Raw genomic sequence first — 112063 nt, 5'->3', positions numbered from 1 at the left:
GCTGCGCAACCGCAGCAACCTCAACCTGGGCAAGCTGCTCTTCTGGCCCGTGCACCGCAAGTTCGGCGGGAAGATCAAGTTCCTCGTGTCCGGCGGCTCGGCGCTGCCGGATGACGTGCACAAGGCCTTCCACCAGCTCGGCTTCAACATCATCGAGGGCTATGGCCTCACCGAGGCCGCCCCCGTGCTCACGGTGTCCGAGACGAACGTCAACAAGCGCCTGGCGGGCACGGTGGGCAAGGCGCTGCCGGGCATCGAGCTGCGCATCCTCGAGCCGGACAACGAGGGCATCGGCGAGGTGATCGCCCGCGGCCCGAGCGTCATGGCGGGCTACTTCGGCGACAAGGAGTCCACCGACGCCGTCCTCAAGGAGGGCTGGCTGTACACCGGAGACCTGGGCCGCATCGACGCCGAGGGCCGGCTGTACCTGGTGGGGCGCAAGAAGGACGTCATCATCGACGCCAACGGGAAGAACGTGTACCCGGACGAGCTCGAGGAGGTGTACGGCGACCACCCGCACATCAAGGAGCTGTCCATCGTGGGGCTCCCGGACGAGGCCGGTGGCGAGAAGGTCGCCTGCCTGTGCGTGCCGGACTACCTCGAGCGGCCGCGCGAGGAGGTGCGGCGCGAGCTGGAGGAGCACTTCCGCAAGAAGGGCCACGAGATGCCCTTCTACCGCCGGGTGAAGGTGCTGCGCTTCACGGACCTGGAGCTGCCCCGCACGTCCTCGCGCAAGGTCAAGCGCAAGCAGGTGGTGGAGGAGTTCAAGAAGCTGGAGCGGCTCGTCGCCTCCGGGGACAAGGCGCGCGAGCGCGTGCAGCACGCGGGCACCGGTGGCGTGGCCGACTGGCTCTACCCGCTGCTCGCCGAGGTGGTGAACCGACCCCTCGCCGACATCCGCCCCGAGGCCCACCTGAGCGGGGACCTGGGCGTGGACTCGCTCATGCTCACCGAGCTGTCCGTGGCCCTGGAGCAGGCGGGAGTGCCCCTGCCCTCCGCGAATGATCTCACGCACGTGCAGACGGTGGAGGACCTGCGCAAGCTCGTGCTCACCAGCGGCCGCAAGCCGAGCGTGGAGACGCGCGCCAAGGACATCTCCCGCGAGGTCCAGAAGAGCGACGAGGTGGAGATCCCCGTCCCCGAGCCCCTCGTCACCCTGGGCCGGCAGGCGGTGCGGCTCGGCCAGCAGGCCATCTTCGGCGGCCTGTTCGACGTGAAGGTGACGGGCAAGCCCTTCATCCCCCAGAACCGCAACTTCCTCGTCATCGCCAACCACACGAGCCATCTGGACATGGGGCTCGTCAAGCTGGTGCTCGGCGAGCAGGGCCAGCGGCTCACCACCATCGCCGCGCGCGACTACTTCTTCGACACGCCCCTCAAGCGCGCGTACTTCGAGAACTTCACGGACCTCATCCCCATGGACCGGCACGGCTCGCTGCGCGAGTCGCTGCGCATGGCCGGCAGCGCCCTGCAGCAGGGCTACAACCTGCTCATCTTCCCCGAGGGCACGCGCTCGGTGACGGGCGAGCTGCTCGAGTTCAAGCCCACGCTCGGCTACCTGTCGCTCACCTACAACGTGGACGTGCTGCCCATCTATCTCAAGGGCGCCTACGAGGCCCTGCCCAAGGGGAGGATCCTCCCCAAGGCGCGCGAGCTGGAGGGCCACATCGGCCCCGTGCTCACGCACGAGATGCTGCGCGCCAAGACGCATGGCATGTCGCGCTCGGAGAGCTACCGCTACGCCACCCGCCTCGCCGAGGACGCCATCCGGGCGCTCGCCGCGGGCCGGGTGCTCAGCTTCGACGACTCGGCGACGGTGGAGGACCAGCGCCGCGCCCTGTCCACGGAAAGGAGTGACTCGTGAAGCTGCTCGTCACCGGAGGCACGGGCTTCCTGGGCTCGCACCTGGTGCCCCGACTGGTGGCCGCTGGCCACGAGGTGCGCGTCATCGGCCGCTCCCGTCCCAAGGGCCCGGGCTTCGAGGGCGTGGAGTTCATCCCCGGGGACTTGAAGGACCGCGAGGCCGTGCGCCGGGCGCTCGACGGCGTGCAGGCGCTCTACCACCTGGCGGGGCTCGTCTCCTTCCAGGACAAGGACGCGCGGCGCATGTACGAGCTGCACGTGGACAGCACACGCGCGCTGCTCCACGACGTGCGCGAGGCGGGCCTGCGGCGCATCATCCTCGCCTCCACCTCGGGCACCATCGCCGTGTCCAAGGAGGAGCGCGTGCGCACCGAGGAGGACGACTACCCCATCGAGGTGGTGGGCCGCTGGCCCTACTACCTGTCGAAAATCTACGAGGAGAAGCTCACGCTGGAGTTCTGCCGCCAGCACGCCATTCCCCTCGTGGTGCTCAACCCGAGCCTCCTCATGGGGCCGGGGGATGACCGGCTGTCGTCCACGTGGACGGTGCTCAAGTTCCTCCAGGGGGAGATTCCCGCCATGCCCGGTGGCGGCATCTCCTTCGTGGACGTGCGCGACCTGGCCGACGCCTTCGTCAACGCGCTCACGCGCGGCGAGGTGTACGGGCGCCACCTCATGGGTGTGAACCTGTCCATGTGGGACTTCTTCCAGCGCCTCGAGCGCCTCACCGGCGTGCCCGCCCCCCGGCTCAAGCTGCCCCCGCGGGTGAACGTGCTGGGCGCCAGGCTCCTCGAGCAGGTGGCGAAGTGGCGCGGCACGAAGCCCACCCTGGATCCCCAGGAGGTGGACATCGGCGAGCACTGGTTCTGGCTGGACAGCGCCAAGGCCGAGCGCGAGCTGGGCTTCCACGCCCGCGACGTCCACGAGACGCTCCACGACACCGTGAAGTACCTCTACACGCGCATGGCCCCGAGCCACCTGCCGGGCACCAAGGGCCGGCTGGCCGAGCTGCGCGAGGGGACCTGAGTCACTTCCGCCCCACCCTCCCCCGGCACAGGGGGAGGATGGCTGGGGTGGCTAGCCGATCACGCGGTTGCGGCCCGCCTTCTTGGCCTTGTAGAGATTGGCGTCGGCGATCTTGATGAACTGGAGCGGCTCCACCATGTCGGGCGTCATGTCGGCCACGCCCAGGGACACGGTGACGGGAATCTCCTGGTTCTCGAAGACGAACTGCTTCTCCTCGATGGTGCGGCGGATCTTCTCCGCGAAGATGCGAGCCTTGTCGCCGCCGTCCTCGGGGATGACGACCGCGAACTCCTCGCCGCCGTAGCGCGCGAAGCACTGCTCCTTGCGCACCAGCCGCTTGAGGGTCTGCGACAGCTCGCGCAGCACGTAGTCACCCGCCAGGTGCCCGTGGACATCATTGATTTTCTTGAAGAAATCGATGTCGAAGAGCATCAGCGTCAGGGGGCGCCCGTAGCGGTGGCACCGGCCCATCTCGCGCTCCAGGTACTCCAGGAAGTAGCGCTTGTTGTTGATGCCGGTGAGGCCGTCCTGGATGGTGAGCGTGTAGATGGTCTCGTGGTACTGCAGCTCCACGTTGTCACCGGTGAGGAACTTGAAGATGGAGCCCCCCACCTTGATGAGATCGCCGCTGCGCAGCGGGGTCTCCTGCGTCACCTCCTGATCGTTGAGGTAGGTGCCGTTGGTGGAGCCCAGGTCCTGCACGAACATCCGCCCCTGCATGCGGATGATGCGCGCGTGCCGGCGCGAGACGTTGTCGAGGTCCACCACGATGTGGTTGCCCTCCTCACGTCCTATGGTGAATTCATGTTCCAGGAGCGTGTACTTCTTGCCCAGCTCCGGCCCGTGAATCTGCACGATGCAGCATTCCGCATCGACCGTGCTCGCCAGATCCTTGATCGCGGAGATCTTGGTTACTCGGGTTTCGTCGCCAGCCATCGCCCGGAAGACATAGCACGGCTGCCCCGTGGGAAGCCACGAGCGCCCGTCAGGAGGGCGCAGTTTCGCTACTCAACGATGCCGCCAGAGCGGGCTTGCGGGGTCTCGCCCTCCAGCTAACTTGGCGCACCCTATGGCGAAATTGCTGGCAATGATCCTCGCGGGGGGGGCCGGAACCCGGCTCGAACCCCTGACTCGTGAACGCGCCAAGCCGGCCGTCCCCTTTGGCGGTCGCTACCGCATCATCGACTTCGTCCTCTCCAACTTCGCCAACTCCGGCATCTACCGGATGAAGGTGCTCACCCAGTACAAGAGCGACTCGCTCAACAAGCACCTGTCGCGCGCCTGGCGGATGACGGCCTTCCTGGACCACTACGTGGAGACGGTGCCCGCGCAGATGCGCACCGGCATGGACTGGTACAAGGGCAGCGCGGACGCCATCTACCAGAACCTCAACATCATCACCGACGAGGAGCCGGACCACATCTTCGTCTTCGGCGCGGACCACATCTACCGGATGGATTGCCGGCAGATGCTCGACTTCCATGTCGAGCGCAAGGCCGCCTGCACGGTGGCGGCCATCCCCGTGCCCCTGCACGAGGGGCGGGAGTTCGGCATCATCGACGTGGGGCCGGACGGGCGCATGCGCGGCTTCGTGGAGAAGCCCAAGAACCCGCCGCCCATGCCGGGCAACGACAAGTACTGCCTGGCGTCCATGGGCAACTACCTCTTCACCACCCAGTCGCTGGTGCAGGAGGTGGTGCGCGACGCGGCCATCGAGTCGAGCGCCCACGACTTCGGCAAGTCCATCATCAGCGAGCTGTACAAGCGCGAGCCGGTGTACGTGTACGACTTCGCCACCAACGTCATCGCCGGCCAGGAGGAGAAGGAGCGCGGCTACTGGCGGGACGTGGGCAACATCGACACGTACTACCAGTCCAACATGGACCTGGTGGAGGTGAACCCGGTGTTCAACCTCTACAATGACCGGTGGCCCATCTACACCCAGCCCAACAACTTCCCGCCGGCCAAGTTCGTCTTCGCCGACCAGGAGCACAAGCGCGTGGGCCACGCCATGGACTCGCTGGTGAGCGAGGGGTGCATCATCTCCGGCGGCCACGTGAGGCGCTCGGTGCTCTCACCCAAGGTGCGCGTCAACTCGTTCTCCGAGATCGAGGACTCGCTGCTCTTCGAGAACGTCACCATCGGGCGGCGCTGCCGCATCCGGCGCGCCATCATCGACAAGAACGTGGAAATCCCCCAGGAGACCACCATCGGCTACGACCTCGAGGAGGATCGGCGCCGCTTCCACGTCACCGCGGGCGGCGTGGTCGTCATCCCCAAGGGCATGAAGGTCGCCTGAGTCCCGCGATGTCCACCCGGCCCGCCGCCCACGGCTCGTGGAGGCGGGCCGTCGTGTGTCCGGCCCCTAGCCGCGGAAGGCGGACTTCACTTCCGGCTTGTTGATCACCACCAGCGCCCAGATGCCCACCGGGATGCCGAGGCAGCAACACGGCTGGAAGCACGGGATGATGGCGATGATGGCGGCGGCCATGGACAGGCCGAAGTTCTCCAGCTTCTTCATCTTCAGGGCGCCGAAGAACGTCACGCCACCGAGCAGGAGGCTGATGACCGTGGAGAATCTGCTGAAGGACTGCATGCGCTGGATCAACGGGACGTACTTGCCCACGTTCGGATCCGAGGCCAGCTCGGGAGGAATCTCCTGCGTCCCCATCACCGCGGACCAGATGAGGCTCAACAACGACATCACGATGCCCAGCCCGGCCGTCACCATCAACAGGATGGCCGGTGAGCTCACCTCCTCGAGCGCCGCGGCGCGTGAGCCCGGGCCTTGCGAGCCCGGCGGGTTCTCAGGAAATGGTTCCATGTGCGTTCCCCTCGTGTGAATGCGTGAAGCGGTCGCGAGCCCCAGGGGTCCCGCGCCGCCCGATTCCACCCGGAGGCCGGGGAGAGCGCCAGGGAATCTTCACACTTCACACGACGGGGGACTGACCACCGTCCACGTTGAGAGCCACCCCGCTCACGAAGCCCGCGCGCGGCGAGAGCAGGAAGGCCACCACGTCGGCGAACTCCTCGGCCTTGCCCACGCGGCCAAGCGGAATGCCGGAGCCCTTGGAGAGCTGCGAGTAGACCGTCTCCACCGGCTGGCTCGTGGCGAGCGCGCGACGCTCCCACTGGCCGCTCTCGATGAGGCCCGGCAGCACCGCGTTCACCCGGATGCCCTCGGGCCCCAGCTCCTTCGACAGGGACTTGGTGAGCGCCATGCCCGCCGCCCGGGACACCGAGGACGGCATCGACTGGGCCCCCGGCGCCTTGGCCGCGATGGCCAGCACGTTGACGATGGCGCCGCCGCCCGCCGCGCGCAGGTGGGGCAGCGCGCGCCGGGACGCCCGCGCCGCGGCGAAGAGCTTGAGCTGCAGGTCCGCCTCCCACGCCGCGTCGTCCAGGTCGGCGAAGGGCCGCGCCGCCGCGGCCCCCGCGTTGTTCACCAGCCCGTCCACCCGGCCCCAGCGCGCCGCCGCCGCGTCCACGAAGGCATCCACGTGCTCGCCGCGGGTGACGTCCGCCACCACCGCCAGCACGTCGCCCCCCGCACCGCGCAGCACCGAGGCCGAGGCCTCCAGGCGCTCGGGGTTGCGCGCGCAGATGGCCACGCGAGCCCCTTCCTTCACCAAACGCAGGGCCACCGCCGCGCCCAGCCCGTCCGAACCTCCCGTCACCAGGAACACCTTGCCACTCAACTCCAGCTCCATTGACGACCGCGTCCTTTCTCCGGCTCAGGCCGGCTGCTTCACCACCTGGGGCCGCTTCTCGAAGGCGGCGAGCGTGCGAGTGATCTCATCATTCACCTGCCGCAGGAAGTCCTGCTTTTCTCGCGACGGCAGGAAGGCGCTCTTGAAGCCGGAGACGATGATGGTGGTCAGGTCCTCCAGCGACAGGCCGATCTCCTTGTGCGACAGCCACAGCTCCTTGGTGACCGTGGTGTCGGTGATGAGCCGGTTGTCCGTGTTGATCGTCACGCGCAGGCCGTAGTCGAAGTAGAACTTCAGCGGGTGCGCGTCCAGGCTCGGCACCGCGCCCGTCTGCACGTTGGAGGAGGGGCACACCTCCAGCGGGATGCGGTGATCGTTCACGTAGTTGAGCAGGTCTCCGTCCTCGCGCAGCCGCGTGCCGTGGCCGATGCGGTGCGCGCCCAGGTAGTGGATGGCCTGGGAGATGGACTCGGGCCCGAAGGCCTCGCCCGCGTGCGCGGTGCAGTTGACGTTGTTGCGCAGGATGAGCTGGAAGGCCTCCTTGTGGTCCTTCGCCGGGAAGTCCGCCTCGGCGCCCGCCAGGTCGAAGCCGATGACGCCGCGGTTCTTGTACGCCACCGACAGCTCGGCCAGCCGCATGGACGTCTGCGGGTTGATGTGGCGGATGCCGCAGACGATGACGCCGTACTTGATGCCCGTCTCGCGCTTGGCCACCCGCAGGCCCTCGAGCACCGAGTCGATGACCGTCGTCATCTTCAGGCCCTTCTTCAGGTGCAGGGCGGGCGAGTAGCGCACCTCCAGGTAGCGCACGTTCTCCGCCGCCGCGTCCACCGCCAGCTCGTAGGCGGCGCGGTAGAGCGACTCGGCCGTCTGGAGCACCGAGAGCGTCACGTCGAAGGCGACCAGGTAGTCCTCGAGGCTCTTGCACACCTCGCCCATGTGGATCGCCTTGGCGAGGCCCTCCTCGGTGTCCGCGGGCAGGTGGACCTTCTGCTGCTCGGCCAGCTCGAGGATGGTGCGCAGCCGCATCGAGCCATCCAGGTGACAGTGCAGGTCCGTCTTGGGCAGCGCGCGCAGCAGTTCCTCGGTGACGGGGAGCGCCGGGGGTGCGACCCAGTCCACCCGGCGCGCGGATGAGGGTATGCCAGTCGAGCTGGGCAGCTCGTCGTCACGAATCGAAGCCATGTCGGGTTCCTTCCTTGCCGGGCATCCTAGGGGTCCGGAAAACCTCTCTCAACCTTGTCGTCTCCCGTCCGTTCGCGCTCCGCCTTCACACCCTCGCCGCTACTGGCCGCCCGTAGGGCCTCGAGAGTGGTTGGTACCCACACGAGGCGCGGACTCCCGTCCGCTCGCTCCCATGGCACACGGCCTGGCTCGCACGCCCGGTGGGGGTGGACGGGCTCTCGTGGAGGTACCAGCCACACCCCTCGTGAGGGGGGACGAGGAAGGGAAGGCGAGCAGATAGAGGAGCGCTGTCTCACCCCAGCCGTTAACTGTCAGGGTCTTGTCGCTCGACAGCCCAACGAGGGCATGAGAGAGCCGGGGCGGCAAAGGAAATACGCGTCCATGCATACCGACACCACGTCAGCGCACTCCGCTCCCGGATTGATGCGGCTGACCTGGCCCATCTTCCTCGAGTTCTTGTTGTTCATGCTGATGGGCACGGCGGACACGCTGATGCTCAGCGGGGTCTCCGACGATGCGGTGTCCGCCGTCGGAGTGGTCAACCAATACATCTTCGTCTGCATCCTCATCATGGAGGTCATCAGCAACGGCGCCTCCGTCGTCGTGGCCCAGTACCTGGGTGCGCGCCGGGGCGAGGAAGCGGCGCGGATCTCCGCGCTCGCCATCACGCTGAACCTCCTGCTCGGCATCCTGGTCAGCGCGGCGCTGCTGCTGGGCGGCGGAGCGCTGCTGGAGCGGATGAACCTGGAAGGCGTGGTGCTGGCCAGCGCGCGGACCTACATGGGGATCGCCGGAGGCTTCATCTTCCTGCAGGCCCTCATCAACGTGTTCTCCAGCCTGCTGCGCACGTACGGCTTCACCAAGGAGTCCATGTACGTGGCCATGGGGATGAACGCGCTGCACGTGCTCGGCAACTGGGCGCTCATCTTCGGCCACCTGGGTCTGCCCCGCATGGGCGTGGCCGGGGCGGCGGTCTCCACCGTGTTCAGCCGGGCCATCGCGCTCGCCGTGTTCGTGTGGATGCTCTACCGGGTGATGGACGTGCGGATGGTGGCGCGCGACTACGTGACGTTCTCGCGCGAGTACATCCGGAAGATCCTCAAGGTGGGCCTGCCCGCCGCCGTCGAGCAGGTGACGTACCACGTCTGCCAGACGATCTTCCTGTACTACGTCACCCTCCTGGGCTCCGTGGCGCTGGCGTCGCGGCAATACGCGATCGCCATCTCGCAGTACATCTTCCTGTTCAGCCTCGCCATCGGCATCGGCACGTCCATCCTCATCGGACGGCTGGTGGGAGCGAGCCGCGCGGAGGAGGCCTACCACCGCGCCCTGAGCAGCTTGAAGTGGTCCGTGGCGCTCACCGTGCTGGTGGACGCCGTGGCCATCCTCCTGCGCAAGCCCCTGCTCGGGCTGTTCACGACCAATGGCGACATCATCCAGCTCGCCTCCCAGGTCATCGTCCTGAGCCTCGTGCTGGAGTCCGGGCGGTCCTTCAACCTCGTGCTCGTCAACTCCCTGCGCGCCGCCGGAGACGCCACGTTCACCGTGTACGCGGCCTTCGGCTCCATGGTGTGCATGAGCCTGCCGCTCGGGTACGTGCTGACCTTCCAGCTGCACCTGGGACTGGCGGGCGTGTGGCTCGCCATCGCGGCGGACGAGTGGACGCGCGGCATCATCATGTGGATGCGCTGGCGCAGCCGGGCGTGGGAGAAGAAGTCGCTCGTGTCGCCCGCCGAGCCGGCGCCGGTGGCCGTGCTCGGGACGTGAGCGACAGGGGGCCGGGGGCCTACCCCGGCAGGAGGAAGCGGGCGATGACGCGCTTGAGACCCACGTGCCCGCCGAAGTCCACCGTCACCTTGGCGTTGGGTCCCTGGCCATCCGCCGAGATGATGCGCCCCATGCCGAACTGCTCGTGGCGCACGCGCATCCCGCGCACGTCCCCGCCCACCCCGTCCCCCTCCGGGGCCTGCGAGTAGGTCCGGTCCACGCGCGGCCCGTCGTCCTCGTCCGCCCAGTTGCGCTTCTTCTTCGTGAAGGGCGCTTCCTTCGGCGCCGGGGGCAGTTCCTGCTCGGCGATGCCGAAGAGCTCCTGCGGCACCTCGGCCAGGAAGCGCGAGGGCGGGTTGTAGCGCAGCTCGCCGAAGAGCGAGCGGCACTGCGCCAGGCTCACGAACAGCCGCCTGCGCGCGCGGGTGAAGCCCACGTAGCAGAGCCGCCGCTCCTCGGCCATCTCCTCCCCGCCCTCCTCCGACTCGCCCCCATGCAGCGCACGCGAGTGCGGGAACACCCCGTCCTCCATGCCGGTGATGAACACCGCGTCGAACTCGAGCCCCTTGGCCGCGTGCAGCGTCATCAGCGCCACCCGGCCCTCGCCCACCTCGGCGTCCGCGTCACCCACCAGGCTGATCTGCTCCAGGAAGGCGTTGAGCGGGGGGATGTCCGCGGTGAGCGGGGACATGTCCAGGTCCGCCTCCTCCGGCGGCACGGCCTGCGCGGCCCCGTCGTCGCCCGCCGTGGACGCCGCCACGGCCGCCGCCGCCCGGTTGAGATCGAACTCCTGCGCCGCGCCCAGGAACTCGCGCAGGTTCTCCGCGCGCGTCATCGACTCGTCGCTGCCCTCCGTCTGCAGCGACTCCACCAGGCGCGTCTCCTGGAGCATCTGGTCCACCGCGCTCGCCGCGTCCTGTGACTCCTGGGCGAAGGCGTGCAGCGACGACACCAGGGCGTGGAAGCCCGACAGCCGGCGCACCGCCGCCGTGTTGAGGCCGGCGATGCGCTCGGGCGCCGCCGAGGCCTCGTACAGACTCACCCCGGACTGGTTGGCGAAGTCCACCAGCCGCTCCACCGTGGTGTCGCCGATGCCGCGCGCTGGCGTGTTGATGATGCGCAGCAGGTCCGCGTCCGAGCGCGGATTCACCATCAGGCGCAGGTAGGCCGCCGCGTCACGCACCTCGGCGCGATCGTAGAAGCTGCGTCCGCTCACCAGCGTGTAGGGCACGCGCGCCAGCCGCATGGCCTCCTCGAGCACGCGGCTCTGCGCGTTGGTGCGGTAGAAGACCGCCATGCCCGAGTACTTGATGAAGCCCTCGCGCTGCAGCGCGTGGATGCGCCGGGCGACTTCCTGCGCCTCGGCGCGCTCGTCGCGGTTGAGCAGCAGGGTGAGGTGCTCGCCCTTGGGCCGGTCGCTCCACAGCTTCTTGGGCATGCGCCGGGAGTTGCGCCGGATGACGGCGTGCGCCGCGTCGAGGATGTTCTGGTCCGAGCGGTAGTTCTGCTCGAGCTTCACCACGCGCGCGCCCGGGTAGTGCTCCGGGAATTCGAGGATGTTGTCCACGCTCGCGCCACGCCAGCGGTAGATGGACTGGTCGTCGTCGCCCACCACCACCAGGTTTGGCTTCGGCGTCCGATCCGGCGGAGCGAGCAGGCGCAACAGCTCGTACTGCACCGGGTTGGTGTCCTGGAACTCGTCCACGAGGATGTGCCGGAAGCGCTTCTGGTACTGGTCCAGCACGTCCGGGCGCTGGCGCAGGAGCGCCACGAGCAGCAGCAGCAGGTCGCCGAAGTCCACCGCGTTCGCCGCGCGCAGGAGCTTCTGGTAGGCGTGGTAGGTCTTCTGCACCACCACGCCGCGCGCGTCGTCCACGTCCACCACCATCTGGTCGGGCAGGCGCGCCGCGTTCTTCTCCCCGTCGATGCGGTGGAGGATCTCCCGGGGCTGCATGATGGGGTCCACCCGGGCCTCGCGCATGGCGCGTTTGATGAGCTGCAACTGGTCCCCGTCGTCGTAGATGACGAACGAGGGCGTCAGCCCCATCAGCTCCGCCACCTTGTGGTCCACCAGCTTGGGATCCTTCAGGGCCCGGCGGAGGATCATCGACGAGGAGGAGTGGAAGGTACTCACCACCAGCTCGTGGGCCTGGGGGCCGAGCAACTGGACGAGTCGCTCGCGCATCTCTCGCGCGGCCTTGTTGGTGAAGGTGACGGCGAGGATGCGCCAGGGGAACACGCCGCGCAGGCGCACCAGGTGGGCCACGCGGCGGGTGATGACGCGCGTCTTGCCGCTGCCCGCGCCCGACAGCACGAGCAGGGGTCCATCCCCATGGAGGACCGCTTCCTTCTGGGGCTCGTTCAGATCTTTGAGGAGTTCGTTTTCGGCGTTCAAGGCAAGCGCCATATCTAGGGGGAAACGCTGTTTCTAACGAGTTTCCGTCCGCTCGGAAGGACGTTCCACGAAGGGGAGCGCCCGCCCGCCCTGTCGGGGAGCCTCGACGCTCCGTGCGGGCTCAGCACCCGCTGTCGCAGTTCTCCACCACGGCGCCGGCCACCTCGGTGCCATCCTCGCGCACCAGGCGCACCCACGGCGCGGGCCAGGAGTCGCGCAGGAGCAACTCCATGCGCCCGTCTCCCTCCAGGTCCATCACGCCCACCACCGTGTCGCCGGACAGGTCGTCCAAGGGCAGCACGCGCGCGGCCGCCCCGGGCTGCATCACCACGGCACGGGTGACCTGCTGGTCATAGTCCATGCCGCAGAGCGAATGACCCTCGCCCACGCGCAGGCGCGCCACCGAGAAGAGCACCCGCCACTCCCCCGAGTTGTAGCTGAACGAGCGCACCTCCACCTTCAGCTTCTCTCCCACCCGCTCCGCCTGGAGCAGCGCCTCCGAGCGCGACTCGACGAAGCGCGGCGAGCCCCGGAGCGCGGACTCGTGGGTGTTGACGAGCTCGGCGGGCGCCTCGCTGGCCGTGAAGAACACGGGGGCGGGCGTCCCCGAGGGCAGCGCGAAGCCCCACTCCTCCGGCGGCACCGCGCAGTCCAGCTCCGCGAAGGCCCAGGCCCGGCCACAGCCCGGTGACTCGGGCGGCGGCTCGCGCAGGAGGTAGTCGAGGGCGGGCACCCCGCGGTTGATCCACGCGAAGCCCTTCACCGCGCAGCCCCCCTGGAGCAGCCCCCGCGCGCCATACACGTCCACCCGCTCCCCAGGGGAGAACAGCCCGGAGGGATCGTCCGGAGCCGGAGCCATCCAGACCCCGCGGCGCACGTCCACCGGCTCGAGCACACGGCTCTCCTGACTCCCGGCCAGCAACATGAAGGTGCGTCCGACATGGGACTCGACGAAACGCGGTGCCTCGCGCCGGCGCGGGCCCTCGATGAGCGCGCGCTGGGCCTGCTCTCCGGCACGGCAGGCCACCTCGCGTCCGGCCTGCAGCGGACCCGCGTACTTCACGTCCGCCACCACCCCCGCCTCGCGCAGCCGCGCCTGGAAGTCCAACGCCTCCGCCCGGCTCATGAACGTCCGGGCCACCACCGCCTCCAGGCACGGACGCAGATCCCGGAACGGCGTCGTGGACAAGCGACGAGGCTCCACGGGCAGTCCCGTCCGCTTCAGTGCCTCCAGCGCCTCGTCCCCCTCGCCCGGAGTGGCCGAGGAATGCAGGAGGACCCACCAGCTCTTCGCGTAGGGGGCCGCGGCCGCCAGGGCCGCCTGGTCCGGGGAGGCGGAGGAAGCGGCCACCGGAGCAGTCGCGGGCCGGGAAGGCGAAGCGGGCGGGCGAGCCCCACAGTCCTGGAGTCCCGAGCATCCCGAAACGGCCAGCAGCACGGCGAGGAGTCGCGGCGGACGCGGCATGAGCCACCTTCTACCAGTAGAGTCGCGCCATGTCCGACGCAGAGACCTACCCCTCGCAAGAGCAACTCGACCGCTACGCCGCACAGTTCAACCAGAGCCTGACGATGAAGCACTTTGGTGCCCGGATGAGCTTCCCCTCCGGCGAGAAGGTCGTCGTCTCCGCCGAGGTCCGCCCCGAGCACCGCGGCGGCCTGGGCACCGACGCCGTCAATGGCGGCATCATCTCGGCCCTGTTCGATCTGGCCATCGGCAGTACGCCGGCCCTGAGGGATCCCACCCGCCGCGCCGCCACCGTGCAGCTCTCCATCAGCTTCGAGCGCCCCCTGCGCGGCGATCTCCTGCGCGCCGAGGCCACCATCGACACCACCGGCGCCACCACCCTCTTCGCCTCCGCGCGCATGTATGACGCCCAGGGCGTGGTGTGCGCCCGCTGCCAGGGCGTGGTCCAGGTGTCGCGGATAAAGTGGGCCTCGGGAGAGAGCCCGGCCGTCAACTGACGGCCTCGCGGGGACGCTCGCCCCTGGCGCCCCCGGGGGGAATGTGCTGAGCATCCCCGCCATGGACACCCCTACACGCACCGCGCTCGTGGCTGGCGCCAGCGGCCTGGTTGGAGGCTGGCTGCTCGACACCCTGCTCGCGGACCCCCGCTACCGCGAGGTGCACTCCCTCGGCCGCCGGGTGCTGCCCCGGCAACACCCGAAGCTCGTCCAGCGCACCGTGGACTTCGCCCGGCTGGGCGGCGAGGCCCTGCCCGCGGCACAGGACGCCTTCTGCTGCCTGGGCACCACCATCAAGAAGGCGGGCAGCCAGGAGGCCTTCCGCGCCGTGGACCATGACGCCGTGCTGGCCTTCGCCCAGGCGGCGCGCGCGGCGGGCGTCCAGCGCTTCCTCGTGGTGACGGCCCTGGGCGCCAATGCCCGCTCGCGCATCTTCTACAACCGCGTGAAGGGCCAGGTGGAGGAGGCGCTCGCGTCGCTGGGCTTCGAGTCGCTCGTCATCCTCCAGCCCTCGCTCCTGCTCGGAGAGCGCCCCGAGCGCCGCACCGGCGAGCGCGCGGCGGCCGCCGTCTCCCGGGCCCTGGCGCCGCTGCTGCGTCCGCTGGCCAGCCGCCCCATCGAGGCGCGCACCGTGGCGCGGGCGATGGTCGCCCTGGCGCGCGAGGCCCAGCTGGGCGTGCGGGTGGTGCCCTCGGGGGAGTTGCAGGCCCTGGGCCAGTAGTCAGAAGGTGAAGTCGCGCTCGAAGATCTCGTTGTTGCCCACGCGCACCATCAGGTGCGCGGAGCGGCCTCCGGCGGTGCCCAGGTCGAACTGGAGACCTTCCGGGCCGGGTTGAGGCTTGAGCGAGGGCTTGCCGGGGGCGAGGAAGACCGCCGCCGTCACGGTACGCCCCGGCAGGGGTTGCACCAGAAGCCGGGCCCGCTGACGCTCGCGGACGAGCACCACGCGGAAGTCCCGCCGATCCTCCAGGATGTCGCGCTGTTCGGCATGGCGCGCGGCACCGGTTCCGCGCATGGCGGGCGCGGGGGCTCGCGAGGTCCGCGCCGCGGGAGCGGACGGCTCATGCTCCACCGACGATGCCTGGGAGATGGCCTCGTCTCCCTCTTCCAGGGCCCAGATGGCCTGGGCACAGTCCAGGCACTTCTCCGTGTGACCGTCCACCCAGCGCAGCTCCGCGGCGGACAGGGTGCCCATGTCGAAGCGCCACAGGTCATCCGCGCTCAGGTGCCGTTTGGGAGGAGCATCCACCGGAGCGCTCTTCGCCAGGTCCTCCTGGCACTCCCTGCACCCCTGCACATGGGCACCGGGCCGATCACCCCGTGGGCTCAGGGCGCCCAGGAAGTCGTCACATTCGGCGCGGGCACTGAACCACCAGGCCCGGGACCGCTCCGCCGCGTCCAGCAGGTCACGCTCCGACCGGCGCTGGGAATTGAGGGGGATGAACCAGCGGGCCCTCGGGCTCATCGCGCTGTCCAATCGCTCGAGTCCCTCGCGCAGCGCCTTCAAGCGCGCCGCCGGCTCGCCCTGCAATGCACCGTGGACGGCTTCCCATCGGGCGATGGCGCGCAGGGTGGACTCGGCCCGGTCGCGCGCCGTCAGTCCCTCGAACGCGGAGGCACGCCATACGTCCGACTCGTCGACGTCCTCGCCCAGGGCGGCCTCGGCGGCCTCCTGAGCGGCGCGCAACAACACGGGCTGGAGCGCCTCGGGCTCACGTGAGCGGAGCCACCCCTCGAGCTCCCCGCGACTCAATCCCCGAAGCGCCTGCTCGACTCCCTCTCCTCCCAACCGATCGCCGCGCCGAAGCAGATCTCCAATCACCTCGAGCGCGTCACCTTGGGAAAGTCCGCCCCGCGAGAGCTGCTCACGCCGGGCCTGGTATCTGGAGAGGGGGTCAACGACCATGAGGGTACCCTCCTGGGGTACGGTGGGGCTCACTCGCGCCCGCCCTCCTGTTGGAGGTCGAGCAGATAGAGCCGCAGGTAGGCCTGTGCACGGCTGACGCGCTTGTACGAATTGACCACGGTGATGTTGAGGCGACGCGCGCACTCCTCGTGGTCCTCGACGTCCTGGTGGTGGTACAGGTCCCACGCACCGGCTTCCTTGGGATGCTCGCGCTGCAGGCGCTCATACGCGCGCCAGTAGAGTTCCTGGGCCTCGGTGCGCTCCTCGCGCCGCCGCGAGGACTCCACCGCGCGCGCCACCTGGGCGGGCGGCTCCTCGAGGGCGTCCTCGGAGTCGGCCGCGGCCGGAGCCAGGTCCTCGCGCTGCCGCCGGTAGAAGTCGATGGCGACGTGCTTGACGATGCGCAGGAAGAACGTCTTGGGCGACGCGCTGCGTCCGGGCATCTGCTCGGACACGCCGCGGAATTGATCCAGTCCCTTGTCGAGGAACTTGCCAACCGCGTCCTGGTAGAGCTCGTCCGCGTCCGCCGGAGAGCCCCGGCCGTAGCTGGCCTGGATCTTGGAGATGACATAGCGGGCCGGCCGGGCCCAGCGCTCGCAGAGCGCGCCGAGTGCATCTCCCACCACCCCGCCCATGGCGCGGCGTTGGAGCACCTCGGCGAAGAGTTCGTCATCCGTGAGATCGTCGAACACCGGAAGTTCCTTGAAGCGCCACCAGGAGGCACGAGCCCCCCGCTCGGGCGGGGTGGGGTTCGGTGAAACGGCGGGTCAAGGTAGCACGACGGCATCCGAACACGGCCTCCCGATGACACGACCCCCGGATATGCGACAGCAGCGGGCAGGGGCCATCCAGCAGAGGGACGACCACCCCCGTGGTTTCCTGACGGGAATTTTACGATGATTTTCCAGACGGACCTTTCTCCCGGAGGACAGGGGCGGCTCGTCAGGAAAATCCACCTCGGGGAGTCTGGGGCGGACAACGGGCACCCGGCCGGTGAGGTCCTACATGCTCGGTGGTTCGACTCCACCCACCCGCGCGAGCGGGTGTCGCCGACGGTTCAGGCACTGAATTCGGGATTCAGCCACACCCCGGCTTCACCACTCGGGTGCCCACCTCTTCCGCACAAGGAAGTCCACGTATGTCGTCCCGAACGATCGTCATCGGAGACCTCCACGGCTGTTACGACGAGGCCCTGGAGCTGCTCGCCCGGGTGGGCGCCACCTCGAGTGATCGAATCATCTTCGCGGGGGACCTGGTCGACCGGGGACCCAAGCCCCGCGAGTGTGTCGAGCTGGCCATGCGCCACGAGTGCATCCTCGGCAACCACGAGGAGAAGCACCTGCAACAGCGCCGCCGGCGGGATGAGGATCTGCTGCCGGATCACCTCAGGACCCGGCAGGCCCTGGGCCCCGAGCACCTCGACTACTTCGCCACCCTGCCCCACTTCATCCGGCTGCCCGAGTACCAGGCCGCCGTCGTCCACGCCGGAGTGCTGCCCGGCAAGTCCATGGAGGAGCAGGAGCCGTACCACCTGCTCCATGCCCAGTGTGTCCGGCCGCCGGAGCGCAAGAGCTACTGGCCCTCCAAGGCGCCCGCGGACTACCGCTTCTGGACGAACCACTGGCGAGGCCCCGAGCGCGTCATCTTCGGACACACGGTGTTCGACCGGCCGCTCGTCACCGAGTACGCGGTGGGCATCGATACCGGGTGCGTCCATGGCCGCTCGCTCACGGCGGTGGTGCTGCCCTCGTGGGAGATCGTCTCGGTGCCCGCGCGCGGGGCCTCTCGGGGCGGCAGAGACGTGACGCTGCTGCCCGTACACGGCGAGGTCTGCACGTTCTCCTGAGCCGCGGTGGGAAGGCCCACGGGGCGTGGCCCCGGGGCGCCCGCCTACGCGCGCCGCACGGAAGCGGTCATGGCCTTGCGTGGCAGCCGCACCCCGAAGGTGGTGCCCTCGGACGCGACGGAGCGCACGCTGACGGTGCCCCCGTGGGCGCGGATGAGGTGGTCCACGATGAACAGGCCCAGCCCGATGCTGCGGCTCGTCCGATCCACCTGCCCATCCCCGCGCCGCATGGGCTCGAACAGGTGCTCCTTGATCTGGGGAGGAATGGGGTCCCCCTCGTTGTGGACCTCCAGACATACCGAATCGGAGTCCCCGCGGGCGCGCACCGTGACGGGCGTATCCGCCGGGCTGTACTTCAACGCGTTGGTGACCAGGTTGGTGATGACCTGGGCCATCCGGTCCGTGTCCCATGCCCCCAGTCCATCCCCGTCGATCTCCACCCGTACCTCGCGGTCGGGAAAGGACATCTGCACCTCGTCCACCACGAGCCGCAGCAACGGGTGCAGGTCGGTCAACTCCCGGTTGACGACGATGCCCCCGCCCAACCGGGCCTGGGTGAAGTCGAGCAGATCCCTCACCATCCGGATGGTGCGCTCGGCCGAGGAGTGCACGCGCACGAGCGTCTTGAGGATGCGCTCGTCCAGGTCATCCCGGCGCAAGAGCAGCGACACGCCCAGGGAGATGGCGGTGATGGGATTGCGCAGATCATGACTGACGATGCCGATGAGCTGTTGCTCGAACTCCGCGCGCCGCCGCTCCTCCGCCCGGACGCGCTCCTCGGCCCGCTTCCTGTCACTGACGTCCCGGAAGAAGATGGCGATTCCACCCTCGCGCGTCGGGTAGACGCTCACGTCCGCCCACATCTCCAGGGGCGCGAAGTACTCCTCGAAGTGCGTGGTCACCCGCTCGCGCATGGCGCGGTGGTACTCGAACCAGAACCGGCTCTCGGGCCGGGAGGCCTCGGGCCAGACGTCCCAGAGGGTCCGCATCAGGGTGTCCTCGCGCCGCAGCTGGCTGAGACGCTCCTGGCTGCTGTTGACCAGCAGGATGCGGAAGTCCTTGTCGAGCACGAGCAGGGCGTCCCCGCGCTCCAACACCTCCAGGGCGGCCTGGAGCCGGGCCTCGGCGATTCCCGTCAGGGCGCGCTGCTCGGTGAGCCGCTTGCGGATGTCCTCCTTCTCCACGGCGTTGCGCACCGCGCGGTAGAGGCTCTCCGGCGTCACCTCGGACTTCACCAGATAATCGGATGCGCCCCCCTTGAGCGCCTCGACGGCGATGCGCTCGTTGCCTCGCCCGGTCACCATCACCACCGGGGGCCTCAACAGGCCCTCCTCGTCCACGAGCCGCTTGAGGAAGCCCAGGCCACTGAGCTCGGGCAGGTCATAGTCCAGGAGAATGCAATCCACCTGCTCACGCTTACAGATCGCGAGCGCCGCATCCGCCGAGTCCTCTTCGAGGAAATGGTAGGAGTACTCCCCCATCTCCTCCAGGTAGGTCCGGAACACGTCCCGATCTTCCGGGCTGTCCTCCACCAGGAGCACCGTCAGCAAGCGGGAATTCATCCGTGCGCGACCTCTCGGCCATCGTCTTCGGGCATCACGATGTGGTCCAGCCAGAACTCCTTGAACAGCCGGATCATTCTCTCGAACCGCGCCAGATCCACGGGTTTGAGCAGATAGCCGCTGGCGCCATGGGCATAGGCGCTCTGCACGTCCTTGGGATTGTCGGAGGTGGAGAACACGAGCACCGGGATGCTCTTGAGGCGGCCATCGTTCTTCATGTGCTCGAGTACTTGCCTGCCATCCAGGCCAGCGAGGTTGAGGTCCAGGAGGATGAGTCCCGGACGCGGCGCACTATCGACGGCGGCATAGCGGCCCCGCTGGTGCAGGAAATCCAGGGCCTCTTCGCCCTCGGTGCAGCGGAAGAGGGGATTGGGGATGCACGCGCCCTGGAAGGTCATCTGGAGCATGTCGAAGTCCTCGTCGTTGTCCTCCACGACGAGGATGGGCAGGTCACGGTTCATCGTCCGCCCTCTCCACCAAAGGGCCGCAGCTCGGACGCGGGCGCCTTCTCGCTGTCCAGGGTGAAGAAGAAGGCGGTGCCCTCCCCATGGGTGGACTCCACCCAGATCCGACCGTTGTGCCGCTCGATGAGGCGCTTGACGATGGTCAGCCCCGTGCCCGTGCCGCCGCCGTACTTGTCGCGCCCGTGCAGCCGCTTGAAGATGCGGAAGATGGCTTCGTGGTACTCGGGCTTGATACCGATGCCGTTGTCGCGCACGTAGTAGACGGGGCCGAGTTCCGGGTCGCGCCGCGCCCCGATCTCCACCCACTTCTTCTCCTTGTCGTTGTACTTGAGGGCGTTGGTGATGAGGTTGGTGAAGACCTCCATCATCCGCACCCGGTCACAGCGCGCGGGCAGCAGCGGCTCGGGGACGCGCACCTCGGCGCGCGCCTCCTCGATGCGCGGCTTGAGCACCTCCAGCACCGAGGAAAGCACGTCGTTGAGGTCCGTCTCCCGGAGCGACAGCTCCATGCGGCCCACCTGCGAGTAGTGCAGGAGCGAGTTGATGAGGCTCTCCATGCGCTGGGTGAGCCGCACCACCGTGTCCATGCGCGTGCGGTTGGAGGGCCGCAGCGCCTCGGAGTCCTCGCGCAGCACCAGGCTCGCGTAGTTGTGGATGCCGCGCAGGGGCTCCTTGAGATCGTGGCTCGCGGCGTAGGCGAAGGAGTCCAGCTCCACGTTGCTGCGCTTGAGCTCCGTGTTGAGCTTGAGCAGCTCCTCGCTGCGCTCCAGCACGACGTCGATGATGTTGCGGCGCAGCTCCCGCGCCGCCTCCAGCTCGTAGTCCTTCCAGGGCAGCGACTTGCCGCGCACCGTCTCCTTCCAGAGCGCGAAGGACTTGCGCGGGTGCAGCCGCAGCTGATCGTCCTGCATGTCCACCGGCTTGTGGGGGTTGCCGCCCCACTCCACCGTCTGCACCACCTCCGGGCGGAACCACAGCACGTAGTTGTGGCGGCCACGCGACATGGAGGCCGCGATGAGGCCGGCCGCCACGTCCTTGAAGCCCTCCGACTCGGGGTAGTGCCGCAGCAGGCAACTGGTGGCGAACACGTCCTGGGACGCGGGCCGGCTCGACAGCCAGCGGATGAGCCCCTGGAGCTGCTCGTCCTCGGGAGCCTTGCCGATGATGGTCATGCGCCCGTTGAAATAGACGGCCGCGCCCGAGGCCCCGGTGAGCTCGAGCAGCTCGGGCGGCGACTGGCACAGCTCGGCGGCGAAGTCGACCACACGCGTCATGCGCTCGAGCAGCCGGCCCTGGATGGACTTGGTGCGAATGCGCTGATCGTAGTGCTCGTAGCCCTCCTTGCTGGAGATGAACGAGGACATGAACTGGCCCACGAACTCACACGCCGTGCGCACCTCGTAGGGCACGTACTTCGAGCCGGACATGTGCGTGCAGGAGATGAGGCCCCACAGCCGCCCTTCCTGCAGCAGCGAGATGCTCATGGAGCTGCCCGCGCCCATGTTGCGCAGGTACTCCAGGTGGATGGGCGACACGCTGCGCAGCACGCAGAAGGACATGTCGAGCGGCCCCTGCGTGGCCTCCTCCGGCAGCGAGACGATGCGCGCGGGCACGTAGTCCACCGCCGCGATGATGCGCAGCAGGTTGAGCACGTACAGCTCCCGCGCCTGGCGCGGGATGTCCGAGGCGGGAAAATGCAGCCCCAGGTACGGATCGGCCGTCTCCCGCCGGTCCTCGGCGAGCACCTGCCCGTTCCAGTCCGGGTCGAAGCGGTAGATGATGACCCGATCGAAGCCCGTGAGCCGGCGCACCTCGCGCACGCCCTCCTCGCACAGGGCGCGCAGATCCTTCGCGTCGCGCAGGCGGGACATGGAGCCGCGCGCCTGCTGGTAGAAGCTGGAGAAGGGCAGCGACTCCGGCTCCGCCACGGGCTCGAGCTCGAGGAAGAGCCGGCCCTGATGACGGTGCGCGATGCCGTTGAAGAGCCGCTCGCGCTCCCCGCCATGCAGGGTGAGCTTGAGGGGGTTGTTGTCTTGGAGCCGATCCGACAGGAGGCTCGCCCGGGTGCTGGCGATCTCGGAGGCCGGCAGGAGCGAGTCCAGGGAGCGGCCCAGCAGTTCCTGGACGCGGCACCCGAGCAGCGCCTCGGTGTTTTCGCTGCTCTGGCAGATGATCAGCGAGGGCTCGCGCAGGACCAGCAGCACGCCATGGGGCTGGATGGCCCCCGGAATGTGGATGGGCTCCTTGTCACAGTTGGTGAGGTCCGCCATCTGGGCTGATCCGACCGATTCCGTGCTCATCGCGCTCTCTACCCGTCACACCGTCAGAAAGACGATGGCACCCGTCTGGCGAAGCCGCCGTCCCATGCATGCGGGAAGGGCAGACACTTGATCTGAATGGCCGTCTGGCCTCCAGGCGGCGGCGAACCCTCGGGTGTTTACCGTCAATCCCCCCCGGTCGAGGACTGTAAAAAAGAGGGTAGCCCGTCCGTGCTCGGAGCGTCGCATGGACTACAGGGCAGGTACCCCATGCCCACCTGCCTCCTCTCCGTCAGGAAGGAAAAGACCCGGCGTCCCTTCCGCCCGGCCGGGCCCACCAGGAGGTGGAAGAGCGCGGCCTTCCTGCTGGAGGGGCACATGACGACGATCCACCACCCGACCCCCGACACCCTGCCCGAAACCCAGCGTGGCCCGGCGGAGAAGCTGCTGGACCTCGTGCTCGGCGGCTCCGCGCACCTGTGGCACAACCGCCCGGGGCTGGAGCTGCAGGGGGTCTGGTACCCGGCGCGAGGCGCCTCCGCGGAGCTCGTCCGCCGGGGCACGCCGGTCAAGCCCGGACTCTTCGTGCCCGCCGCGGTGAAGCTCTACCGGCAGTTGCTGGACATCTACCAGCTCAACACGGACCTCATGGCGCACTTCGCGTCCTACGCGCTCACCCAGACGGACTGGAGGGATCTCCAGGTGGCCACGAGCGCGTTGATGCTGGTGCAGCACCACTCGGGCCAGCCAGTGCGCGAAGAGGATGGCTCGATCGCGTTCCATGACGACGACCTGCGCGCCCTGGGCGAGGCCATGGTGCTGCACTACGAGCGCAAGTCCACGCGCATGCTCACGCCCAAGGCGGTGCTGCGGGTGGCCGAGCTGCTCGAGACACCGGAGATCGCCCACCTCAACCGCGAGGCCGGCTTCGGAGACGCCGCGTCCCGCAAGCCGCCGCTCGGCCGGTGGAAGACGGCGGCGACGCGGTGGCTGCGCGTGCGTGAGCAGAATCCGAGCCAGCTCCAGGGTCTGGTGAATGCGGGCTACAAGACCACGCTCCAGCGGCTCGCGCGCAAGGCGGGCTACAAGCCGCAGACGCAGGCCTTCTTCGAGGTGCTCGGCTGGAAGCAGAAGCAGGCCCCCGAGGGCCACCGCACGGTGGGCCTCTCCGGGCTCACGCTCGTCAAGCGCGAGCGCTTCGACGGGCTCGAGGAGGCGGAGATCTGCGAGCGGATCGTCCGCGAGCGCCTCTCCTACAAGGAGGTGGTGGGCCGGCTGCCGGCGGGCGTGGGACTGACGCCGGCCATCCTGGCGGCGCTGTTGCCGTCGCTGTCGAACAAGGATCTGTTGCTGATGACGCCCACGCTCGAGGAGCTGGGGCTGATGCAGGACGCGTCCGTGCGCGCGCGTTGGGAGGGAGCGGTGCGGGCGGCGAGCGATCAACGGGCGCTGAACATCGCGCGCAACGTGCGGGGCCAGGAGCTGAAGACGAAGCTGGAGGAGGCGAGCGACAACGCGGCGAGGGCGGCGGTGGCCGAGGCGGTGGCGGAAACGGACGTGCGGGTGATGTTCCTCATCGACAAGTCGGGCTCCATGCAGGGCGCCATCGAGCAGTCCAAGGAAGCGCTCACGCGCATCCTCGCGGGCTTCCCGATGGACAAGCTGCACGTGGCCTCGTTCGACACCGTGGGCACGGTGCTCAAGCCCAAGGCGGCCAGCCGCACGGGCGTGCAGCACATGCTCCAGGGGCTCCAGGCGGGTGGAGGCACCACGCACGCCTCCGGGGTGCAGGCGCTGCACCGCGCGGGCATGCGGGTGCCGACGGAGGCGAAGCTCATCGTCATCGTCGTGGGAGACGAGGAGGGTGAACCGGGCGCCCAGCTCGCGCGCACCTTCATCGAGTGCGGCTACACCGTGGCCGCCCTCGCGCTGATGGTGAGCGTGGCGCACTCACGGGGCAGCACGGTGCGCTCGTGCGCGAGCACGCTCCGGGTGCCCTTCAGCGAGGTGTCGGTGGATCAGTTCTCCGACCCCTACCAGGTGCCCCGCGTGCTCAAGGCGCTGTTGGAGGCGCCCACGGCGGCCGGGGCCGGTCCGTCCGGCTGGGTGGAGCGGGTGATGCGCACGCCCCTGTTGAAGAAGGTGGCGTGAAGGGGGCGTGACACACGCCAGGGAGGCGTCGTCGTGGACTACCGGAAGTTCCTCGGACAGGTGGAGTCGGTCGTGCTGCCCTACTTCGGCGGCGCCCACGTCGAGCTGCCCTCGCGGCGCCTCCGGGTGACCTCGCCCACCGCACCGGGCTGGTATCGCTTCGAGGTGCGCGGCCGCACCGCCACCCCGCGGGAGTCCGCCGGGCCAGAGGGGCTCGACGGGCTCCCGCGGGTGCGAGGCCACCTCTGGGGGACGCGGCTCGTGCACGAGGGCGCGGTGGCCGAACCCGTGCGCCTGCTGCCCGAGGACACGCCGCCGCGCTTCGCCCCCCTGCTCGCCCGGCGCTGGCATGACGGCGGGCTCGTGTTCGAGTCCTCCGAGTTCGAGAGCGAGGCCGAGTCCACCGCGCGCCTGCACCTGGAGCGGCGGGAAACGCTCACGGAGCTCAAGGGCGTGCCCGCCTCGCTGCGGGCGGCCTTCGGCTATGCGCTGCTGGAGACACGGGCACGCGCGCTCGACATCCGCTTCGCCCCGGCCGAGGTGCGCGGCGTGGTACGGGGCGTGGCGGAGCAGGGCACTGCCGTGGCCGAGGCCCGGCTGCGCGCGCTGGCGTTCGAGCGAGCCGTCCACGTGATGCGGGCGCGGCGCACGGACACTCCGGAGGAGCGGACGCGTCCGGCACGAGGGCCGGAAGAGGAAGCGTCGCGGGTGGAGCGGGCGCTCTCACGGGCGGGAGCGCGGCTGCTCGACTCGAGGCGGCTGAGCGGCGGTCAGCTCGAGGTGACGTTCGACTTCATGGGCGAGCGTTTCCAGAGCCTCGTCGAGGCGGACACCCTGCGGGTGGTGGACGCGGGGCTGTGCCTGGCGGGAGCGGACGCACTCGTGACGTTGGAGAGCCTGCCCGCGGTCATCCGCGAGGCCATCGAGGAGGGCGTGCTGGTCATCACCCGGCACGCGTGAACCATGCGGCGCCGGGAAGTCTGTCTGCTCATTGGTCGCGACGGGGAGGTGCTGTGGAGCGATGACTCCGACAGCGCCGTGTCCCTGCCGGACTCGCGCGCGCGCTGGGAGGCCATGTGGCGGCTGCGCGGAGAGCTGGAGGAGATCGCCCACAGCCATCCTCTCGGCCCCCTGGGCTTCAGCCCCGAGGACGAGACGACGATGGAGGCGCTCCTCCTGGCGCTCGGGCGGCCCGTGCGCTTCTCCGTGGTGGCCCCCGAGGGCACGCTCGTGCGCGAGCACGGCCAGGACAGGCTCCGCGCCGAGGAGCCCGCCTGGACCGAGGAGCTGCGCGCCCGCTCGGGGATGACTACAGCTTGACCTCCAGGCGCGTCCAACCCGCCTCCACCTCGACCAGGAGCACCCCGTCCACGAAGCGGTGCTCGCGTGCGCCGAGCACTTCCCGCGGCTCGGACAGGGCGTACACGCACAGCGTCTCCGTCTCGCGCGCCGGGAGCAGCTCGCCCTCGGTGGTGCGCTCCAGCACGAAGCGGCCATCGGCCCAGGTGCCGGTCAGCCGCGTCAAGCGCGACGCGCCGTAGCCCTCGCCCGCGTCCTCGTACAGCCGGGCCTCCACTCGCGGCGCCGCGTGGATGTGCCAGGTGAGGTGGGCCCAGTTGGCCGTGGTCGTGTGCAGCGCGGGCTCGGTGAGCGCGAGGGCTCCCCCCGCCCGCAACCACATGGGAACCGTGTCCAGCGGAGCCTCGGCGAGCACGTGCTGACGGCCCTCGATGACCTCTCCCCCCGACTGGCCGAGATTGAAGAAGGGCAACCACCTGCCCTCGGGCAGGTACACGTGCCGGTGCGTGCGGCCCTGGCGCGCCACGGGGGCCACGAGCAGATCCCTGCCGAAGAAGAAGGCGTCATCCATGCGCAGCGCCTCGGCGTCCCCGGGTGAGTACATGACGAGGGGCCGCAGCGCGGGCAGACCCTCTTGCGAGGACTCGTGCATGAGCGAGTAGAGCGTGGGCATCAGCCGGTAGCGCCGCTCGAACCACTCGCGGGCGATGGACAGATAGGGCTCGCCGAAGCGCCACGGCTCCTTGTACGGAGTGCCCTTGGCGGAGTGATTGCGGAAGAGCGGGTAGAAGACGCCGGCCTGCGTCCAGCGCACGAGCAGCTCGCCGGTGGGGCGACCCAGGAAGCCCGGCACGTCCGAGCCCACGAAGGACACGCCCGCCAGCCCCAGGCCCAGCAGCATGGAGACGGACAGCTCCAGGTGCGCCCAGTAGCTCGAGTTGTCGCCCGACCACACCGCGGCGTAGCGCTGGATGCCGGACGAGCCCGCGCGGGTGAGGATGAAGGGCCGTCGCTCGGGGGCGAGCGCGCGCAGCCCCTCGTACGCCCCGCGCGCCATGCCGATCGCGTAGACGTTGTGCACCTCCAGGTGCCGCTTGTCTCCGTGGCGGGCGTCGTGGGGCAGCGTGGGCCCCTCCACCCTGCCCTTGTCCAGCGAGCGCGTGCCGATGACGCCGAAGGTCTCGTCGCCATTGATGACCTTGAAGCACGCCGGCTCGTTCATGTCGTTCCAGAAGCCGGAGATGCCCACGTCCAGGAAGGCCCGGTGCTGCTGGCCCCACCAGGCGCGCACCGACTCGCGGGTGAAGTCCGGGAACACGGCGGGCTTGGGCCACACCTCGCCCACGAGCACGCTGCCCCGGTCGTTGCGCACCAGGTAGTCGTTGGCGAGCGCCTCGTCATAGACGCGGTAGCCCGGCTCCTGCTTCACGCCCGGATCGATGATGGTGACCACGCGCACGCCCTGCGCGGCCGCCTCGCGCGCGAGCCCCGCGGGGTCCGGGTAGCGCGTGCGATCCCACGTCCAGACCTTGTAGCCCTCCATGTAGTCGATATCGAGGTAGATGACGTCGAGCGGAATCTTGTGGGCGCGGTAGCCCTGGAGGACGGAGCGGATCTCCCGGGCGTTCTCGTAACCCCAGCGCGACTGCTGCGCGCCGAGGCTCCAGAGCGGAGGCAGCGGCATGCGTCCGGTGAGCGCGGTGTAGCGCCGCACCACGTCCGCGGGCATCGGGCCGGCGATGAGGTAGGTGTCCAGCTCGGGACCGGCGGACTCCCACAGGAGGGTGGAGGGATCCTCCGCCGCCACGTCCGCCTCCATCCGCCACGACTCGTCGAGGAAGACACCCCAGGCCACGCCCTCGCGCAGGCCGATGCTGAAGGGAATGGACTGGTAGAGCGGATCCGTGTCCGGGTGGTGCGGCACCACGTCCGTGTTCCAGAAGGTGAAGTGCATGCCGCGCTTGTCCAGCGAGCCCACCTTCTCGCCAAAGCCCAGCCAGGCCTCGTCAGGGGGCGTGTGCAGGGCCAGCCGCGAGCGGAAGCGGGTCACCGGATAGTCCGGCATCACCTCGCTCGAGAAGCTCTCGCACTGGCCCAGTTCCCGGCCCGAGCCATCCCGCAGCCGCCAGGCGCCCGTGGCGAGCGTCACCTCCAGGGACAAGCCCTCCGCCACCACCACCACCACGGCGCCCTCCTGCTCGCGGCGCAGGGACAGCGGCAGCTCCGCGTGCTCCACGACGGACCAGGACTGCTTGGGCAGCAGCTCCCGGTGCGCGGGCGCGGAGTGACTGAGCGCGGGGGCGTGGCGCAGCCGGAGGACTCCCGGCACGGGGCTGCGTACCTCGAGCGCGGTGCGCGGACCCCAGAAGGTGATACGGGTGGGTTCAATGGAGATGTCGTCGAAGCGCATAGGGCGGCGCAGCGTATGCGCTGAAACGTCGGATGTGGATGAATTGGCGCGAAGTCACACACCGAACGAAACCCGAGCATCCCTTCCCGGGGGTGGACGGGACCGGCCGGGCTTGCCATCGTCGCGGCCATGCGCATCGCTCGCCTGATCACCCTCTCGGGACTCGCGTTCGCGGCTCCCGCCCTCGCCGCGCCTCCCGCCAAGCCCGCCATGACGAAACCCGCCGACCCGAAGCCCACCGCACAGACTCCCTCCTCCCTGGAGACGGAAACGAGCGCCTGGCACCAGAAGCGCATCGCCAACCTCACGTCCGAGGAGGGCTGGTTGTCGCTCGTGGGCCTGCACTGGTTGAACGAAGGAGACAACCGCTTCGGCTCCGCCGCGGACAACGACTTCGTCTTCCCCGAGGGCACGCCCGCGCGCATTGGAACCTTCACGCGCAAGGGCAACCAGGTGACGCTCACGCTCCAGCCCGGAGTCACCCTCACCCGCGGAGGCAAGCCCTTCACGGGAGGCGCCCTGGGCACGTCCGAGGGCCCCGAGGACGTGCTCTCGCTGGGCACGCTGCGCTTCTACCTCATCCCGCGGGGGGAGAAGATGGGGCTGCGCGTGAAGGATCCCGAGGCCCCGGCGCGCAAGCAATTCCACGGCATCCCCACCTGGCCGGCAAGCGCCGCCTGGCGCATCGAGGGCCGCTTCGAGCCGGCCACGACACCGCGCAAGCTCTCGATCCCCACGGTGCTCGGCACGGTGGAGGAGATGAGCTCCCCGGGCACGCTCGTCTTCCAGGTGGGTGGACAGGAGTACCGGTTGGATCCCGTCCTCGAATCGGACTCGGGGCCGTTCTTCGTCATCTTCGGCGACCAGACCAACCGCAATGACTCGTACGGCGCGGGCCGCTTCCTGTACGTGGAGCAGCCGACGAAGGACGGCCGCGTGGTGCTGGACTTCAACCGCGCCTACAACCCGCCCTGCGCCTTCTCCCCCTACGCCACCTGCCCGCTGCCCCCCGCGCAGAACAAGCTGAAGCTGCGCGTGGAGGCCGGCGAGAAGCGCTACGGCGATCACTGAGCGTCAGGAATCCGCTCCACCCGCGCGTCCCTGCCCGGATGGCCCCGGCCCCGCCCTGCTTCGCGGCGGTCCGGGCCCCGGGAGGCGGGGACATGACGACGCTGAACATCACCTACAACGGCCTGTCCACGGACGTGCCCCTGGAGCGGGAAACCCTCCTGACGGACGCGGATGTGCGGCGCATCGCGGTGGAGCTGCTGGCTCCGGCCCAGGCGGACTCCTTCCAGCACTACGTGGTGGACCGGTTCCGCGCACCGGGCGGCGAGGAGCGCATCTACCTGCGGCCCAAGGTGCCCTTTGGGGCGTGAGGAGGCCCACCCATGCGCATCGTCTTCTGTGGTGTGGGAGCCATCGGCTCCACGGCGGCGGTGCTGTGCCGCAACCTCGAGGCCACGCTCGTCTTCGTCGACTTCGACCGCGTGGAGTCCAAGAACCTGCGGGCGCAGGCCTTCGTGAAACCCTCCGTGGGCAAGAACAAGGCGGAGGCGCTCAAGCTGCAACTGCTCAACCTGTACGGCGTGAAGGCCGAGGCGTTCGGCGTGCGGATGACGCGCGACAACGTGGCGGCACTGGGCGCGAGCGCGGATCTGCTCGTCGACTGCTTCGACAACCAGGAGAGCCGGCTGCTCTTGAGCGCATTCGCGCGCGCGGCGGGCAAGCCCCTGGTGCACGGCGCGCTGGCGGCGGACGGCACCTTCGGGCTGGTACGCTGGGACGAGCGCTTCATCCCGGATGCCGAAGACACTCCCGGGCAGGCCACGTGCGAGGGCGGCGAGCACCTGCCCCTCATCGGCCAGCTCGGCGCCACGCTCGCGCGCACGGTCCAGGACTTCGTGAGGCACGGCGTGCGCCGCGACACCCTGGTGGGACTCGTGGCGGTGACGCCTACGGTGAGCTGAGCCCCGCGCGGCTCAGCGCGCCGCTTCCTTCGAGCCCACCACGGTCATGTTCATGCCGATCTGCACCGACACCGGCTTGCCGTCGACGGTGACGGTCGTCTTGCCGTTGATGTACCAGCCGAAGGAGCCGGTCGAGAAAGACTTCACCTCGGCGAGCATCTCCTGACCGTTGATGGTCACCTTGAGCGGCTCGGCCTTCTCGAGGAACTGCGACAGGGACACGGGGCAGGGGGACTTGGCCATGGAGCGGGCACCCTAGCACCGAGCCCTCGCCTCCGGCCATAGGCTCACGCCCCGGCCAGTGGCTTCGGCGCGAGCCTGCGCGCCGCGCGTCCACAGAGCACGTCCGCGAGCGCCTCGTCGACGGGCAGTCCCGGGTGCTTCATCAACCACATGAACTCCCCCGAGGGATTCACCTCCAGGAAGACGTGCCGGCCCTCGGGCGTGACGATGAAGTCGAACGCGCCATAGTTGAGCCCCAGCGCATCCATCAACCGCAGCACCTGGGCGTGGAGCGGCTCGGGCAACGTGTAGGGCCGCCAGGCCTCCACGAGCGCCGCGCCCTCGCGCCGCCAGTCCTCGCGCGCCCTCGGCAGCGCCTGCGAGTCGATGGCCGCCGCCATCACCCGCTCACCCACCACCGTGACCCGCAGCTCCACCGCCTTGGTCAGCCGCTCCTGGAAGGTCATCGGACACAGGTCCAGCCCCTCCAGGTCCTCGAGCTGCTCCGAGGTGAGGGGCGTGGTGAAGACCACCTGCTCCCGGCCCTGCTCGTCATAGACGGCGAACGACGCCATCATCTTCGTCACCACGCCGCCGGGGCACTGCGCGGCGAAGGCCCGCACCGCCACTGGATCATTGGTCATCAGCGTCCGGGGAACCTCCATCCCGAGCGCCCTCGCCAGCTTGAGCTGCAGCGGCTTGTGCTCCGCGCGCCGGATGACCTCGAGCGCGTCGAGCTGGAACACCCCCAGCGCGCTCATCATGCCGAACACCAGGCGCCGGCTCTCCTCCACCGACGGGCGGCGCAGCTGGGCATCCAGGTCCTGGGGAATGGTGCTGCCCGTCGAGTTGCGGCGGTACCAGACCGCCGACACGTCCTCCAGGGACAGCTCTCCCGTGGGCCCGGACAGCCGCCCCGCCCCGCGCTCATCCAGCGAGAGCTGGAGCTGGGTGGGAAACAGGTCGGTGTCGAAGCGGTAGACCCGCTCGCCCCGGGACTCGAGGGCGCGCGCCACGGACAGGGGCGCATCGTTGTCCTTGGAATGCGTCACGATGAGGATGCTCATCCCTGCTCCTTACAACGGCTGCGAGGCGCCACTCCCCTCGGAAGCGAGCGCTTCGGCGAGGGCCGCGGCGATGGGAAGGCCGAGATCCCGCTCGAGCATTCCCCACTCCCCGCCGGGGTTCACCTCGAGGAAGACGTAGCGGCCATCGGGTGTGACGATGAAATCCGCGGCCCCGTACACCAGCCCCAGCTCCGCCACCAGGCGTACCAGGCGCCGGGCGACCTCCTCGGGCAACTGGCCCTGGGCCCAGGAGCACTCGTCCGGGCGGGAGCGCCGCCAATCCACCTGGCCCTCCACCGAGCGCGAGGCGTCGATGGCCCCCACGAAGCAGTGCTCGCCCACCACGACGACACGCAGCTCGTGGGACTTGTCGATACGCTCCTGGAATACCATGGGGCTGTGGCGCAAGCCGTCGAGCTCCTCCAGGTGCTCGGGACCGATGGCGGTCGTGTACACGAAGGGCTGTCCGCCCCCCATGGACTGGGTCAGCGGCGTCAGCATCTTGGCCACCACCCGGCCGCCCACTTCGTCGAACCAGGAGCGCACCCGCTCCGCGTCGTTGGTCACCAGGGTGCGTGGAATCTCGAGCCCGTGCGCCCGGGCGAGCCGGAGTTGGAGCAGCTTGTTGCCCGCCGTCTCGTCCGCGCCAAGGGGATTGATGAAGCGGCAGCCCGCCCCCCTCAGTCCGTCGAGGGCCCCCGTGAGGGCCGCGCTCGACTCCCGGACACAGCTCTCGCGCCACGCGGGCTCCAGCGTCTCGTCGAGCCGGGGAGGGACGCGCCGGCGCAACCACACCGAGCGCACCTCGGCGCTCCGCACCTCGCCCGCCTCCGTGTGCAGCACCACGTCCTCATGCGCTGGCCCCAGCATCGAGGACAGCTCCCACTGGGACGGGAAGCCATCCGTATTGATGCGAAGGGGACGCAGCCCCCGCCGCGACACCTCCTGCGCGACGCGATCCACGGTGAAGTAGTCGCCGCTATGGGTGATGAGCAGGACGGTGTCGCGAGCGGTGGGCATTGAGGAAGACCGGGGCTCGACCCGCCCCGGAGGGGTTCAGATCGTCGTGCCGTCCTCGTCACCGTCCGAGGGGTACTTCTGGGTCTGGTCGGGGGGCGGCTTGATCGCCAGCGCCTCGTCACCATCCGAGGGGTACTTCTGGGTCTGCTTCACGGCGCCACCCGTGACCTGCTCCAGCTCCTGCTCCTCGAGCAACTTCGCGAAGAACGGCTTCTTGGTCGTGTCCTTCTTCATTGTTTTCAGCCTCCGTGGGGGGGTGCTCCGTCCGGGGGGGACGGAGCGAGCCTGAAGGGTTTCAGATCGTCGAGCCGCTCTCGTCGCTGTCCGAGGGGTACTTCGCGGTGCTGTCGTCAGCCGACCTGGACAGCGCCGCGGCCTCGTCACCGTCCGAGGGGTACTTCAGGGTCTTGTTGGCAACGCCGCCCGTGACCTGCTCCAGCTCCTGCTCCTCGAGCAGCTTCGCGAAGAACGGCTTCTTGGTCGTGTCCTTCTTCATTTTCAGCCTCCGTGGGGGGGGTGCTCCGTCCGGGGGGGCCGGAGCTTGCCTGAACGGCGTCAGCACTATGAAAGTCCCTGCTGACGGGTTCAAGCCGCGCGCGCGGAAAACCCGGGAAAAAAACCGCGTCGGAGAGATAAGCGAGCTTGCCGCGCGGGCCATGCCCATTCCAATCGTGGGCGCTGGTATCCAGCGCGCATGTTGAACCACACGCCGCGCGCGCCGGGCGGGCTAGAGTGCGCGCCCTGCCCCGGGGGGCGTTTCCAACCATGGTCACCCGAAAGAGCGAGGACAACGAGCGGCTCATCGACCGCGATCTGACGGCCCTGGCGCGCGAGGGACGGCTCACGGCCGCGCACGGCATGGACGGCGCGGTGACGGAGGTGCTCGGCCTGCTGGCGCGCGGCGGCAAACACCCGCTGCTGTCCGGCGAGACTGGCGTGGGCAAGTCCGCCCTGGTCCAGGAAGTCGCGCGCCGCATCATCGAGGGCCGCGTGGACGCGGAGCTCGCCTCGGCGCGCATGGTGGAGGTGTCCGTCGCCAACATCCTGGCGCGCAGCACCCAGCGCCAGGCGGCCGAGACGTTCGAGGAGCTGCTCGAGTGGCTCCAGCGCCACCCCTGCCCCATCGTCTACATCCGGGATCTGCCCGCGGTCATCGGCGGCCCGCTCGCGCCCGTGGCCTTCCGCGCCCTGCGCACCGGCACCCCGCGCTTCATCTTCGAGACCGAGCCCAAGCGCGTCCAGGAGCTGCTGCGCGCCGACGAGTCCTTCGCCGAGCGGCTGCACCTGGTGCCCCTGCACGAGCCGCCCACCGAGCGCGCCCGGTGGATCCTCCACCGCGTCGCCGAGGAGCAGGAGCGCGAGCTGCGCCTGCCCATCGATCCGGCGGCGTGCGACCTGGCGCTGCGGCTGGCCTCCAAGTTCCTCCTCGCCCAGCGGCTGCCGCGCAAGGCCATCGAGCTGCTCAAGGAGACGGCCGCCGAGGCCGCGGGCAGCGCCAAGGATCGCGTGGGCCCCGAGGACATCCTCACCCGCTTCTGCGCCACCACGCGCCTGCCCCGCTTCGTCGTGGACGACGCGATGGCGTTGGATCTCGACGAAACGGAGCGCTTCTTCGGCGAGCGGCTGCTCGGGCAGACCGACGCGGTGCAGGCCGTGCTGCGCTCGGTGGCCCTGCTCAAGGCGGGCCTGAACGACCCGCGCCGACCCCTGGGCGTGTTCCTCTTCGCCGGCCCCACGGGCGTGGGCAAGACGCAGCTCGCCAAGCTGCTCGCCGAGTACCTCTTCGGCTCGCCCGACCGGCTCGTGCGGCTGAACATGGCGGACTTCCCCAACGACGGCGACGAGAGCGTCCCCTTCGGCGCCGCCTGGGCCCCCGCCATCGAGACCAAGCGCGGAGAGCTGACGGCCCTGCTCGAGGGCAAGGTGTTCACCGTGCTCCTGCTCGACGAGTTCGAGAAGGCCGCGCGCAGCGTGCACGACCGCTTCCTCCAGCTCTTCGACGAGGGCACCTTCGTCAACGGCGCGGGGGAAACCATCTCCTGTAACAACACCGTCATCGTCGCCACGTCCAACGTGGGCTCCGAGGTGTACCGCGAGCCGTCCATCGGCTTCGTGGGCTCGCGCCGCGCCGAGGAGCTCATCGTCGAGGTGGACCGGAGGATCGCCGACGCCTTCCGTCCCGAGTTCCTCAACCGCTTCGACGCCATCTGCCACTTCCAGCCGCTCAGCAAGGTGGAGATCCGGAAGATCGCCCAGCGAGAGGTGGGCCGGGTGCTGGAGCGCGAGGGCATCCGGGCGCGCGGCCTGGACGTGGAGGTGACGCCCGGGGTGGTGGACCTGCTCGTGGAGCGGGGCTACTCGCCGCAGTTCGGCGCGCGCTACCTGCAGCGGGAAATCGAGAAGACGCTCACCGCGGCGCTCGCGGTGGAGATCGCCCGCAAGCCCCTGCGGCCGGGCACGCCCGTGCGGGTGGAGACGCGGCCGGGCAACAAGGTGGTGGCGGTGGCCGAGGTGACACCGCAACCCCGCGAGGAGACGGCCCGGCTCGCGCTGCCCACGGAGAAGTCGGTGTCCGCGGTGAAGCGGCGGCTGGACAAGAAGTCCCTGCTCGCCGAGATGGACCGGCTGGTGGGACGGGCGCGCGCGCTCGCCGTCTCGGCCAACCGGCCCCGGCTGGAGGAGCGGCGCGCGGAGCTGCTCGCGGCCACCCAGGCGCCCAACCTCTGGGACGAGCCCCAGCGCGCGGCGTCGACGCTCCGGGCCTTCCGCTCGGTGGAGGCGCAGCTCAACGAGTTGGATCGGCTGGAGGAGCGCTCCACGTTCGCGCGGCGGCTCGTGCGCGAGGCCAAGGGCGAGGCCCAGCTCACCTCGGCGGCCAAGCAGGTGGAGGAGGTCGCGCGCGAGGTGCAGATGGCCGAGGTGCTGGGCACCTCCGGGGACATGGACCAGGGAGACGAGGCCCTGGTGGACATCTGCGCGAGCGAGACGAGCGAGGGGCAGGCGGCGTGGGTGCAGGAGCTGGCGTCCATGTACCTGGGCTGGGCGGAGCGGCGCGGCTACGAGGCACTCGCGGTGGCGGAGGCGGAGGAGCCCTTCCGGGTGGTGGTGCGCGTCATGGGCCCCGGCGCCTACGGCTACCTGTCGGGCGAGGCGGGCCTGCACCGGCGCATCGAGGAAGAGAAGCGGCAGCGCGCCTACGTGCGGGTGCACCGGGGCGGACCCGCGCAGGAGCTCGAGCAGCTCGACGTGGACGGCCGCGAGGTGCGGCGGCACGAGGGCACCTTCGTCAACCGGGTGAAGACGGAGGTGACGGTGCGCGACGAGACGAGCGGCCGGGTGATGACGCTCGCGGGCGCGGGCGAGCTGGAGGAGATGAAGGACATCGCCTCGCGGGTGGTACGGGGCCAGGGCGGCAGCGGCACCGCGGACGAGGCCCGGCGCTATCACCTGGGCCGCGGCGCCCGCGTCGAGGATCCCCGCACGGGCGCCGGCACTCCCCGGGTGAAGGACGTGCTGCGCGGCGAGCTGGATCTCTTCATCGCCGCGTGGATTTCCCGTCCGCCCCTCGGGGGCCCCACCCCCACGAGTTGACGCGCCCGGGGGGAGTGGGGGCGTCTAGGATGGGGGCATGAATTCCGTCATCGGCGCGTGGAAGAAGACCCTGGCCTGGGTCCGCTCCCGCGCGTGGATCGCCCTCGCCCTGCTCGCCGGCTGCCGCGGCGTCCCCGTCCAGGTGTCTCCCCAGTCTCCCGGGCTGCGCTTCAGTGGCCGCGTGGACTGGAGGGATCCCTCCGGCCCCCGCATCGCCTGGGGGGGCTCGTCCCTGACCGTGCGCTTCACCGGCACCTCGCTCGGCATCCGCCTGTTGGATCTGCCCAAGTACGAGGAGGCCGCCCCCAACCGCTTCCGCTTCAGCGTGGACGGCGCCCCCTTCCGCGACCTCTATATCGGCGAGGGCCCCATCCTCTACCGGATCGCCGAGGGACTGCCCCGGGGCGAGCACGTGCTGCGGCTGGAGAAGGAGACCGAGCCCGCCGTCGGGGAGACGCAACTGCTCGGACTCGAGCTGGACCCGGGCGCCCGGCTGCTCCCCGCGCCCCCCGCGTCCCCGCGCCGCATCGAGTTCATCGGGGACTCGGGCCTCACCGGCTTCGGCATCGAGGGCAAGAACGCCCAGTGCAGCTTCAACGCGGAGACCCAGCGCGCCTCGCTCACCTGGGGAGCCCTCGCCGCCCAGGCGCTCGGCGCCGAGGCCTCCTTCGTCGCCTTCTCCGGCAAGGGCGTGGCCGTCAACTACGGCAACGATCCCACGCCCCCCCTGCCCCAGCTCTACACGCGCACCCTGCCCCACCGCGAGGATGCCCCCTGGGACTTCTCCTGGGTCCCCGACGCGGTCGTCATCCAGCTCGGCGCCAACGACTTCTGGAAGGAGCACCCGGGCGAGCAGCGCTTCCGCGACGCCTACCACGCCCTCGTGGCGGACATCCGCCACCACTACCCCCAGGCCCACATCGTCTGCGTGCTCGGCTCCGGCGTCAGCGACACCCATCCCAAGGACGTCCAGGCGCGCACCCGCGTGCGCGAGCTGCTCTCCGGACTCGTGGACTCCCTGCACCAACAGGGGGACACCCGCGTGCACTTCGCCGAGGTGCCCGCCAACCGCGAGGACGAGGGGCTCGGCTGCCTGTGGCACCCCAGCCGCAAGACGCACCAGCGCACGGCCGAGCAGATGACGCCCCTGTTGCGCGAGTGGCTCGGCTGGTAGTCAGGGCGCCCCTGACCCGCCAGGCGCGGGTGCCGCGGGAGGCGTCGCCGGTGCCGTGCCCGGGGCGCGTCCCCACTCGCACATGGCGCCACGCATCCACTGCCGCGAACAGGCCTCCCGAGCGATCGGCTCGCGGAACTGCCAGAGCAGTGCGGCCAGCGCCGCCAGGATGAGGAAGAAGCCCAGTCCCCACGAGCGCGGCTCGCCCTCGTCATCCTCGTGCACCGTCACCAGCGCCGAGCGCAACATGTCCGCCCTGTCCACCGTGGCAGTCTTGGGCAGCCGGGGCCGGCGGGTGATGAGCATCGCCAGGTCGCGCGTGAGCATCAGCTGATCATTGAGCGCCCAGCCCGAGCCCTCCAGCAGCAACGCCAGGTTGCGCTTGCGCAGCTTGAGCCAGCCCAGCAGGCCCGAGGGCAGCATCACCACGGCGGCGGCGATGATGAGCGCGGTGAGGACATCGAACACCGTGAGCGAGCGCACCTGCGACACGATGAACGCCAGCGAGGAGCCCACCGCCGCGAACGCGATGCCCGTCGCCGCGAGGAAGCCTCCCGGCCCGCCCACGGGCGCCGCCGCCGCGACCGGAGCTGGAGCCGGAGCCGTGGGCGCCGCGGCCGGAGTGGCCACCGCCGCGCTCGCCACCCCGGAGCCGTGCGCGTAGCTCTTCTCCAGCGACTCATCGAGCGACTTCTCGCCCGCGGCCGCCATCCCCTCGATCTTCGAGGAGATGAACTTGCCGATGCGCTCGAAGGGCATCGTCATCGCCTCCCACAACGACACGGGCTGCCGGACGATCTGCGTCACCACGGCGTCGTACTCGCGCTGCTCCACGTCGTAGAACACGCCGCGCTTGCCCACCGACAGCTCGGTGCTGCGCCCGCGCGTGACGGGCACCGCCACCTCGTAGCTCTCCCCGTCCTCCCTGGCGATCACCTGCACGTAGAGCGTGCAGGTCGTCCCCTGGTTCGTCAGCGCGGAGTGCGCGGCCCGGTCCTTCACCAGCACCGACAGCCGGTAGCGCCGCCCTCCGAGGATGAGCGTGCCGCGCTCCACCAGCGCGCGCCGCTTCGTCTGGTAGAGGTCCGGCATGCTGATGAAGTTGTTGGCGAACGTCAGCAGCCAGCGCTGGTAGAGGATCAACCGCTCCAGGTCCTCCACCGCGCCCAGGGTGTCCTTGCGCGCCAGGTCCTCCCGGCACTTCGCCTCGATGGCGTCCAGATCGGACTCGGAGATCGTCGCCAGCACGTCCGCCCAGTCGCGCAAGGGGCTCGCCTCCAGCCGCGCCTGCCAGGCCAGGATGGCGTCGGCCCGCGCGGACATCTCGCGCCAGGACGCGTCCGACAGCGTCGCCTGATCATTGGACACCGGCACCGCCACGTCCCGCCGGAACGCATCCAGCTTCTCGAACGCGGGCCCCCGGTACATCCGCGACCAGCGCAAGAGCCCCCCGGGCTCGGGAGGCGCCACGGGCAGCTCCGACACCACGCGCGAGAGCGCCTGGAGGTCTCCGAGCGCCCCCTGCACCCTGCCCCCGTCCAGCTTGAGGCTCGTGACGGCCTCGGGTTGGGCCGCGATCAGCCGGCACTGCAGGAAGTACGTGTCCAGCAGCGGGCGCACCTCCTGGATGCGACGGGCCCGCTCCACGCTCGGCGCGCCCCAGACGAGCACCGAGGCCCGCTCGGCCAGATGGGCCAGCAGCGCCCGCCGCTCCTCGCGGAAGCGCTGGAGCGTGAGCAGCTCCACCCCGGGCTGCCCCGCGCGGTTCTTCACCTCGGGGAAGGAGGCCATGAGCCGCACGGCCAGGGGTTGCACGGCCGCGGGCAGGAAGGCCGGTGCCACGATGCCATCCCCGTTGTGCCCCGCCTCGCGCAGCGCCCGATCACTCGCGCGCACCTGCTCGAGCGAGATGCGCGTGCGATCCTCCGCCTTCAAGGTGTCCAGCAGCAGGCCGGCCGCGTCCCGGGCCCTCACCGCCCCGTCGGCGAGCAGGTCCAGCACCAGCACGTCGCTCCCCGCGTCCGCCCCCTGGAAGGAGCGCAGGTGCTCCGCCGTGAACCGCACGGCCTGCCGCACCTCCATCACCCGGATGCGCCCGTTCTTGTCGGTGTCCAGGTACTCCAGGAAGCGGCGATCACAGGTGAGCCCCTCGACCGGACACGCCGTCGCGAGCCACTGCGTCTCGGGAATGTGGACGGCCTCCACCAACACCTCGAAGGAAGGAATGGAGACCTGGAGGGACCCTCCATAACGGCGGTAGACGAGCTGACGCGGCATGGCGCACAAGAGAGCACAGCGGCCCGCACGCTGTCCCGAGGACAATCGAGGCGCTCGGCGGCCCGCCCGGCGTGTGGTGCGCCTTGCATCCCGCCCCCTGCTCGGGGCATGTGGAGAAGCGTGAGCCAGCCAGAGCAGCAGGTGGGAGTGAGCACGGTCCGCATCACGTCGGGTGACGATCTCTTCAGTGCCTATACGGACACGCGGAACCGGCGCCTCACCCGCCGCCAGCTCCTCACCTATGGCCTCGGCCTGGCCATCTTCGCCGTGCTCGCCTACGTCGCCGTGACCTTCCAGCCGGAAGCCACCCCCTTCCGCGTGGACACCCATCAGGGCATGCGCACGGTGCTCCGGGGAATGACGCCCCAGGAGGTCTCCGGCATCCTCGGGCCGCCCCTCGGACGGGAGAAGCGCGGCGATCAGGAATGCTTCCAGTACGGCCGCCCCAGCCTCAAGGCGGCCTCCTTCATCCTGAACACGGTCTGCTACGTGGACGGCAAGCTGCAGAGCGTGAGCGCGCGGCGCTACAACTCCTGGGTCGTCACGCACGACGGCGCCATCGTCCCCGCCCCCATCGAGGGCGAGGAACTCGTCCCCCCGCCCGAGCCCGGCGCCCCGAACCTCGTGGAGGGCGCCCAGCCCTGAGGCCGCGCTTCACCCGGGCCGCTCAGGTCTCCTCGGTGGAGGGTCCCACCTCGCGCAGCAACACCCGGCGCCGCAGGTGGTCCACGTCGTAGTGCGCGACCGTGTCGTCGACCACCAGCGGAAACCGCGCCTGGCAGGACATCCCGGCGGACGTCACCGTGGAGGCCACGGACATGAGCGCCTCGCGAACCCGTCGATAGGTCTCCACCCGCAGCAGGGCCAGCTGGCTCCAGGCTGACGGGTCGATCTCGACGGTGTAGGCGGTGGGATTCATGCGAGGCGCTCAGTGTTCACCAACCCTTTGAGCACGAATCGGGCCACCCTCCATCCCTCGTGATTCCAGAGACTTGGCGGCGCGTGCGCGGCGACAGATGGAAATTGTTACAGAGCCGGGTGCCAGGGCCTGGAATGTTGGATTGATTCAGGGCGGGGATTGCGGCACCAAGCGGCAGTCCTTTCGCCGTGAGGTACCGTCATTCCCAGCACCAACCTGACCTTCCCGTCCGTCGAGGCCCACCGCAACTGGCTGGAGGCGCAGTCCGCCCTGCCGCGAGGATTCCGTGTCGGTCGGACGCGCTTCGACTTCGTGCCCGCCGAGGTGGACAAGCCCGCGAAGATGAACCTCACGCTCATCGTGCTCGACGAGCCGACGCCGGCGTTCGGGGCGGTGTTCACGACGAACGCGTTTCCCGGAGCGCCGGTGCTCGTGGGCCGTGAGCGGCTGCGCGAGCCCACACTGGGCGCGGTGGTGGTGAACAACAAGGTGAGCAACGTGTGCGCACCGGGCGGCGTCGAGGCCTCCGAGCGGCTGTGCGCGGAGGTGGCTCGGGGCCTGGGGTTGAGCGCCACGCAGGTGCTGCCCTGCTCCACGGGAGTCATCGGGTGGCGGCTGCCGGTGGACGCCATGGTGGGGGCGGTGCCCGCGGCGGTGACCTCGCTCGATGCCCGCTCCGTGATGCCCGCCGCCGAGGGCATCATGACGACCGACCTCTACCCCAAGGTGCGCCGGGCCACCGTGGGCCAGGGCAGCATCGTGGGCATCGCCAAGGGGGCGGGGATGCTCGAGCCCAACCTGGCCACCATGCTCGTCTACCTGCTCACCGACGTGGACGTGCCCCGCGATGCCCTGCGCGCCACCCTGCGCTCGGTGGCCGCGAAGACGTTCGGCTGCATCAGCGTGGACAGCGACACCAGCACCTCGGACACCGTGGCGATCCTCTCCTCGCGCCAGGTGCCCTGCCCATCGCTCGAGCAGTTCGAGTCCGCGCTCGAGCGCGTGTGCGCCGACCTCGCCGAGGACCTGGTGCGCAACGGCGAGGGCGTCCACCACGTCATGCGCGTGCGTGTCCACGGCGCGCCGGACGAGGCGGTGGCGCGCGGCATCGGCAAGTCGGTGGTGAACTCGCCCCTGTTCCAGTGCGCCGTCAACGGCAACGATCCCAACGTGGGCCGGCTGGTGATGGCCATCGGCAAGTACGTGGGCGCCCACCACCCGGGGATGGACCTGTCGCGCTGCACGCTGCGCATGGGCGGCCGGGTCATCTTCCAGCAGGGCACCTTCCGGCTCGACCACGAGGCCGAACGCGCCCTGGTGGCGCACATGAAGGAGGCCGAGCTCTACACGAGCGTGGCGCCCGCGGACGGGCTCACCTTCCGGCCTCCGGTGACGTGGCCCCCGCACGAGCGCGCGGTGGAGATCGACGTGGACCTGGGGCTGGGCGCGGCGGCGTGCACGGTGCTCGGCTCGGACCGCAGCCACGAGTACATCAGCGAGAACGCGGACTACCGCAGCTGAAGACGCGCGTGGGGCGGCACGCGCGCGGGGAGTGCCGCCTCACGTCTTGCGCATGCGCACGCGACGCACCTTGTGGTCCGCGCCCTTGAGCAGGATGAGCCGCGCGCGCGAGCGCGTGGGCGCGATGTTCTGCACCAGGTTGGGCCCGTTGATCTCCGCCCAGACGGACAGGGCGCGCGCCGTGGCCTGCTCCTCGGTGAGCTCGGCGAAGCGCCGGAAGAAGGAGCGCTCGTCGCGGAACGCCGTCTCGCGCAGGCGCTGGAAGCGGTCCACGTACCAGCGGCGGATGTCCTGCTCGTGCGCGTCCACGTAGATGGAGAAGTCGAAGAAGTCCGACAGGAAGGTGTGCGGCAGCTTCCCCCCCTCCACCGGCCCCGTCTGCAGGACGTTGAGCCCCTCGAGGATGAGGATGTCCGGCCGGCGGATGGACAGGAACTCACCGGGGACGATGTCGTAGACGAGGTGCGAGTAGACGGGAGCGCTCACCTCGGCGCGGCCGGATTTGATCTCCGCGAGGAAGCGCACCAGGGCGCGCCGGTCATAGCTCTCCGGGAAGCCCTTGCGCAGCATGAGGCCGCGCTCGGTGAGCACCCGGTTGGGGAAGAGGAAGCCATCCGTGGTGACGAGCTCCACGTGGGGGTGGTCCGGCCAGCGTGACAGCAGCGCCTGGAGGATGCGCGCCGTGGTGCTCTTGCCCACCGCCACACTGCCCGCGATGCCGATGACGAACGGCACCCGCTGGGTGAAGCCGCCCAGGAACGCCTGCTGCGCCGTCCACAGGCCCTGCGCCGCCGCCACGTGCAGGTTGAGCAGCCGGGACAGGGGCAGATAGACGTCCTCCACCTCCTTCAAGTCCAGCTGCTCGCCCAGTCCTCGCAGCGCCTCGACCTCGGCCGCGTCGAGCAGCAGCGGAGTCGACGCGCGCAGCGCCCTCCACGCATCGCGCTCGAAATCGACGAACATGGACGCGGCCTGTTGCTTGGGTACGGACATGCGGCCGCCCTCCCTGACGGCCACCCCATCCTACCCAAGTGTCTCGCGCAGGACGGAGTCCTCTTCCCGCCGGGTGCGCCCGGACCACGAACCGTCCGTGAACGACATTGGCCCCGGACTTCGGCTCCATCGACCTCACCAAAAGCAAGCAGGCGACCGAGTTTCTGGCTACTCGGTTTTTACCGTTATTTTCCAGGAGGTCGGAGATGAAGGCGGTCGAAAGCCAGGGAAGCCGTTCGGGGTGGGGGATGGGGACGGCGGGGGTGCTGTGGGTCTGCGGCGCGGTGGCGTGCGGCCCGCTGCCGCAGGAGCCCCTCGAGACCTCCGGAGTCCCGGAGCCCGTCGCCTCCGCGAGCCAGCCGCTCCCGTCCGACAATGGAGAGTCCTTCAACGGGCTCGCCTTCAATGGCCTGGCCTTCAACGGGCTCGCCTTCAATGGCCTGGCATTCAATGGCTTGAACAGCGCGGCCTTCTCCTCCTGGTACGACCTGGACCCGGCCCTGGCCGACAACGTCATGAAGTACGTCACGGCGTGCGCGGCGCCCGCCGGAGAGACGCGCACGTACACGGACGGCCAGGGCCGGGTCCGGGTCTGGAGCGGCTCGCTGGGGCTGGCTCCGGACTGGGCCAGCGGCCGTCCCGCCACCGTCACGGAGCAGCAGCTCGTCTCCGCGTGCCTGGCCGCCCACGTGAACAAGTTCGGGCGCACCGTGCCCATCTCCGTCCTGGGCCGCTCCGCGCACGCTCAACCCATCGCCACCTCGCCCGAGGAACTCCAGACGTTCTCCCAGCGCGAAGGGTGCTTCTTCGGCAATCTCTTCACCGACGAGGGCGTCTTCGTGGGGCATGACGACCACCTCCTGTGGCCCCATGAGAGCAGCGTGCGTGCCTGCGCGCTCGAGCCGGGTCGGGACGGGTGCGCGCCCATCACCCAGGTGGGCCCTTGCGCCTCTCGGTGCACGCCCGATCCCACGAATACCTACTACACCCACTGCACCCTCGACGGCACCACCTACGCGGCCATCACCACCCGCATCCGCCCCCAGGAAATCTACACGTGTGGCGATGGTGTCTGCCAATTCACCGAGTCATGTGGCCTTGGCCTGGACTCCGCGCATTGCACCTGGGATTGCGGCCTCTGCGTGCAATGAGGCCTGTCGCCACGGGGACACTGAGCTGCCCCCCGAGCGCATTTCCCTCCAGGCAGAAAACCGTTAATCCTGAGAAAGGAGAGAGAGCGGCCGATACCGCCGTACTCCAGCGCACGAACACCCAACACATCGGGACGGGGGGCAATCCATGAAGAACTGGACGACATTGCTGGACGGCGAGCTGCGGGAACGAGCACTCCAGACCGTGGATGAGATCGCCGAGGTGCTCCAGGTCAGTCAGGGATTGGAAGGGCCCACGCTCTCGGGGGGACTCGCCGGACGCGCCCTGCTCTTCGCCGAGCTGCAACGGGGCCGGCCCCAGCTCGGCCACGGCGGCCACGCGGAGCGGCTCATCCACCAGGCGGCGCTGGCCTTCGAGGAAAAACCCTTGCTGCCCTGGCTCCACGGGGGCTTCTCCGGAATCGCCTGGTCCATCGAGCGGCTCGGCACCCTCGGCCTCCACGGACTCGAGGACATGGACGAGATCGACCAGGCGCTGCTCGAGCTGCTCTCGCGGCAGCCGTGGAGCGCGGATTACGATCTCATCCGTGGCCTCGTGGGCCTGGGCGTCTACGCGCTGGAGCGCCTGCCACGCCCCCTCGCCGTCCAATGCCTGGAGGCCATCGTCGCGCGGCTGGAGGAGCGCTCCACCCGCGCGGGCTCGGGCCTGTCGTGGTGGACGCCTCCCCATCACCTGCCGCCCCACCAGCGCGCCATGTACACCGCGGGCTGTTTCAACCTGGGCGCCGCGCACGGCGTGCCCGCCGTCGTCGCCCTGCTCGCGTTGATCTCCCGCACGGGTGTGGCGGAGAAGAAGGCACGTGCGCTCGCCCAGGGGGGAGCGCGCTGGCTGCTCGCCAACGCGCTCCCGGACAGCCCCGGCGCGCGCTTTCCCTCGGCCGTGGCGCCGGGCGTGGACGTGACGCCCTGCCGCTCGGCCTGGTGCCACGGCGACCCCGGCGTCGTCCTGTGCCTCGTCGTCACCGCGCAGGCGCTCGGGGACGTACAGCTCGAGCGCGAGGCGCTGGCGCTCGCACGCGAGGCCGCCCTGCGCCCCGTGGAGGAGTCCGGCGTGTGCGACGCGGGCCTCTGCCATGGCGCGGCCGGCCTCGGCCACATCTACAACCGGCTCTACCAGGTGTCGGGAGACGCCACGTTCAAGCACACCGCCACCGAGTGGTTCACCCGCACGCTGCGCATGCGCCGCCCCGGCGAGGGCGTGGCCGGCTTCGTCTTCTGGTCCTCGCCCACCGGCAAGAACGAGGACATGGGCTGGATCGCCGACAAGAGCCTGCTCCACGGCGTCACCGGCACCGCGCTCGCCCTGCTCGCCGCCGCCCAGCCCCACACCCCGATGTGGGACGGCATGTTGATGGCCTCCATCCCCGCTTGATCCGGCCCGCTCCCCATGAAAACCGCACAGACCGAGAACATGTCGCGGGAGTTCCCCTTCGCCCCCTCCGGGTTCTTCGTGCTCCGCACGCCCCTGCTCCCCTTCGATGAGCTGGACACCTGGGGACAAGGCCTGGAGGCCCCCCGCCTTCCGCCGGGCCTGCCCCTGGAGCCGGCGCTCCAACGCGACCGCGCCACGCTGCGCGCGCGCCTGGCGGAGATGGTGCGCCGGCCCGAGGTGCGTGAGGCGCTCTTCGTGGCCTCGCCCGGCTTCCACGAGCACCTGGAGCAGTGGGAGCGCGCCCCCGAGAGCGAGCAGGGAGTGAAGCTGGAGCGCGGCCTCGTGCGCTACCTGTCGCGCATGGCCGGCCGGCCCACGCCCTTCGGCCTCTTCTCGGGCTACTCCGTGGGAGAGCTGGGCGAGCACACCCGGCTGCGCACCGGGCCCCGCGAGCGCTACCAGCGCCACACCCGCCTGGACATGGACTACGCGTGCCTGCTCGCGGAGGCGTTCTCCCGCTCGCCCGAGCTGCGCCCCCACATCCCCCACCGGCCCAGCACCAGCCTCTACCGCGCCAGCAACCAGCTTCACTACGCCGAGCGGCGCCTCGCGGCACGCCACCGCGCCTACCACCTCATGGCCATCGAGCCCACCGAGTACCTCGAGGCCGCGCTCGCCCGGGCCCGCCACGGCGTGCGGCCCGAGGAGCTGGCGCGCTTCCTCGTGGAGATGGACCCCGACGTCAGCCTCGACGAGGCGAGGGGCTACGTCGACGAGCTCATCGACAGTCAGCTCCTCGTGTCCGAGCTGCAGCCCCCGGTCACCGGGCCCGAGGCCCTCCCCGAGCTCATCTCCCAGTTGCGCCAGCTTCCCGGCACCACGTCCCTCACCGAGGCGCTGGGCGCCGTCCAATCCTGCCTGGAGCACCTGGATCGGGAGGGGCTTGGCGCGTCGAGCGAGCGCTACCTGGACGTGGCGCGCATGCTGGCGAAGCTGCCCGTCCCCGTCGAGCTGCCGCGGCTCTTCCAGGTGGACCTCATCAAGCCCGCCCCCGAGGCCGTGCTGGGCAAGGAGGTGCTGCGCGAGCTGGAGAAGGGGGTGCGGCTGCTGCACCGCCTCCACCCCTCGCCCCCGGAGGATGGCCTGGAGGCCTTCCGCGACGCGTTCCTCCAGCGCTACGAGGGCCGGGAACTGCCCCTGCTGGAGGTGCTGGACGAGGAATCTGGCATCGGCTTCATGACGTCCGGCGCCCCGGACGCGCGAGTCGTTCCCCTGCTCGAGGGGCTCGCCCTGGGCGCGCCCCGGGAAGCACGCGCCAGCTTCGGCGAACGCGAGGCCCGGCTGCTGCACAAGCTCGAGCACGTGCAGCGCACGGGCAGCCAGGTGATGGAGTTGAGTGACGAGGACCTCGCCCACCTGGAGAACCCGTCCCGCGCGCCCCTGCCGGATGCCTTCATGGCCATGGCCACCGTGGCGGCCGAGTCCGAGGAATCGCTCGCCCGGGGCCGCTTCCAGGTCCGCCTGCACATGGCGGCGGGTCCCTCGGGCGCCAACGTCCTGGGCCGCTTCTGTCTGGGGGACGAACAGTTGCACCTGAAGGTGCGCGCGCACCTGCGCGCCGAGGAGTCATCGCGCCCGGACGCGGTCTACGCGGAGATCGTCCACCTGCCCCAGGGCCGGGCCGGCAACATCCTCGCCCGCCCGGTGCTGCGCGGCCATGAGCTCACCTACCTGGGCCGCTCCGGCGCCCCCGATGATCGGCAGCTCGACGCGTCCGATCTGCTCATCTCCCTCCAGGGCCGCCGCATCGTGCTGCGCTCGCGGCGGCTGGGGCGCGAGGTCATCCCCCGGATGACCAACGTCCACGACCACGGGGCTCGGAACCTGGGCCTGTACAGGTTCCTGTGCACCCTGGCCACCCAGCACCAGTGCGGCGCCTTGCAATGGAGCTGGGGCCCGCTCGCCCACGCCCGCTTCCTGCCGCGCGTCACCCACGGGCGGCTCGTGCTCTCCGTCGCCCGGTGGAGCTTCTGGCACGACACCCTGGAGGGACTCGGCGCGATCACCGGCGCCCAACGCTTCGCCGCCATCCAGGCGCTCCGGGCCGAACACCGCCTGCCCCGCTTCATCGCGCTGGAGGAGGGCGACCAACTCCTGCCGATCGACCTGGACAACGTGTTGAGCATCGACACGCTGGTGCAGCGCATCAAGGACCGGCCCCGGGTGACGCTGGTGGAGCTGTTCCCCCGGCCCGAGGAGCTGTGCGCCCACGGTCCCGAGGGCCGCTTCCACCACGAGGTGGTGGTGCCCTTCGGCCGCACGCGCCCCGCACCCGCCGAGCCCCGGCGGCTCCACGAGGTGCCGGTGCCGCGTCCCGAGCTCTCCGCCCGCGGCTTCCTGCCCGGCTCGGAGTGGCTGGACGCCAGGATCTACACCGGCGCGGCCACCGCGGACCGGCTGATGATCGGGCTGTTGGCGCCGCTCGTGCGCGCCGCGCTGGCCTCCTCCGCGGCCGACGGATGGTTCTTCACCCGCCACGCGGACCCGGACTGGCACCTGCGGCTGCGCTTCCACGGCGCGCCCGAGCGGCTCCAGGAAGTGCAGCACGAGCTGATGAGCATGCTGTCGCGTGCCCGACGAGATGGGCTCGTGTGGAAGGTGCAGCTCGACACCTACGAGCGCGAGGTGGAGCGCTACGGGGGCGCGGAAGGGGTGCGGCTGTGCGAACGCCTCTTCCAGGTGGACAGCGAGGCGACACTCCAGTTGTTGGAGCTGCTCCGGGACGACGAGGGCACGGAGGCGCGCTGGCGCTTGATGCTGGCCAGCATGGACTCCCTCCTGTCCGACCTGGGCATGGACCTGGATGCGAAGCTGCGGCTGGTCACCGTGCTGCGCGAGGGCCTCGGCCGCGAGTTCCACGTCCAGCGCGCCACCGAGCACCAGTTGAGCGAGCGCTATCGCCGCGAGCGGCGCGGCCTCGAGCAACTGCTCGTCACGCGCCGGGTCCAACAGCCGGTGCTCACCCAGGGCCTGGCGGTGCTCGCTCGGAGATCAGAGCGGCAGGTGCCCATCACCACCGCGCTCCGGGCCCTGTCCGAGGCGGGAAGACTGCGAGTGCCGCTCGCCGAGCTGGCGGGCAACCTGTTGCACATGAATGCCAACCGCATGGCCCATTGCTCGGTCCGTGAGCAGGAGCTCGTCCTCCATGACTATCTCCGCCGCCACTACGGCTCCCTTCGGGCCCGCCAAGGCCAGACATCGCCGAAGCGGCCCGCCGTGATCCTCAGCACCGCGATTTGAACTCCGAGCCCCCGCGCCCATCTGTTCAAGAGGCCACGTTACATCCCAGCGGGGTCTCTTCCTCCGAGGACGAGCAGTGAAGACCCCCTCCACGAGGGGAATGCGGAGGCGGGTTTCTCGCTGACCACCACTGGACGGATCGCCACGCCCTGCCCAACATTTCCTCTCAACCCAGACAAGTTGAGGTGGGGATGGATGCGTGGCGTAGCGCGGTATTGCTCTGCTCGCTGATGGTGGGATGTGGTGGTGGGCTGGGCCCGGAATCCCCCACGCCGGACAACGAACTTCCGCCCGCGGGTATGCCCGCCGGAGGAGGAGGCGACCGCGCGAGTGCTCCACCGGCCCGTCCGACACTGGGCACCGCGCATCTCGTCAAGGATGTCTTTCCGCCCTCCGACCGCCCCGCCCGGACCGACCCGGGCCCCTCGAGCCTGGTGGACTTCCAGGGACGGCTCTTCTTCGCGACCCACTACGAGGACGGCACCCACGCCCTGTGGGCGAGTGATGGGACCGAAGCGGGCACCGTGCGGGTGAAGGACTTTCCCGCGCTCACGGACACGACCACCGACCTCGTGACGGAGCTGACCCCCGTGGGCGCCCAGCTCTTCTTCGTCGCGGGAGACGCGGCGCACGGCCCGGAACTCTGGGTCACCGACGGCACCACCGGCGGCACGCGGCAGGTGAAGGAACTCACACCGGGCATGGGCGGCGACTCGGCGCCCTACAAGCTCACCGCCGTGGGCGGCCAGCTGCTCTTCTTCCGTTACATCCCCGGCACGGACAGCGGCCACACCGAGCTGTGGAGGAGCGATGGCACGGACGCGGGCACGGTGCTCGTGCGCGACATGGGGCCGGACTCCTCGCTGAGCTTCTCGCAGGTGCTCGTGGGCAACACCCTCTTCTTCGTCTTCACGGACGCGGAGCATGGCACCGAGTTGTGGAAGACCGACGGCACGACCGAGGGCACGGTGCTGGTGGCGGACATCCAGGCCGGCCCCGCCAGCGCCTACCCCGCCCATCTCCAGAAGCTGGGCACGTCCGTGTTCTTCCTCACCTCGACGCCTTCCTACGGCAGCGAGCTGTGGCGCACGGACGGCACGAGCGAGGGCACGGTGCGCGTGCGAGAGCTGTCCGCGGACTCGGATGGCCCCATCCCCAACCTGATGGAGGGCCCGGGCCGCCAGCTCTTCCTCACGCTCACCACGCCGTCGGATCACCTCCTGCGCCTGTCTTCCCTGACGGTGGACGACACGGGCGCGGTGCAAGAGCGGCCCGTGGCGACGCTGCCCAATGCCTTCTCGGATCAGCCCGATTCGGATGCCCTCATCGGCACCTCCACCGTGGCGGGCGGCCGGCTCTTCTTCAGCGTGAACATCTCCTCGTCGGGACCGGCGCCCCGGGACGTGCAGCTCTGGATGACCGATGGAACGGCGAACGGAACGCAGCAGGTGTCCCGGCCCCTGAGCTTGTCGGATGAATTCCAGAGCGAGCTGTTCACCCTGGATGATCGCATCCTCTACAGCAACATCGGCGAGGGACAGGGCCTGGAGCCCTGGGTGAGCGACGGAACGGCGGAGGGAACGCGGCAGCTCCAGGATCTCGCCCCCGGGCAGGACTTCTCCTATCCGCACGACTTCACCCGCGTCGGTTCCGCCGTCTACTTCACGGCCTACACGCCGGGCCACGGCGCCGAGCTGTGGGTGCTGCCGCTGGAGGGATAGTCCCAGTCCGAGGACCCGCGGAGGGCTACGGTCCCACGCGGGTCAACGTGGCGTTCTGGAAGAACTCCCCCGGGTAGAGCTTCCCCCAGGCGGTGGCCGTCACGCGGCCCGCCATCTCGAAGTGGCCCTGGCCGTCCACGAGCGCGACCGAGCCATGCACCGCGGAGAGGGTGAAGAGGACGCCGTTCTCGCTCCAGGCGCACGAGGTTCCGGGTTCGAGCAGGGCCCGCGCCTCCTCGACGTGGGCGCTCAGGGAACACCCGCCCGCCACATCGGAGAGGAGGAGCTCCACGACCGTCCCCTCCGAGACGCGCCAGGTCGCCGACACGGGTGAGGACAGGTGACCCAGCCCCGGAATGCTGTAGTGGGCGGTGCCGGTCATCTCGTAGAGGCCGAGCCACTCCTGACGGGAGGCATCACACCCGAGCGGGATGAATAACAGACACAGCAGGAAGGCCAGACGTGGCATGAGGGCTCCGCGGGAAGAACAGGTTCCCAGGAGCCTGTGCAGAAGCCCTGCCAGACCGTCCCCGAGGAGCGAGGCTCGCGCGCCACGTCCACGCGCGGAGCCCCACGTCCAGCGTCAGGAACGATGGCGCTCGGCTACGCGGTAGAGCTGCGTGAGGGAGTGATCCAACAGCGACTGGCGAGAGCGCATGTACTGGCGAGCCCGGGCAAAGGGAAACCAGACGCGGTTGCCCACGAGCACCTGTGCTTCTCCGAGTTTCTTGCGCGATATCCATCTCCCGCCGAGGTGACGCACCAGAACCCCACCCAGGTAACCACCCACTGCCGGAACAGCCCGTTCGTCGATGACACGCCGCTCGAACTGGGAAGAACGTGGTGCTGCGCCCGAGCAAGGTGCGCAGCACGGTATCGAAGTCGAGGTATGGCTGGAGGTGAACGAGCAGCCGGACCTGGGCCTGGCAAGCTTCCTCGCTGGCGAGGTCCGCAGCGGTGGGCCACATCCTGGGAGTTCCTCCACCCAGTGGGCGGGCGTGGACAGCACGCGCTCACGGCCAACAGCGCCACACCTGAACAGGTGTACCGGAATCAACCGCCCTGTGGAGAACCCAGGGTGCTACAAGCCCGTACCGATTCGGGTCTATGCGGGTGTTTTCCCCTGTGATACGCGGAGATTGAGCAGAGCTGAACCACCTCATGCTGAAATGTGGACCCTTGCAGGATACGGTGCAACATAGACGCGCACACACGCACACTGCGCGAGAGCCACCTATGCGCACCAAGCCCGTCATCGAACTGCTGGATGCACCCGAAAGCGCCGCTCTTAAGCCGACCGAGCTTGTGGACCAAGTGGAGTTACTGCGCCAAGCGGCCAACCGCGAACTGGACCCGGAGCAACGCTCCGAGTTGGGCCAGTTCATGACGCCTGCCCCTGTCGCGCGGCGAATGGCCTCCTTTTTTGAGGTGCATCGCCCCAGCTTTCGACTCTTGGATGCGGGTGCCGGCGTCGGCTCGCTCACGGCAGCCTGGGTTGCTGAGATGCTCGCTCGCCCCCATCGACCCGAGAGCATCTCCGTCACAGCGTACGAAGTGGATGAACTCTTGGTGGAGTCACTCCGGCGCACAATGGCCCTGTGCGAGGACCTGTGCGCGCGGTACGGGGTGCGCTTCGAGAGCACAGTGCACCAGACGGACTTCATCCAAGATGGAGTCTCCCTGGTGAACGGTGGGTTGTTCGCCTCGAGCCATCCCGACTTCGACTGCGCCATCCTCAACCCGCCCTACCGCAAGCTGAACACCGGCTCGAGGCAGCGCCTCTTATTGGATTCCATCGGGGCGGGCACCACGAACCTCTACACGGCATTCCTCTCCCTGGCCGTGCGGCTGCTCGCCCCGGGAGGGGAGATAGTGGCCATCACCCCACGTAGCTTCTGCAATGGCCGGTACTTCAAACCCTTCCGGGTGGACTTCCTCTCGAAGATGGCACTCCGGGAGCTGCACGTCTTCGAGTCACGAAAGGCCGCATTCGCCGACGACGACGTGCTCCAAGAGAATGTCATCTTGCATGCCGTGAAGGAGCGCCAGGGACAACGCCTGACAGTGTCCTCCAGTTCGGGGGCGGCAGAAGGTGATTCCACGAGCCGTCAGGTGCCGTTTACACAAGTGGTGCACCCAGACGACCCGGAGAAATTCATTCACGTCTCCCCGAACAGGCTCAACGACCGCGTGGTGGAGCGCCTCGGCAAGCTGACCCACAGCCTTGTCGACCTTGGGCTGACCGTCTCGACAGGTCGGGTCGTGGACTTCCGTGCACGCGAGCACCTGCGGATGGTGGCTGGTCCGGGTACCGTACCACTCATCTGGCCAGGTCATCTCTCGGGCGGTCGCGTGGCGTGGCCCAAGGACTTCAAGAAGCCCAACGCGCTGGCCGAGGACTCTGAAACCGACGCGTTGCTGGTGCCCACGGGCACCTACGTTCTGGTAAAGCGGATCTCCGCCAAGGAGGAGAAACGGCGGGTGTCAGCAGCGGTATTCGACCCGCGGCATGTGCCGTGCGAGCGCGTCGGCTTCGAGAATCACCTCAACTACTTTCACCAGCAAGGTAGCGGCCTACCAGCAACCCTCGCACGAGGACTGGCGGCCTTCCTCAACTCGACCCTCCTCGACACCTACTTCCGGCAGTTCAGTGGGCATACCCAGGTGAATGCGGGCGATCTGCGCAACCTCAAGTATCCTAGCCGCCAGCAGCTAGAGACCCTGGGCCAGAACATCTCCGACTTTCTCCCTGCCCAGGAAGAGCTCGACGCCATCATCGAGAAGGAGCTGTTCTCCAATGTCGAGGAAACGCGACGTGTCGAGGAAGCAGAGCCAGCGCGGCTCTAACGTGTCCGAGCCGATAGCGGCTGAACCGACGAGGGTTGAGCAGGCTCAGAGCATCCTGAAGGATCTGGGGATGCCTCCGGCGCAGAGCAACGAGCGCTCTGCGCTCACGCTCCTGGCTCTTCTCGAGCTGCCGCCGGACGCCCCTTGGCGCCAAGCCTTCGAGCCCCTAAGGGGAGTAACGGAGTTGATGGAGTTCATCGCCAAGCATTACCGTAAGGAGTATGCGCCGAACTCGCGGGAGACCATTCGACGATTCACTCTGCACCAGTTCGTGGACTCCGGTCTTGTGGAGCGCAACCCCGACAAACCCGACCGCGCCATCAACAGTCCTGACACCGTATACAAAGTGAACAACGCAGCATTGCAACTGCTCCGTACCTACGGAACGAACAAGTGGCCAGAACGGCTACGCGCGTACCTCAAGAAGGCCCCTACTCTGCGAGAGATATACGCAAAGGCTCGCGAGATGCACGAGTTACCAGTTACACTCGCGCCGGGTTTGGTTGTCTCGCTTTCTCCAGGAGGACAGAACGAGTTGATCAAGCTCATCGTGGAACAGTTCTGCTCCAAGTTCACTCCTGGTGGTCGCGTACTCTACCTGGGTGATGCTGGGCAGAAAGAGCGATTCTTCCCTCGTGAAGAGTTGGCTGCACTTGGAGTGCAAGTAGACAAGCACGGCAAAATGCCCGACGTAGTGGTTCACCACGTCCAGAAGAACTGGCTCCTCCTCATCGAGGCAGTAACAAGCCATGGCCCAGTGAACCCCAAGCGCCACGAAGAACTGAGGGAACTCTTCAAGAACTCTCGGGCAGGTCTCGTCTACGTTACGGCATTCATGGATCGGCAGACCATGAGCAGGTTTCTCCCCGAGATCTCCTGGGAGACCGAGGTATGGGTGGCGGAAGCTCCGACGCACATCATTCACTTCAATGGAGAGCGCTTCCTTGGACCCTATGAAGACGAGGCGGCATCTGGCTGAACTCTCGACCGAGTCAGCCCCGGGGACGTGGCTCTCCAGCAGTTTGCGTGGACCCCTCGTGCAGTCGGTTGGCTGCACGTAAGAGGCTCGCCTGCTTGACGCCGACAAACCACAGGAAGGGCGGGAGAGTACTACAATGGGATCGGCGTCTCCGCGTCCTGCTCCCACATCCGCGTGCGCGACGCCTTCAGCACCCAGAGCAGGTGGCGCTGCTCGTCCGCGAAGTTGCGATCGATGAGCGTGCGGATCTCCTGCGTCCAGTCCTCCTTGAGGATGCGCTCGTAGGTCTCAGTGGTGATCTGCTCGCCATCCACCATGGCCATGAAGACGGCCTCCAGGGGCATTCCCTCCTCGATGGGAGTGAAGCCGTGGAGGTCACACTGCTCGGCGTTGACCCCGATGCACGCCCGCTCCCCACCGAACCGCTCGATGCAGTCGTTGAGTTCCCGGATGTGGCGCAGATGATCGGAGCGGAACTCCATCAGGGCCTGCTCCGCCATGGGTACGGCGAGGATCCTCAGCGCCGCGTCGTAGAGCATCACCGCGTCGACGTCGATGTGCAGCAGTTCTTGAAGCGACGACAACATCCTCGAGTCCATGCTCTGTGCCATGGCTTGTGCCTCCACCCTGGGCCGGACCTGGAGCCGGTCACGATTGAAGGTCACCACGCACCGCCCGTGCCACCAGCCGGCGCTCCTCCCTCCCCGGGCCTCCACACACGGCCCCAAGGGGTCTCCTGAAGCCTCGCTCCCAGCGGTCCCGGACAAGCTCGAGGCGCCCCCATGGGGTGTCATGGGTATGGGCGACGAGGAGTTTCCTGGAAGCTGGGGACGACAGGGCTGGCTGGCACGCGCCCGACCCGAACGGGCCGGCCTGCCTGGAGGCTCGCCTCGTGGGCCTCGTCCGCCCGGCCTCCTGCTCGATTCCTGAAGACCGCCGGGCCATCATCCGCTATAACGGATGCCACGGACCGCCCTTTCCTCCTGGGGCATCCGCTATCTTGGACACGTCCATGACGAGCGTCTGCCGTCTCCGGTGTTGACCCTCATCGCTCCAGCCACGCCTCCCGCCCGGGCCGACCTCGCGCGTCCGAGCGGATGGAAGACCCCGCCGCGACAGCGGTGACCTTCAGGAAATCCCTCCATGCACTCGCACGTCTCCCCGCGCCCTTCCGGCGCGATCCGTCTGCTTTTGGCGTTGTTCCTCGCGGTGGCGGCCCCTGCCCGGGGCCAGGGCACATCCACCCCCGCGCAGCCCTCTCCGGAAGGCCCCGCGCCCTCCGCCCCCACCCCTCCGGCCGAGCCCTCCACCACCATCACCGCCGAGCCCGGTCGCGGCATCGTGGTGAAAACGGGAGACCGCTTCTCCTTCGGGCTCCGGGCACGCATCCAGTTGCGCGACACCTTCCTCCACTTCGACCGGGACGACACCAACGAGATCCAGGTGCGCACGCTGCGTCTCATCGTGGGTGGCAACGTGCTGGTGCCCGAGCTGCGCTACAACATCCAGCTCGCCTTCGGCGGCAATGACTTCGAGACGGGCAGCTCCTCGCCCATCTTCGACGCCTTCGTGGAGTACACGCGCTGGCGCGACGTGAACATCCGCGTGGGTCAGTTCTTCGTGCCGCTCGACCGGGCCCGCACCATCCGCGAGTTCGCGCTCCAGTTCGTGGACCGGCAGCAGGTGGTGCGCGAGCTGAACCTCGACCGCGACGTGGGCGTGATGCTCTCGTCCAACAACCTCTTCGGTCTGAACGAGTGGCTCGGCTACCAGTTCTTCATCGGTGGAGGAGACGGGCGCAACCGCTTCGCGGCGTACGCGCCGGGCCCCCTCACCGTCCTGCGGCTCACGCTGCGGCCCTTCGGCAACTTCGATGATGACCAGGAAGCGGACCTGACGCGCTCGGCGAAGCCCCGCCTGAGCCTGGGGGTCGCGGCGGCCTACAACTACCGGACGTCGCGCCGCAACAGCACCATCGGAACGGCCTTCACCGCCGGCACGGCCAACTACAGCCACCTGGCCGCGGACGTGGTGTTCAAGTACCGGGGCTTCTCCCTGCTCGCCGAGGGCCTGTGGCGAAAGGCCAACACGGACGTGCTCGAGCAGACCACCGGCACCACCACCAGCCGCGACGTGACGCGCTCGGGCTACGGCTACTTCGTGCAGGGGGGCCAGTTGGTGAGCCCCCAGGTGGAGCTGACCGCGCGCTGGGAGCAGCTCTTCGCCCGCAGGGGCACCGACCCGCAGCTCGTCCAGCTCGTCGACACCCAGGGCAAGCAGGTCGGCGCGGGCTTCAACGTCTATCTCAACGGGCACGCCTTCAAGCTGCAGGGCGACTACTTCTACATCTTCGGCTCCACGGGCGAGCCGCGCCACCTCGCCCGGCTCCAGCTCGACGCGAGCTTCTGATGGAAAAGACCCGGGGCTGGCGCCCTCGTCACCGGCACCAGCCCTCACGGACCTACTGCACCGTCACCGTCCGCTGCAGGTTGTTGAAGCCAGTGGAGGCTTCCCAGACGTTCTGGTTCGCCAGTTGGATGGCGTACTCCGGACGGGTGCTCAGCGAGGACGCCGGATCCGGAAGGTTCAGCAGCAGGGCATAGCTCCCAGCGGGCACGGTCGTCGGAATCGTGACGGACGGGCCGATCGACGTGGTCGTCCCCGCCAGCCAGCGGCGCGGATCCACGGAGAGGGGCACGCGGTAGACGGCGCCGCTCGAGGTGTTGCGCAGCACCAGCTCGACCGACCGGGGGTTGAAGGGAGCGGCCCAGCCCTCGTTCTTGATCTGGATGTCCAGGGGCATGGCCGCGCCACGGGTGGCGGTCGCCGGGAAGGTGGCGGACACGAGGGAGAACCTGTAGCCGAGCCGACGATCGATCTCGGGCCGGCATCCGCCGCTGGTCCAGCCATTGACGACCGGGAGCGCGTAGTCGACGTTCAGATAGGAGTAGTGGAACAACGCCATCTCGCTCAACGCGGTGGCGCAATCCGAACGCGGCGGGTTGAGCGCGCACGTCTCTCCGCCCATGGCGAGGTAGTTCGTCTCGGCCGACAGGTAGGAGTACTCGACCGACGGGTTCACGTAGGTCCCGAAGTCGGTGGAGCTGGCCAGGAAGCAGTCGTTGTGGTGCCCGATGCGAGCGTTCGCCGAGCCGTTGTAGGCCTGCGCGGCGGAGATCGCCGTCGTGCCATACATCGTGCGCTTGAACTGGGGCGTGCGCAGTTGGACCATGCGCGAGGCCGGGAGGACACTGAGCAGCTTGTCCACCACGGCCTTTCGGTTGTTCCAATCCGTCTGCGACACGTTCCCCAGGTTGCCGAAGTTCTGGGTGTAGTACCACTCGCCCCAGGCACCGATGAGTCCCGTCTGCACCACCGAGATGACGTCACTGTTGGCGCTCAGGTACGGCGCCAGCTGATCCAGGTGCGCGGTGACGCGGCTCAGGGGCGCATCATCTCCGGTATCCGAGGCGGTATAGGCGAAGCGGACGATCATCTTGAGCCCCGCGGCCCGGACGGTGTTCGCCTGCCGTTGGAAGCGATCCAACTGCGCCTGGCTGATGGGGCTGTTCTTGAACTCCGACAGGTAGAAGATGCAGATCACCTGGGTGATCTTCTCGTTGGTGCGGTAGGCGCTCAACGAGGAGGCAACGAAGTCGGTTTCGTTGCAGTTATTGATATGGTGATAGAAGCCCCGCTCCGGGTTGGCGATGTTGGCGCTGCTCGCCGTGTACTGGGTCGTCCCCGTACCCGGGTTCGGGTTCGTGCCGCTGTAGACGTGGGTGTATTTGGCGGACGTCTCGAGCGGTGCCTCGATCTGGAAGACGACATCCGCGTCGTTCGGGGTCGCCGTCTCGCCAATGTCCGCACGCGCGACCGTCCACTGCACGGTGCCCGCCGAGTCCGTGTACGTCACCGTCTTGATGAACTGCCAGTTCCACCCGCCTCCGACGTTCGCGTACAGGGAGTTGTTCTCGAGGAGGTAGTCCGCCCCGATCCCCTGTTGGGCGAACCCGGTCGCGGGATTGCGGTCGACGTCGATGTACGCGCGCCGGTAGGCCGGAGTCCCGCTGTACTGGAACTGGTATTGGACGGAGGTGGCGTCGTTGCCCACCACCACCGCGGAGATGGCCGCATGGGCGGGCGAAGACGTGAGCAACAGGCTCGCCAGCAGAAACATCGCTCTACACATGAACACTCCTCGACGACTGGGTTGAACAAGGGGCGCGAGCGGAGGCTCAGCCCTGACTGCCAATGGAAGCGAGGGCACGCACGGCCAGCACGGCGAGGGTCACCGACAGGGCCAACAGCGCCACCAGCGACACCACGATGCCGAGCACCCACGCCTGGCTGGCGCGGCGGGTGGCGATGGGGGCCACCAGATGATTCTCGAGCAGGCTCACGTTGCGCATATTGGCCTTCCAGGCCGCATCGAAGACATCGCCCAGGAAGGGGACCGCGCCCACGACAGACTCCACCGCCACGTTGCCGACCATGCGCAGCAACACCTCGCGCGAGGCGCCCAGGCGCACGGCCTGCCAGATGATGTAGCAGGAGAGCAAGGCGCCCGCCCAATCGCCCACGACGGGCACCAGACCCAGCACGGCATCCCAACCGACCCGCAGGCCTCCAGGCAGTTGGATGGACGTGTCCAGTTGCCGAGCCAGACGGCGAACCTGCTCGAGCGAGGCGGAATCAGCGGGAGAACGTATGGAGGCGGACAGTGGGCTCATAAGCGCGCGGCAGAGGAGCCCTCCCGGCGAGGGCCGTCAACGCCGGTCCGTGGCCTTCATCGGGTACGGCACACTCGGGTTCGCGGCCACCGCTCAGCGGTCATGGGCATATCGCACGAAACCCGATAGAACGTCAAAGCAAGAAAATTATGTAAGAACTTGAGACCGTTCCCGGGAATGCGCTCTCTCGAAACGCGGGTCGATCACCAACACCTGACGCGCTCGCGCGGGGAGCGAGCCATACAGCCGGAGCACGTCCGGAGTCTCCAGGGGCTCCGCCAGGGATTGGCACCAGCGCAGCATCTCGCCGAGAGCGGCATCACCGCGTTGCCGCCAACGCCCATCCGTCGCGACGCGGTGGCGGATGCGCGCCAGCGCCGCGGTGGAGACACCCCACGGCATGCTCCCCCGGGTGATGAAGTACAGGCGGCGCAAGAACGGGCCGATGCCAGGTTCGCGCCGGAAGTGCCGGAAGGAGCCACGCGAGAAGACGAACCGCTCACCCTCCTGCTCGTGCACGGCCTCCCGGTCGAAGTGCCCGGAACGGAAGTGGCGGGTCCGATACAGACTCGGGTCGTAATGTCCGGCCTCGCCCTTGAACCAGGCCAGGTTCTCCTGGCGACGACGGAAGCCGTGGGCCAGATCATTGAGGTTGCGCTTCACCTCGACCACGCCCAGCACCTCGACCGGCTGCCCGGGGCGACGCGGCTGACGGATGATCAGCTGATCGAGCTCGGTCCGCGCCGCGCCGAGCCCCACGCCCCGGAGCACCCGGAGGCGAGTCGCGTCTCCACGCCGCAGCAGGTCGGGCACGATGAAGCGCCACGTCAGCGGGAGGACCTGCTGCTCGAAGGACTGACCCGCGTGCCCGGAACGAAGCCCCTGGTCGCGCGACAACTCGGCCAGCTCGGCCTCCGCGCGATCCAGTCCGAGGCGTGAGCGAAGCTGCTCCAGCTCCGCGCGGATCCGGAGCAGGTCCCGCCGCGCGGGGCTCGCGTGGATCAACAGCGCCTGCTCATCCAGAAGAGCCTGCCGCCTGGCCTGGAAGGCGGCGAGCTTCCCCCGCGAGCCCGACAGCTTTTCCGCGTCGGTCATCCGTGCCAGCGCGGCACCCAGCCCGGCGATCGCCTTGTCCGTCCTGGAGAGTTCCTCTTCGAGTTGGAGGAGGCGCTCCGCCTGGGAAGAGGCCTCATCCGCGGCGAGGGCATGACGGAGCGTCCGCTCCAGGGCCTGGAGCTCGGGGTGGGCTTGTCGCAGGTCCCGGATCCTGACGCGCTGGACGAAGGCTGGATCCACCTCCCAGCGGGAGAGCTGCTGGCCGAGCCAGTGGCGAAAACCGTCCAGGTCGAGCCCGCGCAGGTCGACGGCCTGCTCCAGCCAGCGGCGCAGTGCGCGCGTTCCCCGGACGACGTGGAGGGAGGAAGAGGAGGAGGTCACCATGGGCGCGGGACCTCCCGGGGTCGCCTAGAGGTCTCCCTCGAGGGCATCACGCACCCCCGGTAGCCGGGCGAGCAACTCCAGCTCGGCGGCCTTGAGGTGGGACACCCGGCGGCCGGCGATGCGCTCGAAGTGCAGCTCGATGCGGTGCTCGCCCTCGTCGTTGACGTGGCGGAAGAGTCGGGCCCTGCGCCCTTCCTTCACGCAGGCGAGGATGTCCCGATGGATGCTGTTGAGCCGGCGGAACACCTTCAGCGCCATTCGACCCTCGGGGGTGTCGAACGTGTGGAAGTGCCGGTTGCGCGACAGCGGCTGGGCTGGGTCATGGAGCCTCTCCACGAGGCGCCGCACGAATGGGTCCATCGACGGCGCAGGATAACATCCACGCCCCCTCATCTCAGCGATGGATTCGCGTCTTCCTCGTCCGCCCTGTCCCCCGCCATCGTGGCCCTCGCTCGCCTGCAAGGAGCCGGGGAAAAAGAAAAGGCCCCGAGGCGAGTGGCCTCGAGGACCTTCTCCTGGTCACGCCAGGCTCCACGTGAAAGACCCGTCTTGGGGGGGACGAGGCGGCCTTCCCTCGTGGAGCCGGGGACCTGCCCACGACGTTCGTGCGCGTGACGTCCGCGCATCGGTCCTTGACCTCAGCGGCGCGTGTCGTCCGAGCCCGAGTGGGAGCCACTGCCCATGTTGTCCGAGCCGGAGCCGCCGCTGCCCGTGCCGTTCAGGTCATCACCCGCGCCCTGGGAGCCAGCGCCCATGCTGCCCGTCCCGGAGCCGCCAGTACCGCTGCCCGTCGTCCCCAGGTCGCTTCCGGAGCCACTGCCCACGCTGCCCGCGCCACTCGTGGCGGTATCATCCCCCAGGGTAGAAGAATCTCCACCTTGCATGGTCGACGAGCCGCTCTGGTTCATTCCCGCGCCACCCGTGCCTCGCTGGTCCTGCTGGTCACCACTCTTGCACCCCGCGCCCAGGAGAAACACAGCCGCCGCCGCACCCACGACCAAAGCCTTCACATGCCGCATGACGCATCCTCCTCCGGTGTATGGGTTACCACTGAGAGGAGGTTAAGTACTGGTCACTCGGCGCAGCATTGGACCCGAAGACAAGCCTCGCGACATGCCGCCCGATCCCCTACCCCCCTGGCCACCCGCCTGTTGCCACGAGGGCTCTACCTGGGGCTGTCTGGCCATCCCGGCTCACATCCGGGGCGCATCGGAACGCGGCTCGGTGGAGTCCGGGACCAGGGCCTCGTCCGGCATCGGGGGGCTCTCATAGCCCCGGCCGAATCCCTTCGCGCCGGAGTGCAGCGGGCGGGACCCCTCCCAGATGCTCCTCGCGCGGCGGAACAGCCAACGCACCCCCTGGAGCGCGTCGCGCACGAGCGCTCCGGGCGCCTCGCGCGACAGCAGCGGCGGTCCCTTCAACGTGCCCGACCTGGCATCCGCCGGCATCGGGTTGATGCCCACGCCCAGCTCGTAGACCATCTTGCCGCCGAGCGTGGCGGTGTACAGCGCCGCCGAGTTGGCGAGCAGCGCGATGAGGCTCTGGGTGAGCGAGGGAGGACGGTTCAACCGCCACAGCGTCACGCCCACCGCGCCCAGCGTGACGACGGCATTGCCCATGCCGTGGAGGAACACCATGTCCCGCGCGCGGGGATCCTCGAGCCGCACCTCCTGAGAGGAGGCCAGTCCGGCCACGCCGGAGAAGAGAGCGCTCAACGTGCCTGCCACCCACAGCCGCCGGCCCACCTTCGCCCAGGCCCGATCCCCGCTCGCCACCGCGATGAAATCGGCCACCGTCGCCGTGGGCAACAGGGCCAGTGGAGCGTGGACGACGGACGGGTGCAGTTCGTGAAGCAGCATCTTCATGGCCATTCCCCCGTGTTGAAGAGGGCCCGTGACTCGGCCGCACCGGCCCCCGTGATGAGTGGAGGTTAGGCACCGCCCGCGCTCTCCGCCTCCTCCCGGGTCTCGAGCCCATCACCCGGGGCTCGTCCCCACGCTCGGAGGGTATCCGCGATGCCGCGCGTCGGGCGTCCATTCGCAACAGGGAGCGGACAGGCCCGGGCTCCTGCTCGAACCAGTCGCCCCATGGGCAAATTCAAGGAGTTGCACGAACAGGAGGTCCACACATGCAAGAGTCGGAAAAGGAACGTGGCGCCACGGCTCCCCCAGGTTCCGACCCGCCCCGCGAGGGCGCCCGGCCGGAAGAACACCGTTCACCCGAGCCAGACGCCATCCCCTCCACCCCCGCGGGCAAGGCCAACGCGGGGCCCAACGAACCGCCCGAGGGCTACGCGCTGGACACCATCACCGACGGCGACGGGAACTACATGGAACCGCCAGATTGAGCACGCGGAGCACTCACGCACGAACAGCCATGGGGCCCATCCCTCCGCGGCGCTCCCCACCCACCAAACGCGAGGAAACATGCGTGGGGGCTTGAAACCCCCGCGCACCTCCTCTTCCCTGAGTTCCGGAGCATGAACGAAGGCTGAAACAAGCCAGGGGCTCCCGCGTACATAGGGAGAGAGCGCCCACGCCGGGCGCGTCCGGAGGCCTGAATCCATGTCGTCCGACCCCGTTGTCCCTCCCCTCGCCCGCCGCGCCTCGCCAGGGGTGCCGCGCCGGTTGTTGCCCGCGATGCTGGCCCTGCTCGGGGTGTTGAGCGCGTGCACCGAGGCGCATGGCGCCCCGCCGGGCACAACTGCCCCCAGCGCCGAGACCCTACCCGCCGCGCGGAGTCAGGACGCCCGGAAGCCCACGGGCGGAGGCACGGCACCGGGCACGCCGCGAGAGGCGGTGACACCGGTGGCGCCCACGAAGGGCACGAGCGAGGAGGCCACCCGGGAGACGGCGTATCTGGCCGGAGGGTGCTTCTGGGGGATGGAGGATCTGCTGCGCAAGATTCCGGGCGTCATCGAGACGGAGGTGGGCTACACGGGCGGCGCGAAGCTGTTCTCGCGCCCGACGTATGACGACGTGCACACGGGGCGTACGGGGCACGCGGAGGCCGTGCGCGTGGTCTTCAACCCGAAGCTGCTGACGTACGAGGCGCTGCTGGAGAAGTGGTTCTTCCGCATGCACGATCCGACGACGCTCAACCGGCAGGGCAACGACGTGGGCACGCAGTACCGCTCGGCGATCTTCTACCTGTCGGACGAGCAGCGCCGGGTGGCCGAGAAGGTGAGGGCCCGGGTCGACGCGTCGGGCAAGTGGAAGCGACCCGTCGTCACGGAGATCACCGCCGCGGGAGAGTTCACCCCGGCCGAGCAATACCACCAGGACTATCTGGTGAAGAACCCGGACGGCTACACCTGCCACTACATGCGCGAGTGAGCCAGCAGATGAGCGGCGCTCAACGCTTGTTCCGGGGAACCGTGGGAGGACGAGGAAGCTCGTACCTGGGCCTATGGGGAATCTGCTCGCGAGGAAGTTCCTGGAACTCGACGGTGCCGCGCCCATTCAGCACCTCCTGGAAGCCTGACTCCAAGAGTCTATACATTCTTCCTACATCCGAAGTAGGAAGAGGAGAGGAGGCGCGGACATGAGCGACACATCGGATTGGAAGGGACGTCGGCTGGGCCCGTATCAAGTCGGGGACCGTTACCCCGAGATCCCCGAGGACGAAGGCCGGCTCTATGAGGCACACCACGTCGAAACGGGAGAACCCGCGCTGGTCATGATGCCGGGCACCGGTGACGACTGGCGTACGTCCGCGCCTTGGAGCGCACAGACCACGAGCTTCACTGGGCCAGACGCCCTCGTCGTGCACCCCAAACGCTCGGCCGGGGCGAAGCTCCCGACGTTCCACGAGATGACCCTGGGCTTCATCCGGCTCGCGGGCATCCTGGCCCAGCTCGACGGGCGGGAGGACGTACGGGCCCACTTCGCGCGCGAGCCCCGGTCGACCTCCTCACGACGCAAGGCGCAGCGCTGGGGACTGGCGGGCGCGGGATTGGCGCTGGCCGTGGGACTCGCGCTCCTGCTCTGGCCTCGGGGCACCCCGCACCTGAGGACAGGCAACACATCCGTCGAGTCCATCTTCTTCTCCGATGACCAGGATACCCTCGCCTTTCCAGCCATCGCCTACCCGATGCCGGAGACGGCGTTCAAGGAGCAGCGCAAACCTCCGTGTATCCCCGAAGCTCAAGTGGAGATACGCGGTGGATGCTGGAACGAACTCGCGAAGACCGCTCCCTGCCCGCGCAGTACGGCCGAGTACCAGGGCAGGTGCTACGTGCCCGTCAAGAAGCCGGACCCACAACCGAGTTCTGTCCAGCCCTGAACCCAGGCATGCGTTTGAGCCGTAAATGCTCGCCGAGCCGCGTGGTCGAAGCGCTTGACGACGAATGGAGGGCGCAAGGGGGCGCTCACCACAGTGCGACAAGCTCTTCACGTCATGACGGGCTCGGGCGAGCATTTACGATTTTGAGCTTGCTGCCTTACCGCGGAAGTTGGCATCTCAGCCCTATTGTCCACGTAACCGGGGCAAGCCCACAGGCTGGGAATGTCCGGAGCCTGGACGAGGCTGCCCCGGCATCCGTCATTCATCCCGGAACCACTCCGCCGGGATGCCCAGTGCCACCAATATCCGCTCGGGAGAGTTCTCTCCCTTGATTTTGCTGACCTCCGGTACGCAGGGATCCGGACGGAGCGGTCGCGTGAATCGCTCAATGCCCTCTCCTGCTTGCATTACCGTGACCGAGAATGTGTCCAGGCTCGGCGATGCGGTTACCCCATACACAGTTGTCTGGGAAAATCGTTCTGAAAGGGTGATGTGTGCGAAATTCATGCCCGCTGTGCCGCCAGCGAGAAGGAGCCCTTGCGGCGTGTCCTTGAAATGGTAGCGCCCCGGTGGGAATGGTTCGCCATGGTCTTCTTCTAGCGCGTGACGCGCCTCCGCTGCTTGGACTCCTTCGATCAATGCGACCGTCCGCAGTGGCTTCCTCGCGGTTCGAGCTGATGCTCTCTGGCTGCCTGGTAGCGGACAGCCGAGAGACGTTGCCAGGGCCTCTGGGTCCATCTCCAGGACCTCGAGCGCACCGTTTCGCCACGAGATGACGGTCCATGGATCGTTGGCGCGATCAATCGAGTACACGGGTTCATCACATCCGAGCAATAGTTCCTCGGCGAGTTGCATCTCGGCGCCCACGTCGCTGGGGTCCGTCCCAACGATGGCATGATAATGGCCACTGCCCGGGATGACTTCGAAGGGCTGCTCTTTCCCAAGCTCTTGATCCATTTCCGTCATCACGATGGATCGGGCACGGCTCTCCAGTTGGGCAGGCTCGCCCGGAGTCAGGACTCCCCAAAGAGGCCATCCACTCATGGCGCACCTCCAGACAAGTCCTCTGGCAGTTTGAGTGCCGCACGCAAGTGCTTTGTCAGCTCCAAGATCTTCGCTTCCTCTATGTGGATGAGCAGCACGTTTGGCGAGTTCTCATCCAGGAAGGTGGTCAGTTTGTTCCTGGTTGGCCTGCTTAGTTTGTCGGTAACAACGAGAAACGGTGGCCCCCGAGGAGCCCTTGCCGCATCGGTGAGTTGGTCGAGCAGGTGTTCGAGTTGCTTTGCGAGCACCTCTTGGGCTTCGTTGAGCTTGGCACCGCCCTGTCGGGCCCGCCAGGCGTCGAGCGATTGGCGCCACCGGCTGTCGTTCCAACCTTTTACTTCCACTCCATGTTGAAGCTTCGACCCCGTCATCGCCGTAACGACGTCGTCAATGACGTGGCCCCCTGCCATTTTTACCTGCCGCCCCGTCAGCCGAAAGCCAGGGAAGAGTTTCTGCGCATTGCGCTCTGTCAGCATTTCCACCGCGATGCCACGGAGTTGCTCGCGCGCCCGACGTTGCACCGTTAGATTCCCAGGTTCCGCTGCCGCCTGCTGGAACAGCCTCCAAGCTGTCTTCTCATTCCTGGCCATGGCATTGAGATCCTCCAGGGTCAGCCCTGTGGATCGCAGCCAGCCCAGGTCCACGGCCCCTGAAAGCCTTCCTCGCCAACCCAACCATTGCCTCGGCGTCCAGTTCCGAGTGACTGACGAGCCACTCGGCTTCCTTCATGAAGATGAGCGGATCCTTCAGGCTCGGCGATCCAGAGCGGTGCAGCAATCCAGGTAGTGTCGTTTTCGCCGCACCGCGCGCGGACGAGCGCAGCGATTCCACGGCGGCGAGGTAGGCCTGGGCCTTGTCGGCCGGCAGCGCCGCCGCGCGCCGCGCCACCGCACCGTAGGCGAGCGCCATCTCCTGGCTCTCCGCCGCCAGCAGCTTCAACGCCCCCAGCGTCTTTTCGGCCTCCTGGGCCGCGAGCCCCGCGCCGCGAATGCCCCCGAGGGCCCTCGCCCGAGGTGACGAGCTTGTGGATGTCCCGGCCAGCCAGCGCCACCATGGCCAGGTCATGTACCGCGAGAAAGTCCCGTCCCTCGGGCGTCCGCGACAGCTCGTCCCGGTACGTGTCCACCACCGCCAGAGTCGCCACCAACGACCCACTCGAGGTGAGCTTGCGCTCCAGCGGTGGAAACTCCCGGTCAGGCGTGGACACCAACACACGCGCCAGCAGGTGCACTGCGTCCTCCTTCATGTCGGAGGTGAGCGCGGGGCCCGTGAGGAGGGTGTTGAAGACGCCCAGTCGTTCGTCCGAAGTGAGGAGGGCGAGCACGTCGTGCTCAAGGGAGACAAGGGGCTGGGGCGCTCGCGGTGTCGCCGTGGCAAGGGCTGTCTGGAGGAGTTCTCGTCGCAAGGCCGCCAACTCGCCCGTACCGCCTCCCAGCCCCGGCCGCCAGTCCCCCGGTCGAATGAGGAGCGTGCCCGGGTAGTACCAGTAGGCATTACCCTCGAGGTGTTCGAGCGGGTCGGGAGCGCCAGCAACGGTGTTGAATTCGGCGCTGTAGCCCCGCCAGCGCCCGTCCTCCCCGGAGATGATGACGCGCGGGCTTCCACGTGGTGCGTTGCGCACGCGCAGCTCCGCCCGCTCCAGGGACGTCTCCTCGGTGAGCAGCAGCAAGGTGCGAACCTGGAGGCTGGAGCCGTCGGCGAAATAGAAGCGGCCCACCACGCTGCCCGGGGCGAGGACGGGCGAGCCATCCGTGACGCCGTAGCTCGCCGTGAAGCGTTTGGCGCGCAGAGCGATGGCCTTTCGCAGGGGCTCGGCGGCCTCTCCGAGGAGGCGTCCACGCCGCGACTCGTCCCTCAAGGGCTCGAGCGCCTGGAGGTACCGGTCGAAGTAGCTCTGCCCCGCCCCATCCTGAATGTCCGAGCGTTGAGCCCAGCGCAGGCCGCGCTCCACCAGTGCGGCGGCCCTGGCCCTGTCCAGGGAGGCCGCCGAAAGCTGGGCGCGGCTCCACGCGACATCCGCCTCCAACCGCGTCTCCAAGGCATGGCGCAGGGGGGCGAGCAACTCCGGCACGAGCGCTGGCGGGTGGCGCACGCGCACGCAACGTGGAGGCCTTCCATGGCGCTGGAGAAAGGCGCTCGGGGCTCGATGTCGAAAGCGCCCGCCGCCGAGGCATCCCCGAAGAGCCGCGAGGCAATCTCCTCGCGCGAGGCGTACCCGGGAACCCAGAGCAGTTCGGGCCGAGCCGGGTCCACCTGAACGGGGAGCGGAGCCAGCTCGACCGAGAGGCCGGCCCGCGCGCCGGCCTCGTCCTCGAGCGTGTCCTCCCGCTCGGGCTCGGACGGCTCGTCCTCCAACCACTCTGGCGGGATGTCCTCCATGGGGGGGAGGCGCCAGACTCCACCCGCCTTCACCACCAGACGACCGGGATCCACCACACGCAGAACGAACACGCCCTCCTTCCAGTCCTCCAGACGGGGGCCGAGGGCTTCGGCTCGCGAATGCGCTTCGGCCGAGAGCGTCACCCTCACGCGCCTCAACTCCGCGCCGGCCGCGCTCATGCTGGCCACGAGACAGCTCGCGAACAGGAGGGCCTGGAAACGTCTAGCCCACTGGCCGAGCGCCGAAACCATGGGCCCCGTGCTGGTGCCCCGGACGACGATTGCGTAGTCCTTCGCCATGCGGAGTGCCCCTTGAAACAACAACCGCCCGGAAAGATGGCCCGGGGCACTGACTACCCGAAAAGGCGGGTGGAACACCTTCCATGGCGGAGTGCTCTCCTGTCAACGCTCTCTGTCCAGCCCTGAACCCAGGCATGCGTTCGGCAGCGGATGCCTGCCCGCCAGGGGGATTGCGAGCGTGAACCCCGGAGGCAACCCTCTCCAGCAAGGGAGGCCTCGTGAAAAAGCAGGAGTACATCCACGGTTACGACCCCGTCGAGCAGGAGCGATTGATCGAGCAGGCCCGCTATCTGGACAAGTGGGTCCGCCCAGGTGTCGACTTCAAGCGCAAGGCCCGGGTCCTCGAAGTGGGATGCGGCGTGGGCGCGCAGACCAAGATCCTCTTGAAGCGCTTCCCCGAGATCACCATCGACGCGGTGGACCTCAGCCCCGAGCAGCTCGAGGCCGCCCGTCGTTACCTCAAGCGCGAACTCGAGGAACAGCGCGTGCGCTTGATCCAGGCCGACGCCGCCGATCTCTCCGCCCTCGAGGCCAATTCCTATGACAGCGCATACATCTGCTGGTTCCTGGAGCACGTGAGGGACCCCCTCCAGGTCCTGAAGGAAACCCGGAGCCGGCTGAAGAGGAACGCGCCCATCTTCGTGAGCGAGGTCTTCAATCAGGCCTTCTTCGTCAATCCCTACTCGCCCTCCCTGCTGAAATACTGGTTCGAGTTCAATGACTACCAGTGGGAAACCGGCGGGCATCCCTTCATCGGTGCGTCGCTCGGCAACCTGCTGACCGAGGCGGGCTACCGAAAGGTGCACACCGAGATCAGATCCTTCCACTTCGATTCGCGCCAGGCCCAGGAGCGCGAACGGTTCACGAGATCCTTCGAGAAGGTCCTGTTGAGCGCCGCGCCCGCGTTGCTCAAGGCGGGGCGGGTGGATCGCAAGACCATCACGAAGCTCAAGAGGGAGCTGGTGCGTGTCGAGAAGGCGAAGGACGCCGTGTTCTACTCCGCCTGGGGTCGTGCGGTCGGCCGGGCCTGAATTCCAGGCTCACACGGCGAGCACATGCGACACGTGCAGGAGCACTCCGGGGACCACCCCGGGCCACACCGAGGCGAGGATGTAGCCCGCGAGCGAGCCGAGGTAGCCCAGGACCTGCCCGGTCCGGGCGCGCGTGTCGTCCTTGGGGTAGGCGGCGAGGCTCACGGGGAGGAACGAGCCCACGCCCACGAGGTACCACAGCGGCCGCCAGGCCTCGGGGTGCGCCTGGAGGGACAACCCGAGCGCGGCCGCCACGATGAGCCCCTGGAGGAAGCACAGGGCGAGCAGCAGCACGAAGGCGGTCGCATCCGGGCCCGAGAGCTTCTGGGGAGAGCCCGTCCCCGCGGAGGGTTGTTGGGAGAGGGCCTTCTTCACCAGGGGCGTCAGGGCGAGCCCGAGCAGCTTGCTGAACAGCAGGTTGAAGACGAAGACCTTGAAGAAGAACAAGACGAACGACATGCGCCCTCCCGGAACGACCCTCGGCGAAGGCGCACCCTAGCAGGTGTGGTCCGCGAGGCTCAGTCGATGAAGAAGTCCGGCAGGGGCTGGGTGCCCGGCTTGACCAGGTACTTGTCGAAGTCCTTCACGCCCTGCTCGCGCAGCAGGTCCTCGTCGAGGAAGAAGTTGCCGGTGCACGAGCGGCTGTCGCGCGTGAGGATGGCGTAGGCGGCGTCGGCCATGATCTCCGGCGTGCGGCTGGCCTCCATCATCCCCTGCCCGCCGAGCATGTTCACGGCGGCGGTGGCGATGGTGGTGCGAGGCCAGAGCGCGTTGAAGGCCACGCCCTGGTCGCGGAACTCCTCGGCCATGCCCAGCACGCACATGCTCATGCCGTACTTGGCCATGGTGTAGGCCACGTGGTTCTGGAACCACTTGGTCTTCATGTTGAGCGGCGGCGAGAGCGTGAGCACATGCGGGTTCTTCGCCTTGAGCAGCTCGGGCAGACACGCCTGGGTGGTGGCGTAGGTGCCCCGGACGTTCACGCCGAACATCAGGTCGAACTTCTTCATCGGCGTCTCGAGCGTGCCCGTGAGGCTGATGGCACTGGCGTTGTTCACCAGGATGTCGATGCCGCCAAAGCGCTCCACGGTCTGCTTCACCGCCGCGTGGAGCTGGTCCTCGAAGCGGATGTCCACCATCAGGGGGAGTGCCTGTCCGCCGGCCTTCTGAATCTCCTCGGCGGCCGAGTAGATGGTGCCGGGCAGCTTGGGATGGGGCTCGGACGTCTTGGCGGCGACGACGACGTTGGCGCCATCGCGCGCCGCGCGCAGGGCGATGGCCAGGCCGATGCCCCGGCTGGCGCCGGTGATGAAGAGGGTCTTGCCCTTGAGCGTGCTCACAGCAGGTCCTTTCGCGGGGGCTCCCGTTCGGAGCCTCGGTCCACGGCCTGCCTACTTCGTCCCGCCAGGGAGCGCCAGGGGCACGTCGAGGCATCCTCGCCTCGGAGTTCTCCTCTCTCCAGAGGGCTCGTTCCCCGAGCGAGGGGGAGAGCAGATTCCTGCGGCCGGCCCGACCCTCAGCTCTTATGATGTAGGAACATGCTCCACGTCATCCCCCTGGGTGGGCTCGGAGAAATTGGCCTCAACGCGATGGTCATCGCCTGCCGCGGGGAGATGCTCCTCATCGACTGTGGCTTGATGTTCCCGCCGGTGAGCAGCCAGGGCGTGGACGTCATCGTCCCGGACTTCACCCACCTGCGTCAGAACGCCTCGCTCCTGAAGGGCATCGTCCTCACTCATGGCCATGAGGACCACATCGGCGCCCTGCCCTTCCTGCTGAACGAGCTGAAGGTCCCCGTCTACGCCACGCGCTTCACGCTCGGCATGCTGCGCCACCGGCTCCACGAGCTGGGCGTGGAGGCGGACCTGCGGGAAATCGAGCCGCGCCACCCCTTCCCCGTGGGCAGTCACTTCACGGTGGAAGCCTGTCGCGTCACCCACACGGTGCCCGACGCCGTGGGCTACATCGTCCGCACCCCCGAGGGCCCCGTCATCCACACCGGGGACTTCAAGTTGGATCCGGATCCCATCGACGGCCTGCGCACGGACCTGGAGCGCTGGGGCGAGCTGGGGGACGAGGGCGTGCTCTGTCTCCTGTCCGACTCCACCAACTCCGAGCGCACCCACGAGACGGGCAGCGAGCGCGACGTGGAGCACACCTTCGAGCGGCTCTTCCGGGACGTGAAGGGCCGCATCGTGGTGGGCATGTTCGCCTCCAACCTGCACCGCGTGCGGCATGTGCTGGAGCTCGCCCGGAAGCTCGAGCGCGGCGTGGTGCCGCTCGGCCGCAGCATGGCGCGCAACATCGAGATGGCGCGTGAGCTGGGCTACCTGCCCGGCGTCACCGACTCGCTCTTCGTCCCGCTCGAGCACGCCGCCACGCTGCCCCCCGAGCGCACCCTGGTGCTCGCCACGGGCTCCCAGGCCGAGCCCCGCGCGGGCCTGTCCCAGCTCGCCTCGGGGGATGGCCCCCTGCGCCTGGGTCCGGGAGATCTCGTCGTGCTGAGCGCCCGCGCCATCCCCGGCAACGAGCGCGCCGTGTCCGGACTCATCGATCAGCTCCTGTGGCGCGGCGCCCGCGTCGTCTACCCGGAGCTGGAGCCAGGGGTGCACGTGTCCGGCCACGCCAGCCAGCCCCAGCAGCGGCGCGTGCTGGAGCTGGTGCGCCCGAAGAACTTCGTCCCCATCCATGGGGAGTACCACCACCTGCACCGACACCTGACCACGGCAAAGGAGTGTGGGCTCGCGCCCGAGCAGCTCCTGCTGGCGCAGGATGGGGACCTGCTCGCGTTCGAGGAGGGCCGGGGGCATTTCGCCGGCAGTGTGCCCACCGGGCGCATCTACCGGGATCGCTTCGGCCAGGGGCAGGTGACGCCGGAGATCCTCCAGGAGCGCACCCGGCTGGCCGAGACGGGCATCATCGTGGCGGCGCTCGCCATCGAGCGGGCGAGCCTCAACGTGCTGACGGGCCCCCAGCTCACGTCGCAGGGGCTCAACCTGGACGAGCAGGTGCTGCTGACGCGGGTGGCGGAGGACGCCCGGGGCTTCTTCCTGGAAATGTCGCGAGAATTGAGGGGGGACGACGCCCGGGTCCGGGAGGAGCTGGTGAAGGCCGTGCGACGGGCCTTCCGGCTCTACAGCACCAAGCGGCCGGTGGTGGTGCCGATGGTCCTCAAGGTGTGATAAGCGGCCCCAGCCATGCCATCCTTCGACGTCGTCTCCAAAATCGATCTCGCCGAGCTCGACAACGCGGTCAACCAGGCCAAGAAGGAAATCACCACCCGCTACGACTTCCAGGGTGCCCAGGCGGACATCGTGCTGGCCCCCGACAAGACGTCGCTCACGGTGAAGGCCAACACCGAGGACCGGGTGCAGACGGCCAAGGAAGTGCTCCTGGCCAAGCTCGCCAAGCGCGGCATCTCCCTCTTGGCGTTGGAGTACGAGCCCATCGAGAAGACGGGCCTGTCCAACTGCAAGCAGCTCATCAAGCTGCAGCAGGGCATCCCCGTGGAGAAGTCCAAGGAGCTGGTGAAGCTGCTCAAGGACGCCAAGCTCAAGGTGCAGGGCTCCATCCAGGCGGACCAGCTCCGGGTGACGGGCAAGAACAAGGATGACCTCCAGGAGGCCATCGCCCTGTTCCGCCGCGAGGCGGATCGGCTGAAGCTGGACATGCAGTTCACCAATTTCCGGGACTGACGCCATGCGCCCCCTCCTCGTCTCCGCCGTACTCGCGGCCCTGTGCCCCCTGTCGGCCACCGCCCAGGAGTCCTCCGAGCCCAAGCCGCGCCAGGTGAAGGCGGTGCCCGCGCTCGGCCGCGAGCCCAAGCTGGACGGCAACCTCAAGGACTTCCCCGCCACGCTCACCCTCAAGTCCCCGGCGGATCCAGCCGCGAGCGCGTCGTTCACCGCGCGCGTGGGCTGGCGCAAGGAGACGCTCTACGTGGGCGTGGAAGCCACGGATGATCAGCTCCAGTCCGGGGATCTGCTCACCCTCACCCTCTTCTTCCCGGACGCGGGCGCCACCGCGAGCGGCCATGTCTTCCGCTTCGGCTTCGACGGCAAGCGCGCCTCGCCGCCCGACAGCGGCACCTCCGCGTTCGCCCAGAAGCAGGTGGACGCGGGCGTGCAGCGCCAGGACAACCGGTTCACCTTCGAGGTGGCCATCCCCGCCCGGGCCCTGCCGCGCATTCCCGCCGTGGACGCGCTCAACCTCGACCTGTGCCTCACCTACGACGACGTGGACACCGGCGCCCAGCCCTCCGCCGTCTCCAACTGCAAGAGCGGCGGCATGGTGGGCGAGGTGCTCCGGCTGCCGGACGAGTTCCGCAGGGGCCTCAAGCTCAAGCCGCCCGAGGGCGTGACGGGGCTGGAAGGCCGCGCGGGAGGCTGGCTCGGCTACGGCGTGCTCCACTACCCGTCCTGGGTGGAGGCAGACGCCCCCCTGACGCCCGATTCGCTGGAATCCCTCGTCGCCCCCCGGCCGTTCAAGGCGAGCGAGGCCGGGGTGAATGTCCCGGAGACGCTCACCCTGCCCGGGGGCAAGCCCCTCGTGCTGGTGCTCTCGGGGGCCAACCCCTACACCGGAGGCACCTGTGACTCGGAGAAGGAGTTGCGCCTGGGGGTCTACCTGGTGAAGGGAAAGACGGCGCAGCGGGTGCTCGAGTGGCCGGCCGCCACCTGCGCCCTGGGACGCACCACGTCCCTGGAATTGGATGAAACGGGCTCGTTGAGCATCAGCTACTCCAACGGCCCGACCGTCAACTTCGCCTGGAGTGAGGACCACTTCGAGCGGACCGAACTTGGAATGCGGTAGGAGTCCCGTGCACGCCCCTTCTGGAAACAAGAATCTCTACATGATGACCCTCGGCTGCCCGAAGAACCGGGTGGACTCCGAGGTGATGCTCGGCACCCTCAAGCAGCGCGGGTACTCGCTGGTGCAGGATCCCGCCGCCGCCGAGGTCATCGTCGTCAACACCTGTGCCTTCATCGGCCCCGCCAAGCAGGAGTCCGTGGACTCCATCCTGGAGATGGCCGAGTTGAAGAAGACGGGGGCGTGCAGCACGCTCGTGGTCACCGGCTGTCTGTCGCAGCGCTACGGCGCCGAGCTCGCCAAGGAGATGCCCGAGGTGGACCACTTCCTCGGCACCAGCGCCTACGCGCAGATCGGCGACCTGCTCGCCGCCGAGGCCAGCCCCCGTCAGGTGATTCCGGACCCGGACTACATCCACAACGCGCAGACGCCGCGTGAGAACTCGATGCCGTCGTACACGGCCTATCTGAAGATCTCCGAGGGCTGCGACAACGCGTGCGCCTTCTGCATCATCCCCACGCTGCGCGGTGGCCAGCGCTCGCGCACCATCGAGGATGTGGTGGCCGAGGCCCGCAAGCTCGCGGACTCGGGCGTGCAGGAGCTCAACCTCGTGGCGCAGGACCTGACGGCCTACGGGCACGACTTGCCGGGCCGCCCCAAGCTGCATGACCTCTTGCGCGAGCTGGTGAAGGTGGACGTGAAGTGGATCCGCCTGCACTACGCCTACCCGCGCGTCTTCACCGACGAGCTCATCGAGCTGATGGCGACGGAGAAGAAGATCGCCCGCTACCTGGACATGCCGCTGCAGCACGCGAGCGACAAGCTGCTCCTGTCGATGAAGCGCGGCCGGGACTCGAAGTTCCTCAAGGAGCTGCTCACCAAGCTGCGCGCCCGGGTGCCGGGGCTGGTGATGCGCACCTCGATGATCGTCGGCCTGCCGGGTGAGACGGAAGAGGACTTCGAGCTGCTCAAGGAGTTCGTGAAGGAGCAGCGCTTCGAACGGCTGGGCGTGTTCCAGTACTCGGACGAGGAGGGCACCGCGGCGTACGACTACGCGGACAAGGTGCCCAAGCAGACCATCGAGCGGCGCTGGCGCGAGGTGATGGCCATCCAGAAGCGCATCAACCGCGAGCAGAACAAGAAGCTCGTGGGCCAGCGGATCGAGGTGCTGGTGGAGGGCCCCAGCGAGGAGTCCGAGCACCTGCTGGTGGGCCGCCACGAGGGCCAGGCGCCGGAGATCGACGGGCAGGTGTACATCAACGACGGCCTGGCCTACCCGGGCGAGTTCGTCACCCTGGAGATCACCGAGGCGCACGACTACGACCTGGTGGGCAAGGTGGTCGAGCGGCCCAACCCCAAGGACCGGGTGCTCAAGCCCCGCGAGTCCTTCCCGCTGCCGGTGGCGGCGGCTCCGCGCTAGGCGTCCGGAGTGAGACCCGGCGCCGCCCCTTCCGGCGGCGTCAGTGGGGATCCTCGGGCTCCAGCTCGCGCTCCTTCTTCGTCGGCGGCTTGGGGGTGTTGCTCCGCTGGGGCAGCACGGCCCCGTCGCCCAGGGGCGTGGGCTGGCACTCGCACACGGTGCGCCGGGTGCTCGGCTGGTGCACGAAGATGCACGCGTTGGGGCACTCGGCGAGCGGCCCTTCCTCGAAGAGCGCCAGGGCGTAGCCGCGCACGGACCGCAAGGCCTCGGCGCACTCGGGCATGGACTGCGCCAGCTTCGGCCACGGCACCAGGTGCTGCGTCGTCACGCCCCGGCTGGTGGGCGGGAACGAGAACCCCACCTGACACTCCAGGGACACGGGCTTGCCGTCCTCGCCCAGCGGCTCCAGGTGCACCCGCCCACCGACGGGGACATCCCGGAACACCGCCCCCGTGACGGCCGTGCGCTCTCCCGCGCCGCGCCGCACGTGCAGCGCGAAACACGCCTCCTCGCGAGGATCCTCCGAGACGGCCGAGGCCCCCGGACGCGCGCAGCGCTGAGGGCCCTCGCCACCCACCACGCGGGGCCGCCGCAGCACCAGCGTGCTGCCCTGCACGTCCACCGTGGCGCGGAAGCGGCCCCACACGTCCGCGCCCAGGCGGCCCAGCGTGGTCGGGTTCTTCCACCCCACCCCGGCCTCCACCACCAGCGGCGCCACGCCCACGCCCGAGGACACCTCCACCGCGTCCACCAGGAAGGCCCTGGGCGGCAGTCCGGCCGTGGTCTCCAGGCCGTGCAGCCCCTGCGCCTCCGCGGGCCCCAGGGCGAGCCGCGAGAAGGGCTCACGCGTGCCCAGCACGAAGGGCCCCGTGAGGACGGACTCGCCCTGCGTCACCCGCGCCGCCAGCAGCGGCCAGTCGCCCACGGGCTCGCGGGTCAGCTCGAGCACCTGCACCTCCTCGGCCGACTCGGCTCCCACGGAGGCGGCCTCGGCCAGCCAGGCATCGCGGGGACGGGTCTTCTCGAAGGACACCTCCCGGCGCAGTGGATCCACCGTGAAGGCATAGGGCGCCAGCACGTCCGCCCCGAGCGTCACCGCGCAGGCCTGCTCCCCGGTGAGGCCCATGCCGCGAGGGCCCAGGAGGACGCCGCCCACGCGCAGCCCCGAGACACGCACCAGGGGCCAGTCGCGCAGGCCCCCGAGGCCGGCGTAGACATCCGGCACGCGCGCCATGCCCGTGACAGGAGGCACGGGCCGCTTCTCATCCCAGCACCCCGAGGACACCGCGGAGAGGGCGCGGGCCACGTCCAGCACCACCGGCACCGCACGGCCATTCAAGTGGCCCTCCACCACCAGCCGCAGCTGGGGCGAGGGCAGCAGGGGCAGCGTCTGGCCCACGAAGGTGCCCGGCGTCTCGGTGGCGACGGGCCGAGCGGCCTGGTGACAGCCGGCGAGCAGCAGCAACAGGGCCGCGAGACGTGCGCGTGCCATGGAGGGCTACTTGGGCATCATCTTGGAGAGATCGTCGATGCGCGTGCCCTCGGGGGGGTTGATCTTGAAGCGCGCCTCGTCGATGCCCACGTTCGTCTTCAGGTTGAGGAAGGCGATGGCGTTCTCACTGCCGTCGGGATCCACCACGGTGCTCTTGAGCACCTGCGCCGTCTTCGGATCCACCTCCAGGCGCACCTGGCGGAAGCGCGGCTCCGTCTTGGCCGGGTCCAACACCAGCAGCGTGCCCTTGCAGTCCTTGCACTCGCCCTTGGTGATGGTGAACTCGTCCGCGAGCCGCCCCTTGCCGAAGAGGAACGTCACCGAGGCGGAGAGCTGGCTCGTGTCGATCCGGCCCACGCTCAACGTCTGGGCCTCGGGGTCGTGCGCGTACACCTTCTCGCCCGCCAGCACGAAGGTGCGCTTGGAGGGCTTCTCGTACTCCCAACGCATCAGACCGGGCTTCTTGTAGATGACCGTGCCCGACGAGGACTGGGTGCGCCGCAGGGCCTTGTACTTGTAGTCCTGCTTGAAGTCGGACGAGAAGTCCTGCGTCTTCTCGTAGAAGGCCTGCATCCGCTCCACCAGGTCCTTCACCTCGGGAGTCATCGCCTTCTTCTCGGGTGCCTTGGGCGCCGCGGCGGGAGCGGCCGCCTGCTGGGCGGGCGCCTGGACAACCGCCTTGGGCGCGGGGGCCGCGGCCGTCGGAGTGGCCGCCGGGGCGGCGAGCAGGGTCATCAGCAGCGTCTGGAGGTGCATGGTCGAAGCTCTCTCCTTGGATGGGCACAACGCCCACGGGATGCATCTGTTCCTGTCGACGGGTCGCCCCGAACGGGCATTCAAGGCGCGGACGGAGGCGCTTTCTTGAAGATCTTCTTCCGCTGTTTCACGGCGAGCACATAGAAGCGCTCGCGCAGTTCCTGCGCCTCGCCTTCCGTCAGATCGCCCACGCGTCCGAGGTGCTCCTCGCGCCAGGAGATCGCCCGGGTAACGCACGCCGAGGCCGCCGCGGAGATGTTGAGGCTCTGGCTGAAGCCGCGCATGGGAATCCAGAACGTCCCATCCGAGCCCGCCAACACCTCGGGGCTCACGCCCTCGCGCTCGTTGCCGAAGATGAGCGCGATCTTCGAGTCGAAGCGCATGGAGTACAGGCTGGTGGCATCCTCGCGGATGGCGGACGCGTACAGGGAGAAGCCCCGCGCCTTGAGGGCCGCGCGGCACGAGGCGAAGTCCCGGTAGATCTTCACGTCGAGCCACTTGTCGCAGCCCTGGGCCACCCGCGAGTTGGGCATGAAGGGCGCCGCCGGGTTGACGATGACGTGCACCTCCTGGAGGCCATTGGCCTCACAGGTGCGCATCACCGCCGCCATGTTGAAGCTGTCCTCCAGCCGATCCAACACGATGGTGAAGGTGCGCGTGCGCTGGGAGATGACCTTGTCGATCTTCTCCTTGCGCACGTCGAGCAGGAGCGACTCCGGATCGATCGGAGCCCTGTCGAGCTTCTCGTAACGAGGACCTCCGCCCGCCATCGCGTCAGGCCCTCCGGCGGCGAGCCGCTCCAGACGCCTTGCCCGCCGAGCTCCGAACCGTCCGCGTCGCCGTCTTCCGGGCCGGAGCCTTCTTCGCCGCCGCCTTCTTCACGGGTGCCTTCTTCACGGGTGCCTTCTTCGCCGCTGTCTTCTTCGCGGGCGCCTTCTTCACGGCACCCTTCTTCGCAACGGTCTTCTTGGCCGGAGCCTTCTTGGCCGGAGCCTTCTTCACGGGCGCCTTCTTGGCGGAGGACTTCTTCGTGGCCTTCGCGGCGGCCTTCTTCACGGGCGCCTCGCGGGCCGGGGCCTTCTTCACGGCCTTCGCGCTGGCCTTCTTCTCCGCCCGAGGCGCCGGCGGCGGCTCCACGTGCAGCTTGTCCGTGCGGCCGGTGAAGAGCACCTCGGCCACCGCGTCCAGCAGCGGCTGCATGCCCAGACCCGTGGCGCACGAGATGGGGAACACGGCGATGCCGCGCCGTTGCAGCTCGCGCGTCACGGACTCCTGACGCTCCAGCGCGTGCGGCAGATCCAGCTTGTTGAGCGCCACCACCTGGGGCTTGTGCGAGAGTTCCTCGCTGTACTTGCGCAGCTCCGTGTTGAGCGTGTCGAAGTCGCGCAGCGGCTCCCGATCCTCGGTCTCGGTGCCCATGTCCAGCAGGTGGATGAGCACCTTGCAGCGCTCCACGTGCCGCAGGAACTGGTGCCCCAGACCCACGCCCTCGCTGGCCCCCTCGATGATGCCGGGGATGTCCGCCATCACGAAGGACAGGCCGTCCTTGTACTGGACCAGACCCAGGTTGGGCACGAGCGTGGTGAACGGATAGTTGGCGATCTTCGGACGGGCCCGGCTCACGATGGAGATGAGCGTGCTCTTGCCCGCGTTGGGAAAGCCCAACAGCCCCACGTCCGCCAGCAGCTTGAGCTCCAGGCGCAGGGTGCGCTCCTCTCCCGGCGTGCCGTCCTGGGCGAAGCGCGGCGTCTGCCGCGTGGAGGTGGCGAAGTTCATGTTGCCCAGGCCGCCCCGGCCACCCTTGCACACCACCATCTTCTGGCCCGGGTCGTTGAGGTCCGCCAGCACCTCGCCGGTGGCCTCGTCCCGCACGAGCGTGCCCACGGGCACCCGGAGCACCAGGTCCTCCGCCGAGCGACCGTTGCAGTCGTTGCCCATGCCGCCTTCGCCGCTCTTGGCCCGGTGGTGCTGCTGATACCGGTAGTCCAGCAGCGTGGTGAGCTGGGGATCGGCCTGGAAGATGACCGAGCCGCCATTGCCCCCATCGCCGCCATTGGGGCCACCACGGTCGATGTACTTCTCCCGGCGGAAGGCCACGGCTCCGTGACCCCCGTCCCCGGCCTTCACCTGGATGCGGACTTCATCAACGAATTTCATCCCAGACCCTCGAAACGCGGAACGGGCCGCCTCCACGTCCAGCACCCAGAGGCGCATGGACCGGGAGCGACCCGCTCGCGAGGCAGCCAGGAGACCCGTCAACCGCGGGCCTCCACTTCAGACGACGCCGGACTAGGCGCTCGCCTGGGCCGGATAGACGGAGACCTTCTTGCGGTCCCGCCCCTGACGCTCGTACTTCACGACCCCGTCCACCGTGGCGAAGAGCGTGTAGTCACGCCCCAGCTTCACGTTGGCGCCCGGGTGGATGACCGTTCCGAGCTGACGCACGAGGATGCTGCCCGCGCTCACGGTCTCGCCCGCGTACACCTTCACTCCGCGGTACTGCGGATTGGAGTCGCGACCGTTGCGGGAAGAACCCTGTCCCTTTTTATGTGCCATGACACTGATTCCTGTGGCTGCCGGCGCGCCCCCAGGCGCTCCGGGATGTGGGTTCCGGACTAGCCGGAGATGGAGGTGACCTTGACCTCGGTGTAGGGCTGACGGTGGCCGCGGCGGCGCGTCCAGCCCTCCTTCTCCTTGCGGAAGTGCAGCACCTTGCGGTGCTTGTCCTGGGCGAGGATCTTGCCCAGCACCTTCGCGCCCGACACGGTCGGCTGCCCCACCTTCGGGCTGTCGGACCCACCGAGCAACAGGACGTCGTTGAAGGTCACCTCGGCGCCAACGTCCCCCGAGACCTTCTCGATCCGGAGCACATCGCCCTCGGCCACGCGGTACTGCTTGCCGCCCGTGCGAATGACTGCGTACATCGTCGAACCCCTGGTTGTCCGGGTTGATTCAACCCGTATAAGACCGGCGAGCATTCCGGACGCCTGAAAAACCCGTCCTTCATGCCAAAGGGCGCCCGATCTACGGGAGATACCCAGGGGAGTCAAGGCGGATGGCGGGATCAGCGAACAGAACCGACCCACCTGCTGACCTCCGCCCCGCCCCCTGGGAAGACCTGCGGCCCCATCCTACATTTACTGCCTCTTCATGCAACCCCGCGAAGCCTGGGAGGGGCCGGATTCCGCACTCCCGGTGAAGGACCAGGGGTGGCCAGGCGAGCAGGCGCAGCGCGAGGCGGGCGCCTACTTGTCGGCGTCGAGGACCACGGAGACCAGGGACGGCGCGTCGTTATTCGAGAAGCCGAAACTCAGGCTGCCCCAGGGCCGGGAGTAGACCAGGTACACCGGCGAGTCCGGGGGCTCGCGGGGAGAGGGAAAGGCCAGCTCGGGGGACGGTCCGAAGTGGCGCAGCACCTCCTCCCGCGTCACCCGCACCGTCGGCTCCACCCTGCACAGCAGAAATCCATCCTTCCGGCTGGCCTTGTCGGTCGGCACCCTCAGTTCAACCTCCTGGAAGGGGGCCCGCGTGCCGTCCACGGACCCGGAGTAGATGTTGAAGTATTCGTTCGACATCGCGGGCTCGGGATGAAGCGAGAGCCCCACGAGCCGGGATACCCCCTCGGGTTTGAAGGGGCGGCTTTCGGCCAGGTTGGAAACCAGCGCGAGGATGTTCAAGGTGGTCGTCATGATGATGTCAGGCTCGTCCATGGGTCTCAGCCACCATGCCCGTACCCCTGAGAGGCATTGTAACTGCGCGCATATTGATTCCAGTGCTCCGTGTAATGATTGGAGTAGTACTCATTGTAGGTCGCGAACTTGCCGATAGAGGGGCGTTCCTGGGCGTAGATTGTCGAGATCTCTTGCCGCGCCGTGTCCAGGGTCTTTCTACCCGCCCGGTACTCATTGAAGATTTTCAGATACTCCTGACCATTTACTCCAGGGAGAGCGATCTCCGACCCGTTGTGGTCCAGGACTTCGGCCCGTGCCCTGAGATGGTTGATGACCGCATCGGCTTCTCTCAGCAGCGCATTTTGAGTGTTCGGGGTGATATAGTCCTTGGAATGCTGACCCCTACTGACCCCGACCAACGCCACATGGGGAAAGGGCTGATTCGGCCCATTCAATTCATCCAGCGCATGGCTCACCTCATGAGCCAACAGGCCAGTCTCAGCACGCCTCAAGTATTTGAGGTTGTCGGCATTGCTGGGATCTCTGGATGGATTCTCCCTGATGTAGATTTTCTTTGCCTTGAGGTCTGAATAGTTGCCCGTGACGTTGGGCCCATACTCGACAACCCACCCATTCTTTTCCAGCTTTTTCAGATCGCTCCACAGCGTTGGGGATTGTTGCGCCAAGCGCTGTATTTCCACGGGCAAGGAAGCCCTGATGGTGGCCCGGCTCGTTCCCCCGCGAGAGGTCGAGGCGGATGCCTGGGGAACAACGGGGGCCTGCTGAGCGGAGACGGAGACCCGCCGAGCCCTCGGGGGTTCGACTGGGACCACTGGGGTCTGCTGGGGTGGCGGCCGCAGCGGTTGGCTGGTCACGGTGTTCGTGTTCGGCCTTGCCCTCGGGACGGCGGCGAAACCGTAACCCTGCGGAGGTTGAGAATACCCCGCCACCTGCTTGTTCTCCTGCTTATCCCCACCAAGCCCCATCGCCGCCATCATTCTGGTCAGCGAGTTTGAGCGCTTCTTGACCTGCGGCTGGCTGTCCGAAGTGGTGGTGCGTTGCATCGAGGGGGTTCTCTCCGTACTCCCCCTGAACTGCGACCTCCCCCTCTCCTCCGCCCCCCCCTTGCCCGTGAGTGCTCTGAACAACGAGCGCGAGCGAGACCGCGGCTTGATGTCCGCGGTGTTGGTGGGTGGGTTATCGTCCCGCCGCAGCCTCCGACCCCGCTCCCCATCCGCCACTTCTGATCTTCCTGGTCTGCTCATCGAGACCGAGCGCCCATAGCCGGCCGCGGAGTCAGCGCGTCGGCGCGAAGTGGTTGGTGGCGGCTGCTGCGGATATACTGGCTGCTGCGGCTGATACGCCACTCGGTTGGCCGTGGTGGAGCGAGAGCGTCCGCGCGAAGTGGTTGGCGGCGGCTGCGGATATGCCTGCGGTGCCGTTCGGTCGGCCCTGGAGCTAGAGCGTTGGCGCGAAGAGTATACCTGCTGCTGCTGTGGATTGACTGGAACCGCGATGGGCTGCGGCGGGTACGCCACTGGCGGCTGGAACCCCATCTGCTGCTGCGCCAATTGCTGCTCATACGCCATCTGCGCCTGCTGCTGCGCCAATTGCTGCTCATACGCCATCTGCGCCTGCTGCTGCGCCGGATCCTGCCGAGCGAACCTGGTTCGCGGATCGCTTGAAAGATTCCGTGCTCTATTCAGCCGACGACCTCCGCCTCCGCCTACGCCATCCATACAGGCACCCATGCCTTTCCATGAAAACGTATTTTTACTTTTCCAGCGGAAACACTGCTTGGAGCAAGAGCCAGCGCCGCATACGCGCCATGCGTATTTGCATGCACCTGCCCTGACCCGAAGGCATCCGAGTACCTCGCGACAGCGGGCGCGGGAAGTGGCGCATAGGGTGCTCCGTCACCCGCCCTCACCCCTCCCCTGGCACGTCGCACTGGGGCCGGAAGGGGATGAAGACGCGGCGAAGCGGGCGAAACGAAGGAGCCGATAGGAGTCGGGCTCGGGTAGGATAGAACACCACCTCTCCCTCCAACCCAGGAGTCTCCCCATGAGGATGTCCGTCTGGCCGCTCCTCCTGACGGTGGCGCTCCTCGGTGGATGCCGGGGCGCCCCGTGCCAGGAGCTGGCCAAGGCCTATGCCGCCGTGGAGCGCAAGGCCCAGCCCTGTCTGGCTCAGTCACCCCTGCCCGCCTTCGATCCCAACCACTGCGAGCAACACCAGACCGCGTGCGACGCCGAGGATCTGCGGCAGCTCGACGCGCAGGTGGAGTGCTACCAGCGACTCGACACCTGCCAGGTGGACAAGAAGGACGCCTTCCTCGAGGACATCACGCGCTGCGACGACCGGGCCCCGAGCAACGCCTGCGAGGCCGCCATCTTCTAGGGCCGCGACGCCTGGTTGCTCCGCGTGCGTCCCCTCGGGGATCACGCCCTCCCTGGCGAGTCGCGTAGAGTGCGCGTGCCATGTCTCGTTCCGCGCGCCGCATCCCCCTCGTCAACCTGTCCCACTACCGCTCCGGCACTCCCGAGGAGCGCACCCGCTTCGTCCGGGTGTTCGGAGAGGCCCTCCGGGAGTTCGGATTCGTCTCCGTGGAGGGCCACGGCATCGACGACGGGCTCATCCGGCGCACCTACGCGGACGTGGAGGCGTTCTTCCACCAGCCCGAGGCCGTCAAGCAGCGCTACCACGTGCCCGAGTTCGGCGGACAGCGCGGCTACACGCCCTTCGGCCGCGAGCACGCGAAGAACCGCACCGTGGGCGACCTCAAGGAGTTCTGGCACGTGGGGCGCGACCTGCCCTCGGGCCACCCGCGCAGCCCCTCCGTCGCCGCCCACAACATCTGGCCCGAGGAGGTGCCCTCCTTCCGCGCCAACACGCTCGACCTCTACCGCGCGCTCGACGAGGCGGCGGCGGTGATGCTGCAAGCCATCGCCGAGTACTTCGGCATCGAGCGCACCACCTTCAGCGACATGGCCCAGGACGGCACCTCGGTGTTGCGCGTCATCCACTACCCGCCCCTCAAGGACAGGTTCGTCCCGGGCGCGGTGCGCGCCGCCGAGCACGAGGACATCAACCTCATCACCCTCTTGTGCGAAGGCACCGCCTCGGGCCTGGAGATCCTCACCCGGGATGGCGAGTGGATCCCCGTGGACACGCTGCGCGGGCAGATCGTCGTGGACTCGGGCGACATGCTCAGCCGCATCACCAACGGCGTCATCCCCGCCACCACCCACCGCGTGGTCAACCCGCCCTCGCCCGCCGAGGACAACACGCGCTACTCCATGCCCTTCTTCGTCCACCCCTATCCGGAGTGCGTGCTCGCGCCGCTGCCGAGCACCGTCACCCCGGACAAGCCGGGCGAGCCCCCCATCACCGCCGACGCCTTCCTCAAGCAGCGTCTGCGGGAGATCGGCCTGCTCAAGTAGCCCGGGGGCTCACCCGCCCACGGGGCCGAGGTCCGTCACGTGTCCGCGGCCCCACTGCACTCCCCGCTGCGCCCGGTAGTCCGTGAAGAGCGAGCCGAGAATGGTGCTCGCCCCCACCACGACGTTCACCACCGTGGCCCACCGGCTGCGGCGCGAGTAGCCCAGCAGGAAGGGCGCGGCGATGACCTTCAGGCTCCACACGTGATCGATGGCCTCATGCATCTCGATGGGAATGAGCTTGCGCAGGCTCAGCCGGTAGTCGGTGAGCAGTGACACGCCCAGACCCGCGCACCCCAGCACCACGCCCGCGGTGCGAGCCACGGCGCAACGGGACAACAACCCCGCGCCCAGCACACTCAGGGCCCCCTGGTAGTCCATCAGCGAGTGGATGTCCTGCGGGATGAGCCGGCGCAGGGGCAGCACGCCGAACAGGGGCATGGCGGGAATGCCCGCCGCCGCGCTCTTGTCCCAGAGTCCCCTACGCTCGCGCACGGCGAGGGGAACGGGAACGGCTTCCCGGGGGGTCTTCTTGTGCCAGTCGGGGGTGAGATCCATGAGCGTCTCCTTGAGAAGCGGACCGCTCCTCAAGGATAGGTACGCGGACAGCCCCTCATGGCGCTCCGCCCGGCGCCTCGCCCGGATGCCTACTCGCCCAGCTTCTTCTTGAGCAGGTCGTTCACCAGGGCGGGGTTGCCCTTGCCCTTCATCGCCTTCATCACCTGCCCCACGAAGAAGCCGTAGATCTGCTTCTTGCCCGCCCGGTACTTCTCCACCTCGCCCGCGTTCTTCGCGAGGATGTCATCCACCACGGCCTCGATGGCACCCGTGTCGCTCACCTGCGCGAGCCCCTTGTCCGCGATGATGGCCTCCGGGTCCTTGCCCGTGCGGAACATCTCCCCGAACACGTCCTTGCCCGCGTTCGCCGAGATGCTCCCCTTCTCCACCGCCGCGAGCAGGTTCGAGAACTGCACCGTCGAGAAGCGCAGCGTGGTGACGGTGCCGCCCTCGTCCTTGAGCAGCCGCAACAGCTCGCCGAGGAACCAGTTCGACAGCCGCTTGTAGTCCTTGAAGTGCTGCGCCACCGCCTCGAAGTAGTCCGCGAGCGGGCGCTCGGCGCAGAGAATCTTCGCGTCGTACGCGGGCAGGCCGTACTGGCTCATGAAGCGCGACACCTTCGCCCGCGGCAGCTCCGGCAGCACCTGGGCCGCCGCCTCGAGCTGCGCGTCCGTCACGTGCAGCGGCGGCAGGTCCGGCTCGGGGAAGTAGCGGTAGTCGTGCGCCTCCTCCTTCGAGCGCATCGAGCGCGTCTCGCCCCGGTTGGGATCGTACAGCCGCGTCTCCTGATCGATCTTCCCGCCCGTCTCCAGCAGGTCCACCTGCCGGGAGATCTCGTACTCGATGGCCTGCTTCACGAAGCGGAACGAGTTGATGTTCTTGAGCTCCACGCGCTGGCCGTACACGGTGGCGCCCTTGCGCATCACCGACACGTTGGCGTCGCAGCGGAACGAGCCCTCCTCCATGTTGCCGTCGTTCACGCCCAGGTACACCAGCACGTCGCGCAACGACTTGAGGTAGTCCACCGCCTCGTCCGCGCTGCGCAGGTCCGGCTCGCTGACGATCTCCAGCAGCGGCACGCCCGCGCGGTTGAGATCCACCAGGCTCTCGCTCGCCGAGGCGTCGTGCACGCTCTTGCCCGCGTCCTCCTCCATGTGGATGCGGCGCACGCGGATGAGCTTCTCCCCCTCGGGCGTGTCGATGGAGAGCTGGCCCCACTCGCAGATGGGCTGATCGAACTGGGTGATCTGATAGCCCTTGGGCAGGTCCGGATAGAAGTAGTTCTTCCGGCTCCACACGCTCGTCTTCTTCACCGTGCACCCGAGCGCCAGGCCCGTGCGGATGGCGAACTCCACCACGCGCGTGTTGAGCACCGGCAGCACCCCGGGCAGGCCGAGGCACACGGGGCAGGTGTGGTGGTTGGGCGCCGCCCCGAACGAGGTGGAGCAGCCGCAGAAGATCTTCGTCTGCGTCAGAAGCTGGGCATGGACCTCGAGCCCGATGACCGGCTGGAAATCGCTCAGGGACATGGCGTCTCCGACAAGGGTTCTCAAACAGGCGCCAGGCGGCGCGTGAAGTCATGCTCGCGCTCGAAGGCCCGGCCGATGCGCAGCAGCTTCGCCTCGTCGAACGGCCGACCCATGAGCTGCAGGCCGATGGGCAGGCCCGCCTTCGTGAAGCCGCACGGCAGCGACAGTCCGGGCAGCCCCGCCAGGTTGCACGGCAGCGTGCACACGTCCATGAGGTACATGGACAGCGGGTCATCCACCTTCTCGCCCAGCTTGAAGGCCGGCACGGGCGAGGTGGGTGTCACCAGGGCGTCCACCTGCGTGAAGGCGCGCGAGAAGTCCTCGCGGATGAGCGTGCGCACCTTCTGGGCCCGCACGTAATAGGCGTCGTAGTAGCCCGCCGACAGCGCGTAGGTGCCCAGCATGATGCGGCGCTTCACCTCGGCGCCGAAGCCCTGCTCGCGCGTCTGGCCGTACATCTCCTTGAGCCCCCGGCCCTCGCGCGCCCGGAAGCCGTAGCGCACGCCGTCGTAGCGCGCCAGGTTGCTCGACGCCTCCGCCGGGGCCAGCAGGTAGTAGGTGGCCAGCGCGTACTTCGTGTGGGGCAGCGACACGTCCACCAGCGTGGCGCCCAGCTTCTCGTAGGTCTCGAGCGCCGCGCGCACCGACGCCTCCACCTCCGGATCCATGCCCTCGACGAAGTACTCGCGCGGCACGCCCAGGCGCAGCCCCGACACCCCGTGCTCCAGGTCCGCGGAGTAGTCCGGCACGTCCACCGGCGCCGACGTGGAGTCGAGCGGATCATGCCGCGCGAGCACCTGCAGCAGCGCGGCCACGTCCCCCACCGTGCGGGCCATGGGGCCGGGCGCGTCCAGGGACGAGGCATAGGCGATGACGCCGTAGCGCGACACCCGCCCGTAGGTGGGCTTGAGGCCCACGGTGTTGGTGAGCGCCGCCGGCTGGCGGATGGAGCCGCCCGTGTCCGTGCCCAGCGTGCCGAACACCTCGCGCGCCGCCAGCGCCGCCGCCGAGCCTCCCGAGGAGCCTCCCGGCGTGCGCGTCAAGTCCCACGGGTTGTGGCACGCGCCATAGGCGCTCGACTCGTTGGACGAGCCCATCGCGAACTCGTCCTGGTTGAGCTTGCCCACCACCGGCATGCCGGCCTGCTTGAGCAGCCGCACCGCCGTGGCGTCATAGGGGGGAATGAAGCCCTGGAGCACGCGCGAGGCGCACGTGGTCTCCACCCCCTCGGTGAGGAAGATGTCCTTCACGGCCACCGGCACGCCATCCAGCGGCCCCAGCCGCGTGCCCGTGGCGCGGCGCGCGTCACTGGCCTCGGCGGCCGCCAGGGCCCCGTGCTCGTCCAGCCGCAGGAAGGCCTTCACCTTCCCATCCACCTGCGCGATGCGCGCCAGGCACGCCCGCGTCGCTTCCACGGAACTGGTCTCGCCCGAGGCCAGCTTCGCCGCCAGCTCCAGGAGGGTGAGATCGGTCAATGACATGGCGTCACTCCAGGATCTTCGGGACGGCGAAGCTGGTGCCTCCCCGGGCGGGCGCGTTGGCCAGCGCCCGATCCGGAGGCAGCGAGGGCCGCGGCTCGTCCTCGCGCAACAGCGAGGCGGCGAGCGTGGCATGGGAGGTGGGCTCCACGCCGCTCACGTCGAGTTCCTGCAACTGAGCCACCGCGTCGAGCACGGCGGAGAGCTGCTCGGCGTAGCGCTCCTCCTCCCCCGGTGACAGGGACAGGCGGGCGAGGGTGGCCACATGGCGGACCTGCTCGACAGAGAGCTTCATGGACCGGATGCTCCCGCGCGGGACTACTTGTTCTTGAAGAGGTTGAGGACGGCGCCCATCCACCGGCCATCCTTCTCGTGCGCCATGTGCTTCTGCAGCCGCTCCAGCTCTCCCGCGTCCAGGAAGATGCCGTGGCAGTTGAAGCACGTGTCGATCTCCACGTCGCCCTTGGTGAGCGCTTGCAGATCCATGCCGCACTTGGGGCATTTCATGTGGTGCAGCTTCTTGAGCTCCTCGCGCTGCTGGGCGACCAGGGCCTGGGCCTGCTGGTAGGCCAGCTTGCGCTTCTGCTCGATCTCCTCTTGGGCGAAGTAATCGTCTTCGTTGGTGGAGGGCTTGTCCGTGTGGGCCATGATCCAGGACTCCTGGGGTGAGGATACGCAGCGGGGGCGCAAGATACATGCTCCGCCCCGTCCCGGTGCTCCAAAGTAGTCATGCGGGAGGGCCCGTGGACGGACCGCCGGAAAATTGACCGCCCCCCTGCCCTCCCTACACTCCGGCCGTCGGCTGCTACAGGCAGCTACGGAGAGTGTGAGCAAAGTCATGGCGGAACGGAAGGCCAGAGGGGAAAAGACCGTCCTTTCGCGGCAGGAGATCGCCACGCGCCGCAAGGCGCTCGCGGAGAAGAAGGCCCAGCGGGGGGGAGGCGGCGGCGAGGCGGGTCCCGGCCGCAAGGCCCTCGTCGGCCTGTTCCTGATGGCGGTCTCGGTGTTGTCACTGGTGTCGGTGGCCACCTTCAACGCGAAGGACCGCCGGGGAACGAGCTACCAGAACGCGGTGGGCCCCATCGGCCACCTCATCGCCGACAACCTGCGCGGCCTGCTCGGCTTCTGGGCATATCTGCTGCCCCTGTGTGGGCTCTACGCCGCCATGATCGTCTTCGTGGGCAACCGGGAGCGGCGCCGCTGGCCCCAGATGGTGGCGCTCGTGCTGCTCACCCTGAGCGGCGCGGTGCTCGCCCAGCTCTTCATCGGCAACCAGCCCGGCCAGGCCCATCCGCCCGGCGGCTTCATCGGCGCCACGCTCGGGGGGATGCTGGTGGGCCTCTTCTCCACCGTGGGCACCATCATCCTGGTGACCACCGTGTGCGCCGCCGCCCTCATCGTGGGCACCCAGTACACCTTCCTCAAGCTGTGCTCGCTCGCGTGGAGCGGGGCATGCGCGCTCGGCCAGCGGGTGGAGGCCGCCGCGCTCGCCTTCTGGGAGCAGCAGAAGGAGGCCTACAAGGAGCGCAAGGAGCGCGTCGCCCAGGAGGATGAGGAGGAGGCCGCCTTCCTCGCGCAGATCGAGCAGGAGGAGGCGGAGCTCGAGGAGGCCGAGCAGCTCGTCGCCGAGGCCGAGGCCGCCGAGGCGGAGCTCATGGCCGAGGAGGCCCTGCGCCTGGCGCGTCAGGAGGAAAAGGAGCGCCTGGCGCTCGCGAAGAAGACCGCCAAGGAGGCCAAGGACGCCGCCCGCGACGCGCGCGCCAAGGCCGCCGAGGCGCCCCCCCACGTCCCCAACATCGTCACCGCCCCCGCCGCCAGGCCCGCGCCCGGCGCGGATCCGGTGTGGGCGTCCTTCCTGTCCCCCTCGGGGGCCGCCAACGCCGTGCCCACCGCGCCCGCCGCTCCCCAGCCTCCGCCCGCGGAGGCCGCCAAGGGCAAGCGGGGCAAGGCGCCCAACATCGTCACCGGCCCGGCCGCGGAGGCACTCACCGAGGCCCCCGAGCCCGAGGCTCCGGCCCCGTCGCCCGCCGCGTCCGCCCTGGCGCTCGCCTCGCCCGCGGCGATCGTGCCCGCCGCACCCGCCGCCCAGGCGGCGCGCACCCCGCTCATCGTGGAGCCCAAGGCCCCGCCCAAGCCCACCGCCGTGGTCAAGAAGAAGGAGCACGAGTTCCAGTTCGTGGGCGGGCGCACCAGCTTCTCGCTGCCGCCCCTGGACGTGCTCGCCATCGAGAAGAAGGAGCGCTCGGCGCTCGACAAGGACGCCTTCCTCACCACCGCGGAGAAGCTGCGCGCCAAGCTCGCCGACTTCGGCATCACCGGCGAGGTGGTGGAGATCCGCCCCGGCCCCGTGGTCACCATGTACGAGTTCCTCCCGGGCCCCGGCATCAAGGTGAGCAAGATCGCCGCGCTCCAGGACGACCTGGCCATGGCCATGGAGGCCATGCGCGTGCGCATCGTCGCCCCCATCCCCGGCAAGGGCGTGGTCGGCATCGAGGTGCCCAACCGCGACCGCGAGACCGTCTACCTCAAGGAGATCGCCGAGCAGGACGTGTTCCAGAAGGCCTCGAGCAAGCTCACCATGTGCGTGGGCAAGGACATCGAGGGCATGCCGTACGTCTTCGACCTGGCCAAGGCGCCCCACCTGCTCATCGCCGGTACCACCGGCTCGGGTAAGTCCGTGGCCGTCAACTCCATGATCATGAGCATCCTCCTCAAGTCCACGCCCGAGGAGGTGCGCTTCATCATGGTGGACCCGAAGATGCTCGAGCTGTCCGTCTACGAGGGCATCCCCCACCTGCTGCTGCCCGTGGTGACGGATCCGAAGAAGGCGGCGCTCGCGCTGCGCTGGGCCGTGGAGGAGATGGAGCGGCGCTACCAGATGCTGTCCGAGGCGGGCGTGCGCAACATCGCCGGCTTCAACAAGTTCGTGGAGACCAACGAGGCCGAGCGTGCCTCGCGTGCCACCGAGGCCGCCCCGCGCAAGGCCGCCGCCGCGCCCAAGAAACCCAAGAAGGTGCTCGTGGTGGACGTGGCCACGCCCGAGGATGCCGTCATCGAGGAGCCCACGCCCGCCGCGGCGAGCACGGGTCCGGGCGTCGCCGCGCCCCGCTTCGACGACGACGAGGAGATGCGCGAGGCCCTGCCCGAGTCCGAGGACGCGCCCGAGCAGCAGGGCGCCGAGGAGGCCGACGCGGACGGCGATGACGGCATGGACGAGGCGGTGGACGCCGCGCTCGAGGCCGCGGGCGAGTCCTCCACGCCCGAGGACGAGAAGAAGGAGTGGAAGAAGCTGCCCTACATCGTGGTCATCATCGACGAGCTGGCGGACCTGATGATGGTGGCCAGCCGCGAGGTGGAGACGTACGTGGCGCGCCTGGCGCAGATGGCACGCGCGGCCGGCATCCACCTGATGGTGGCCACGCAGCGCCCGTCCACGGACGTCGTCACGGGCATCATCAAGGCCAACTTCCCCACGCGCATCAGCTTCATGCTGCGCTCCAAGCCGGACTCGATGACCATTCTGGGCACGGTGGGCGCCGAGGCCCTGCTGGGCATGGGCGACATGCTCATCATGCCGCCCACGAGCGCGCACCTGCAGCGCGTGCACGGCGCCTTCGTCTCCGAGAATGAAATCAAGGGGGCGGTGGACCACCTCAAGGCCCAGGGCAAGCCCGTCTACGACGAGTCCATCCTCAAGCCGCGCGACGAGGACGGCGAGGGCGGTGGCGGCGAGGAGGACGACCTGTCCGACGAGCTGTACGATCAGGCGCTGGCCACGGTGAGCGAGATGAAGGCGGTGTCCATCTCCATGCTCCAGCGCAAGATGCGCATCGGCTACAACCGCTCGGCGCGAATGATCGAGCGCATGGAGCGCGATGGCGTGGTGGGCCCGGCGGACGGGGCCAAGCCACGCGAGGTGCTCATCCGAGGCCTGGGCGAGATGGCGGGCGCCTGAGGCCCCCACCTACCCCGGTCTTCCGACGAACGACGCGGCGGGACGCAGGGCCACTCCCGCCGCGGCCTCGATGTCCTCCCGGCAGCGCAGCAGCTCCTCTCGCAGCACGGGGAGCTGCGTCTCGAAGCGCAGGGAGGGCACCGGTATCGACAGGGCATAGCGGGGCCCGGTCGCCAGCCGCAGCGTGACCCCGACGGCACAGATGCCCTCCGTGCGCTCGCCCAGGTCGAAGGCCATTCCCCGCTCGCGCACCTCGCGCAGTTGCGCCAGCAACTGGGGCAGGGAGCGCACCGTGTTCGCCGTCAACGGCTCGATGCGCGAGCCAACGAGCCGGGTGACGTCCTCGTCCGACATCTCCGCGAGCAGCGCCTTGCCATGGGCGGTGCAGTACAGCGGAAAGGAACTGCCCAGGGAGGAGCGCACGCTCAGCTCCCGCTCCGACTGACTGATCGCCACGCAGACGGCCTGATTGCCCTGGAAGACCGACAGGTTGACCGTCTCGTGCACGCGCCGGGTGAGCGCCTCGAGGTGCGGCTGCGCCACGGAGAGCAGATCCGTCTGCGCGGCGGCGGCCAGAAGCGTCAGGGTCGGCCCCAGCCGCACGCCCTCGCCCGTGCGGCCCACCGTCACCAGCTGCTCCTCCGCCAGCGCGCCGACGATGCGCTGCACCGTCGACCGGGGCAGCTCCACCCGCCTGGCGATCTGCCCCAGGCTCAGCCCGTCCGCCTGGCCCGCGAGCGCCCGGAGGATCGCCGCGGCCCGGGCGATCACCTGGATGCTCTCGCCCCGCCGCCCTCCCTCCTTCTCCACCTCGTCCTTCTCCGTCATGGGCTCCTCGGGCCTTCGGATTGACACCCGCTCCCTGGGCTTCTAGTTATGTACCGCCCGACAATACACTGTACCGCATCGTGGTACACCCTTTTGAGGATGCCCTTGCGAATCCGGCCTGGTTCCTTCGCCTTCACCCTGCTGCTGGGCGCGCTCAGCATGCTGCCGCCGTTCTCCATCGACATGGGGCTGCCGGCGCTCCCGGTCATGGCCCAGTCCCTCGGGACGACGTCGGCCGGGGCCTCGCTGTCGCTGAGCCTCTTCATGCTGGGCTTCGCCCTGGCGCCGCTCGTCTACGGGCCCCTGTCGGACCGCTACGGACGGCGGCCGTTGCTGCTGATCGGCTGCACGGTGTTCGTGGTGGCCGGCGTGGGCTGCGCCGTCGCCCATTCCCTGCCGGTCCTCTTGTCCTGGCGCTTCATCCAGGGTGCGGGCGCGGGAGCCGGCTCGGTGCTGGTGCTCGCCATCATCCGAGATCTGTTCGAGGGCGCGACCGCGCGGGCCCGGCTGTCCTACGTCACCCTGGTGATGGGCATCGCGCCCATGGTGGCCCCCACGATCGGCGCCTGGGTGCTGACGGTGGCTCACTGGCGCTTCATCTACGCCACACTGGCCGCGGGCGGCGTGGTGCTCCTGCTGGCGTCGGGGCTCGGCCTGGAGGAGTCCATGCGCCGGGACGCGGGGGCCACCCTGTCGGTGAAGGGGCTCGTGCGCGACTACGGGCAGGCCCTCCGCCACCGGCGCAGCATCGGGTACTCCATCATCAACGCCCTGTCGTTCGGCTGCGCCTTCGCCTACATCTCCGGCTCGTCCCTGGTGTTGATGGACGTGCTGGGCGTCTCCCCCACCGTCTACGGCTTGTGCTTCGCGATCACCGCCGTGGCGTCGATGACGGGCGCGTTCACCAACGGGCGCCTGAGTGCCCGGGGCGTATCCGCCGCCACGCTGCTGAAGGTGGGCATGGCCCTGTGCGTCACCGGCGCCACGGTGCTCGTGCTCATGACCCTGGGCGGAATGGCCCGCCTGGGCACGCTCATGCCCGTGTTCTTCGTGTGCCACTTCAGCATCGGGTTCATCTCGCCCAACGCCACGCACGGGGCGCTCCAGCCCATGGCGAGGATCGCGGGCGTGGCCTCCGCGGTGCTCAGCGGGCTGCGGATGCTCGGGGCCGCGCTCGCCAGCGCGCTCGTGGCCTGGTTCTTCGATGGGCGCAGCGCGCTCGCCGTCACGGGAGTCATGGCGGGCTTCGCGCTCTCCGCCCTGCTCGTCTATGTCCTCCTCGTGCGTCCCGAGGAGCGCCGGGCCGAGCCCACCGCCCTGCCCGTCGAGGCCTGAGCAGGGGAGCGCCGCCCTCCCTTCCCGTGTGGTTGAAGTGGTAGCGCGCGAGGCGGCTTGGTAAGGCGGGGAAATGGCTGAACGTCTCGCCCTCTTCGCCACCACGGCCCGCGGCACCGAGGAACTCCTCGCCGACGAACTCAAGGAACTCGGCGCGCGCCGCATCCGGCAGGACCGGGGAGGTGTGCGCTTCATGGCCTCGCTCGACGAGGCCCTCAAGGTCTGCCTCTGGTCGCGCATCGCCATGCGCGTGCTCTACCCGCTGGGGGAGTTCGAGGCCCGGGGCGCGGACGGCCTGTACGACGCCGTCGCCAGCGTGCCCTGGGAGGAGCACCTCACGCCCGAGACGACCTTCGCGGTGGAAGCCACGCTCAAGGACAGCGAGCACAGCCACACGGGCTTCGTGGCGCTCAAGGTGAAGGACGCGGTGGTGGACCGGATGCGCGACAAGCGCGGCTCGCGGCCGGACGTGGACCCGAAGAACCCGGACGTGCGCGTGGTGGCCCACCTGGTGCGCGAGAAGCTGTCGCTCTCGTTGGACCTGTGCGGCGAGCCCCTGCACCGCCGGGGCTACCGCGTGCGCCCCACCGCGGCCCCCATGAAGGAGACGCTCGCGGCGGCCCTCCTGCGCGCCGCGGGCTATACCGGCGAGGAGGCCCTGGTGGACCCCATGTGCGGCTCGGGGACGATCCTCATCGAGGGGGGCCTCATCGCCCGCCGACGCGCGCCCGGCATCGCCCGGGACTTCGCCGTGGAGAAGTGGCCGCACCTGGGCGCCCGCGCGCGAGAGCTGCTCGAGGACCTGCGCGCGGATGCCCGCCGCCATGAGCGCAAGGTGACCGTGCCGCTGCTCGGCTTCGACAAGGATCCCGAGGCGCTGGAGGCGGCGCGGCGCAACGTGAAGGCGGCGCGGCTATCGGAGGAGATCCGCCTCGAGGAGGGCGACGCGACGAAGCTGCCCGCCCTGCCCGAGCCTCCGGGCCTGCTGCTCACCAACCCGCCCTATGGAGACCGCCTGGGCTCGGGGGGGCAGAAGGGGATGAAGAGCTTCTACTTCAAGCTGGGCGACAGTCTCCGGGCGCAGAAGGGCTGGCGGCTGTTCGTGCTCTCGGGAAACCCGGCCTTCGAGAGCGCCTTCCACGTCCGCCCGAGCACCCGCCGCGAGCTGTGGAACGGCCCCATCGAGTGCACGCTGCTCGGCTACCCGGCCTTCTACACGCGGCCCCCCATGCGGGACCCGGAGAGGCGCTCAGAAGCGCCGCTCGGTGCGCCGCAGCAGCCGGTGGATGTTGCCCCGGTGCGTCCAGAGGATGAGGACGAAGAGCAGGGCTGAGAGCCCGGCGTACTCGAGGGAGGGAGCGGTGAGGGCGGCGACGACGACGGCCGTGACGCCACCGGCCAGCGAGCCCACGGAGCTCACGCGCCAGGCGGCCACGAGGCCCGCGTACACGAACGCCGCGGACAGCGCCGCCAGGGGCACGAGCACCACGAGCACGCCGAGCGCGGTGGCCACGCCCTTGCCGCCCTGGAGCTTGAGCCACACCGGGTAGACGTGGCCGAGGAAGGCCGCGAGCCCCACCGCGGCATGCATGCGGGGCTCGCCGGGCAGGAGCCACAGGGCGAGGCCCACGGCGAGCGCGCCCTTGAGCGCGTCCAGCACGAGCACCACCGCGCCCAGCTTCTTGCCGGCCACGCGGGTGACGTTGGTGGCGCCGATGTTGCCGCTGCCGCTCTGGCGCACGTCCACGCCCCGTACCCAGCGGGTGAGCAATACGCCGAAGGGGATGGAGCCGGCGAGGTAGCCCAGCAGGAGGAGAGCGGCGGAGAGCACGGTGGGGCCCTAGGCAAGCAGGTGGGGGAACTTCGTCACCACCACGACCCAGGTGTAGTTGAGGAGGACGACGATGACGCCGACGATGCGCACCCAGTGCCACTCCCGGGGGGAGAGCTGGAGCTCGGGCACGGGCATGGCGAAGACGAGGTGGAGCACCGTCACCACGACCATGAGGGCGAAGAAGAAGGCGGCCACCGTGCCCAGGGGATTGGCCTGCCAGGCGAGGGCGAACTGGAAGTGGGCGACCCGATCCGCCACGCGCGTGAGCCCGCAGCCCAGGCAGGGCCAGCCGGTCGTCTCGCGGAAGGCACACCCCCAGAAGGGGATGAGCTTCGCCACGGGGATGTAGCGGGCGACGAGCAGACCGACGAGCCCCAACAGGCCGAGCACGTCGCTCGCCCCGAAGGTGCGGTTGGGCTTGGGCAGGTGGACCTTCACGTCCAGCAGTGTACTCGGGAAGCCGGGCATCTTGCCCGCCCAAAGGCTTCGGGCTATCGGTGAGGGATGAAGACCTTCCGCGCGACCCTGGTGACGCTGTTCGCTCTTCCCCTCGTGGCGCTCGCCGGCAACCCGGCCGCCGGGCAGAAGCCCGCCGCGAAGCTCGCCGTCCAGGAGGACTGCCCCCACCCGAAGGAGGCCGCCGCCGACGCCAGGCCCAATGCCGGCTGGACGCTGACGCGCGGCGAGGCCCTCAAGGGCGCCCCGGCGGTGAAGCTCGCCGACCTGCTGGCCAAGCCCCAGCCCCACGATGGCAAGACGGTGCGGGTGGAGGGCCAGGTGCGCAAGGCCTGCCAGAAGAAGGGCTGCTGGATGGAGCTGGCCACCGGGGACAAGGGCGCCGGGGTGCGAGTGACGTTCAAGGACTATGGCTTCTTCGTGCCGGTGGACTCGGCGGGCTCGCAGGCGCGCGTGGAGGGCGTGGTGAAGGTGTCCGAGCTGAGCGAGGCGATGGCCAGCCACTACGAGGCCGAGGGCGCCATCGTTCCCCGGGGCGCCGACGGCAAGCCGCGCGAGGTGCAGCTGGTGGCCACCGGTGTCGAGCTGCGCCGCTGATGGCGCGCGGCTTCAGCATGAGGGGCGTGATGGGCGCGGCCGATCGGGCCGTGCAGCACGCCCGGACGTGGTTGCAATCGGCCGAGCCCGGCTCGCGCGTCCATGACGTGCAGGAGGACCCCCGCTTCCAGCACCGGGGTGTGGATCTGCTCTGGGAGCTGCCCTCGGGAGAGGTGCGCGGCATCGAGGTGAAGGGCGACCGGCAGCCCCGCCGCAAGCGCTACTTCTTCGAGCTGGTGTCCAACCTGGAGCGGGACACACCGGGCTGCTTCCTCTACAGCGGCGCGGACCTCATGGTGTACGTGTTCCTCGTGCAGAACGAGCTGCACGTGCTGCCACTCAAGGCGGTGCGCGAGTGGTTCCTGCCGAGGGCGAAGGGGTACGAGCTGCGGCACACCTTCACGCAGACGGGCGCCATCCGCTACACGACGGTGGGCGCGGTGGTGCCGGTGAAGGACGTGCAGGAGGCGGTGCCCGGGGTGAAGCACATCCCCCTGCCCCGCCGGGGCGACGCGCGGGAAGAGCCCGCCCCCGACGCGGCGGTGGCCGAGACCCCGCTCCCCGCGCCCGAGCGGCCCGAGGAGGACGTGCCCTACTGAGGGCCTCCCCTCCCGCGCGTGAGGGCGGGAGGGGCCGCGGCCGGGCACCGGCTCAGTGGTCGTGGTGCTGGTGCTGGCGCTTGTGGTTCGGGTGGGCCTCGTCGTGCGCCTTCTCGATGCGGGTGCGATCCTGGGCGAGCGCGGTGAGCGCGGTCCGGTCACCGAGCTGCTTGTAGGCGTGCTCCAGGCGGGCAGTGACGTCCAGCGCCATGTGCCAGTCCTGGATGCGCTCGGCCTCCTCGAGGAGCGGACGGCCCACGGCGGCCACCTTGTCGTTGGCGCCCAGGTGCAGCAGGGCATCCACGGCGAGCACGCGCGAGAGCGGCGTGCGCGAGCCCTCCCCGGCCACCTTCAGCAGATCCTCGAGCGCCGCGTCGCGCTCGCCCCGGGCGGCGCGGATGATGGGCTTGGACACGCCCCGGCGATCCGGCAGGAGGAACTCCTCCAGGTCCGCGAAGGAGTCGGCGGCCTCGGTGTGACCCGCCTTGGAGAGCATCTCGGCCAGGTCATCGAACGCGCGGGCGGCGCGCTCGTCGAACACCCGGAGGGCCTCCTGCATGAAGCCGGGCTCGGGCTCGCCCTTGTCGTTGAGGGGCACGCGCTGGCGCACCGCGTTGATGCGCTCGAAGGCGGGAGCCACGGCGGCCTGGGCCCCTCCCTGGAGCAGCGCCCCGAGCGCGCCCATGAGCTGGGCGAGGCTCTCGGAGAGCTCGTAGGGGGCGAGCCGGTCGGACAACCAGCGCCGCCACAACTCACCCGCGGCGGCGAACGGGAAGGGGGCGAACTGGCCCGTGCCCTTCCACGACGCCAACCATCCCTGGGCGATGCCCGTGGGGTATTGCTTCTCGGCCAGTTGGCGGAAGTCCGCCTCCTGCACCTGGACACCGTAGTGCCCGAGCGTGCCGATGATGGCCTCCGTCGAGTAATCCTTCAGTCCCTTGCGCTGCCACGCCTTGTCCACCCGATCCGTGCTCACTGCGGCTGCAAGCCTCCTGGCGCCTGGGAGCGGCGCATGCGGCCTTCTAACAGACAGCGGCAGGCGGGGGGCAAGGGCGGCACGCGCCAACCGTCAAGCGGCGGTCGGAGCCACCCCGTCCACGACGGGCCAGGTGATGGCCTTGCGCCGGCCATCCTCCACGCGGCGGGCCATATAGGGCCGGCAGCCGCGCTCCTGGAAGGCGCGCTTGAAGGCCGCGAAGCTCCCTCCGGCCTTCCACGCGTCCATGGCGGCCAGCCCTGCCTCGGGGCCGCACTGGGCGAGCATGTACTCCACCCAGGCCCACCGGGCCGAGGTGGGCCGCACTTCCGCCCTCCCCTTGAGGCCCCGCCGCAGCCGCTCCAGCCGGGACTCCACCTCGCGGATGCCGGCGAAGGGCGCGCCATCCAGGGGGGTGTTGCGCTTGGCCACGAAGGGCGCCACGCCCAGGGCCACGGGCATGATGCGCGAGAGCTCCGTGGTGAAGCGGGCCAGCTCGTCCACGTCCGCGTCCTCCTCCAGGGGCAGGCCCACGACGTTGTACACCTTGAGCTGGCGCATGCCGGCCGTCCTGGCGAAGTTCGCCGCGCGGACGATCTGCTCCTCGGAGTGCTTGCGGTCCACCAGGTCGCGCATGCGCTGCGAGGCGCCATCCGCGGCCACGGTGAGGTTGGTGGCGCCGCCGCGCCGCAGTTGATCCACCAGTTCCTGGGTGAGCCGGTCCGCGCGCAGCGAGGAGACGCCCACCTCGCGTCCGGCGTCCACCAGGGTGCGCAGCAGCTCGACGATGCGGGGATGATCCGTCACCGCCGCGCCCACCAGGCCCACGCGCCGGGCGTGCTCGGGAATGAGCGAGAGCACGCGCTCGGGCGGCACGGTGCGCATGCCGCCGTTGGTGGTGCGCCGCATGACGCAGTAGTGGCACCCGCGCGAGCAGCCACGCTCCGGCTCGATGAGGAACATCGAGCGCAGCTCCGTGTGGGGCGTGATGATGGCCGAGCGCGCGGGCAGCCGCGCGTCGGTGCTCTTGGCGACGTGGTAGCGCGCCCCGCCACGTCCCGGCACCCGGAAGCCGGGGATGCCGGCCAGGTGGGTGAGCAGCGCGTCCTTGTCCATGGACGGCGCCGCGTCCAGGAGCACGTGGATGAGATCCTCCGCCTCGCCCTGCACGAGCACGTCCACGAAGGGCTCGAGCGGATCCGGATTGGAGAAGGTGAGCGGGCCGCCCGCGACGATGAGGGGATGGCGCTCGGAGCGCTCCTCCTTGAGCAGGGGGATGCGGGCCAGCTCCAGCATGGAGAAGAGCCCCGTGAGCTCCAGCTCGTACGCCACCGAGAAGGCCAGCAGGGGGAACTCGGAGACGGGGGACTGGGTCTCCAGCGTGAAGAGCGGCGTGCGCGTGCGCCGGTATTCCTCCACGTCGTCGGGCAGGAAGGCCCGCTCGGCCGTCACCCCGGCATGGGCATGCACCTCGCCGTAGATGGCCTGGTAGCCGAGCGAGCTCATGCCCACGTGGTAGGGGCTGGGGTAGCAGAGCGCGACCCGGTAGGGGGCGTCCTTGTAGAGCGTCCCCTGCTCGTCGGCGAGCAGGGCCTGGGCGCGTTCAACGAGTGAGTACCGACGCTCCATGCACCTTCCTGGGCAACCGTGAGACCACGGACCTCCATAACACCGCGGCCCTGGCACGCCACTCCCATGGGGAGGGACGACCAGGGCCGCGATTCACTTCCACCCGGCGAGCAACGGGCCAGGCACCAGCGAGGAGCCGGTTACTGGACCACCTTGAAGGCCGGAACGCCCTTGTCCGGGTTGGGCACGCATCCGCCACGGGGCGTGACGGAGATGACGTTGCCGTCGTCGTCCCGCTTCACGAGCGGCGGGCCGATGTCCGCGATGCACACCGCGTCGAAGTCCGGGTTGAGGCCCGAGCCCTCGGCGCAACGAGAAGCCGCGTTCTCGGGCGTCTGGTTCTTGAATGCATCCACGCTGCACGGCACCTGGGGCCACAGGGCGAGCATCGTGTACTCGCACGACTCGCCGCTGGTGCCCGTCGAGTACCGGACCTTCGCGCTCAACTGGGTGCCCGGAGCCGAGGGCGCCGAGTAGACCTTCACGTCCTCATACGCGTAGGACACCGACTCCGCGGGGATGTCTTCCTCCACGTTGTCCGCGGCGACGGTGACCGCCCGCGCATCGACCTTGGCCGGAGCGAAGCCCCCCGCGTCACACAGGCCCTGCTCGTTCGGCTCGTCATCCAGGGTGGCCGACAGGCTGGTGGCCACCTTGGGGTCCGCGACCCGGAGCTGCTCGTTCTCGTCCTTGTCCACGAAGGACACGAGGGACGCCGCACCCGCCGGGCGGATCGCCAGGCGCGTGGGCTGAACCGCCTGGCCCTGCGTCGGGCACGCGGCGCTCTTGTCCGGGCAGGGATCGATGTACTTGAAGACGCCGATCGCCTCACCCTTGAGGTTGCTGCACGACTTGCCGGCATCCGCGGGGTTCAGGAAGTACCCCGCCTGCCAGTAAGCATCCGTGGCGTCCTGCACCTGGCAGCCGGCGGACGGCTGCTTGAAGTCGCATCCGGAGAAGGCACCGGCCAGACCCAGGATGGCTACCGCGGTCGTAATACGCTTGCTCATGTCTCGTGATCCCATCGGTAGCGTTCTCAGAAGGTGTACTTGAGACCCAGGCGGATCTGCCGCGGAGCCTGGTAGATGGTCGCCTGCTTGAAGTTCTTGTTCACCTTGTCCGCCGGCAGCGGGGTGCCCGCGACCGTCGTCACCTTGTCCGGGGTCAGCTCACCCTCGATCCCGCCCGTGATGGGCAGCACGTCCTCGTTGGCGTAGATCTGATCCACCTGCGTGTACTGCTGGAAGTTGAAGATGTTGAACACGTCCAGGCTGAGCGACAGCACGTTGCTCCGGGTCACGCGGTAGTTCACGCCGATGTTGCCATCGATGTTGTGAACCCAGGGCGTGCGGCCCGCGGTGCCACGGGGGAGGATGAACGCCTCGCTCGTGCCGTAGGTGGGGTGACCGCCGAGGTAGCTGATGGGCGTGCCCGAGTTGCCGCGGTACGACAGACCGAGGCTGCCCGTCAGGTTGTTGGTGAAGTTGAACTCCTTGGCACCGAAGAGCTTGACGGAGTGGGTGCGGTCGTAGGGCAGCAGGCCCGTGCGGTTCTCCAGCAGCTCGACCAGGTCGAAGTCCGAGTTGGTGTTCGGATCGAGCTGATCGTTCTCCGGACGGAACAGACCGGCGTAGTTGCCGTACAGACGCGACCACGTGTAGCTCGCCTGCGCCAGCCAGCCATCCGTGAAGTTGCGGGTGAGGAACACCGACACCGCGTCGTAGTCACGCGTGGCCTTCGGGAACTCCCCCTTGGTGAAGCCGGAGCCCGGGTTGCCGAGGAAGTACGTGTTGCCACCATCGCGGCTCATGTCCTCGATGACCGAGTTCATGCTGCGGTGGGTATAGGTGGCGCCCAGGCGGGTGTTGGCCAGCACTTCGTACTCGGCGCCGAAGAGCAGCTCGTCCGAGGACTGGGGCTGGATGTTGGGGTCCACCGGCGTCGCGTCGGCCTTGCCGCCCAGGAAGCTGAAGCTGGGGTTCAGGTCGCTGTACGAGTTGATCTGCGCCAGGTTGCCACCGGACAGGCACGCGCGCTGACCCTCGGGCGTGTCGATGTTGGTCGCATCGCACTTGCCCGCACCCGGGTTGCGGTAGGCGACGTAGCGCTGCTCGGTGGGGAAGCCACGGTCGAGCAGGTTGATGGGCACCTGCTCGTAGTAGCGCGCGAAGTTGGCGTACACCTTCATGCGGCCGTTGGCCATCGGGTCGACGATCACACCCAGGCGCGGGGAGATCTGATTGCCGAGCACGAAGGCCAGCTCCTGGCCGCCGTTGCCGTACAGCCACTGGGAGTCGTAGCGCACACCCACGTTGAACGTCACGCGGTTGGCGATCGTCCAGCTGTCCTGGATGAAACCACCCGCGGTGGTGCTGGCGGAGTTGGCCGTCTGGGTGAGCTGGTTCGTCGAGGCATCCGGACCCGACAGGAAGCCGTAGCGGCGGTAGTCCTGCCACAGGGTGCTGCTCGTTCCCTCGCGCAGGTACACGCCGCCCGTGTAGGCACGGACGTTGTTGTAGTTGAGCCGCTCGATGTCGATGCCCGCCTTGAACACGTGGCTGCCCAGGGCCTTGAGCAGGTAGGTGACCTTGGCGTTACCCTGCACGCGGTCCAGCAGGGCGTCCTTGATGAGGCCGGGACCGCCCGAGTAGTAGTTGCTGGACGAGTTGCTGGCCGGGCAGGCCACCGTTCCACCCTTGCCGTCCTCGCACAGCGCCCCGATGTTCGGGATCTCCGGCTCGTAGAAGGCGATGGGGCGGGGCTGGCGGTACCACACCAGCGCGAGGCCCGCGGCCCCCGTCGTGTCACCCGGCCGCGAGCCATCCGCGGGCAGGGAGGCGGACGTCTGGTGGAACCAACCGAGGTTGGCGTCCACCAGGACGTTCTTGTCGTTGAAGGCACCGGCGTACTTGAGGGCCGCCGAGGTGGTGCTCGTCAGCTCCTGGATGTTGGCGAACGCCGCACTGCCCGGCTTCCCGTTGAAGCGCTCCGGCAGCAGGCCCGACTGCGGATCGATCGCGAACACGCCGCGGCCACCGGACGAGCTCGGCGTGCCGGCGATCGACACGGAGACGTTGTGGTCCTGGTTGAGCAGGTAGGTCAGCTTGCCGAGGTACTGCACCGACTGGGCCTGGACACCGTACTGGCTCGACGAGTTCGGGATGAGCTCGGTCCGCTCGAAGCCACGCTCATCCGTCAGAACGGTCGGATTGCCCTTCGCGTCCAGCACCGGAGCGCCGCTCGCGTCCCGCTCGATCAGGAGGCGGTTGAGGGTGCGCGTGTGGGTGTAGCTGGTGTAGGACGGAGCCACGCCGGCGAAGAACCAGAGCCTGTCCTTGAGGATGGGACCGCCCAGGGTGGCGCCCACGTCGCCCAGGAAGTTCAGCGCGTTCTGACCGGCGACGACCGAGGCGGCCTGACGCACCGTGGCGCGCGGACCCTCGGCGAAGCCCGGGGTGACGGTGCCGTAGATGGAGCCGTGGAACTCGTTGGAGCCCGACTTCGTCACCGCGTTGATCACACCGCCCGTGGAGCGGCCGTACTCCGGCATGTAACCGCCGGTGATGATGTTCACGTCCTGCACGAACTCCACGCTCAGGGGGCTCGCGTTGACGCCGAAGGCGGGATCGTTCGTCGACAGGCCATCCACCACGTAGCCGTTCTCGGGCGAGGTGGTGCCGTTGATGGACACGCCGTACGAGTCGCTCTGCGCGCCCGGAGCCAGCTCGGCCAGGCTCTCGAAGGAGCGCGCGCCGCCGCCCTTGCCGCCCGGACGGTTCACCGCGATGCGCTTGATGAAGTCCTGGTCCACGTTGACGCCCGTGCTCGTCGAGCCGACGTCGATGGTGGGCGGCGTGCCCGTCAGGACGATCTCCTCGGTGAAGCCCTCGGGCAGCAGCTCCACGTTCACCCGGATGGTGCGATCCAGTCGCAGCTGCACTTCCGAGCGCGAGAAGGGCCGGAACGACTCCTTGTCGAAGCGCAGGGTGTAGACGCCAGGCGGAAGCTGGGGAATACGGTACTGCCCCTGAGCGTCCGTTATGACAGTCTGCTCACCTTGCAGATTGGGAGAAGTGGCCGTGACCACGACGTCCGCTACGGGCTTCTTGTTGTCAGCGTTGACAACACTTCCGATGATGACGCTGTCGGCGTAGGCCGCGGTGCTGTACGTCAAGCCCGCAATTACGACCGCTCCAGTCGCCCGGAGCATCCGTCTGACTTGCATGCTGGGAACCCCTCCAAGGTGGGCTACGGTGCAGCAAAAAGCGTCGGGCAAAATATCTGAGGTGACCTTGTTGTCAACACGACGTTGATTTTTGCTGATGCCTGGGGCATTGCCCGATCACACAGGTGGTCTTTCCCCAGGTGGGGTCACTTGCACCCGTCCGCGGTTTTTGTATGGTAGCGCGCCTTTTGCGATCCGGGCGGGATGTGGTGGGTGTCCACCCGAGTTCAGGAGCGTTACCGCATGTTCGACTCTGTCCTTGACCGAGGGCAAGGGCCCAAGTCCCGATTCGGAGTGGGTGCCGTCGTCTCGGTGGTGCTGCACGTCGCGCTGGTGGGTGGCATCGCGTGGTTGTCGATGCGGCCTCCGAAAGAGGAAGAGAAGGAAGTCGAGGTGACGTTCAAGCAGGCCATGGCGCCTCCGGTGGCCGCGCCGCCGCCGCCGCCCCCTCCCCCTCCTCCGGCCTCGAAGAAGACTCCCACCAAGAAGCCCACGGTGAAGAAGCCGGACACCATCGTCCAGCCCAAGGAAATCCCCCAGGAGAAGCCGCCCGAGGTGGAGCCGGAGCCGGCCGCCGAGGAAGAAGAGGCGACCGAGGAAGAGGTCGAAGGCGGAGTTGAAGGCGGTGTGGCGGGAGGCGTCGTCGGCGGAGTGATTGGCGGTGTGGTCGGTGGCGTGCTCGGTGGCCAGGTGGGTGGCACCGGCACGGACGTGTTGCCCTTCGGCGCGGGAATGACCCGCCCCGAGAAGCTGTCGGGTCCTCAGCCGCAGTACACCCGCGAGGCCCTCGAGGCCCATGTCCAGGGTCTCATGATCGTCAAGTGCGTCATCACCACCGAAGGCAAGGTCGAGCGCTGCCGCATCATCAAGCCGCTGCCGCACATGGAACAGGCCGTGTTGGACTCGCTGTATGCCCAGCGCTACAAGCCGGTGACGTTCCAGGGTCGGCCCGTCCAGGTCGACTACACCTTCAACATCCGCCTGAGCATGCCGCGCTGAGCCAGCGCCGCCACTCCCCAGTCATCACGCCGTATCCAACTGCGCTCGAGGAGGAGCGCTTCCCCCCACCATGGATTTCTCCCTTACCCACATCTGGCAGTCCACGGGCCTCTTCGCCCGTTTCATCATCTTCACCCTCGCCTTCATGTCCGTGTCGTCCCTGGTCGTGATGGCCGAGCGCATCATCGTCTTCCGCAAGACGCGCAAGGACTCGCGCGATTTCGCCGCGAAGATGGGAGCCATCCTCGCCAAGGGCGATCTGGCCCAGGCCGCGGGCGCCAACCTCGGCAAGGACGTGGGTCACCTGGGCCGCGTGATCAACTCGGGCCTGACCGCCTACCGCATCAGCCCCTCCAACAAGGACGTGGCGGTGGAGTCGGTGGCGCGCGCGCTCGAGCGCCAGGCGCAGCGTGAGGTGCAGAGCCTCAAGCGCGGCCTGGGCGTGCTGGCCACCGTGGGTTCCACGGCCCCGTTCGTCGGTCTGCTCGGCACCACGATGGGTATCGTGAACGCCTTCCAGCAGATGGCCACCGCGGGCGCGGGCGGTCTGGGCACCATCTCCGCCGGTATCTCCGAGGCGCTCATCACCACGGCCTTCGGTCTGCTCGTGGCCATCCCCGCCGTGATCGCCTACAACTTCCTGTCCGGTTGGGTGGACTCGCGCTCGGTGGACATCTCCGAGTCCTCCAACGAGTTCCTGGACGTGGTGGCGCGGCACTTCGGTGGCTCGCACACCGCTTCGCAGGGCTAAGACCCCCCACGAAAGCCTCCGGCCCGCCTCCTCGGCGGGGCTCTCCTTGAGTCCAGAGCTCCCCCGGGCCGGGGCTTTCCCTCTTCCAAGCAGCAGGTGCACGCATGGGTATGTCAGCAGGAGGCCCTCAAGGGGGGCCCAAGAGCGAGATCAACGTCACGCCCCTGGTGGACGTGGTGCTGGTGCTGCTCATCATCTTCATGGTCGTCACGCCCATGCTCCAGCGTGGCAAGTCCGTCACCCTCCCCAAGGCCGCCAAGGTCGAGGAGGAGAAGAAGAGTGGCGAGGATCCCGATCCCATCATCCTCTCCGTCACCGCGGACAAGAAGACGTTCGTGGAACAGGACGAGTACGACGCGGCGGCGCTGGAGTCCAAGCTCAAGGACACCCTCGCCTACCTGCCCAACAAGAAGATCCTCCTCAAGGGTGACAACACCCTCACCGTGGGTGACATCCGCCAGGTGATGGAGATCACTCGCAAGGCCAAGGCCAAGAAGATCTTTCTCGGCGTCGAGGAGCAGAAGAACTAGCCATGTCCGCCCGCCGCCAGTTCGTCAAGCCCAGCACCCCCCCCAACTCGGAAATCAACGTCACGCCCCTGGTGGACGTGGTGCTGGTGCTGCTCATCATCTTCATGGTGCTCACGCCGCTGCTCGAGAAGGACATCGAGGTGCGCATCCCGGAGACCGAGGAAGTCCCCCCGCCTCCGGACGACACGCCCGACACCCAGCTCATCGTCAAGCTGGACCCCTCGGGCGCCTTCTCCATCAACACCGAGCCCGTGTCCGAGGCCGACTACGTCGGCAAGCTCAAGCGCATGCTGAGCGCCAAGAAGAAGGAGGACCGCATCGTCTTCTTCGTGGCGGATGACAAGGCCAACTACGGCAAGCTCGTGGCCGCCTTCGACGGCGCCAAGCAGGCCGGCGCCTTCGTGCTCGGCATGGCCACCGAGGACATCCCCGCCGCCGCTCCGGCTGGCGCCCCCGGCGAGGTGCCCCCGCGCCCCCGGCCCCTCCCGCGCCCCCTACTCCCTGAGTCACCTTGACGCGGTTCCCACGCCCGGGCTCGTCGGCTAGAGTCTGAGATTCTCATGGCCGACGAGCTCCTGGTTTTCGAGCAGACCATCGAGGCGGTTTTCGTGCGCGCCCTCCACGGGCGCCTGTCCCCCGCCTGCCGGGAGCGCTTGCGTCAGGCGGGGCTCGACCTCGAGCAGAAGCTCCGCCCGGCGTACGCCTTCGCCTCCTGGATGACGTTCCTGCGCATCGTGGCGGAGGAGCTCTATCCCCAGCTTCCCCTGGAGGAGAGCGCCTTCAAGCTCGGCGAGGCCTATATGGATGGCTATCGCGAGACGATGCTCGGCCGCGCGGTGCTGTCGCTCTTGCGCGTGCTGGGGCCACGGCGCGCCCTCATGCGCGCCACCCAGCACTTCCGCTCGGGCAACAACTACACCGAGTCACGTCTCAAGGAGCTGGGGCCGCGCAAGTTCGAGCTGTGGATGAACGAGGTCGGCTCCCTGCCCTCGTTCACCGCGGGCATCATCCACGCGGGCCTGCGCACCGCCGGCGTGGAGAACCTGCGCATCGAGCTGACCGGCTACGACGGCCACGCCTGCACCTACTGCATCAACTGGAGCGACGCCTCGGTCTCCTCGGGCGTGGCCGGCAACGGGGACTCCAAGGCCGCCACCAGGTCCGGATCCATCAACTCCCTGTAGATCCACTCGGCGATGAGCCCCGTCACCATCCAGATGGGCAGGATGTAGAGCGACGTCATCTCCCACATGATGGCCCCCGGGTCCGCGTAGTACCAGATGCGGTAGCCCGTCAGCTTCTCCAGGACCACGCCACTGAAGCCCTCGAAGAAGAGGATGGCGAAGCCGTAGAGCACCGCGCGCAGGAGCGTGGGGTGGCGGAAGGTGCGCCGGTAGATGGCCTCGATGAAGAAGAAGCAGGCCACCCCGTAGATGAGGAACATCCACAGCGAGCACTGGCCGTAGGCCGTCGAGACGGGCGTCTGCCAGATGGTGTTGAGCCCCAGCCGATCATCCACTCGCCACTGGAAGCGGAAGAGCATCTCCAGCACCGGGATGTGCTGCGCGACGCGCACCAGGTTGTAGAAGAAGATCTCCGAGGACAGGCCCACCATTCCATAGAGACAGAAACGGAAGAGGCCGAACGTGAACTTCAGCCGCGCGTTGCGCTTGAGATTGGCGCGGCGGATGTGAAAGGAGTGAGACGTGGAGTCCGAGTGTGGGGCCGGTGTGGTGTGTTCCATGCGGCCCGAGGTTAGCTGAACTCCCGTCCGTTCGTAAGATTCCCCAGGAGCGAAACTCCTGGACTTCCGCGGCCCTCCCTGCATGGACACGCCGTCCCATCGACAGGACACGTGGGGACGGGCCTCCCCGGGGGTCCGCGCCGGTACGCACCTTGCTCCCTTCCCCGCGGGACTCTTGACGAGGACGGGACATGCTGGCGCGGGTGCGGTCGGGCGCGTTGATGGGAATCGACGCGGTGGTGGTGGAGTGTGAGGTCGATATGGCCCTGGGGCTGCCGTACTTCTCCGTCGTGGGGCTGCCGGAGGGCGCGGTGCGCGAGTCCAAGGTGCGGGTCGTCTCCGCGCTGAAGAACTGCGGCTTCGAGCTGCCCTCCAAGCGCATCACGGTGAACCTGGCGCCCGCGGACATCCGCAAGGAAGGCGCCGCGTTCGAGCTGCCCATCGCGCTGGGGGTGCTCGCGGCGGCGAAGCTCATGCCCGAGGAGCCCCTGTCGCACTACCTCTTCGGCGGAGAGCTGTCGCTGGATGGTGGGGTGAAGCCCATCAAGGGGGTGTTGCCGCTGGCGGTGGCGGCCCGGGATGGGGGCTACCAGGGGGTGATGGTGCCCGAGGCGAACGCGGCCGAGGCCTCGCTCGTGCAGGGGCTGCGCGTGGTGGCCATCCGCCACCTGCGCGAGGCCGTGGACCACCTGATCGGCGACAAGCCCCTCGCGCCCTTCACCCGCGAGCACCTCCCTCCCCCACGCGGACGCCCGCGCGCGGCGCCCCTGGACATGTCCGAGGTGCGCGGGCAGGCCGACCTGAAGACGGCGCTGGAGCTCGCCGCCGCCGGAGGACACAACGTCCTGTTCTGCGGGCCACCTGGCTCGGGCAAGACGATGCTCGCGCGGCGGCTGCCCGGCATCCTCCCCACCATGGGGTTCGACGAGGCGCTGGAGGTGACGAAGATCTACTCCGTGCTCGGGCTGCTGGGGGACACCCCCGCGCTGATGCACGAGCGGCCCTTTCGCGCCCCCCACCACACCATCTCCGACGCAGGCCTCGTGGGCGGCGGCCCCGCCACCCGGCCCGGCGAACTCTCCCTCGCGCACCACGGCGTGCTCTTCCTCGACGAGCTGCCCGAGTTCCGCAAGAACGTGCTGGAGGTGCTGCGCCAGCCCCTGGAGGAAGGCTCCATCCACCTGGCGCGCGCCATCCAGCATGTCACCTATCCCTGCCGGGTGATGCTGGTGGCGGCGATGAACCCCTGTCCGTGCGGCTACTTCAACGTCCCCGGCCGCACCTGCACGTGCCCGGAGTACCGGGTGCATGACTACCACTCGCGGGTGAGCGGGCCGCTGCTCGACCGGATCGACATCACCCTGCAGACGCGCCCCGTGGAGTACCGCCACATCGCCCGCCCCGGCGACGAGGAGCCGCCGAGCACGTACTACCGCGAGCGCGTGGAGGCCGCGCGCGAGCGCCAGCGGGCCCGCTTCCGCGAGGAGCCCGGCGTGCACTGCAACGCCCAGATGCCGGCGCGGCTGCTGCACCGCTACTGCAAACCCGCGCCCCGGGCCGAGCGGATGCTCGAGCGGGCCGTGCGCCAGTTCGGCCTGTCCGCGCGCGCCCATGATCGCATCCTCAAGCTGGCGCGCTCCCGGGCGGACCTCGAGGGACACGAGCGCATCGAGGACATGGACATGCACCTGGCCATCGACTGCCGGCAGATGGATCGCCGCGGCTGGTTGCACGCCAACCTCCAGGGCGGTCCCCCTCCCCGCCAGGAACTCCCCGGCCCCTGGCCCCAGCCCGAGGACTCCTGACCCTCCCCTCCGCCGCGCGGGACGGCTCGGGCGGAACGAGACGCCCGAGGTCAGGTGCTCCCGGGTGACCGCGCACGGCACACCGCTTGCTCGAGAGCCTCTCGTCCCACGGGCTCCCTTCCGGAGCGCGGCGGGGCCCCCGGTGACGGGCGGCGAGGAGCGACGGATGAACAAGCTGACGGAGAAGTTGAAGGCGGTGGCGGCGGCGGTGGCGGCGATCGAGAAGCAGTTCGGCAAGGGGGCGGTGATGCCGTTGGGGGGCGAGGCGCGCGAGCAGAAGGTGGCGGTGATTCCCTCGGGCTCGGTGGGGCTGGATCGGGCGCTCGGGGTGGGGGGCTACCCGCGCGGCCGCGTGGTGGAGCTGTTCGGCAACGAGTCCTCGGGCAAGACGACGCTCACGCTGCATGCCATCGCCCAGGTGCAGGCCCAGGGCGGCGTGGCGGCCTTCATCGACGCGGAGCACGCGCTGGACGTCAACTACGCGCGCAAGCTGGGCGTGCGCGTGGAGGAGCTGCTCATCTCCCAGCCGGACACCGGTGAGCAGGCGCTGGAGATCACCGAGCAGCTCGTGCGCTCGGGCGCGGTGGATCTCATCGTGGTGGACTCGGTGGCGGCGCTGGTGCCGCGCGCGGAGATCGAGGGGGAGATGGGGGATGCGCACATGGGCGTGCAGGCGCGGCTGATGAGCCAGGCGCTGCGCAAGCTCACGGGGGCGGTGAGCCGCTCGGGCTGCTGCATCATCTTCATCAATCAGATCCGCATGAAGATCGGCGTGGTGTTCGGCAACCCGGAGACGACCACGGGAGGCAACGCGCTGAAGTTCTACTCGTCGGTGCGCCTGGAGATCCGCCGCACGAGCAACCTCAAGGACGGCGAGAGCGTGGTGGGGACGAGGGCGAAGGTGAAGGTGGTGAAGAACAAGGTCGCCCCGCCCTTCCAGGAAGCGGAGTTCGACGTGCTCTACGGCCTGGGCATCCACCGCGCGGGCGAGGTGCTGGACCTGGGGGTGCAGACGGGGCTGGTGGACAAGGCGGGCAGCCACTTCAGCCTGCGCGGCGAGCGCATCGGCCAGGGCCGGGACCGGGCCACCGAGTGGCTGCGCGAGCACCCGGACGCGCTGGAGTCTCTCGCCCGGGAGCTGGCGGGCATGCTCCCCGCCGCGGCCCCCTCCACCCCGAGCGCCGAGGCGGAGGTGCCCACGGCGCAGGCCTAGGCGTCGGGCAACACGAGCGACGCGGGCAGCGCGAGCAGACGCTGGCCCGCGCGCAGGAAGAGCCGGCCCTGGGCGTCCTGCTCCATCAGCTCGCCCAACTGGTACTGGGCATCCCGGGAGAAGCGCGCCCGGGCCCGGCCGCCCTTCACCTGGCACTCCAACACGCCCTCGGCGCCCACCCCGAGGCCCGAGGGCTCCAGGGCCTCGGCGGTGCGGTCGCTCAGGCGCACGGAGACGCGCTCGTCCGGGGTGACGTCCACGGTGCGCACCTCAT

The 112063-nt window shown here is 68.9% G+C and carries 102 protein-coding genes and 1 pseudogene (2 of these 103 only partly in view); 47 read left to right on the top strand and 56 right to left on the bottom strand.

Going from position 1 to position 112063, the window contains the following annotated elements; translation table 11 throughout:
- Together CYFUS_RS11220 and CYFUS_RS11215 are read left to right on the top strand one after the other, a co-directional pair.
- Positions 1 to 1864: the end of an AMP-binding protein gene (locus CYFUS_RS11220; RefSeq protein WP_095985217.1), read on the top strand. It extends 2546 nt beyond the left edge of the window; only the last 1864 of its 4410 coding nucleotides appear in the window; its start codon lies off the left edge, out of view; it ends in the stop codon at positions 1862 to 1864.
- A complete protein-coding gene (locus CYFUS_RS11215; RefSeq protein WP_095985216.1) occupies positions 1861 to 2889 on the top strand; it encodes an NAD-dependent epimerase/dehydratase family protein in 1029 nt (342 codons plus the stop codon). Before CYFUS_RS11220 ends, CYFUS_RS11215 begins: the two co-directional genes overlap by 4 nt.
- 51 nt (positions 2890 to 2940) lie before the next feature.
- Here CYFUS_RS11215 and CYFUS_RS11210 read toward each other — a convergent pair whose 3' ends face one another.
- The gene (locus CYFUS_RS11210) at positions 2941 to 3825 is read right to left on the bottom strand and encodes a GGDEF domain-containing protein (RefSeq protein WP_095985215.1); all 885 of its coding nucleotides are present in this window, start codon (positions 3823 to 3825) and stop codon (positions 2941 to 2943) included.
- A gap of 133 nt (positions 3826 to 3958) precedes the next feature.
- On the opposite strand from CYFUS_RS11210, the gene glgC reads away from it, so the two are divergent.
- Positions 3959 to 5188 (top strand): glucose-1-phosphate adenylyltransferase, encoded by a 1230-nt coding sequence (gene glgC, locus CYFUS_RS11205; protein WP_095985214.1) that lies wholly within the window; start codon positions 3959 to 3961, stop codon positions 5186 to 5188.
- A 66-nt stretch (positions 5189 to 5254) separates the two neighbouring features.
- On the opposite strand, the gene CYFUS_RS11200 is transcribed toward glgC, so the two are convergent.
- From CYFUS_RS11200 to add, 3 genes are all read right to left on the bottom strand, one after another.
- Positions 5255 to 5713 carry a hypothetical protein gene (locus CYFUS_RS11200; protein WP_095985213.1) on the bottom strand — a complete coding sequence of 153 codons (459 nt, stop codon included), beginning with the start codon at positions 5711 to 5713 and terminating at the stop codon, positions 5255 to 5257.
- A gap of 106 nt (positions 5714 to 5819) precedes the next feature.
- Positions 5820 to 6599 carry an SDR family oxidoreductase gene (locus CYFUS_RS11195; protein WP_095985212.1) on the bottom strand — a complete coding sequence of 260 codons (780 nt, stop codon included), beginning with the start codon at positions 6597 to 6599 and terminating at the stop codon, positions 5820 to 5822.
- Between the two features lie 24 nt (positions 6600 to 6623).
- Complete coding sequence (gene add, locus CYFUS_RS11190) at positions 6624 to 7784, bottom strand: adenosine deaminase (protein ID WP_095985211.1); 1161 nt, start codon at positions 7782 to 7784, stop codon at positions 6624 to 6626.
- A 381-nt stretch (positions 7785 to 8165) separates the two neighbouring features.
- Here add and CYFUS_RS11185 point away from each other — a divergent pair, with 381 nt between their 5' ends.
- Positions 8166 to 9551: an MATE family efflux transporter gene (locus tag CYFUS_RS11185; RefSeq protein ID WP_095985210.1), complete on the top strand. Its 1386-nt coding sequence runs from the start codon at positions 8166 to 8168 to the stop codon at positions 9549 to 9551.
- 19 nt (positions 9552 to 9570) lie between these two features.
- Here CYFUS_RS11185 and CYFUS_RS11180 read toward each other — a convergent pair whose 3' ends face one another.
- A complete protein-coding gene (locus CYFUS_RS11180) occupies positions 9571 to 11958 on the bottom strand; it encodes an ATP-dependent helicase (RefSeq protein ID WP_095985209.1) in 2388 nt (795 codons plus the stop codon).
- A 109-nt stretch (positions 11959 to 12067) separates the two neighbouring features.
- On the bottom strand, positions 12068 to 13411 hold the full coding sequence (locus tag CYFUS_RS11175; RefSeq protein WP_157758386.1) for a hypothetical protein: 1344 nt from the start codon (positions 13409 to 13411) through the stop codon (positions 12068 to 12070).
- A 29-nt stretch (positions 13412 to 13440) separates the two neighbouring features.
- On the opposite strand from CYFUS_RS11175, the gene CYFUS_RS11170 reads away from it, so the two are divergent.
- Together CYFUS_RS11170 and CYFUS_RS11165 are read left to right on the top strand one after the other, a co-directional pair.
- Complete coding sequence (locus CYFUS_RS11170) at positions 13441 to 13908, top strand: PaaI family thioesterase (protein ID WP_095985207.1); 468 nt, start codon at positions 13441 to 13443, stop codon at positions 13906 to 13908.
- Between the two features lie 61 nt (positions 13909 to 13969).
- Positions 13970 to 14629, top strand: a complete 660-nt coding sequence (locus CYFUS_RS11165; RefSeq protein ID WP_095991939.1) for an oxidoreductase — start codon at positions 13970 to 13972, stop codon at positions 14627 to 14629.
- Here CYFUS_RS11165 and CYFUS_RS11160 read toward each other — a convergent pair whose 3' ends face one another.
- Both CYFUS_RS11160 and CYFUS_RS11155 read right to left on the bottom strand, forming a co-directional pair.
- Complete coding sequence (locus tag CYFUS_RS11160; protein WP_095985206.1) at positions 14630 to 15814, bottom strand: hypothetical protein; 1185 nt, start codon at positions 15812 to 15814, stop codon at positions 14630 to 14632.
- Between the two features lie 29 nt (positions 15815 to 15843).
- Positions 15844 to 16506 (bottom strand): RNA polymerase sigma factor, encoded by a 663-nt coding sequence (locus tag CYFUS_RS11155; protein WP_095985205.1) that lies wholly within the window; start codon positions 16504 to 16506, stop codon positions 15844 to 15846.
- Between the two features lie 446 nt (positions 16507 to 16952).
- Between CYFUS_RS11155 and CYFUS_RS11150 the strand changes: the two genes are divergently transcribed.
- Positions 16953 to 17660, top strand: coding sequence for a metallophosphoesterase (locus CYFUS_RS11150; RefSeq protein WP_095985204.1), 708 nt, complete (start codon positions 16953 to 16955; stop codon positions 17658 to 17660).
- A 44-nt stretch (positions 17661 to 17704) separates the two neighbouring features.
- Here the strand turns inward: CYFUS_RS11150 and CYFUS_RS11145 are convergent, their stop codons facing one another.
- Genes CYFUS_RS11145 through CYFUS_RS11135 form a run of 3 tightly spaced genes read right to left on the bottom strand, consistent with a single transcriptional unit; the run spans position 17705 to position 21986 of the window.
- A complete protein-coding gene (locus tag CYFUS_RS11145) occupies positions 17705 to 19222 on the bottom strand; it encodes a sensor histidine kinase (protein WP_095985203.1) in 1518 nt (505 codons plus the stop codon).
- Entirely contained in the window at positions 19219 to 19683 is a 465-nt protein-coding gene (locus CYFUS_RS11140; RefSeq protein ID WP_095985202.1) for a response regulator, read from the bottom strand. The genes CYFUS_RS11145 and CYFUS_RS11140 overlap by 4 nt, the downstream gene beginning before the upstream one ends.
- Positions 19680 to 21986: an ATP-binding protein gene (locus CYFUS_RS11135; protein WP_095985201.1), complete on the bottom strand. Its 2307-nt coding sequence runs from the start codon at positions 21984 to 21986 to the stop codon at positions 19680 to 19682. Before CYFUS_RS11135 ends, CYFUS_RS11140 begins: the two co-directional genes overlap by 4 nt.
- A gap of 336 nt (positions 21987 to 22322) precedes the next feature.
- On the opposite strand from CYFUS_RS11135, the gene CYFUS_RS11130 reads away from it, so the two are divergent.
- The 3 genes from CYFUS_RS11130 to CYFUS_RS11120 are packed head-to-tail and all read left to right on the top strand — an operon-like array spanning position 22323 to position 25415.
- Positions 22323 to 24095, top strand: a complete 1773-nt coding sequence (locus CYFUS_RS11130) for a vWA domain-containing protein (RefSeq protein WP_095991938.1) — start codon at positions 22323 to 22325, stop codon at positions 24093 to 24095.
- 33 nt (positions 24096 to 24128) lie between these two features.
- Positions 24129 to 25055 carry a hypothetical protein gene (locus CYFUS_RS11125; protein ID WP_095985200.1) on the top strand — a complete coding sequence of 309 codons (927 nt, stop codon included), beginning with the start codon at positions 24129 to 24131 and terminating at the stop codon, positions 25053 to 25055.
- A gap of 3 nt (positions 25056 to 25058) precedes the next feature.
- A complete protein-coding gene (locus CYFUS_RS11120; protein ID WP_095985199.1) occupies positions 25059 to 25415 on the top strand; it encodes a hypothetical protein in 357 nt (118 codons plus the stop codon).
- Here the strand turns inward: CYFUS_RS11120 and CYFUS_RS11115 are convergent.
- Complete coding sequence (locus CYFUS_RS11115; RefSeq protein ID WP_095985198.1) at positions 25405 to 27804, bottom strand: glycoside hydrolase family 31 protein; 2400 nt, start codon at positions 27802 to 27804, stop codon at positions 25405 to 25407. The genes CYFUS_RS11120 and CYFUS_RS11115 overlap by 11 nt on opposite strands.
- 129 nt (positions 27805 to 27933) lie before the next feature.
- On the opposite strand from CYFUS_RS11115, the gene CYFUS_RS11110 reads away from it, so the two are divergent.
- The 3 genes from CYFUS_RS11110 to CYFUS_RS11100 all read left to right on the top strand — a co-directional run bounded on the left by CYFUS_RS11110 (position 27934) and on the right by CYFUS_RS11100 (position 29774).
- Positions 27934 to 28875, top strand: a complete 942-nt coding sequence (locus CYFUS_RS11110) for a DUF1684 domain-containing protein (protein WP_095985197.1) — start codon at positions 27934 to 27936, stop codon at positions 28873 to 28875.
- A 92-nt stretch (positions 28876 to 28967) separates the two neighbouring features.
- Positions 28968 to 29183 carry a hypothetical protein gene (locus CYFUS_RS11105; RefSeq protein ID WP_095991937.1) on the top strand — a complete coding sequence of 72 codons (216 nt, stop codon included), beginning with the start codon at positions 28968 to 28970 and terminating at the stop codon, positions 29181 to 29183.
- Between the two features lie 12 nt (positions 29184 to 29195).
- A complete protein-coding gene (locus CYFUS_RS11100) occupies positions 29196 to 29774 on the top strand; it encodes a HesA/MoeB/ThiF family protein (protein WP_095985196.1) in 579 nt (192 codons plus the stop codon).
- 12 nt (positions 29775 to 29786) lie between these two features.
- Here CYFUS_RS11100 and CYFUS_RS11095 read toward each other — a convergent pair whose 3' ends face one another.
- The 5 genes from CYFUS_RS11095 to CYFUS_RS11075 all read right to left on the bottom strand — a co-directional run bounded on the left by CYFUS_RS11095 (position 29787) and on the right by CYFUS_RS11075 (position 32579).
- Positions 29787 to 30017, bottom strand: a complete 231-nt coding sequence (locus CYFUS_RS11095) for a hypothetical protein (RefSeq protein ID WP_095979898.1) — start codon at positions 30015 to 30017, stop codon at positions 29787 to 29789.
- A gap of 44 nt (positions 30018 to 30061) precedes the next feature.
- Positions 30062 to 31063 (bottom strand): MvdC/MvdD family ATP grasp protein, encoded by a 1002-nt coding sequence (locus CYFUS_RS11090; protein WP_095985195.1) that lies wholly within the window; start codon positions 31061 to 31063, stop codon positions 30062 to 30064.
- Between the two features lie 9 nt (positions 31064 to 31072).
- Entirely contained in the window at positions 31073 to 32083 is a 1011-nt protein-coding gene (locus tag CYFUS_RS11085) for an MvdC/MvdD family ATP grasp protein (RefSeq protein ID WP_095985194.1), read from the bottom strand.
- Between the two features lie 36 nt (positions 32084 to 32119).
- Positions 32120 to 32317, bottom strand: a complete 198-nt coding sequence (locus CYFUS_RS11080) for a microviridin/marinostatin family tricyclic proteinase inhibitor (RefSeq protein ID WP_095985193.1) — start codon at positions 32315 to 32317, stop codon at positions 32120 to 32122.
- 61 nt (positions 32318 to 32378) lie between these two features.
- Positions 32379 to 32579 carry a microviridin/marinostatin family tricyclic proteinase inhibitor gene (locus CYFUS_RS11075; RefSeq protein ID WP_095985192.1) on the bottom strand — a complete coding sequence of 67 codons (201 nt, stop codon included), beginning with the start codon at positions 32577 to 32579 and terminating at the stop codon, positions 32379 to 32381.
- A 269-nt stretch (positions 32580 to 32848) separates the two neighbouring features.
- Between CYFUS_RS11075 and CYFUS_RS11070 the strand changes: the two genes are divergently transcribed.
- Both CYFUS_RS11070 and CYFUS_RS11065 read left to right on the top strand, forming a co-directional pair.
- Positions 32849 to 35674: an AAA family ATPase gene (locus CYFUS_RS11070; protein WP_095985191.1), complete on the top strand. Its 2826-nt coding sequence runs from the start codon at positions 32849 to 32851 to the stop codon at positions 35672 to 35674.
- A 37-nt stretch (positions 35675 to 35711) separates the two neighbouring features.
- Positions 35712 to 36848: an SGNH/GDSL hydrolase family protein gene (locus CYFUS_RS11065; protein WP_095985190.1), complete on the top strand. Its 1137-nt coding sequence runs from the start codon at positions 35712 to 35714 to the stop codon at positions 36846 to 36848.
- On the opposite strand, the gene CYFUS_RS11060 is transcribed toward CYFUS_RS11065, so the two are convergent.
- Positions 36849 to 39125, bottom strand: coding sequence for a kinesin (locus tag CYFUS_RS11060; protein ID WP_095985189.1), 2277 nt, complete (start codon positions 39123 to 39125; stop codon positions 36849 to 36851).
- Between the two features lie 120 nt (positions 39126 to 39245).
- Here CYFUS_RS11060 and CYFUS_RS11055 point away from each other — a divergent pair, with 120 nt between their 5' ends.
- On the top strand, positions 39246 to 39770 hold the full coding sequence (locus CYFUS_RS11055; protein WP_095985188.1) for a hypothetical protein: 525 nt from the start codon (positions 39246 to 39248) through the stop codon (positions 39768 to 39770).
- Positions 39771 to 39792: 22 nt separating this feature from the next.
- Here CYFUS_RS11055 and CYFUS_RS11050 read toward each other — a convergent pair whose 3' ends face one another.
- Entirely contained in the window at positions 39793 to 40044 is a 252-nt protein-coding gene (locus CYFUS_RS11050; RefSeq protein WP_095985187.1) for a hypothetical protein, read from the bottom strand.
- Positions 40045 to 40356: 312 nt separating this feature from the next.
- Here CYFUS_RS11050 and CYFUS_RS11045 point away from each other — a divergent pair, with 312 nt between their 5' ends.
- The gene (locus CYFUS_RS11045; RefSeq protein ID WP_232537494.1) at positions 40357 to 41565 is read left to right on the top strand and encodes a bifunctional ornithine acetyltransferase/N-acetylglutamate synthase; all 1209 of its coding nucleotides are present in this window, start codon (positions 40357 to 40359) and stop codon (positions 41563 to 41565) included.
- Positions 41566 to 41604: 39 nt separating this feature from the next.
- Here the strand turns inward: CYFUS_RS11045 and coaA are convergent, their stop codons facing one another.
- Positions 41605 to 42558, bottom strand: coding sequence for a type I pantothenate kinase (gene coaA / locus CYFUS_RS11040; RefSeq protein ID WP_095985185.1), 954 nt, complete (start codon positions 42556 to 42558; stop codon positions 41605 to 41607).
- A gap of 206 nt (positions 42559 to 42764) precedes the next feature.
- Between coaA and CYFUS_RS11035 the strand changes: the two genes are divergently transcribed.
- The 4 genes from CYFUS_RS11035 to CYFUS_RS11020 all read left to right on the top strand — a co-directional run bounded on the left by CYFUS_RS11035 (position 42765) and on the right by CYFUS_RS11020 (position 50123).
- Complete coding sequence (locus CYFUS_RS11035; RefSeq protein WP_198316538.1) at positions 42765 to 43709, top strand: hypothetical protein; 945 nt, start codon at positions 42765 to 42767, stop codon at positions 43707 to 43709.
- 148 nt (positions 43710 to 43857) lie between these two features.
- The gene (locus CYFUS_RS11030) at positions 43858 to 45102 is read left to right on the top strand and encodes a lanthionine synthetase C family protein (protein ID WP_095985184.1); all 1245 of its coding nucleotides are present in this window, start codon (positions 43858 to 43860) and stop codon (positions 45100 to 45102) included.
- Positions 45103 to 45117: 15 nt separating this feature from the next.
- Positions 45118 to 48402 carry a lantibiotic dehydratase gene (locus CYFUS_RS11025; protein WP_095985183.1) on the top strand — a complete coding sequence of 1095 codons (3285 nt, stop codon included), beginning with the start codon at positions 45118 to 45120 and terminating at the stop codon, positions 48400 to 48402.
- 191 nt (positions 48403 to 48593) lie between these two features.
- A complete protein-coding gene (locus CYFUS_RS11020) occupies positions 48594 to 50123 on the top strand; it encodes an ELWxxDGT repeat protein (protein WP_095985182.1) in 1530 nt (509 codons plus the stop codon).
- Between the two features lie 25 nt (positions 50124 to 50148).
- Here CYFUS_RS11020 and CYFUS_RS11015 read toward each other — a convergent pair whose 3' ends face one another.
- Positions 50149 to 50592 carry a hypothetical protein gene (locus CYFUS_RS11015; protein ID WP_095985181.1) on the bottom strand — a complete coding sequence of 148 codons (444 nt, stop codon included), beginning with the start codon at positions 50590 to 50592 and terminating at the stop codon, positions 50149 to 50151.
- 114 nt (positions 50593 to 50706) lie between these two features.
- A pseudogene (locus CYFUS_RS52550) lies at positions 50707 to 51150 on the bottom strand (hypothetical protein); the annotation flags it as partial.
- Between the two features lie 209 nt (positions 51151 to 51359).
- On the opposite strand from CYFUS_RS52550, the gene CYFUS_RS11005 reads away from it, so the two are divergent.
- Positions 51360 to 52970, top strand: a complete 1611-nt coding sequence (locus CYFUS_RS11005) for an Eco57I restriction-modification methylase domain-containing protein (protein WP_095985180.1) — start codon at positions 51360 to 51362, stop codon at positions 52968 to 52970.
- Complete coding sequence (locus CYFUS_RS11000) at positions 52939 to 53949, top strand: BsuBI/PstI family type II restriction endonuclease (protein ID WP_198316537.1); 1011 nt, start codon at positions 52939 to 52941, stop codon at positions 53947 to 53949. Before CYFUS_RS11005 ends, CYFUS_RS11000 begins: the two co-directional genes overlap by 32 nt.
- A 131-nt stretch (positions 53950 to 54080) precedes the next feature.
- Here the strand turns inward: CYFUS_RS11000 and CYFUS_RS10995 are convergent, their stop codons facing one another.
- Complete coding sequence (locus CYFUS_RS10995; protein ID WP_095985178.1) at positions 54081 to 54560, bottom strand: ferritin-like domain-containing protein; 480 nt, start codon at positions 54558 to 54560, stop codon at positions 54081 to 54083.
- 532 nt (positions 54561 to 55092) lie between these two features.
- On the opposite strand from CYFUS_RS10995, the gene CYFUS_RS10990 reads away from it, so the two are divergent.
- On the top strand, positions 55093 to 56358 hold the full coding sequence (locus tag CYFUS_RS10990) for a porin (protein WP_095985177.1): 1266 nt from the start codon (positions 55093 to 55095) through the stop codon (positions 56356 to 56358).
- Between the two features lie 52 nt (positions 56359 to 56410).
- Here the strand turns inward: CYFUS_RS10990 and CYFUS_RS10985 are convergent, their stop codons facing one another.
- The 6 genes from CYFUS_RS10985 to CYFUS_RS10960 all read right to left on the bottom strand — a co-directional run bounded on the left by CYFUS_RS10985 (position 56411) and on the right by CYFUS_RS10960 (position 61987).
- Entirely contained in the window at positions 56411 to 58141 is a 1731-nt protein-coding gene (locus CYFUS_RS10985; RefSeq protein ID WP_095985176.1) for a DUF4832 domain-containing protein, read from the bottom strand.
- 46 nt (positions 58142 to 58187) lie between these two features.
- Positions 58188 to 58682 (bottom strand): DUF4112 domain-containing protein, encoded by a 495-nt coding sequence (locus CYFUS_RS10980; RefSeq protein ID WP_095985175.1) that lies wholly within the window; start codon positions 58680 to 58682, stop codon positions 58188 to 58190.
- A gap of 147 nt (positions 58683 to 58829) precedes the next feature.
- Entirely contained in the window at positions 58830 to 60122 is a 1293-nt protein-coding gene (locus tag CYFUS_RS10975; protein WP_095985174.1) for a hypothetical protein, read from the bottom strand.
- 24 nt (positions 60123 to 60146) lie between these two features.
- Positions 60147 to 60482 (bottom strand): hypothetical protein, encoded by a 336-nt coding sequence (locus CYFUS_RS10970; RefSeq protein ID WP_071901196.1) that lies wholly within the window; start codon positions 60480 to 60482, stop codon positions 60147 to 60149.
- A 278-nt stretch (positions 60483 to 60760) separates the two neighbouring features.
- Positions 60761 to 61141 (bottom strand): hypothetical protein, encoded by a 381-nt coding sequence (locus CYFUS_RS53855; RefSeq protein ID WP_095985173.1) that lies wholly within the window; start codon positions 61139 to 61141, stop codon positions 60761 to 60763.
- Positions 61142 to 61315: 174 nt separating this feature from the next.
- Positions 61316 to 61987 (bottom strand): DUF2231 domain-containing protein, encoded by a 672-nt coding sequence (locus CYFUS_RS10960; protein WP_095985172.1) that lies wholly within the window; start codon positions 61985 to 61987, stop codon positions 61316 to 61318.
- Between the two features lie 263 nt (positions 61988 to 62250).
- Between CYFUS_RS10960 and CYFUS_RS10955 the strand changes: the two genes are divergently transcribed.
- The 3 genes from CYFUS_RS10955 (at position 62251) to CYFUS_RS10945 (ending at position 64406) form a co-directional block, all read left to right on the top strand.
- Entirely contained in the window at positions 62251 to 62469 is a 219-nt protein-coding gene (locus CYFUS_RS10955) for a hypothetical protein (RefSeq protein WP_095985171.1), read from the top strand.
- A gap of 217 nt (positions 62470 to 62686) precedes the next feature.
- Positions 62687 to 63457 (top strand): peptide-methionine (S)-S-oxide reductase MsrA, encoded by a 771-nt coding sequence (msrA, locus tag CYFUS_RS10950; RefSeq protein ID WP_198316536.1) that lies wholly within the window; start codon positions 62687 to 62689, stop codon positions 63455 to 63457.
- 208 nt (positions 63458 to 63665) lie between these two features.
- On the top strand, positions 63666 to 64406 hold the full coding sequence (locus CYFUS_RS10945; protein ID WP_198316535.1) for a hypothetical protein: 741 nt from the start codon (positions 63666 to 63668) through the stop codon (positions 64404 to 64406).
- Positions 64407 to 64664: 258 nt separating this feature from the next.
- Here the strand turns inward: CYFUS_RS10945 and CYFUS_RS10940 are convergent, their stop codons facing one another.
- Genes CYFUS_RS10940 through CYFUS_RS10930 form a run of 3 tightly spaced genes read right to left on the bottom strand, consistent with a single transcriptional unit; the run spans position 64665 to position 67548 of the window.
- Entirely contained in the window at positions 64665 to 65450 is a 786-nt protein-coding gene (locus CYFUS_RS10940) for a hypothetical protein (RefSeq protein ID WP_157758385.1), read from the bottom strand.
- The gene (locus CYFUS_RS10935) at positions 65447 to 66094 is read right to left on the bottom strand and encodes a hypothetical protein (protein ID WP_095985168.1); all 648 of its coding nucleotides are present in this window, start codon (positions 66092 to 66094) and stop codon (positions 65447 to 65449) included. Before CYFUS_RS10935 ends, CYFUS_RS10940 begins: the two co-directional genes overlap by 4 nt.
- Positions 66061 to 67548, bottom strand: a complete 1488-nt coding sequence (locus CYFUS_RS10930) for a hypothetical protein (protein ID WP_157758384.1) — start codon at positions 67546 to 67548, stop codon at positions 66061 to 66063. Before CYFUS_RS10930 ends, CYFUS_RS10935 begins: the two co-directional genes overlap by 34 nt.
- Positions 67549 to 68347: 799 nt before the next feature.
- On the opposite strand from CYFUS_RS10930, the gene CYFUS_RS10920 reads away from it, so the two are divergent.
- Positions 68348 to 69160, top strand: a complete 813-nt coding sequence (locus CYFUS_RS10920; protein ID WP_095985165.1) for a class I SAM-dependent methyltransferase — start codon at positions 68348 to 68350, stop codon at positions 69158 to 69160.
- 9 nt (positions 69161 to 69169) lie between these two features.
- Here the strand turns inward: CYFUS_RS10920 and CYFUS_RS10915 are convergent, their stop codons facing one another.
- Both CYFUS_RS10915 and CYFUS_RS10910 read right to left on the bottom strand, forming a co-directional pair.
- Positions 69170 to 69619, bottom strand: a complete 450-nt coding sequence (locus tag CYFUS_RS10915; RefSeq protein WP_095985164.1) for a hypothetical protein — start codon at positions 69617 to 69619, stop codon at positions 69170 to 69172.
- A 59-nt stretch (positions 69620 to 69678) separates the two neighbouring features.
- Positions 69679 to 70500: an SDR family oxidoreductase gene (locus tag CYFUS_RS10910; protein WP_095985163.1), complete on the bottom strand. Its 822-nt coding sequence runs from the start codon at positions 70498 to 70500 to the stop codon at positions 69679 to 69681.
- A gap of 198 nt (positions 70501 to 70698) precedes the next feature.
- Between CYFUS_RS10910 and CYFUS_RS10905 the strand changes: the two genes are divergently transcribed.
- From CYFUS_RS10905 to rimO, 4 genes are read left to right on the top strand one after another with little or no spacing between them, the layout of a single operon-like run.
- Positions 70699 to 72342: a ribonuclease J gene (locus tag CYFUS_RS10905; RefSeq protein ID WP_095985162.1), complete on the top strand. Its 1644-nt coding sequence runs from the start codon at positions 70699 to 70701 to the stop codon at positions 72340 to 72342.
- A 15-nt stretch (positions 72343 to 72357) separates the two neighbouring features.
- Entirely contained in the window at positions 72358 to 72855 is a 498-nt protein-coding gene (locus tag CYFUS_RS10900) for a YajQ family cyclic di-GMP-binding protein (RefSeq protein ID WP_071901183.1), read from the top strand.
- A 4-nt stretch (positions 72856 to 72859) separates the two neighbouring features.
- Positions 72860 to 73972, top strand: a complete 1113-nt coding sequence (locus CYFUS_RS10895) for a hypothetical protein (protein ID WP_095985161.1) — start codon at positions 72860 to 72862, stop codon at positions 73970 to 73972.
- Between the two features lie 43 nt (positions 73973 to 74015).
- On the top strand, positions 74016 to 75389 hold the full coding sequence (gene rimO, locus CYFUS_RS10890; protein WP_232537782.1) for a 30S ribosomal protein S12 methylthiotransferase RimO: 1374 nt from the start codon (positions 74016 to 74018) through the stop codon (positions 75387 to 75389).
- Between the two features lie 40 nt (positions 75390 to 75429).
- Here rimO and CYFUS_RS10885 read toward each other — a convergent pair whose 3' ends face one another.
- The 8 genes from CYFUS_RS10885 to CYFUS_RS10850 form a co-directional block, all read right to left on the bottom strand.
- A complete protein-coding gene (locus tag CYFUS_RS10885) occupies positions 75430 to 76881 on the bottom strand; it encodes a hypothetical protein (protein ID WP_095985159.1) in 1452 nt (483 codons plus the stop codon).
- A 6-nt stretch (positions 76882 to 76887) separates the two neighbouring features.
- Entirely contained in the window at positions 76888 to 77637 is a 750-nt protein-coding gene (locus CYFUS_RS10880) for a LolA family protein (RefSeq protein WP_095985158.1), read from the bottom strand.
- Positions 77638 to 77717: 80 nt separating this feature from the next.
- The gene (locus CYFUS_RS10875; protein ID WP_095985157.1) at positions 77718 to 78407 is read right to left on the bottom strand and encodes a TrmH family RNA methyltransferase; all 690 of its coding nucleotides are present in this window, start codon (positions 78405 to 78407) and stop codon (positions 77718 to 77720) included.
- A 4-nt stretch (positions 78408 to 78411) separates the two neighbouring features.
- Positions 78412 to 79794, bottom strand: a complete 1383-nt coding sequence (obgE, locus tag CYFUS_RS10870) for a GTPase ObgE (protein WP_095985156.1) — start codon at positions 79792 to 79794, stop codon at positions 78412 to 78414.
- Between the two features lie 132 nt (positions 79795 to 79926).
- Positions 79927 to 80193: a 50S ribosomal protein L27 gene (rpmA, locus tag CYFUS_RS10865; protein WP_002629150.1), complete on the bottom strand. Its 267-nt coding sequence runs from the start codon at positions 80191 to 80193 to the stop codon at positions 79927 to 79929.
- 59 nt (positions 80194 to 80252) lie between these two features.
- Positions 80253 to 80561, bottom strand: a complete 309-nt coding sequence (gene rplU, locus CYFUS_RS10860; protein ID WP_002629151.1) for a 50S ribosomal protein L21 — start codon at positions 80559 to 80561, stop codon at positions 80253 to 80255.
- A gap of 321 nt (positions 80562 to 80882) precedes the next feature.
- A complete protein-coding gene (locus CYFUS_RS10855) occupies positions 80883 to 81347 on the bottom strand; it encodes a hypothetical protein (protein ID WP_095985155.1) in 465 nt (154 codons plus the stop codon).
- A 5-nt stretch (positions 81348 to 81352) separates the two neighbouring features.
- On the bottom strand, positions 81353 to 82372 hold the full coding sequence (locus CYFUS_RS10850) for a hypothetical protein (RefSeq protein WP_157758383.1): 1020 nt from the start codon (positions 82370 to 82372) through the stop codon (positions 81353 to 81355).
- Positions 82373 to 82774: 402 nt separating this feature from the next.
- On the opposite strand from CYFUS_RS10850, the gene CYFUS_RS10845 reads away from it, so the two are divergent.
- The 3 genes from CYFUS_RS10845 to CYFUS_RS10835 all read left to right on the top strand — a co-directional run bounded on the left by CYFUS_RS10845 (position 82775) and on the right by CYFUS_RS10835 (position 84751).
- Positions 82775 to 82993 (top strand): hypothetical protein, encoded by a 219-nt coding sequence (locus tag CYFUS_RS10845; protein WP_095985153.1) that lies wholly within the window; start codon positions 82775 to 82777, stop codon positions 82991 to 82993.
- Positions 82994 to 83372: 379 nt separating this feature from the next.
- Positions 83373 to 83708: a hypothetical protein gene (locus tag CYFUS_RS10840; RefSeq protein ID WP_157758382.1), complete on the top strand. Its 336-nt coding sequence runs from the start codon at positions 83373 to 83375 to the stop codon at positions 83706 to 83708.
- An 80-nt stretch (positions 83709 to 83788) separates the two neighbouring features.
- A complete protein-coding gene (locus CYFUS_RS10835) occupies positions 83789 to 84751 on the top strand; it encodes an isopenicillin N synthase family dioxygenase (protein ID WP_095985151.1) in 963 nt (320 codons plus the stop codon).
- Between the two features lie 9 nt (positions 84752 to 84760).
- Here the strand turns inward: CYFUS_RS10835 and CYFUS_RS10830 are convergent, their stop codons facing one another.
- The 5 genes from CYFUS_RS10830 to CYFUS_RS10810 all read right to left on the bottom strand — a co-directional run bounded on the left by CYFUS_RS10830 (position 84761) and on the right by CYFUS_RS10810 (position 88961).
- Positions 84761 to 85306 (bottom strand): hypothetical protein, encoded by a 546-nt coding sequence (locus CYFUS_RS10830; protein ID WP_095985150.1) that lies wholly within the window; start codon positions 85304 to 85306, stop codon positions 84761 to 84763.
- A gap of 89 nt (positions 85307 to 85395) precedes the next feature.
- A complete protein-coding gene (gene gatB / locus CYFUS_RS10825; RefSeq protein WP_095985149.1) occupies positions 85396 to 86835 on the bottom strand; it encodes an Asp-tRNA(Asn)/Glu-tRNA(Gln) amidotransferase subunit GatB in 1440 nt (479 codons plus the stop codon).
- A 20-nt stretch (positions 86836 to 86855) separates the two neighbouring features.
- Complete coding sequence (gatA, locus tag CYFUS_RS10820) at positions 86856 to 88316, bottom strand: Asp-tRNA(Asn)/Glu-tRNA(Gln) amidotransferase subunit GatA (protein WP_095985148.1); 1461 nt, start codon at positions 88314 to 88316, stop codon at positions 86856 to 86858.
- 4 nt (positions 88317 to 88320) lie between these two features.
- Positions 88321 to 88608: an Asp-tRNA(Asn)/Glu-tRNA(Gln) amidotransferase subunit GatC gene (gene gatC / locus CYFUS_RS10815; protein ID WP_002629158.1), complete on the bottom strand. Its 288-nt coding sequence runs from the start codon at positions 88606 to 88608 to the stop codon at positions 88321 to 88323.
- A 23-nt stretch (positions 88609 to 88631) separates the two neighbouring features.
- Positions 88632 to 88961 (bottom strand): zf-TFIIB domain-containing protein, encoded by a 330-nt coding sequence (locus tag CYFUS_RS10810; protein WP_095985147.1) that lies wholly within the window; start codon positions 88959 to 88961, stop codon positions 88632 to 88634.
- Positions 88962 to 89151: 190 nt separating this feature from the next.
- Between CYFUS_RS10810 and CYFUS_RS10805 the strand changes: the two genes are divergently transcribed.
- Complete coding sequence (locus CYFUS_RS10805; protein ID WP_095985146.1) at positions 89152 to 92268, top strand: DNA translocase FtsK; 3117 nt, start codon at positions 89152 to 89154, stop codon at positions 92266 to 92268.
- A gap of 9 nt (positions 92269 to 92277) precedes the next feature.
- Here the strand turns inward: CYFUS_RS10805 and CYFUS_RS10800 are convergent, their stop codons facing one another.
- Positions 92278 to 93096, bottom strand: coding sequence for an IclR family transcriptional regulator (locus tag CYFUS_RS10800; protein WP_095985145.1), 819 nt, complete (start codon positions 93094 to 93096; stop codon positions 92278 to 92280).
- Between the two features lie 105 nt (positions 93097 to 93201).
- Here CYFUS_RS10800 and CYFUS_RS10795 point away from each other — a divergent pair, with 105 nt between their 5' ends.
- Together CYFUS_RS10795 and CYFUS_RS10790 are read left to right on the top strand one after the other, a co-directional pair.
- The gene (locus tag CYFUS_RS10795) at positions 93202 to 94431 is read left to right on the top strand and encodes a multidrug effflux MFS transporter (RefSeq protein ID WP_095991934.1); all 1230 of its coding nucleotides are present in this window, start codon (positions 93202 to 93204) and stop codon (positions 94429 to 94431) included.
- Between the two features lie 73 nt (positions 94432 to 94504).
- On the top strand, positions 94505 to 95764 hold the full coding sequence (locus tag CYFUS_RS10790; protein ID WP_095985144.1) for a THUMP domain-containing class I SAM-dependent RNA methyltransferase: 1260 nt from the start codon (positions 94505 to 94507) through the stop codon (positions 95762 to 95764).
- Here the strand turns inward: CYFUS_RS10790 and plsY are convergent.
- Positions 95681 to 96262, bottom strand: a complete 582-nt coding sequence (plsY, locus tag CYFUS_RS10785) for a glycerol-3-phosphate 1-O-acyltransferase PlsY (protein ID WP_095985143.1) — start codon at positions 96260 to 96262, stop codon at positions 95681 to 95683. The genes CYFUS_RS10790 and plsY overlap by 84 nt on opposite strands.
- A gap of 9 nt (positions 96263 to 96271) precedes the next feature.
- Positions 96272 to 96733: a DUF2752 domain-containing protein gene (locus tag CYFUS_RS10780; protein ID WP_198316534.1), complete on the bottom strand. Its 462-nt coding sequence runs from the start codon at positions 96731 to 96733 to the stop codon at positions 96272 to 96274.
- 36 nt (positions 96734 to 96769) lie between these two features.
- Here CYFUS_RS10780 and CYFUS_RS10775 point away from each other — a divergent pair, with 36 nt between their 5' ends.
- On the top strand, positions 96770 to 97318 hold the full coding sequence (locus tag CYFUS_RS10775; RefSeq protein ID WP_095985142.1) for a DUF4920 domain-containing protein: 549 nt from the start codon (positions 96770 to 96772) through the stop codon (positions 97316 to 97318).
- Positions 97318 to 97917: a hypothetical protein gene (locus CYFUS_RS10770; protein WP_095985141.1), complete on the top strand. Its 600-nt coding sequence runs from the start codon at positions 97318 to 97320 to the stop codon at positions 97915 to 97917. Before CYFUS_RS10775 ends, CYFUS_RS10770 begins: the two co-directional genes overlap by 1 nt.
- A 52-nt stretch (positions 97918 to 97969) precedes the next feature.
- On the opposite strand, the gene CYFUS_RS10765 is transcribed toward CYFUS_RS10770, so the two are convergent.
- The 4 genes from CYFUS_RS10765 to CYFUS_RS10750 all read right to left on the bottom strand — a co-directional run bounded on the left by CYFUS_RS10765 (position 97970) and on the right by CYFUS_RS10750 (position 104747).
- The gene (locus tag CYFUS_RS10765; protein WP_198316533.1) at positions 97970 to 98893 is read right to left on the bottom strand and encodes a hypothetical protein; all 924 of its coding nucleotides are present in this window, start codon (positions 98891 to 98893) and stop codon (positions 97970 to 97972) included.
- Positions 98894 to 98986: 93 nt separating this feature from the next.
- A complete protein-coding gene (locus CYFUS_RS10760; protein ID WP_095985140.1) occupies positions 98987 to 100522 on the bottom strand; it encodes a radical SAM protein in 1536 nt (511 codons plus the stop codon).
- A 140-nt stretch (positions 100523 to 100662) separates the two neighbouring features.
- Positions 100663 to 101532, bottom strand: a complete 870-nt coding sequence (locus CYFUS_RS10755; protein WP_095985139.1) for a hypothetical protein — start codon at positions 101530 to 101532, stop codon at positions 100663 to 100665.
- Positions 101533 to 101558: 26 nt separating this feature from the next.
- Entirely contained in the window at positions 101559 to 104747 is a 3189-nt protein-coding gene (locus CYFUS_RS10750) for a TonB-dependent receptor (protein WP_095985138.1), read from the bottom strand.
- 243 nt (positions 104748 to 104990) lie between these two features.
- Here CYFUS_RS10750 and CYFUS_RS10745 point away from each other — a divergent pair, with 243 nt between their 5' ends.
- From CYFUS_RS10745 to CYFUS_RS10725, 5 genes are all read left to right on the top strand, one after another.
- Positions 104991 to 105746, top strand: coding sequence for an energy transducer TonB (locus tag CYFUS_RS10745; protein WP_095985137.1), 756 nt, complete (start codon positions 104991 to 104993; stop codon positions 105744 to 105746).
- Between the two features lie 70 nt (positions 105747 to 105816).
- A complete protein-coding gene (locus CYFUS_RS10740; RefSeq protein WP_095985136.1) occupies positions 105817 to 106497 on the top strand; it encodes a MotA/TolQ/ExbB proton channel family protein in 681 nt (226 codons plus the stop codon).
- A gap of 104 nt (positions 106498 to 106601) precedes the next feature.
- Complete coding sequence (locus CYFUS_RS10735) at positions 106602 to 107027, top strand: ExbD/TolR family protein (protein WP_095985135.1); 426 nt, start codon at positions 106602 to 106604, stop codon at positions 107025 to 107027.
- A gap of 2 nt (positions 107028 to 107029) precedes the next feature.
- Complete coding sequence (locus tag CYFUS_RS10730) at positions 107030 to 107542, top strand: ExbD/TolR family protein (protein WP_232537493.1); 513 nt, start codon at positions 107030 to 107032, stop codon at positions 107540 to 107542.
- Positions 107543 to 107587: 45 nt separating this feature from the next.
- Positions 107588 to 108211, top strand: a complete 624-nt coding sequence (locus tag CYFUS_RS10725) for a DUF2378 family protein (protein ID WP_095985134.1) — start codon at positions 107588 to 107590, stop codon at positions 108209 to 108211.
- Here CYFUS_RS10725 and CYFUS_RS10720 read toward each other — a convergent pair.
- Positions 108112 to 108771 (bottom strand): hypothetical protein, encoded by a 660-nt coding sequence (locus CYFUS_RS10720; RefSeq protein WP_095985133.1) that lies wholly within the window; start codon positions 108769 to 108771, stop codon positions 108112 to 108114. The two genes, CYFUS_RS10725 and CYFUS_RS10720, sit on opposite strands and share 100 nt — an antisense overlap.
- A 191-nt stretch (positions 108772 to 108962) precedes the next feature.
- Between CYFUS_RS10720 and CYFUS_RS10715 the strand changes: the two genes are divergently transcribed.
- Entirely contained in the window at positions 108963 to 110576 is a 1614-nt protein-coding gene (locus tag CYFUS_RS10715; protein ID WP_095985132.1) for a YifB family Mg chelatase-like AAA ATPase, read from the top strand.
- A 166-nt stretch (positions 110577 to 110742) separates the two neighbouring features.
- Entirely contained in the window at positions 110743 to 111789 is a 1047-nt protein-coding gene (recA, locus tag CYFUS_RS10710) for a recombinase RecA (RefSeq protein ID WP_095985131.1), read from the top strand.
- Here recA and CYFUS_RS10705 read toward each other — a convergent pair.
- A protein-coding gene (locus tag CYFUS_RS10705; protein ID WP_095985130.1) for a DUF1285 domain-containing protein crosses the window boundary here: on the bottom strand, positions 111786 to 112063 show its 3' portion. It continues 244 nt past the right edge of the window; only the last 278 of its 522 coding nucleotides appear in the window; the start codon falls outside the window, past its right edge; it ends in the stop codon at positions 111786 to 111788. The genes recA and CYFUS_RS10705 overlap by 4 nt on opposite strands.

This window comes from Cystobacter fuscus, from assembly GCF_002305875.1.
Lineage (GTDB): Bacteria > Myxococcota > Myxococcia > Myxococcales > Myxococcaceae > Cystobacter > Cystobacter fuscus_A.
The sequence above is the reverse complement of the archived record's forward strand: the minus strand, read 5'-3'. Positions and strand labels throughout refer to the sequence as shown.

Excerpts from the sequence above, each read along its gene's own strand:
- CYFUS_RS11005 (WP_095985180.1), top strand. The coding sequence starts at position 51,360 with ATGCGCACCAAGCCCGTCATCGAACTGCTGGATGCACCCGAAAGCGCC.
- CYFUS_RS11110 (WP_095985197.1), top strand. The coding sequence starts at position 27,934 with ATGCGCATCGCTCGCCTGATCACCCTCTCGGGACTCGCGTTCGCGGCT.
- gatC (WP_002629158.1), bottom strand. The coding sequence starts at position 88,608 with ATGAAGCTCTCTGTCGAGCAGGTCCGCCATGTGGCCACCCTCGCCCGC.
- CYFUS_RS10830 (WP_095985150.1), bottom strand. The coding sequence starts at position 85,306 with ATGGATCTCACCCCCGACTGGCACAAGAAGACCCCCCGGGAAGCCGTT.
- rimO (WP_232537782.1), top strand. The coding sequence starts at position 74,016 with ATGACCCTCGGCTGCCCGAAGAACCGGGTGGACTCCGAGGTGATGCTC.
- gatA (WP_095985148.1), bottom strand. The coding sequence starts at position 88,316 with ATGTCATTGACCGATCTCACCCTCCTGGAGCTGGCGGCGAAGCTGGCC.
- CYFUS_RS10880 (WP_095985158.1), bottom strand. The coding sequence starts at position 77,637 with ATGCACCTCCAGACGCTGCTGATGACCCTGCTCGCCGCCCCGGCGGCC.
- CYFUS_RS11135 (WP_095985201.1), bottom strand. The coding sequence starts at position 21,986 with ATGAGCACGGAATCGGTCGGATCAGCCCAGATGGCGGACCTCACCAAC.
- CYFUS_RS10945 (WP_198316535.1), top strand. The coding sequence starts at position 63,666 with ATGAGCGACACATCGGATTGGAAGGGACGTCGGCTGGGCCCGTATCAA.
- CYFUS_RS11020 (WP_095985182.1), top strand. The coding sequence starts at position 48,594 with ATGGATGCGTGGCGTAGCGCGGTATTGCTCTGCTCGCTGATGGTGGGA.
- CYFUS_RS10725 (WP_095985134.1), top strand. The coding sequence starts at position 107,588 with ATGGCCGACGAGCTCCTGGTTTTCGAGCAGACCATCGAGGCGGTTTTC.
- CYFUS_RS11210 (WP_095985215.1), bottom strand. The coding sequence starts at position 3,825 with ATGGCTGGCGACGAAACCCGAGTAACCAAGATCTCCGCGATCAAGGAT.
- CYFUS_RS10770 (WP_095985141.1), top strand. The coding sequence starts at position 97,318 with ATGGCGCGCGGCTTCAGCATGAGGGGCGTGATGGGCGCGGCCGATCGG.
- CYFUS_RS10895 (WP_095985161.1), top strand. The coding sequence starts at position 72,860 with ATGCGCCCCCTCCTCGTCTCCGCCGTACTCGCGGCCCTGTGCCCCCTG.
- CYFUS_RS10995 (WP_095985178.1), bottom strand. The coding sequence starts at position 54,560 with ATGGCACAGAGCATGGACTCGAGGATGTTGTCGTCGCTTCAAGAACTG.
- CYFUS_RS10970 (WP_071901196.1), bottom strand. The coding sequence starts at position 60,482 with ATGGACCCATTCGTGCGGCGCCTCGTGGAGAGGCTCCATGACCCAGCC.
- CYFUS_RS11080 (WP_095985193.1), bottom strand. The coding sequence starts at position 32,317 with ATGAAGAAGGACACGACCAAGAAGCCGTTCTTCGCGAAGTTGCTCGAG.
- CYFUS_RS10775 (WP_095985142.1), top strand. The coding sequence starts at position 96,770 with ATGAAGACCTTCCGCGCGACCCTGGTGACGCTGTTCGCTCTTCCCCTC.
- CYFUS_RS10835 (WP_095985151.1), top strand. The coding sequence starts at position 83,789 with ATGTCTCGTTCCGCGCGCCGCATCCCCCTCGTCAACCTGTCCCACTAC.
- CYFUS_RS11145 (WP_095985203.1), bottom strand. The coding sequence starts at position 19,222 with ATGAATTCCCGCTTGCTGACGGTGCTCCTGGTGGAGGACAGCCCGGAA.
- CYFUS_RS10760 (WP_095985140.1), bottom strand. The coding sequence starts at position 100,522 with ATGGAGCGTCGGTACTCACTCGTTGAACGCGCCCAGGCCCTGCTCGCC.
- CYFUS_RS11105 (WP_095991937.1), top strand. The coding sequence starts at position 28,968 with ATGACGACGCTGAACATCACCTACAACGGCCTGTCCACGGACGTGCCC.
- CYFUS_RS10720 (WP_095985133.1), bottom strand. The coding sequence starts at position 108,771 with ATGGAACACACCACACCGGCCCCACACTCGGACTCCACGTCTCACTCC.
- CYFUS_RS10955 (WP_095985171.1), top strand. The coding sequence starts at position 62,251 with ATGCAAGAGTCGGAAAAGGAACGTGGCGCCACGGCTCCCCCAGGTTCC.
- CYFUS_RS11070 (WP_095985191.1), top strand. The coding sequence starts at position 32,849 with ATGGTCACCCGAAAGAGCGAGGACAACGAGCGGCTCATCGACCGCGAT.
- CYFUS_RS11065 (WP_095985190.1), top strand. The coding sequence starts at position 35,712 with ATGAATTCCGTCATCGGCGCGTGGAAGAAGACCCTGGCCTGGGTCCGC.
- glgC (WP_095985214.1), top strand. The coding sequence starts at position 3,959 with ATGGCGAAATTGCTGGCAATGATCCTCGCGGGGGGGGCCGGAACCCGG.
- CYFUS_RS10740 (WP_095985136.1), top strand. The coding sequence starts at position 105,817 with ATGGATTTCTCCCTTACCCACATCTGGCAGTCCACGGGCCTCTTCGCC.
- CYFUS_RS10985 (WP_095985176.1), bottom strand. The coding sequence starts at position 58,141 with ATGTGTAGAGCGATGTTTCTGCTGGCGAGCCTGTTGCTCACGTCTTCG.
- CYFUS_RS11180 (WP_095985209.1), bottom strand. The coding sequence starts at position 11,958 with ATGGCGCTTGCCTTGAACGCCGAAAACGAACTCCTCAAAGATCTGAAC.
- CYFUS_RS10745 (WP_095985137.1), top strand. The coding sequence starts at position 104,991 with ATGTTCGACTCTGTCCTTGACCGAGGGCAAGGGCCCAAGTCCCGATTC.
- CYFUS_RS11060 (WP_095985189.1), bottom strand. The coding sequence starts at position 39,125 with ATGCCGCGTCAGCTCGTCTACCGCCGTTATGGAGGGTCCCTCCAGGTC.
- coaA (WP_095985185.1), bottom strand. The coding sequence starts at position 42,558 with ATGTCCGTACCCAAGCAACAGGCCGCGTCCATGTTCGTCGATTTCGAG.
- CYFUS_RS10885 (WP_095985159.1), bottom strand. The coding sequence starts at position 76,881 with ATGGCACGCGCACGTCTCGCGGCCCTGTTGCTGCTGCTCGCCGGCTGT.
- CYFUS_RS53855 (WP_095985173.1), bottom strand. The coding sequence starts at position 61,141 with ATGCGGCATGTGAAGGCTTTGGTCGTGGGTGCGGCGGCGGCTGTGTTT.
- CYFUS_RS11015 (WP_095985181.1), bottom strand. The coding sequence starts at position 50,592 with ATGCCACGTCTGGCCTTCCTGCTGTGTCTGTTATTCATCCCGCTCGGG.
- CYFUS_RS11120 (WP_095985199.1), top strand. The coding sequence starts at position 25,059 with ATGCGGCGCCGGGAAGTCTGTCTGCTCATTGGTCGCGACGGGGAGGTG.
- gatB (WP_095985149.1), bottom strand. The coding sequence starts at position 86,835 with ATGTCCCTGAGCGATTTCCAGCCGGTCATCGGGCTCGAGGTCCATGCC.
- CYFUS_RS10755 (WP_095985139.1), bottom strand. The coding sequence starts at position 101,532 with ATGAGCAAGCGTATTACGACCGCGGTAGCCATCCTGGGTCTGGCCGGT.
- CYFUS_RS11185 (WP_095985210.1), top strand. The coding sequence starts at position 8,166 with ATGCATACCGACACCACGTCAGCGCACTCCGCTCCCGGATTGATGCGG.
- CYFUS_RS11200 (WP_095985213.1), bottom strand. The coding sequence starts at position 5,713 with ATGGAACCATTTCCTGAGAACCCGCCGGGCTCGCAAGGCCCGGGCTCA.
- CYFUS_RS10855 (WP_095985155.1), bottom strand. The coding sequence starts at position 81,347 with ATGGACGAGCCTGACATCATCATGACGACCACCTTGAACATCCTCGCG.
- CYFUS_RS10735 (WP_095985135.1), top strand. The coding sequence starts at position 106,602 with ATGGGTATGTCAGCAGGAGGCCCTCAAGGGGGGCCCAAGAGCGAGATC.
- CYFUS_RS10975 (WP_095985174.1), bottom strand. The coding sequence starts at position 60,122 with ATGGTGACCTCCTCCTCTTCCTCCCTCCACGTCGTCCGGGGAACGCGC.
- CYFUS_RS10940 (WP_157758385.1), bottom strand. The coding sequence starts at position 65,450 with ATGAGTGGATGGCCTCTTTGGGGAGTCCTGACTCCGGGCGAGCCTGCC.
- msrA (WP_198316536.1), top strand. The coding sequence starts at position 62,687 with ATGTCGTCCGACCCCGTTGTCCCTCCCCTCGCCCGCCGCGCCTCGCCA.
- CYFUS_RS11095 (WP_095979898.1), bottom strand. The coding sequence starts at position 30,017 with ATGGCCAAGTCCCCCTGCCCCGTGTCCCTGTCGCAGTTCCTCGAGAAG.
- CYFUS_RS10805 (WP_095985146.1), top strand. The coding sequence starts at position 89,152 with ATGGCGGAACGGAAGGCCAGAGGGGAAAAGACCGTCCTTTCGCGGCAG.
- CYFUS_RS11150 (WP_095985204.1), top strand. The coding sequence starts at position 16,953 with ATGTCGTCCCGAACGATCGTCATCGGAGACCTCCACGGCTGTTACGAC.
- CYFUS_RS10715 (WP_095985132.1), top strand. The coding sequence starts at position 108,963 with ATGCTGGCGCGGGTGCGGTCGGGCGCGTTGATGGGAATCGACGCGGTG.
- CYFUS_RS10960 (WP_095985172.1), bottom strand. The coding sequence starts at position 61,987 with ATGAAGATGCTGCTTCACGAACTGCACCCGTCCGTCGTCCACGCTCCA.
- CYFUS_RS10730 (WP_232537493.1), top strand. The coding sequence starts at position 107,030 with ATGTCCGCCCGCCGCCAGTTCGTCAAGCCCAGCACCCCCCCCAACTCG.
- rplU (WP_002629151.1), bottom strand. The coding sequence starts at position 80,561 with ATGTACGCAGTCATTCGCACGGGCGGCAAGCAGTACCGCGTGGCCGAG.
- add (WP_095985211.1), bottom strand. The coding sequence starts at position 7,784 with ATGGCTTCGATTCGTGACGACGAGCTGCCCAGCTCGACTGGCATACCC.
- CYFUS_RS11115 (WP_095985198.1), bottom strand. The coding sequence starts at position 27,804 with ATGCGCTTCGACGACATCTCCATTGAACCCACCCGTATCACCTTCTGG.
- CYFUS_RS11140 (WP_095985202.1), bottom strand. The coding sequence starts at position 19,683 with ATGAACCGTGACCTGCCCATCCTCGTCGTGGAGGACAACGACGAGGAC.
- CYFUS_RS11130 (WP_095991938.1), top strand. The coding sequence starts at position 22,323 with ATGACGACGATCCACCACCCGACCCCCGACACCCTGCCCGAAACCCAG.
- obgE (WP_095985156.1), bottom strand. The coding sequence starts at position 79,794 with ATGAAATTCGTTGATGAAGTCCGCATCCAGGTGAAGGCCGGGGACGGG.
- CYFUS_RS10875 (WP_095985157.1), bottom strand. The coding sequence starts at position 78,407 with ATGGCGGGCGGAGGTCCTCGTTACGAGAAGCTCGACAGGGCTCCGATC.
- CYFUS_RS10810 (WP_095985147.1), bottom strand. The coding sequence starts at position 88,961 with ATGGCCCACACGGACAAGCCCTCCACCAACGAAGACGATTACTTCGCC.
- CYFUS_RS10905 (WP_095985162.1), top strand. The coding sequence starts at position 70,699 with ATGCTCCACGTCATCCCCCTGGGTGGGCTCGGAGAAATTGGCCTCAAC.
- CYFUS_RS10850 (WP_157758383.1), bottom strand. The coding sequence starts at position 82,372 with ATGCAACGCACCACCACTTCGGACAGCCAGCCGCAGGTCAAGAAGCGC.
- CYFUS_RS11030 (WP_095985184.1), top strand. The coding sequence starts at position 43,858 with ATGAAGAACTGGACGACATTGCTGGACGGCGAGCTGCGGGAACGAGCA.
- CYFUS_RS11075 (WP_095985192.1), bottom strand. The coding sequence starts at position 32,579 with ATGAAGAAGGACACGACCAAGAAGCCGTTCTTCGCGAAGCTGCTCGAG.
- CYFUS_RS11160 (WP_095985206.1), bottom strand. The coding sequence starts at position 15,814 with ATGGTCGTTGACCCCCTCTCCAGATACCAGGCCCGGCGTGAGCAGCTC.
- CYFUS_RS10900 (WP_071901183.1), top strand. The coding sequence starts at position 72,358 with ATGCCATCCTTCGACGTCGTCTCCAAAATCGATCTCGCCGAGCTCGAC.
- CYFUS_RS11050 (WP_095985187.1), bottom strand. The coding sequence starts at position 40,044 with ATGAATCCCACCGCCTACACCGTCGAGATCGACCCGTCAGCCTGGAGC.
- CYFUS_RS11175 (WP_157758386.1), bottom strand. The coding sequence starts at position 13,411 with ATGCCGCGTCCGCCGCGACTCCTCGCCGTGCTGCTGGCCGTTTCGGGA.
- CYFUS_RS11090 (WP_095985195.1), bottom strand. The coding sequence starts at position 31,063 with ATGAGCATCCTCATCGTGACGCATTCCAAGGACAACGATGCGCCCCTG.
- CYFUS_RS11025 (WP_095985183.1), top strand. The coding sequence starts at position 45,118 with ATGAAAACCGCACAGACCGAGAACATGTCGCGGGAGTTCCCCTTCGCC.
- CYFUS_RS11170 (WP_095985207.1), top strand. The coding sequence starts at position 13,441 with ATGTCCGACGCAGAGACCTACCCCTCGCAAGAGCAACTCGACCGCTAC.
- CYFUS_RS10990 (WP_095985177.1), top strand. The coding sequence starts at position 55,093 with ATGCACTCGCACGTCTCCCCGCGCCCTTCCGGCGCGATCCGTCTGCTT.
- CYFUS_RS11035 (WP_198316538.1), top strand. The coding sequence starts at position 42,765 with ATGAAGGCGGTCGAAAGCCAGGGAAGCCGTTCGGGGTGGGGGATGGGG.
- recA (WP_095985131.1), top strand. The coding sequence starts at position 110,743 with ATGAACAAGCTGACGGAGAAGTTGAAGGCGGTGGCGGCGGCGGTGGCG.
- CYFUS_RS11085 (WP_095985194.1), bottom strand. The coding sequence starts at position 32,083 with ATGCCCACCGCTCGCGACACCGTCCTGCTCATCACCCATAGCGGCGAC.
- CYFUS_RS10915 (WP_095985164.1), bottom strand. The coding sequence starts at position 69,619 with ATGTCGTTCGTCTTGTTCTTCTTCAAGGTCTTCGTCTTCAACCTGCTG.
- CYFUS_RS10980 (WP_095985175.1), bottom strand. The coding sequence starts at position 58,682 with ATGAGCCCACTGTCCGCCTCCATACGTTCTCCCGCTGATTCCGCCTCG.
- rpmA (WP_002629150.1), bottom strand. The coding sequence starts at position 80,193 with ATGGCACATAAAAAGGGACAGGGTTCTTCCCGCAACGGTCGCGACTCC.
- CYFUS_RS11195 (WP_095985212.1), bottom strand. The coding sequence starts at position 6,599 with ATGGAGCTGGAGTTGAGTGGCAAGGTGTTCCTGGTGACGGGAGGTTCG.
- CYFUS_RS10750 (WP_095985138.1), bottom strand. The coding sequence starts at position 104,747 with ATGCAAGTCAGACGGATGCTCCGGGCGACTGGAGCGGTCGTAATTGCG.
- CYFUS_RS10800 (WP_095985145.1), bottom strand. The coding sequence starts at position 93,096 with ATGACGGAGAAGGACGAGGTGGAGAAGGAGGGAGGGCGGCGGGGCGAG.
- CYFUS_RS11165 (WP_095991939.1), top strand. The coding sequence starts at position 13,970 with ATGGACACCCCTACACGCACCGCGCTCGTGGCTGGCGCCAGCGGCCTG.
- CYFUS_RS10790 (WP_095985144.1), top strand. The coding sequence starts at position 94,505 with ATGGCTGAACGTCTCGCCCTCTTCGCCACCACGGCCCGCGGCACCGAG.
- CYFUS_RS10840 (WP_157758382.1), top strand. The coding sequence starts at position 83,373 with ATGAGGATGTCCGTCTGGCCGCTCCTCCTGACGGTGGCGCTCCTCGGT.
- CYFUS_RS10780 (WP_198316534.1), bottom strand. The coding sequence starts at position 96,733 with ATGCCCGGCTTCCCGAGTACACTGCTGGACGTGAAGGTCCACCTGCCC.
- CYFUS_RS11100 (WP_095985196.1), top strand. The coding sequence starts at position 29,196 with ATGCGCATCGTCTTCTGTGGTGTGGGAGCCATCGGCTCCACGGCGGCG.